The organism is Flammeovirgaceae bacterium SG7u.111, from assembly GCA_034044135.1.
Taxonomy (GTDB): domain Bacteria; phylum Bacteroidota; class Bacteroidia; order Cytophagales; family Flammeovirgaceae.
In genome coordinates, this window is sequence record CP139021.1 from 1,189,902 (window position 1) to 1,305,244 (window position 115,343).

A 115,343-nucleotide genomic window follows, 5' to 3' on the forward strand; every position below is an offset into this window, starting at 1 on the left:
AATGTACTTCCTGAGGACGTATCCGACCCTACCCCAGTGGTGTAAGAATAGGTTTTGACAATATTATTATCGGTATTTACCCCGTCACCGATGGTCAATTTTTTTATCCTCAACCCTCCTCCATAACGGGTAGTGGCACTGCTCTCCTTAAGTTTTTCCCATGTAATACCTACAAAAAAATCATAAAAATCATTATTGTCGATACCAAATTCCGCTACTAAAGTATATTCGCCGTTTTCAAGTAAGATCGAGGAGGTTGCACTATTAATGTAGGTATATTCATAATCTTGCCCCGCCCCAGGCTCCAGCTGCCTTCTGATGTAGACCGTGGCACACTCCTGTTGTTCGTTCACCAAGGGGCAACCATCGCCAAAATTTGCCAAAGTGAAAGAGGCATACCCCCCCCGTTCGGGTTATTTGCATTCAAATATGGGTCAGAGGGGTTGTTAATTGTAAATGAGGTTTCGTAAACTCTGGGATAAGGACCGTTCTCTTCCTCGTCCCACATCGATGGAGGGATTTCGTTTGCCAAATAAACAGATTCATTGTCATATGCTAAAAAAGTATTTTCGTCATTTGTCCTATGGTTTTCATATTCGAATTCCGTAAATCCACCAGTAGGGTAATTAATCTTTTTCAAAATGGCAAATTGGGACTTTGAAGGATCCACGTTTCTGTTTGCCCCATTAGCGGCACGAAAAGGTTTTCCATCAATAATAAAAGTTAAGTTAGGTATCGATTTTTGGTTGTAGTCTTTCCCGTTATAATATCCCCAGTAATCCTCTGCAAAACTTAGCCTACAAGGGATGGGTATGGTCTCATTATATTCAAATGAATGGGTGACCCACTGGGATATTGACTCACCATCATGTATCTTTTCCAATAGCATTCGCTTTGTTTCCGCAGGAAAAGCCGTGGTAGGACATGATGAAGATGTTACATATTTTTTTTCGAATGAAATCTTTTTTATTACCTCCCCGTCATTGTCCAATACCTCTATGCTTTCTAAGGCATATCCCCCGATCAAATCTTCCCGCTGTGTATCGTCGTCGACATTAAACTTGACCTTTCCGTTTGAAAAAATAATTTCTTCCAACCTGAGCGCTTGCTTTGTTGCTATAGGCCATAAAGGATTTGATAGACCTCTAAGTTCATCGATTTCGCTTGGCTTTACTCCATCACAATTAGAATGTATAAGATGATAGACTTCGTTAAACACCCCTTTGTCCCTGTTGGTTTGGTTTTCGGAGGCGTATGTGAACTCTATTTGGTCGGTCTTACTTGCGTTGACAATTTTGCTTGCATACCAAGTCGTGGCTATTCCGGAACCAGTCCAAGAACTACTTTCTACTTGATCAAAAATGTATGTCGTCCCATCGTCTGAAACGATCTTAAATTTCCCTTGGTTGGTATCGTCAAAGGTTATGATAATATTTTCATGAGGGTTAGTGTAAAACTCCTCTTCCGTTTGGTCGTAGAAAAATTCCCCACTTTTCCCATCTGGCAGCGAATACATAAAAATATCGGGATCACCGTCGGCCTGTCCCTCATACACTTTTTTCTGAAAATCAAGAAGATCGGTTTCATCTGGGTCTTCTAAAAGTGCCTCTAAACCTGGATCATTAAAATATCCATACCCACCTTCATCGGGGAGTCCTCTCATCACCCTTGTAATAGAAGGTTGTGGACTTAAAGACCATCCCAAACCAACCCATGAAGCAATATCGCCCACTTTATTTCCACCCGCATGGTAGCTCAGACTGATAGGCAGGGTGAGGGTTTTCGATTGTACCGTATAAATTGGTATTTGGATATTGGGTACTCCAGTGAAATGACCGACAGGGGTTTCGATGTATCTTAGAATACTTGCGGCATTGGGTGTTGGGGGAACCACATCTTGTAGCTCACCTTGTCCACGAACATCAAATAAAAGTGTAAGCAATAGGTAAAATAGAATTGGTAACCTTCTCATGTTTATTATTGATTTTGTAAGTCTATATATTTTAAATTTCCGACCTAAGAAGCTACCGCATTCACCTTGGTCTTCTTGGTATGGTAGCCCGACGGGATTGATATTTCTATATCCCCTCTCTAAAGGTTGTAAGGCAGGATATTGCGAATGTCTTACAGACACCGCCTCTGGCGATGTGTAGCTGCGCTTTTTTGCTTATATCGTTTTCCGTATCATATCTCAAAAGGTGGTTGTTTCGTTATCGCTTTGAATGTTCTTGTATGTTTTTCTAAATCTTAAGTCCCATTTTTATGTCCCATTTTTTCCTATGGAGGGGTGTTGGACCATCCCATCCTAGGTTCCTCAGGGCGGTGATCACGATGGCCGCCTTGTCGCCGATGGGGAAGTTGAGCCCGCCGCCGAGCAGTAACGCCATGTGCCATTGCCTGTCCACGGGTTTTCCGTTTGCGTCCAGCCCCGAATTGAGCGCCTCCCCCTCGAGGTGGAGGTGGGGCAGCGCGTACTTGGGCAATACCCTCGTGAATGCCCTTGCCCCGTATATGGCCTCGTCCCTTCCCGAGCTGTTGTCCTTGGCATAGCGGAAGACCGGACCTGTCGCCGCGTTCCACCATTTTTTTATGTTGTAAGAGAAGGCCGGTGAGAGGTCAACTTGCATAAGTTCCCCGAGAGAGAGTCCGAGGTTTCCCTCCAGATCGTATAGGTCGAACCCATCTTTGACCGGTATTGGAGCTCTCGTCCCCGGTATCGGTTTGTCCTCGAAGGGCAGTTTTTTGCCCAGCCCCATCCGGAATACCCAAGGGTTTCCATGTGTCTTTGTCGGCCCGCTGTAGGTCAAGTCCCTGAGCACCGTCAGGCTGATGTTCCCCACAAGGGGCAGCTTGGCGGAATATCCCGCACCGAACAAAACAGATGAGAGGAGCTTCCTTTTTTCGAGGGAGTCGAGCGCCCCGATGCCCTCGTATTCCAATTGTACATAAGGTGCTTTTTTCTTGGGCTGGAAGCGTGCGTATACCCTGCCTCCGTAGTCCAGTTTAGAGAAGTCCCACTCTTTTTCGAACATATCTTGGCTCATTTGTACGCTTGGCCCTATGCCCAAGGTGAACATACTGTCAAGCTTGATATTGAAGATCGGGGAGATATCTACCCTTGCCGGGTCGCCGGGGATAATGCTGAAATTTCCCTCCAGCCCCAGTTTTTTGAGGATCGGGGCGACCATCATCATCCCCGGGGTGAAAGGCTTTTCCTTCATCCCATCGATCCAGCCCTCTTGTCCTCCCGGGTTTCCAAGACTTGCTTCGATGCCCATCCTAAATACCCATGGGCTTTCGCCTGGTGCCGTACCCATATCCCTGAGGACGGAGGCGTTTAGCGAGGTGAGTTCCCCGATAGAGAATTTATACCCCCCGCCCAGCAGCCAAGTATGGCCAAAGCTCCTGCTTCCGAGGCTGTCGGTGCTTGACATGCCTTCCAGTTCTATTTGGCCATAGGGCAGCCAGCTTATTGGCGATAGCCTGCCGAATATCCTGTATCCGTAGTTTATTTCCTCTTTTTCTTTTTGTGGTTCACCAACTTTTCCTTTGGTGGCCAGGTAAGAAAAGTTTGCCCCGATCCCGATGCTGGAGAACTGGTTAGGCTCGTAGGCTACCATGGGGGACAGTTTCATCGAACTGTTTTCCTTGTCCGGGCTGAGGGAAAAGTCCCCACCGAAAGAGATTCTTTCTCTAGGTGTCCTTGTGTCCTTTGCCGTGTCCATTTTCTGGAAGCTGGGCTTTAGGGAAGGCAAAAAGGAAGAGAAAGGTTTACCCCCTCCTTGTTTCCTGCCCAGCCCCCCGGCAAGGGAGATACCGAAGTTCCAGTCGCCGGAGGTTATATTGTTTGTTTCTTTATCAGAAAAGAAATCCCTCGAGAGTAATAGCCTGAACTGCTTTCCTTTTTGCATCTCCATGGAATATCCGATACCTACGGTAGCTGAATGCCCCCATTCTTTTTTGCCCAGGCTGTCGGGCTGTAGAGATGCCTTGTACCCGACTTGCAGCCATGGCAGGTTTTTGTGGAACAAGAGGTCGCCATAGAGCCTGCCGCCGATGTCCCAAGTGGAGGGTGCCTCATTGTCTCCCTGCTTGTAGCCGGCCAAGATGCCGGTGCCAAGCCTGACCGCCTTGTTTGGCGAGTATTCCAGCGATGGCGATAGGATAAGGGAGGAAGGTGTCGAGCTAGAGAACCCGAACCCGCCGTTCCAGCCCCATCTTGAGGTTAGGGTATCAGCAGGTTGTTTTTTTTCTAGCTCTGCTTGTTCGTCCTGTGCTTGTGCCAGTATAGGGCCGAGGCCGCTAAGAAATGCCAATAAGATCGAAATCAGGTATTTGTTACTTTTCGTTATCAAAGCTGGTTCTTGTGGGGCGGCTTTCCCGCTTGTTGGACCTTATTTGTTTTCTAGCTTTTCCAATCGTTGTTTGAGTGACTGGTTTTCCTTTTTGAGGGCTTCCATGTCTTTTTGTTGTTGGATTAGATAGAGCGTGAGCTCCTCCACTTTCTGCAAGAGCTTGATGTCCATCTCCCCCAAGTCCAGCCCATTATCCCGCATCTCTTTTTCGGAAGGAATCTCGGGGAGGTGCTTGTTGTTTTTCACGAACTCGGCTACTTTGTTGAGGTTAGGAAGGTCGTAGTCTTCTGCGAAGACGAAGTCGGCGCCGGCATTTATGGTTACTTTTACTTTGCGGGCATGAGCTTCGCCAGCCACAGTCAGCATGGCTTCTGGGCTTGTTGTACCTATGCCTACATTGCCATCGTTTCTTATTATCATTCGCTCAACTAGCTCGTCAGCAGGTCTATTCGGGCTTTTTAGGAATTCTCTAGTGTAGAACCTTAGGTCTCCTGCGTCTTTATTGATATTGCTAAAATTTAATGTTGCTTTTATCAATGCCATAGATTCAGCACCATTATTTGCTGCGAATCCAATTTCACCACCTGCATATGAGACATTTCCTCCATCAACTATTTGGAGTTTGTTGTTGGGGGAAGTTGTGCCTATACCTACATTTCCGCCTTTTGTGATAATAAATCTTCTTGCAATATTATAGCTATCAGAAGATAATTGTTCGTCAATAGCAAATATAGAATTTGAATTTATCACTGGGCTAAATTGGAGTTGTAATGACCCTCCGTTTGATCCGCCAGCTAATATTCTATGCCCTGTAGTTCCTGGAAAGTCAAATAATAGATCTCTATTTCCATCATGGCTAAGCTCAAAATTACCTCCTACTTTTAAGTAACTGCTTGTTTTTAGTGCTCCATAAAGTGATAGTATATTTCCCGTTGCTTTCAAGCGTACAGAATAATCGGGTGGGTTAGTTTTTGTATCATGAAAGTCGATGTATTGTCCAACCTCCATAACTCCATCTGCATCATTTACATATGGGATTAGCCCACTGCCTTTAAGCCCCCAATTCTGTTGGGCATTAACTAATGATACAGTAAAAACAAATGCCAAAATCAATAGTAATTTGATTTTCATAGTTGGATTATTTTTTGTTAAATGATTATTTTTTTTCAATAAGTTGGTTGACTAGTTTTTCCAAAGCTTCGATTTTCTCCACTTGCTTTTCTAGTTTAGAATTCTTCTGCTCAAGCCCTTCAATCTTCTTCTCCTGCTCAATAGTATAAAGCATAAGTTCTTCAATTTTTTGGAGGAGCTTTGCGTCCATCTCGCCTAAGTTGATGCCGTTTTCTTCCACTTCTTTGGCAGAGGGGATATCCTGTAGGTGGTTGTTTTCTTGGATAAAGCTTTCTACTTCGGAGAGGCTGGGGAGGGCGTAGTTTTCATCGAACACGAAGTCTGACCAGCCGCTTTTTAATGCTACCTTGACTTTTTCCGAGATGATTCCCGTTTCTACAAAAAGTTTGTAGTCGTTGTTTGATATATTGAGATTATCCTCACCTATTCGAACTTTGCCATCTCCTGCAATATGCATTCGCACTTTTGGTTCGCCACCAGAATTTGAACCTTCTGATGTCATAAACTCTAGGTAAGTATCCCAAGAACCTCCTCTGTATGATCTTATTTTGGCTTTCCCTGCGGCAAGGTATTCAAAAGAGATTTCGCGATTGATTTTTTCATTTGCATTTGGAATTGCATTTGGACCATCGATTATGAGCTTGCTATTCTTAATGCTATTATCTCTACTCCCCATTCTGAATGAACCTTCAATATCTAAAGGATGCATAGGATAATCTATTCCAATCCCAACCCTACCAGTGTTTGCATCAATGATCATGAGGTCTTTATCATGTGAAGTGCCACTGTTCTTTAATTTCTGAAACCGTATCTGATTATGGATTTCATTAAATTCAATTGCAGCTGCTTTTCCGTTTAGATCATGGAATGCAATTTGAGGCCTTGAAGATTTTAGTGTCAATAAGTGTGTAGGGTTTGCTATTCCTAAACCAGTTTGTCCATTGGGTAGCATTACAAACTGCGAACTATTAAGATTACTACCCATATTAAGCGAAAAGGCTCTGTTATTAGAAACATCTATCCCCATTGAGTACCAAGTGTTATTTGGGTCAAGAAAAGTCAACCAAGAATCGTCATTGTCTTTTTTGATCAATAAGGTTCGTCCATTTGGATTTTCTAAAATAGTTTCCCCTGTATTATGGATTGTGTTTTGACCAACTACGGCATTTGAACCCATAAAAAGTCCAATAATGAATAATAGTCTTAGCTTTTTCATTTATTGTTTATTTAGTTTTATAATCTCTTTTTCAAGCTTCTTGATCTTCTTCTCCTGCTCAATAGTATAAAGCATCAGTTCCTCTATCTTCTGGAGGAGCTTTGCGTCCATCTCCCCGAGGTCGATGCCGTTTTCTTCCACTTCCTTGGCAGAGGGGATATCTTGTAGGTGGTTGTTTGCTTGGATGTAGCTTTCCACTTCGGAGAGGGTGGGAAGAGCGTAGTCTTCTTCGAACACGAAGTCTGACCAGCCTGTAGCTTCAACTTTTACTTTTCTAGCCCCAATAGATCCTTCAACCGCTAGTTTATGCGTGCCAGTTTCTATAGTTCCGATGCCAACCTTTCCGTCTTTAAGGTTTAATAGATTTTTATTACCTGTTTCACTTTTATAAATATTGAAAGCTCCACTAAAACCATATTGCTTTATTGAAAAGCTGCCACCAATGTTTGTCACAAATCTCCATGAAGCGTCATCGTTTATTAGTCTGATTCCGCCCTTGATTTCAAGTTTATCGTATAGATTACTAGTTACACCAATACCTACTTTTCCTGATTGACTATAATGTATCAAGGGGTTATTATAATGGTCTTTTAATTCCAAGTTACCATTGTTGTCCATTTGAAATTTTAACGCCCAAGTTACATCTCCAAACTTTAATTGTGCATTTGAAGCTACAATCGAAATACCGTTACCATCCCTCACATCCAACTGTGTGCCTGGCGTACTTGTCCCAATCCCAACATTTCCAAAATATACTTGCTTAGTAGCATTGCCTTGCCAATATTGGGCACTGGCGGTAAAGCCAATAAAAAAATTAATGTAAATGTTAAAAGGAAGGTGTGTGTAATTGGTTTAGGTGTCATTTTTTTATCTTATTGTAATATAGAAATTGTATTATTTTAATATATAGTACTTGCCGTAAAGAGACTCCGCTCAGATATGGCCAAATTTGGTCGTAGACTCGTTTTGCTTGATAAGAAAAAAAATTATCCCTTGCTGTTTTTTATAGTGTTGGTATTGTAAAAATAAGCTCAAATGTTCATTATTATGACTTATGTACAATAATAAATACTGTTTGTTTGGTATTGTTAACAAATGGGTAATTGTTACTAATTAGATGTATTCCAATAATTAGTTGCATTTATCTAAGTATTTGAGATGTGCGAAAAATATCATTTTTTCCTTATTTGGTTTTTGTTATATGTTTTTATGAAAAAAATGCTGTAAAATTCTTAGATGTGATGGGTTTTTGCAATATGGATATTTTGAAGAGTTTTTATGAAACGTTTTTGTTTGGAGAAAATCTCATATGGCTTTAATCGTGCTTGACTTTGCAGGGGAGCTTATCCAATAAATGAAACTTTATGAAATTGGAGCAGTCGATAAAAAGGAAGGGTACATAAGGTTTAATCTTGGTTTATAGCTTTCTTCGCTGCTCTTTAATTGTGTTTTGAGGTCAATTATCGCATTTCTGATAGGATAGTTAAACCAAAGCCAGCTTCGTGTTGAACCATCTTTGTCAGGCCCAGATTGGATATCATTTTTTGGAAAATATAAAGTACATCCCCTAATTTCACGACTGATTTATTAACCACAAGCTTTTGGTAAGTGCCTTATGAAATTATTGGAGCAAATACAGTACGGGGAGAGTAAAATAGTGGAGCTGAAGGAAGCTTTGCCCAAAAACCCAAAAATGAAAGTATTGCCAAAACGGTTATCGCTTTTTCGGGCTAATGATTATCTTGGGCAAGTTCCCGCATTGTACGGTAAAGTGTGCAAGGTTCAAGGGGACGACCATGGATATTTTTATAGACAAGAAGGAATACGGAGGGGATATATTTTCGGTATTGGAAAACACCCAAAATTTCATACTCAACCATATCCACCTCAAGGCAGACATAAAAGGGCTGTACCGCAACGAGACCTATGAAATCCCACAAGTTTCATTGCGTGAAGCCCTTGTAAATGCAGTGGTTCACCGAGATTATGTGAACGGGGGAAGAGACATAAAAGTAGGGGTTTACGATGATATTGTAAACATAGTCTCGCCGGGAAGCCTTCCCAATAGCCTGACCATGGAAGACATTTTCAACGGGCGGAGCGAAGCCCGTAACCGTGTGGTAGCGAATGTGTTCAAGGAACTGGGTTTGGTCGAACAGTGGGGAACGGGTATAAACCGTATAATCCACGCTTGCGAGGAGTTTGGGCTGAAAACCCCTTCGATGGCCGAGAAAATGATTTTTTCGATATAGAAATATTCCGCCCGCAGCTAGAGCTACAGCAGGAGTTTAACTACAACAAAAACAGTGGGTTAGGTGAGTTGCAGCAGGAGTTACAGCAGGAGTCTATGTACTCAAAAGTCCTTCAAGTTTTGGAAAGTTCAGCGTATTCCACTCAAGAAATATCAACTGCATTTGGTCAGAAAAGTATTTCGGGGCAGCTTTATTCGGTTATAAACAAATTGAGAGAGAATGGGCTTATTGAGTGGACGATACCTAGTAAGCCAAAAAGTTCAAAGCAAAAGTACAGGGTTACCCAAAAAGGAAAGGCGTTTTACCAACTGGTGAAAGAGGGGAAATCTTGACTTGATTCATTTAGGAGACTGGGCTTTAACCTCAATGTTTCAGTAAATCCACGGTAAAGCCAACTATAAAAAATATAAACCACTGATTTGATGTGTCTTAAGCATAGTTAACGTATTTCTGGCAGGATCACGAAGTAAGTACAAAACGCTATTTAAAATCAGTTTTACTGGTTTTAAATAGCGTTTTTTTGTTTTACCCATAAGTCAGTAGGGGGGAGTCCTCAGCAGTTCGCCATCAATTGTGGTAATGGATAAGTGATTGTTTTAATATTGAAGAACTGCCCGAAGTAGGGATAGGTTACAATTGGTTTGATCAACTATTTATAAACCAATACCCAAGAGTTTTTGAATCCAGCTTCTCTGTGTTTATGCATAGTAGTTACGGCTTCATCAAAATCCTTTATTCTTCGTGTATAAATGTAGTAGAACTTCTTTTTGCTATTGTAAGCTATAGATGCATCAATGTTTTTCTTCTTGTAAATCTTAATTAAGTGGTGGGCAAACTCACTATTAGTACATGTATTTATCACGATATAATTTCCAGGCTTTATAGTTTCTCTAATCTCGTTACCCTCTGCATCAATAGAAAGAATATAAGAGTCTTTATCTCCAATTGATGCAGTATCAATATCTACTATTTCCACACCTTCTACTTCTTGCCCCAGTTGTTTTCTCAACAATGTGATTTCTTCTTCCATTTCCCTTATCTGCCCCTCCCTTTCTTTCAGCTTTTTTTCTTTCAGGGTTATTTCGTCTAACATACGCTGTTCCTGTTCTCTCTCAGCTTGTGTAAGCTCTTTTTTCTTCCTTTTTACAGGTATATTAATTGCCAACAATATTTCATGTGAGCCATTCGATATATTGGACAACTCTTGGCTTGCCATTTCATAGGCATATCCTATGTTTATAGAGTTATACTTTATACCTGCCGAAAATAAACCGCTCTTGTTTGATCTATATCCCCCTTGCAACCAAATAAGGTTTTTCCATTCCAACTTTAGATTTACATCTGCTTGGTCAGATCCATAAGGCAATGATTGATATATAACCGAAGGCATTAATTGCCAATCGCCGTTAAATTCAAATTTATAAGAAGCCATAGCGATTATATGTTCATGAAACTTTTGCCCTTCAACTAATAATTCTGGAAAAGAGACTGAAATATCAAAAGCTTCATGTTGATACCACACTCCTGTTCTAAACCTAAAAGAGGTTTCGTTAAAAAAGCCAGTTTCCAACGTTGGGTCAGAGGAGTCTACATACTGGTTTGTTGCTATACTTGATGCTCTGAGAGAATTTTTAATATATCCAGTTGAAAGCCCAAACTGCAGGATATCTCTTGACGAAATTCCAACACGGTAAGAGGCTGCTAGTTCTCCACTAGTGTAATCAAACGCTCCCCTTGAATCCGATGTAAACCCTCCTCCTAGTCCAATATTGTTTTTTATTGGTGCATGTACATTAAACATATATGTCCTTGGGGCATCACTGAGTCCCGAAAATTGACTTCTGGACTGAAGCGCTCCAAACACACCATTTTCACTTCCTGCAAAAGCTGGGTTTATACCGTATCGGTTTTGCATATACAGTGTGTTGCCAGATATATCCTGAGCAAAACTGCTAATTTGAAATAAGGTGAAGGTGGCTAGAAGCAGGGCTATTTGTTTATAAAGGCTCATATCTTAAGAAGTTAATATTCTAATTAGGTTTAATGATTGGGTTTATCTTACCAAGGTAATAGAGCCTTTAAACGCGATTCCTGTCTCATCATTTCTGAAGGAATAATAGTAAACTCCAAAAGGTAATTGTTGTCCATTATACTCACCGTTCCAATCGTTTTGGTAATTCTCAGTGTGGTAAACTACTTCACCATATTCATTAAAAATAAGTAGTTTGAAATCGCTGTATAGCTCAACATTTTGAATCTCCCAAAAATCATTTTTCCTATCTCCATTAGGAGACAAATAATTGTTCACAGGAAGTTCAGTCGCTTCTATTATGTCAATTAAGCGTATAGTGACTTTAGCGGTGTCAGCAAGGTTCGCATTATTTGCAGCACGTACTTTTATGAAAAACACATCCGTAGTTTCATAATCGAGAAGCTTAGGGTTATTTACACGAATTTCACCATTCTGCTCATCAATATAAAATGGCTCGACAAGCTCATCTTCATCGTTTTCGTAAACTATGCTATATATTAACTGAGTACTCGGGTCTTGATCTTCTGCTTCCATTATACCTACTAGGGCATCCACTGGACTTTCCTCTTCAATTCTGAAGGTGACATCACTTAAAACAGGTGGTTCTGGCTCGTTTGTTATTTCAATTATAAATGTAGCAGTGATCGTAGCTCCTTCAATATCTTTGCTTTCAATTAAAACACTATACGTCTTTTGTGACTCGTAATCAAAGATGTTGTTGCTCAGCAATTGGTTATTTTTGATGAAAAAACTGGCGTTGTCTGTGTCACCTGCCCCACCAACCAAACTATAGGTATGCGAGTCATTTTCATCTTTATCTTCAGTACTCAATAACCCTATAGACGTTCCTACTGGCTCATTTTCTTTAATTTGATTATTGTTTAAGGTAATAGATAGTGGAGCGTCATTAGCATTGGCGATGGTAATGGTAAAGCCCTTTTCAAAGGACTCTCCTCCTTTATCTATAGTTTTGATGCGGATACCATAACTCGATTGTGTTTCAAAATCAAAGGTCTCAGCAGTGATAAGCTTGTTACCAGATATATAAAAATAGTTATTCCCGCTAGCGTTGATTCCATCTACTAAACTGTAAGAAAAAGAATCGCCTCCATCACTATCCACGGTTGTCAATAAGCCTACAACCGTTCCTGAATCCAAATTTTCTTCAACTATTTGAGCAGAGAGGGTAATATCTGAAGGCATATCATTTGTATCGGTAACTACAATGACAAAGTTTCTTTGTATCTCTTCACCTTCTTTGTCCTCTGCAGCAATCTTCAGCGTGTAAACGGATTTTTTCTCATAGTCAAACTCTTCATTTGCTTTCAAAAAATCATCTTCAATATAAAAGCTAGGTGCATCGTAACCAGACAATAATGTGTATACAAAATTTTCAGTAGCATCAGGATCAGAGGTTGTCAGCTTACCTATCATAGTAGATACTGGACGCCTTTCAGCTATCTTATTGTTATCAAGTTCCAGCTCATAAGGAGGATCGTTAGCATCTTTCACCTCTAGAATAAAAGCTTTTTCCAGAGTACCGCCCTGTCTATCTACAATTGCTAAACGGATATTGTAAAATGATTTGGTTTCAAAATCAGCTTGCGTGTTAAGTAGGAGTTCATTGCCCGAAACTAAAAACTTGGCATTATCAGTATCGTTCTCACCTGATACGAGCTGATATTTTTTCGTATCCCCTTCATCAGGGTCTGTGGAGATTAGCTTGCCAATAGATGTTCCGATTGGTTCGTTTTCAAAGAACGACTTGTTGTTAACGTCAAGGCTCGTGGGTAAATCATTTCTGTCCGATATAAGTATGGTGAAATTCTTTTCTACAAACGCTCCTTTACTATCTGTACTCCGAAGCCTAATCCTGAACTCATTTTTAGATTCGAAGTCAAACATATAATCTGTCTGTAATTCATTGCCAGCTATCGTGAAGAAGGCGTTATCATCGTCATCAATTCCAGCTACCAGCGAGTAGGTAAACGTATCAGTTTGATCTTGATCAGTAGTGGAAAGCTTTCCGGCAAGAGTATTAAATGGTTTATTTTCATCTACTTTATTATTGGACAAAGTGATGTCAGTTGGCTCATCATTTCCGTCGGTTATAATAATCGCCAACTGCTCACTTATCGTTCCTCCCTCATTATCGTTTGAAGTAACATCAATGAAATAGAAAACCTTTTCCTCATAATCAAATGTAGTGTTGGTAAGCAATTCATCTCCAATTATTACAAAGCTGCTGTTATCGTTGCCCGAACCTGTTAGTGAATAAGTGAATGTACTTCCTCCATCTGGATCTACTGTACTTAATTTACCAACTACAGTATTAACTGAGCTTGTTTCCGAAACTTGATTATTGCTTAATTCAAGTAAGGTAGGTTCATCATTGCTATTGACTATAATAATATCGAATTGTGCATCAGTTGTGTCTCCATCTAAATCTTTTGCTTGCACCCTTATCGAATAAGTACTTTTAGTCTCATAGTCAAACTGCTTTAAGTTGCGCAATTCACCATTTATAATTACGAAAGATGCATTATCTGTACTTCCAACACCTGCTACTAGCGCATATTTGTGTGAATCCCCAGTATCTTGGTCACTGACTGAAAAACTACCTATTACTGTACCTACTGCCGCATCTTCAGGGATTTGATTAAAAGAAAGTTGGAGGTTTTGTGGAGTATCGTTTTCATCTGTTATAGAGATCACAAATTCCTGTTCTAAACTTTTTGCTGGCACACCATTATCGGTGGTTTTTAATCTTATGTAATACAGTTTTGTACTTTCATAATCAAAGCTTTCATTGGAAAGTAACTTATCTCCTGATATGACAAACTTACTGTTATCAGTACTTCCTTTCCCTGTTACTAGCTCATAAATATGAGAGTTAGCATCATCAGGGTCAGTTGTAAACAAAGTAGCGACTTCCGTTCCCACACCACTATTCTCAGCTATTTCTGTATCACTTAATTCAATGGCTGTGGGAGCATCGTTCGCATCAGTGATTTGCACGGTAAATAATTTGGTAAAAACACCTTGGCCAGCATCAGTTACTTTTACATTTATGTAGTACAACTGCCTCTCTTCGTAATCAAATTTGTCTAAAGTTTTGATTTCATTATTGACTACAATGAAGCGACTATTATTGTTTTGTCCATCACCAGCTGCTAATGCATAGGTGAATACATCCCCTGTGTCTTCATCAGTGGTGGTAAGTATGCCTATAGAGGTGCCTGTTTCAGAATTTTCAGCAACTACTCCAGGGCTTAGGTTCATATCGGTAGGTGCATCATTCGCATTCACAATATTGATAACAAATGTCTTTTCAAACTCGCTCCCGCCTCCATCGGTGGTTTTTATCCTAACAGAATAGCTGGACTTTGACTCGAAGTTGAAGCTCTGAGTATTCAATAATTGGCTGCCCTCTATGGAAAAATAAGCGACATCACCACTTACCAAGGTATAGGTATATGCATCTGTCGCATCTTCGTCAGTAGTACTTAAGTTACCAACCAAACTGCCTTCTCCTACATTTTCTGCAAAATCGTCATTGCTAAGGCTAATATCTGTTGGGTCATCATTTCCGTCAATCAGACTAATAGTAAATGTTTCTTCAAAGGTTCCTCCTTTACTATCTGTCGTTCTCACTCGTATGTTGTGAGCTGCTTTTACCTCAAAGTTCAAGCTTTGAGTAGTTTTAAGTGTATTGCCAGAAATACTAAAATTAGCATTATCGTCATCGCCGTCTCCGCTAACTAAACTATATGTAAAACTATCGTTATCGGCATCTGTAGAGCTTAAAACACCGACAGTAGTTCCTATACTTTGGTTTTCAAGTATCGTTATATTCGAAAGACTAATGGCAGTAGGCAGGTTATTATCTGTTATTATTTGAGGCGTATCAAATCCTCCTACTACTCCGTCAGCTACAAAAGAAATTGGCAATGTTACAGCATTAATTTCCGTGTTAGTGCTATTGTCATATAGTTTGAAAGTTATTGATCCGCTAGCTTCATTACTATAAACTATTAGTTGTGCCATATACCGGTCTTGCCCAGCAAGGTAAGTATCGGGTTGTGCTACCCCTCTCACTTCTCCATTGATAAAAGCAGCTACCATATCTCCTGTATCTCGTGATTCCACCCCATCTATCTGTAGCACTGCTGTTATAACCATGGAATTGTCATAGTTGCTTGGTGTAACACTCCATGTTGGTTGCGCCCATGCATGTTTAAAACATAAAACAGCAATTGCGCATAGTAAACTTGTTAATATACTTTTCCTAATTTTCATTTTTAAGATAATTTTCAAAAATACACCTCACAAAATTTTTTAATTAGCATGACTGAGCTAACTATTGTTATGTTGAAAGCTTGGTTTATTTGCTTTTAGCAACCTTTATTACAATGGTTGCTCCATCATCCATTATAGCACGAACTAGGTAGACCCCTTCTAAGAGCATCTTCGTATTTATTTTGTGTGTGTGCATAATACTGTTAACAGGCACAGACTCTACAAAAACAATATTACCTAAAACATCAGCTATCGAAATAGTCATGTTTTCCGTATTCAGCTGATCAAATTCTAGTAATAGCTCCTCTCCAAATGGGTTTGGATATCCAATCATCGATACTGATGCTTTTTCTAAATCGGATAGATTAGCATGGTAATCTATAGATAGGACGAATGGCTTATCGATTGTTCCTGTGATCGTCTCATTTCCATATTTTATGGATTCTTTAGCAGCGTAAATTTGTCGACTCTCCCCATCCATAAACTGGAAAGAGATATCTTCATTGCTAGTTTCTCCATTAATATTCATGAAGTATGTTAATCGTTCAGTGACAGGGTTCAGTACTGGATAAGCAATTCCTCTGCACTCTCCATCAACTATTGCAGCAATCCTACTATACTGATCTTGTACATCGGCAACTTCTATAATCGCAGACATATTTGAATTGTATTTATAAGGGTTGAGCTTCCATGGACTATCCGTGACCATTCCTCTAGCATCGACGCCACTTGGTGAATAAGTAGCTGCCACTCGCTGACCTGCTGCCACACTTACATTAGGATACTTAAATGACCCAGCATTTGCAGCTTTGAACATGTAGCCTTCACCTGGGTGTAAATGGGTTAAGCTACCAATCCAGCCGACTGTTTCATCTACATATATCGCTACTGCAAATTGGCTTTTTAATAAATCGCCACTTGTTGCATTAGTGAAGCCGCTCATTGCCTCATTTACAGCCATCGCCTTGAACCCGATATAACCTATCCAATTCCAATTTTCTAGTATATTTATACTTACCTCATCTCCTTTAAGTAACTTCCCTTTGTAGGTCAATTGGTCTTGATTGCTCAAAAACAGTTTATAACCTTGCCCATTTTTCAACCCTCCATCTTGTGTGATTTTACCAAACCAACCCATACTTGGAGCAAATTGGTCGTATTTATCAACTGACCTGATAACATCTTTATCAGCTGCATTTAGGTCCTTCAAGAGTTTATCAGTCTCTTGCATCTCAGTTGATTGTAGGTGAAACGAAACCCATTTCCACCCCTTAGGAATTTCAACAGTATGCTCAACTACATCGTTGGCGATTAACATTTCAGGAGTTGCAGGCGATCCAATGAATGCATTATTGTTGAACGTGTAATTAGGTGTCAGATCCCTATGTACTTGTCCATCACTGGCATTCCATACCCTAAACTTGATCGCCTCTCCTCCCGATCTATTACTGTACACACTGATATAAGCCTGGTAATTATCAAAAGCGGAAATATATTGTAATTGTGCCATTCCTCTACATTCTCCATTTACGAATGCGCCGATGACATCGTCAGGATCCCTCGAAACTTCCCCATTAATTTGCACTTGGGCAATGATGTTCATATTGTACTGGAAATCAGTCGGGGTTATGTTCCAATCATCTGGAAGAGGTTTATACACTTGCAAGTCAAGCAACAATATTTCCTCAAACCCAAATTCGGTAACCAATTGTAAATCTTCGCTGTATGTCCCAATATTCACATTTTCGTTTACAGTAAACGTGATTAATTGACTTGAAACAGGTGACAATACTCCACTTGAAGGTTGTGCAGATAACCATGGAGGCAGGTTTTTTAACTCGTAATTGGCAAATTTCCCTCCTGTGTTTCTTATTCTAGCCTCAAATGTAAAGCTAGTTCCCTGTGCAATTTTGAAGTGAAGGTCTTCATCATCCCAAACTACTTGATTCCTATCAATGTAAGCAGACCACGTTACTGGTGAAGCCATTACATTGGCATTCATGTCTTCTACATTTTTAACCGTGATATCTAAAATGACATTCTCTAATAAGCTATCAGGATCAGTAGTGGTTAAAATGATTTTGTCATTATTCGCAGAGTAATTGAAATTCACCTTTTGTACAGGTCTTGGAATTTTAACCGTTGGCGTGACGCTAGAATGTTGAGTGCCACCACTGATAGAAAGCGTATCGACCATGGTTGTACTTCCTAAAACTGAAGTACTAATGTATGTAGCATTCAGTTCTTGAATTCCTGCAACTTCACTGTAGCTGTTAAAAGGATGGTAGAGTAAAAGCCCGGGCTCATCACCAGAAAGCATAAAATGCATGTCTCTTTGTAGCTGATCCAGAGGTCTAGCAGATTGCCAAACCCTCACTTCATCTAAACGTCCATTGAAATACTGCTCCACATTTGTAGCTCCTGTTTGATCAACCCAGCCCCTTGCGCCAAGCCACAAAGCAGAGCCTCCGAGCCCGAAGAAATCTTTACTGCCCACTGAGTTTTGCTGAATGCCATCAACATAACAGGTCGTATTTGTTCTTCTCTTCACTATCAGGGCAAAGTGGTGCCATTTCCCGTCAAAATAATTCGTATCAGAAACCTTAAACTTTTGCCCATAATTCCAAACCTCAATTTCACCAGAGGCATTGGCATTAATCGACCATCCATTTTTATTCGCATCTAATAAGTCACCACCCACATTTCGAGTTGTATCTCCCAATCCATTTGAGAAAAGCGTTTGGTTGGTAGCTCCACTTGCATTGAACCAGAATTCAATGGTAAAATCCATATCATTGTCAATCACAGGACTTTTGCCTTTGAGGTAACCATTCACTCCATTAAATTCTACCGAATTGCCATTTGGCTCTACTTGCCATGTAGCATTCACAGTCGCGTGCCTACTTTTTACCAAATCTTCTGCAATGCTTCCATAAGCTTCTTCCATTCGCCAGTTGCCGCTTAAGCCAGACTCGTTTCCGCTCATCCTTTTGCCTGCGTAAATATTGATATCAGAGGTTCCTAAGGCTTTTTTCCAAATGCGTACTTCATGCACATTTCCATTGAAAGGCAATGTCTGTCCACCGCTAAAATGGCTTTTACCAATCGTGATTTTTCCAGTACCCAAGTAATCGGCGTTGAAACTATTATTGGTGCCACTCAAAATACCATCAATATGTATGCTTGCGGTGTTTTTGGCAATGTCATATGTAAATGCTATATGGTGCCACTTTCCATCATCTGTGATTTTGGTAGTTCCTTTTATTTTAGCATCTACTAGTTGAACTTCCAATGAATCCGTTGCATCAAAGCCTATAAAAAAGCCTTTATCCTTCTCAAACCCTTGGGAAAGTACCACTTCTTCTTGTCCATTTCTAGCCCTCTTTATGTAGAACTCAATAGTAAATGGCCTTCTAGTAAGCGTCAAGCCTTCAGGTATTTCCATATAACTATTTGCTGTGCCGTCAAAGTAGATACTTGCCGGGTGACGAATATCCGTTCCGTTCAATACACCTCGTATATCAAAATTGGCAGGTCGCAATAATCCGGCGTTGATAGGTTCATTGAATTGGATCATGATTTCGTCTCCTGCTGACAACACTCCGTCAGAAGGTTGAGGTGCACCAAATGCATGTGGCGTCTCTCTATCGATAATCCCAGAGAAAATATCGGAGTTGACTCTAGTAATATCTCCCAAAGCGCCACAAAGCGTAGTAGCACGCAAATCGTAAAGTCCGTCGGGTACAGTCCAAACATAACCACCATTCAGGGTTTTAGAACCAGCTTGTTTCCAAATATGCTTAATTGTACCGTCTCCGTCTTTATCTATAAGAGGATCAGTGATTTTCCCTCCTAGTTCTGCTCTTGCTAAAGAGTCTCTATAATATGTTGCCAATAATATCCATTCCGCGTCACTATCGCCCGAAGATTTGTATTGTAACTCCACTCCCTGGAAATTTGGATAGTTGATATTAAAACCTCCTACCTGATAAAGCACACTAGTAGTATCAGTACTATCGACCAAGCTAGTATTTACCGTCCAATTATTTTGCGGTTGGAATATAGATGGCTCTGAGCAACTTGGGAGGAAAAATGCCGAAACATAAATTTCATCCTCAATGTTAGCATCATTGTCGGTTAAATCATGCTGACATGCTGAACGAAGGATCAATTTAACACTATCATAATCAAACTCATAAGGACCTCTTTCTACCACTAGCGTTTTAGTGATTGATTGCCCTCCTGGTACAAAAAACTCTCGGTTAGCATTGATTTCTTGACCATCTACCCGCAGCACCAACCCATTTGGATTGGTAGATTCTACTACTTCCAATATGTAATACTGGCTGTCATCAGTCTCACTATCATTATTGAAGTTAAGAAAGAAACCAGCAGACTGATCAGCAGGAATATTGTAGGCTATTGAAGACTTAGAAGTGCCATTGATGGTAATTCCTGGCTTATCTCTTTGTTGAGTGCGGTTACTAACCACTTCTTTTTTATTGCCATCAATTGAGCTTTTTAGCTGGGTTAGCAAAGTGATTTTTCGATCTACCCGTTTTTTGCTCGCCTCTAGCTTTTTCTTTTGTTTTTGCAAACTAAGAATACTTCGCTGTTTAGCATCTTTTACTTCGTCCAGTATTTGACTAGCATCCGCTGGATATTGAGTTTCCCCTTTTCTCAGTGCAATTGTGGTAGTTAGATAAGTAATTGATGCGTCCAGTTGGTTGCTAAGTACTTGATTATTTAAAATCTGGGTGCCTACGTATAAAGAGGTAGTAAAACGAAGTACTATTTCATCTTCGTGAGGGCAAGATGTTTGACCCGCTAATGTTTCAAATATCGGAGTACTCCTATAAGCATCTTCTCCCAAATTTTCGGTGTCTTGGTCATTACCATAAATATTGATAGTTTGGTAGTCACCTACATCATCATCATTAATTACATAACCAACCGTAAAGTTTTGGCCATCGGTTTCTGAGGATGAAGATGTATTGGTATAAGAAAAAGCAACATTATAGTCAATAGCAATTCCACTACCCGATTCGTTTATATCTGTTTCCGTACCAATTTCACCAAAAGGTCCGATAGAAAACTCTTCAAAATTTGTATCGTCCCATTCTGCACTATACTCGTAACTATATTGACTTTGTGCGCTTATACTGATATTAGACTGTTTTGACTCGAACCCTTCTATTGCCAGCCATTTTTCCACCTCGTTTCTAGCCAAGGTATTTACCCAAGTGTCAATCTGTTGGTTGAACCATCTCACAGAATCGATCTCACCCTTTCTTGTGGGAGTAAATGTATAACTCTTCCCATCATTACTATAAGTAGAACCATCAGGGTTGGTAGGCGATAATTGATTGGGTTGTATTTCTACTCCCCAAATATTATTATCATTATTTGAACCAATTCTTTCTGCTAACCAATCTTCACTTTTTCCAGGAAAACTAGCTGCAGTTACTTTATTTACATATTTATTATTGTTTTGTAAAAGATTATCTCTCAGTGCTTTGAGGTTAGGAAGAAGGTAGTTTTCAATATGGTTTTGGTCATAAACAAACGTAGTAGCTATTCCTCCTCTACCGAAAGACAGTTCTTTAAACCTGGCTAACTTCAATGTTTTAAAATTACCATTTCCGTCAGTCGCTGTAACAGTGATATCAACAGGACACTCCACTGTAGAAAGCCCACAGTCAGCAGCATCAATAAAAGCAAGGTTTTTAATGACACCAAACAACAAATTCTTGGAAGTACCCACAAACAGATCACTAGGTGCGCCTACTAAAGATCCATCATCTCTAGTTTGGAAGGAGGTTGTTGCTTCATAGGTATAAACATTTTCTTCACCTAAACCTCCGCCGGTATTCACCCCTAATGTTCCCGATTGTGTGACCAAAGCCTTTGACTCGGTAATTACTCCGACGCCTTTTAATAACTTAGCTCCTGATTGAGCCGAAAGTGTTAAACCTAGAGATCCATCAAAGTCATGAGAAGTCTTTTCAACACTAGAAAATGAAGACCCTTTTGATAAGTAACTATAACTACCATCCATTGGAGGGTCTCTCAAGATGAAGTCTACAAACTCGGGCCCTTGAGTAACAAAGTTATTGCCAACTTGCAAACCTCCTAACACATAGGCATAAAATGGGTTAGGTTGTCCTCCAGCACCTGGAGCGGGCCATTCAATGATATTACTTCCTGCTTTAGCCTGAATAGTTATCGATTTCAAGTAACTTTTTGCCGGATTGCTCGCATCTGCCAACAAGTTAGGCTCACCTGCTTTGAAATTATATAAGGTGTCTCCATCTGTAATCTTAAACTTATCGACTCCTCCATTGGAATATGGAAAAGCCTGCTCACTATTTCCTCTAACCACAGTATAGAACCCTCTTCCCATACCATTATTCACCGATATTTCGGCATCGGTCACAGGCACTTTGTAGCCTTTTCCATCATCTACATTCGTGTAAATTTCATATAGGAAAATCCTCATTTTGTAATCTTTTCCCTGTTGAAAGACTTTGTACGAAAGCCCACTTAAATCGGCGGTAAAGGTTGTGCCGCTTTTGTCCTTAAGCTTTAGAGATGCATCGCCACCGTGTGTTTTGAAGTCTTTCCCAAATTCATCTGTAACGATAATGATGGGTTTATTTCTGAGAATGAAATCTCGTTTGAAATGATAAGTGATAGAATCAACGCTACTCAACACATCTTTGGTAGCATATTTTACAATCAAAGAATCCGTGACATTTGCGTAAACCGTATCATTTTGCTGGGTAGTTTCATTGAACTGTATTTTAGCCTCCTGCCGAATTTTTTCCAACAAGCTCAATCCAGTTACCCCACTTGTATCAATAGCAACCAACCCTTGTGCATTCACATAAACAATGGTATCTGGTTCATTCGAATATACACTGTCAACTTCATGATTGTCAAATGTAAGCGATGACATATCAAGGTTTTCCTCAGGAAGTGGAGCGCCTCCAGCATCTTGAAATACAAAACTGTTATCTTTTGTGTACTTTACGTCCTTTACCTTATATTCCTTAGGGGGAAGCTCCATTTTGAACTCACCAGTAGTATTGTTAGTAGTGATTACTTCAGATACCAATCCGCCATCATTAGCAGACTCAAGAGTGAATTTTATCTGACCTACATTATTCACACTTTTACCAAATCCCAATACTTTATCTCTTTCAACCGGTCCACCTACTGCTCTTCCTATCAACACCTTTTTGGTACTGTCCAGCATGACGATACCAGTAACCGGGGCTTGGAAATCTTTGGTAGGCTTATCAATAGGATATCGCCCAGCATTTTGTATAGTATGAGTCAGTTTCCTAAACTCCAAGTAATGATGCCCAATAGGTACTTGAATATCAAAAGCCCCATAAGGATCTGTTTCTATGAGCTTTCCATCCTTTACTGCTGCTATTTCCCCGTCTATGAAAATATTGATGCCTTTTGAACCTACTTCTTCTTCCCCATTTTTACTCAGGTGGGTAAAGTACACATTTCCAGTTACCCTAAAAGAGGATATATCTTTGAAATCCACTCCATTTTCTACACTGCTTCCTTCTCCTAAAAACACTGATCTCTGGCCTGGCTCAAAAGCATGAATCGCACCTCCCATCGTCATGGTAGGGGTAATGTTAAAATTATTGCCATTGCCTTCGTAAATAATACCTGTAATAGAGTAATTACCCGCATCATCCGTATAGCTTGCAGTTGCCAGCTGTTGACCTGTCGGTATTTCTTCACTCCAGCTAGCTCCGTTTATTTCCCCGTCTCTTCCGTGAAAGCTTCCGCCTTCTTCTGAGCCATCAAATACAAAAGGACCAATCCCTTCGTCAAAACGCCAATAACCTTGCAGCCCAGTTTCATTCGGATTTACCAACCTACCGTAATCCCTTAGCACATCTAATGAATCCAGCGTACGGTTGTAAATACGCACCTCGTCAAGATATCCATTTAAATACGCTGAGCTATTGTATCGTCTGCCCAAGAAAATATCTTTCGTTGAGTCGTTGTCTAGATTACCAGTGGTTATAACCTGTGCTTTATCTAATACACCATTCAAGTAAACCTTTAAACTGTCATCAGTGCCATGGGTTAGAGTGATACTGGTATAATTTCCTGCAACGACAGGGTTTTGCGAGGTAACACTTTTTATAGTCCCACTTTTATATACTGAAACCACTACTTCACCAGTAGTGGTTAACTTAATTTCATATTGATTTTCTCTAGATAGAATGACCTGCTCTGTGCCAATAGTATTTGGCTTTACCCATACAGAAACAGTCAATTCCTTGTTTAAATCAGGAAAATTATTTCCAGCTATCTGTACATAATCATTGGTCCCGTCAAAGCTTAATGCATTACCCGAAACACCTTCTTGTCTTTCGGCAATTACCTTTACATCAGGTACTGCAATCCCTCCTTCATAGACAATATTTCCATTTACTACACCAAAAGGAAGCCTGAAGCCAACAGTATGGGCGATCCCATTCGCTGGCAATCCTAAATTGTCGTAATCTTTTCCGTCTACACTACTTATGTCAAAGGTAATTTGCTGATCAATCCCACATTCATTTTCTCCAACAATGAAATACTCATAAATCTGGCGAGCTTCGGTAGTATTATCTGTCCAAGTTCGTACGTCCGATTGCGTGGTGATCATAAGTTGTGGAACTACGTCACTCCCAAGTTTTCTTCTGTATATTTTATATCGATTGATAAAACTGGCATTTTCTCCTGCTGTCCATTCCAATAATACCCGATCTCCAAAATATCCTTTCGACGCATTTATCCCATTTTTAGATAAAACTTTACTTACATCTACATCGGTGATATTCATTCGGTTTTCGGTAGGATCCGTAGTCAATACTGCTTTGCCACCTGAAATTTCCTTACAATTATTTACTGAAAGGATTTCGTAAGAATACGTCTGACAAGATTCGGCATCTTGGTCCAAATAGGAAGTAGTGGAAGGGTCATCTATCTCAAAAGTTTCCTCTCCTCCATTTATACCTCTACGCACAATTTTGTAGGACATCACATGGCTTCCCCCAGACCACGTGAGCTGAACACCTGGTGTACCTGTCTTAATCAACACCATTTTAAAGTTGGTTGCGGCAGTTGGATCGGCAGGGGATATCCCACTCACAAAATCAGAGACATTACCTTCTACATTACACTCGGTACTCACGGCCGACATTTTATAGTAATACGTTGAGCCCCTCGTCAAGCCAGTGTTTACATAACTTCTTTTCTCCCCTGCTATCGTAGCTATTTTTGTGTAAGTACCTCCTTCGCTCGTACTTCTGTACAACCAAAATTCTTTAGGATTGGACGCTGCCCATTCCCACGTAAGTTTTGAAGATCCATCGCATAAATCCTGAGTGGCCTCCAAACCCGCAGGAGCTCCTAAAGTAGCGATTACCTCACCTTGTACACTTCTTGAAGCACTTTCATAGGTAATTCCATTCTTTATATACCTAAGTGTAATCTTATAGAGCCTATTGGAAGCCGTGGTTCTAGTATAACTTGTCATTCCAGCAGCAAGTGTCTTGATAGCAACACCATTCTCATAAATAACATATTGATAATCCCCAGGGTAACCTTTCATATCTGTAGGTTCATCCCAGCTTAGGTCTACTTTTCCACATCCCGGTGTTGAAGAAAAGTTCTCAGGTGTAGGAAGTAAGGGAATAGTATAATCTTTTGAACTATTAGGGACTCCCATTCCATCACCAGAACCAGAAACTGAAATAGTGATGGTTTTTCCTATAAGCTTTGGCGGGAAAGCAAATCTGAACTGTGCTACATAGTCATCATCACCTTCAGCATAGCTTGAGCCATGGATGATTTTACCATCAGCCGCATTATTGTTCCTTGGGTGATAGTTATAGTCATGTGTATTATCACCACAACCATCAACGTCCCTTGCCAAATAGTTGGGATAAGAGGCAGTACGAAAGTTTGCAATTGACAAAAAGTTATATTTAGTAACCCCATTTGCCTCATAGGAATAATGTAAATAATCTATCCAATCATCTGCACCACAACCTCCATCGTCCTCATCCAAAATCATGACACGCATGTCAAACGTAAAATCAGTTTTGTTGAAATTCTGATTCCACGCAGAATGAAAATCATGGTCTCCATCAGAAGGGTTGTTTACACCTGGATAGTTTTGACCAAAAACTAGAGTGGTGGCAAGGAATGAGACAAGAAAAAAGAAAATTTTAAATAGATGTGTAGCTAGAGGAAAGTAGTATTTGCCCATTTAGAGTTATTAGTTTAATCTTGATGAAAGAGGGATGAACGCGTTTGTTATTAGATTAAACCTATGTATGTTATTTATTGGTATATTCCATCATTTTTTTAGTGAGTTGTCAATGTAATAAAAATAGAAAAACAGCTTGTACATTATATGAAAGGCACTTTTTATTAAAGCGGATCTAATGATTTGAAGATCGGACTTGAGAGGGTGTTTAGAACTATCACTTGGGGCAATGGAGATTTTTATTTGGTATATAAGATGTTTTGGGATATTTCTGGCAGGATAACGAAGTAAGTACAAAATGCTAAAATTAGTTTTATTGGGTTTAAATAGCATTTTTTATTTGAAGTGATTTAATATGCATGATTAGCTTAAATTACTTCTTTATCAGAGGTAATATGTTGAGATTATCAAACGAATTTTCATGATATGAATTAGCTTGTGATACATATCTCTCTCTGTTATTTACTTGCCTTTTTGCTCACCTGAGATAAAAACACCTGCACTACAACTGTAATATAAGACCTGATGGGTTCGATTTCTGTTCAAGATAACTATTTTCATCGCTACCCCATGGGGTTTATTTTTCTTTCGCCTCACATATCTCCAAAACTCATCTATCTGTACCTTCTGGTAACGCCCCGGGTCTGAGCCCCTGAACATGCCCTGCAGGTGATCCGCAATATCTCGGTACAGTCTCTGATGCCTTTGCTTCTACACAACCTAAAAGTGTTAGTCGTTCCGCCAGCAAAGTTTGGTTCAGATGATGAGCTGCTAATATTAAATGTTGATCCAACATCATAGTCAAGCTCAATATCTTCAGTTGTCGTCCAAATCGGGAAAAATGATTTCTTACACCCTTTTATAACTGGTTGGAAATAAGTATTTTATTGTTTTGTAAAACCAGGAATACCAGAGAATCTCACTCTTATATGTATTATATCGGGTACAAAAGAGCTCGTGGTGCTCGTGCGCTGTATAGCCTCTCGCAAACTTGTTGCTTACATCGCCGCTTAGCTCGCCCCAAGTGTTCGGCTCACGCCTTTTGCCCCAAGTATCAAAGCCCAGTTCTTCGGTCACTGCTCCGTTCTCGTCCGTAATTACCGTTGGCGAGCCTAAGTGGTCGGTGTGCCAGCAGGGCATTTCCTTCTGTAATGGTCTTTACCTTTCAACATATCCACCCTTTGTTTTATATTGTCTAAGCCGTCGTATTATGGAAATCTCAGCTGTTGAATTTTCGTGCCATTCTCTTTTTCCGTTTTGATGGAGGTTATCCGACCTTTATCAAGATGAAAGAACAATTTATATCCTTGCATCGCAGGTTTTACATCTGATCTTTTACATTTGCGTTTGTTCGTGTTGAACAAACATCTACAACCACAAATAGCCAGCAGCCGCTGATTTCTTATGGAAAAAGAAGTGCTTTTTACAAACGATGCCATCGTACTGGGCATCTTGATGACCGTTTTAGCTTTTGTCTTTATCACCTCGGGTAGCAAAAGTCCTATTTGGAAAAAGATATACACCTATTTTCCCCCAGTGCTGGCCTGTTATTTTATTCCTGCCGTGCTTAACTCGCTCAATATTATTTCGGGCGAAGACTCTCAGCTTTATTTTGTTTCTTCTAGGTATTTATTGCCAGCCTGTTTAGTGTTACTCTGCCTCAGTATCGACCTAAAAGGGATTATAAACCTAGGTTCTAAATCCATCATCATGTTTTTTGCCGCTACGGCAGGTATTATTTTCGGTGGACCTATAGCGGTGTTGCTGGTTTCTGCTTTTGCCCCTGAGCTGGTAGGAGGCTCTGGACCAGATGAAATTTGGCGGGGCTTGGCTACCATAGCGGGAAGTTGGATTGGCGGAGGTGCCAACCAAACGGCAATGAAAGAAATTTACGGTGCGAGCGATGTGCTATTTTCCCAAATGATAGTAGTCGATGTAATTGTTGCCAATATCTGGATGGGCTTTTTGCTCTACGGAGCTACCATCGCCCCCAAGGTAGACAAATGGCTAAAAGCAGATTCTTCGGCTATAGATGAATTGAAAGACAAGGTGGAAAAGTACAGTGCTTCCATAGCTAAAATCCCGACCCTAAAAGATGTGGTTACCATTCTTGCCATAGGTTTCGGTGCAACGGCCATTGCTCATTGGAGCTCGGAACATATTTCTGCATTCATGCAAAATTATAACGATACTTTGAAAGCCTACAACCTTACCTCGCTTTCATCGGGCTTCTTTTGGTTGGTAGTCATTGCCACTACCATAGGTCTGGGATTGTCATTCACTAAGTTCAAAAAACTGGAAGGGGCAGGCGCATCGAGGATCGGTAGCGTATTTATTTACGTGTTGGTAGCCAGTATCGGAATGAACATGGACATTATCAAAGTGTTGGACAACCTTGGGCTTTTTGCCATCGGAATTGTCTGGATGCTGGTACATGTAATCACACTCCTAATAGTTGCCAAACTGATAAAAGCACCATTTTTCTTTGTAGCAGTGGGAAGTCAAGCCAATGTGGGCGGAGCAGCATCTGCACCCGTAGTTGCTTCGGCATTTAGCCCTGCACTTGCCCCTGTGGGCGTGCTGATGGCGGTACTTGGCTATGCCTTGGGTACGTACGGAGCCATAATTTGTGCGGAATTGATGCAACTGGCTTCTCCTTGATTTTTGACATTTTTACTGGTGAAGAACGAAAAAAAGCGTCGAGGTTACTTTAATCGACCTCGACGCTTTTTTTATCTTGTAACCTGAAACCCTCCCTACATCTTCAATACATAATTCTCAATTAGCTCATCGGCTACTTTTTTCATGCCCGTGGTGGCATTTTCCTGCACAGGGCGGACGTGTGGTCGGTAACCAATATTTTCAGGAATGCTTGGGTCAATCACGTAAATGGGTACATTTCCCCGCACATAATCTACCAATCCGGCAGCGGGGTATACCAGCAAAGAAGTTCCTACCACAATGAGAATATCTGCTTCCATTACCACTTCTGCGGCAATATCCATCATAGGGACAGGCTCGCCAAACCACACAATATGGGGGCGGAGTTGCGAACCTTTCTCGCATTTATCGCCAATGTTCAGTTCTGAGCCTTTTATATCGTACACCAAGTTTTCATCCAGCGAACTGCGGGATTTGAAAAGCTCGCCATGCAAATGGATGACATTGGAAGAGCCAGCACGTTCGTGCAAATCATCTACATTTTGGGTGATGATGGTGAGTTCAAAATAAGATTCTAGCCTTGCAAGGGTCTTGTGGGCGCTATTAGGTTTGGCATCGAGGGCATTTTTCCTGCGCTCGTTGTAAAATTCCAGCACCAATTCCCTGTTTTTTTTCCAACCTTCGGGCGTAGCTACCTCTTCTATATTGTAGCCTGCCCACAATCCATCTGATGCCCTAAAGGTCGGTATCCCGCTTTCCGCACTGATTCCCGAGCCCGAAAGCACGACAACTTTTCTCTTGCTCATTTTCTTAAATAAATATTTTAACCACATGTTTTTCGTGCTCAGAAAATACTTCTGAACCGTTTTGGTAATAAATCAAAAAAATCGTATTTGGGTTTCACAAGCTTAGAGCATGTTTAAGTTTTATCGTTTTCGCCTGAAAACCTAAATTTTAAACAAGCTCTCAAACCGGTAAGTATTTATCCTTGACTAGTTCATAATTTTAAAAAAATAATTCATTCTTTTACAGATTATTCTGAATTAGTTTCGGTGAAGGGGCAGTAAGGCTTTTCTTAATGAGGGTTTTAGGCGTTTTTCCTTCATCTACATGAAAAGCACGAGTTAGATGATGAAGATATGGTTAGAGGCCATCAGGCTAAGAACATTGCCTTTGGCGCTTGCAAGTATAGGAATGGGGAGTTTTTTGGCAGCCGCCCAACATGGGTTCAGGTGGGAGGTGCTAGCTCTTTGCGCCCTCACTACCATCTTCTTACAAATCCTTTCCAACTTGGCAAATGACTACGGCGACTCTATCCACGGGGCGGATAGTAAAGACCGAGAAGGTCCCTCCAGGGCAGTGCAATCAGGAAAAATTTCGCCCAAAACCATGAAAACTGCGATGATTCTATTGGGAATTCTTTCCCTCGTTTCGGGCATTTCCTTGCTCTATATTTCCATCAGCCCTTTCACATGGCAGGTCTTCGCCTTCTTTTTTGTAATGGGGCTAATGGCTATAGCAGCGGCTATCACCTATACGGCAGGCAGCAAACCCTATGGTTATGCGGGCTTAGGAGATATTTCCGTGTTGATTTTTTTTGGCTGGATTGGTGTATTAGGTACTTTTTATTTGCACACAGGTTTTGCCCAATGGAAGTTGCTGCTGCCAGCGACCAGTTGCGGATTGCTCGCCACCGCAGTGCTCAATGTGAATAATATCCGCGATATCCAGTCCGACACCAAGGCGGGGAAAATGTCCATTCCCGTAAGGCTAGGTAGAGAACGGGCACGAATCTACCACTGGTCACTACTAATAGGAGGCATGGTTTGCGCTGTGATTTTTCTACTGTTCGACGGAACTGGGCCACTTGGGTTTATCTTCCTCATTACCCTGCCTTTGCTGTTCAAAAATGGTTTGGCCGTAAGCAAATTGGAAAAACCTGCTGAGCTAGATCCTTACCTCAAACAAATGGCAATGACCACGCTGCTTTTTGTGATCAGTTTTGGAATAGGCATCTTGCTTTAAAAGGCTATCTTTGCAGCAAATTTCCTCCCAGAAGTATTTGTAGGCAGGAATATTTTTTCAACCATCAATATGTTACAATGAAACATTTGCTTTGGGCAATGCTGCTCAGTTGTTCTTTTTTGGCAATGGGCCAAGACTCTACTTGGACACAATTAGAACTGGGAAATCATTTTTCCATGAACTTTCCTCAAAATCACACCCAAAACGACTCCACCGAATTTGAGTATTATCGGGCTACAATAGGCGAAAATTTACTTTTTGCTGGGGTGATTCCCCGAGATCCGTACTTCTACGGCGATGAGGAAGAATTAGCCGATGACTATCAAAAATACTTAGAGGGTGTGCTTTCCAAACTTCCCAATGCGGAAGTAAAAGATGATAAAAGCTTTGAGTTGGGAGGTTTGATAGGGAAAAATTATGTGATTCATTTCGGGGAAACTGCTCAGCGAGAGTTATACCTGGAGCAAAAAGTAGTGATCACCAATGATGCTACTTTCACTTTCCAGTTTAAATCCACTAACCCTATTTCTACAAAATCAGATTCGCTCAAAACAGCTTTTTTGAGTTCGATAGAAGCTGTTGAAGGGGTCGATTCAGAAATTCAGATTATCCCTGGAAGTGTGTGGGGCTACAATCCTTACCAAAAAGGAAGGCTGCTTTCCCGTTCCTTTCTCTATATAGTGCTGCCTGGCTTGCTCATTCTGTTTCAGTATATCAAGTGGAGAAAGGCAAAAAGGGCTGGGAAATAATTCGTTAAAACTAACGCAGTGGGCGAATAAAAAAAGAGGTGCAGTTCATGCACCTCTTTTTTTACATCTGTGTCATTTTGGAAGCAATAAAGAGTGGATCTGCTGCTTGCAAAATTTTGTTGCGAAGGCGATATGGGTAATTTGGATGTTCTTCGAGGAACTCGTTGATAATTCGGACTGCAGAGCTGCTTTGGTGACCGCTAAAAGTAGCCTTTAACCATCGCTTTGGGAAAAATATATCTCCGGTGCGCTGGATTTCTTCAAGCAATTCCAAGCTTGGTTTTATATATTTTTCGGCTGATTTGGCTCGTAAAGGATGGTTGAGGTACACCATCGACTGCAAAACCCATGGCTCGTGCTTTCGCATTTCTTCTTGTTTTAAGCTTTCGAAGAACGCATCTCGTACTTTTTGGTCAGGAGAAAGAGCTGGGAGAATAAACTCCATGTTGGCCTTTCTATCTTTATTATGAATGCGTGTTACTTGTGTTTGTAAAATACCTTGGGCTTCTGGAATATCCCTTAGTGCAAGCTCGCAGGCAATGAATGTATAATCTACCTCAGAGAAGCTTAGTCCCGGAATTTCTAACCTTTTCTGCCAGATTAGTTTTAGGTTTTCCACCGCATCTGGAGTAGTAGCGATGGAAACGTAAGTTTTAAAATAGGCAGATTTGGCACTTTGCCCAGGCGATTCGTAGCTAAGCCTCTCTAGCTGTTCTTCTAGCTTAGGGGCAAGCGCTTTTCGCTGCTGAGGAGTATAAAACTTCCAGTAAATAGTAGTGAGGTAATCGAGTATGTTTTGAGTGTTGAGAGGTTCGCTTTCCACATCCAGTGCCTTCAGGACGGTTTCCATCAGCACTTCAGGTTTTATTTCACCATGAAGCATTTCTTCGTAAAGCGATATCCACGCCACGCCCCTGGTCATCGGGTCTTTTATTTTGTAGATGTTTTCTAACAAAAAGCCCATGCTCTGTTTGTCGAGCATAAAGAAACCGTAGCCAAGCCCCGTGCCGTTTGCTAATACCAAGTCGGGCTGTCCCATTCCGGCTACATCCTCAAGCTCTGTTTCCTGTCCAGCCAAAACTACAGGCATTTTATAAGTACTATCACCCGTAACTATTACAGTTTCGAGCTTTTGTGACCAAAACTCGCCTTGTTCGGATGTTTTGTGCTGCTTGATCTTTATCGATTTTACCAAATCATCTTCTTTCACTACCGCTACGCTAATGTGGGGCATTCCCGGTTCCTTCACCCAAGTCTCGCTCCATTTCTTCAGGTCTTGCGGGGTTTTGCTGTCCAAAATAGTGATGAGGTCTTCCCAAACAGCATTGCTAAAGGCAAATGTTTTTAAGTATTCCTGTACGCCTTCCCTGAACTTATCTTCTCCCATCATTTGCTCCAGCTGTTGCATCACTACAGGTGCTTTCTGATAGATGATTCTGCCGTAGAGCGTTCCTGCATCTTTCAAGTTTTCCAGCTCTTGTTGGATGGGATGAGAGCCCAACGTCCTGTCTTCGGAATAGGCAATAGGGTGGTGAGACATCAAAAAGCGAAGGCTATGGTTGATTTCTGGGAACGTGGGGTTGGTAACTTTAGCAGCTATGAAGTTGGCAAATACCTCTTTGAGCCAAACATCGTTGAACCACTTCATAGTCACATAATTTCCAAACCACATATGCGAGGTTTCATGTGCTATTAGGTTTGCTCTACTCAGTTTTTGATTTTGGGTAGCGGTTTCTTCCAGCATCATTTGAGAAGCTCGGTACAAAATAGCGCCCGTATGTTCCATACCTCCAAATTGGAAAGAAGGTATGAGTACAAAGTCAAATTTCTGGAAAGGCATCGGGATCTTGGTGTATTCCCCCAGCCATTTGAGCGATTGGTTGTGGAGTTCAAATATTTCGTCTTGGTTGCGGGCTACTTTTGCCGAGTCCGTTTCCCGATGATACATGGTAAGTGTATTGCCTTCTACAGTCTTGGTTACCTGTTCAAATTTTCCAGCTACAAATGCAAAAAGGTATGTGCTAATGGGTTCTGTTTGAAAAAAATCGTAGGTACAAGATGTTTCTTCACAGGTTTTGTTTTGCAATGCTCCATTGCCAATTGCAGTCCAGTCCTTTGGTACATTTAGGGATAAGTCGAATTTGCCTTTGATATCGGGCTGGTCAAAGCAAGGGAAAGCTGTTGAGGCTCTGTCGGGGACAAAAAGCGTATACAAATATTCAGGATTACGGTTCAGTGCGGAGTTTCCTGCCACAAATTCAACTTCTACACTGTTTTGTCCGAAAGTTATATGTTTCTTGTTAATAATAACGTGTCCGTCTTTGTAGATATAAGGAACTGAGTTGGCGTTTGCCCATACGTTCTTTACTTGTTTTTTCGATGCATTAAAATCTAGGACAAGATGTTCTGAAGCATTGGAGAGTGTAAAGTCTATCCTTACCTTTCCTTGAACTGTGCTGGCTTCTTTTTCGGGGATTTGGAAAAAGAGTTTATAGTGAACGTTGCTAATGTTTTGTGCCCGTTGCTCGGCCAATCCCAAAGAGACTCCTTGCTCTATTATCACCGGATACGTACTTTGGGAAGCAGCATAATGTGACACGAAGAACATGAAAAAAAGAATTTTATAAAGTGTTCTCATGAAAGTAATACGATTTAGAGCATGTTTAAATTTACATAGATTTCGCCAAATTCACATCAGATCATGGCTGAATTGTAAAAAGTGGTACAAACCCTATGTCAGTATAAATGCGATTTATTACCAAATAGTTGACTGCCAACCAAAAGCAGATGTTCAAAAAATTCCCATTCTATAAACTACTCTAGAGGATTTCGCCCTTGCCTTTGTTGTATTGATCCATAAAAGAAAAGAGTCCACCCTTTACTAGAGTGTACTCTCTTTTCTTCAAAAAAGTTGATTTTTTTCCAAAAAATTACACTGGCGGTAAATCAGGTATTCTCCATGTTTTTGCTAGATGACCCCTACTATATTGCATGTATATAAACTACAACTAAAATTATTCGATAAGAATAAACTAAACTGCTCAGAAACTTCAATACAAGTTCTTTTTTCACACTCTATACTATAGAGCGATCCATTACCGAGCAGATGATAAACCTAAAATATAGTAACTCACCTTACCAAGCCACCGAAGGGGTAGTATGTAACTATTGTCCCAATGGTAAGCTAAACTACACAAATCCTTTTTTTTCGAAGCATTTTGTTACACGAAAAGAAACAGGATCAGCTCCGCATTCTATTTGGACTTATCTTCCAGATGAAGATAAGCATATTCTTGAATCTGCACATAAAAAGTTAAACCCTGAGCATCCAATTATGTCTTGTAGGTTTCGATTGAAAAAACCTATGAGTAATAGTGGGATTTGGTACAACTGGTCTGTTACAGGGGTTTTTGATGGAAGAGGAAATATTCTTTCACTTTCTGCTACAGGAAATTATTCTGAAAATTTAAATCCTAAACCTATAGGCTCAGGCGCTTCGAGCCTTGGAATAGATGTTTCAGACAATTTGCTAGCCCAGCTTTTCCATGCTCTGCCAGGTACATTTTGCTTGGTCGATTTGGGAAATGACTCGATTATCTACATGCACAACAATTTGAACAGTCACCCTGAGCTTGGGCTAGTGAAAGGTGGTTGTTTTTCTTCATTTATCCACAGTTTTATTGATCAGAAACACCAAGAATATTTTCGCCATCAGTTAAGGAAAATAGAGGTTGGAGGTGCAAGTAAAGCTGAGGCAATAGTTGCCTGCTCAGGTAGTGGATCAAAAGAAAATTGGCAAAAAATAATGATGACGCCGTTTGCCTACAAGGGGCAAGTACAACACGACCTTGTCCTATTTTTCTTTACTGATGTAACTAAAAACATGCTGCAGGCACGTTCGCTAGCAGTTGCAAACGAACGGTTCACCCTGCTGAGCAAAGCGGGGAAACAGGCTATTTGGGACTGGGAAGTAGGGAGCAATAAATTTTGGTGGAACGATGTGTTCTATCGGATGTTTGGTTTTGGACGAGATTGCCAACCTACAGTTAAAAGCCTTTTAGGGTTTATCCATCCTCATGATACTGAAAGGGTAGAAAGCAGCTTCAATAAAGCCTTGGCGGCGCGTCAGACAAGTTGGGAAATAGAATTTAGGTGTAGGATGTTTGATGGGAACTATGGACATGTGCTAAGCAGGGCAGCTATTATAATCAATGAAAACGGTGAGACGGAGAGGGTAGTCGGGGCTATTATAGATATCACCAACCAGAAGCTTGAAGAATTGGCTTTGGAAGAAAGTCAGGTTCGCTACAGCATGGCTACTAAAGCGGGGCAAACAGGGGTTTGGGAGATGAGCCTTCAAGATAATAACACCTTTGTTGATGAAAATTTGATTTCCATATTCGGCTATTCTTCAGAAGAGTTTTTCCAAAAAGTAGGCGACTGGCATGATCTTATAAAGAATGAAGATAGAAATGCTCATCAGGATGCTATTAAAGACTACTTGCAAGGAAAATCGGGGTCTTTTGAAGAAGTACACAGAAAAATAGATAAGAACGGTTCGGAGAGGTGGGTGCTTTCAAGAGGGGTGGTAATAAAGGACGAAGGGGGAATCCCGCAAAAAATAGTGGGAACCGATACGGATATAACGGCGTATAAGCTTGCAGAAGAAGCTTTGCAAGATGCCCACCAGCAATTGGAAACTGTGGTTAGGGACAAAGAGCGCCTTTTTTCCATGATAAACCATGAGATAAGAAACCCAATGAATACGGTGATTGGGATAGCTCATTTGTTGGGGGCGACAAATAAAGATGAGAATACAGCGGAACTTATCAATACGTTGAATTTTTCTGCGGAAAATCTACTCGGAGTAGTGAACGATATTTTAGATTTCTCAAAAATAAAAGCAGGAAAACTTCAAGCCGTAAATGACGTTTTTAATATATACAACCTACTTAAAAGCATAGAACAGAGCTTTGCCCCACTAGCGGCAAAAAAGAATATCTATCTGCGCCTCGAAATTTGCGAAAGCCTTCCTAAGTATGTGGTAGGCGATAAATTCAGATTGAGCCAAATACTTAATAACCTACTTTCCAACGCTATAAAATTCACCCAAGAAGGAGGTGTGGTACTTAGCGTTTGGGCATCAGGAGGCAGTTCTGCACAGCACTGCATAAAGTTTGAAGTAAGAGATACGGGAATCGGTATTTCTCCAGAAAAGCAAGAGGTGATTTTTGAACCTTTTGGACAGGCTGAGAATGAAACATCGGCGCAATATGGAGGAACAGGACTAGGGCTTGCCATAGTGAAAGAATTGCTACAGCTCATGGGAGGACATATCTTCTTGAGCAGTTACGAAAACATAGGCACTTCTTTCAAGATCGACTTGCCCTTTGAAGGACATTCGGGTGTTTACGAGGAAAAATTGCAGGAGACCATGGAAGAAATTTTTGAAGGAATAAGAATATTGTATGTGGAAGATGTGCTTCCCAATCAGGTGCTTATGAAAGGCTTTGCCAAAAAATGGAAGGCGGAGCTGGATGTTGCGTCTAATGGTTATGAGGCTATTGAGCTAGTGAAAGAAAACAGGTATGACCTGATATTGATGGATATTCAAATGCCTGGGCTTGATGGCTTCGAAACATCCAAACGGATTAGGGGCTTAGATAAAGGGTATGTGAAAGAAGTACCTATCATAGCCCTTACAGGGGAGGTGTATGAAGACATGGAATTGCCATTGAAAGAAGCAGGGATGAATGATTATTTGGGGAAACCGATTAAGCCGTCTGTTCTTGGTAAGAAAATTGCCTTTTTTCAGAATCTCGGCAATAAAGGTTTGGAGGACAAGCTGGAAAATGTGGATTTTGAAGAGACAGATAAATTATTTGCCGATAATCCAGATACTTATCAGCATTTCCTCACGTTGTCTGTAGAAGAAATAGAAGAAAGCCGAAGGGCAATAGTCCAAGCCATACGTGAATGGGATTTTGCAACTTTTCGGCATCATAGGCATAAAATGAATGGCGTGCTTGTTACCCTAAAGCTCCACACATTTGCTAAGTCTTTGGAGAAATTAAAAGGCTTGATTGAAGAAAACCAGAATGTGGTTGATAGAGAGCAGACGGCAACAGAAATTGACAAGCAATTTATGTTGGCCATTCAAGTTTTAAAAGAGAAAATTTCAATTATAAACTAAACTAAACATATTAAAAAACGCCAGAAAATTTTTCTGGCGTTTTTTGCATTTATACTTATTTGGTAGCGATTGTTTTGACAAAAAAAACAACCTTTTTTGTTTTAATTTATGAGCTTTTTGCTACTAACTTGAGGTCAAGTTCAAACTCGTCATAGATCATTTTGTCACCTAGCCCATCGAAAAAGCTTCCAGAACCATATTTTATATCGTATTTTGTTCTGTCAACTTTAATAGTGGCCGCAGCTTCAACATTTCCATTCTTTTCTTTTACAGTAGCTGGGAACGAAAGGCTATTTGTAATTCCTTTGATAGTAAGGTTACCTGTTACTTTGAACTCGTTTTTCTTTATTTTTTCCACCTTCGTTATTTTGAACGTAGATGTAGCGTTGTCAGCTACTGAAAAGAAATCAGCAGATTTCAAATGCCCGATCAATTTGCCATTAGTTTCTGCATCTTCTATATCGGTACATGTAATTGAAGTCATGTCAATAGTAAATTCTCCTCCTTTCAATTCGCCATCCGCATAGTCTAAGTTTCCTTCCGAAACGCTGACGTTACCAGTGTGCGATCCAGTAACTTTAGATGCTTTCCATGTCAGCGTGCTGCTTGCTGCATCTACTGAATATTTTACGGGTGCATTTGTAATAAATGCTGATAACATTAATACACTAAGTGCTGCAATAATTACCTTTTTCATTGTTTTTGAAATTTCAGTTGATATAAATTTGTAAATAAATATATACATTTAATGTATATACATATAAAAAGATACTTTTGTTCAGCTCCCTCTGAAGTTTTGTTGTGTTTAATTAGGTTTTTGTATGTAAGTTAATGATTTATAGTAGTTTGTATTTATTGAAAAAATAAATATAAAAAGGAGGTTTTTTAATCGCCTACGAGTTTTGATAGGTTTGAACTGTAGATAATCTGGTAGGATAACTGATTATGCTGACAATTAAACTAGGATAGGATTTATAACAATAGCATTGGATCAGGAATATGCTCTTTATGAAATTTGGAGATTCAACGAGGGTGCTTTTTTCTTCTGCTGGGCATAGGTTTTTTCAGCTTTTACTTTTTCCTTGTGCCTTACATTCTTATTTTTAGATGGAATTCCTACACTTAATTAGAAATGCACAAATGACCTCATCTATATTTCGTAAGAATCTGATGGCCCTTACGGGGCTTTTTCTCTGTTTTTTTCTAGTTATTCACCTAGTAGGAAATTTACAACTACTATTGCCCCCCGAAAAAGCTGCTGTTCAGTTTAATATTTATTCAAGGATTCTTTCTGGAAATATTCTTATAAAAGTTATTTCTTGGGTGTTGTTTGCTGCTATTATTTTGCATAGTGTTTATGCAGTTGTTCTTACTATAAAAAACAACAAAGCGAGCGGTGGGAAATATGCATACGACAAAAGAGGAGGGGCAAGTACGTGGCAGTCAAGAAATATGGGGTTGCTTGGAAGCGTGATTTTTCTATTTCTAGTAATGCACTTAAAAGATTATTGGTATTCATATTCTTTTACCCAAATACCATTGGATTCCGAAGGAAACAAAGATCTGTTCACGATTGTAGTGACTTCCTACAAAGATATCTGGTATGTAGCTTTGAATATTATTGCTTTTATAGCACTAGGCTACCACCTTATCCATGGGATTAATAGTGCTTTCAAATCTCTTGGAGCATATCCAAAGAGACTAGCTAAGTTTTTATATTTCTCTGGTATAGCTCTAGCGGTCTTACTTACAGTGGGTTTTGTTTTCATTCCTATTTTTGTTCATCTCAACTATCATCTCTAATGCCAGATATTCATACTAAGCTAGATGCAAAAATTCCTGAGGGACCACTTTCGGAAAAGTGGAGCCTTTACAAAGCAACTTGCCGGTTAGTGAGTTTCAATAACAAAAAGAAGCTTGACATTATAGTAGTGGGAACGGGTTTGGCAGGAAGTTCGGCAGCTGCATCCTTTGCGGAGGCAGGATATAACGTAAAAGCTTTTTGCTTCCAAGATTCTGCCCGTAGGGCGCATTCAGTAGCTGCCCAAGGAGGAGTGAACTCAGCAAAAAACTATCAAAATGATGGCGATAATATTTATCGTATGTTTTACGATACGCTAAAAGGCGGGGATTTTAGGGCAAGAGAAGCAAATGTATATCGCTTAGCTGAATGCTCTACTAACCTAATTGATCAAGCTGTAGCCCAAGGTGTTCCATTTGCCAGAGAATATGGAGGCTATTTATCCAATAGATCTTTTGGAGGGGTTCAAGTGAGAAGAACATTTTATGCAAGAGGGCAGACAGGTCAGCAATTGTTGTTAGGTTCCTATTCAGCACTTATGCGGCAAGTTGATTTGGGGAAAATAAAGCTTTTTACCCGTCATGAAATGTTAGAGCTAGTGATGGTGGATGGTAAAGCCAGGGGTGTTATCGTAAGAAACTTGGATACGGGGCAAATAGAGCGACATGGGGCGCATGCTGTAGTTTTGGCAACTGGTGGGTTTGGCAAAATATTTTATTTGTCGACCTTGGCAATGGGCTGCAATGGCTCGGCTATTTGGAGAGCTCATAAAAAAGGAGCTTATATGGCTTCGCCTAGTTGGACGCAGATCCACCCTACTTCTTTACCCCAGTCTGGGGAGCACCAGTCAAAGTTAACCCTTATGTCAGAGTCGCTTAGGAACGATGGAAGAATATGGGTTCCCAAGAAAAAAAGTGACGAAAGGAGACCAAACGATATTCCTGAAAGTGAACGGGATTACTATTTGGAAAGGCGATATCCGGCTTTTGGAAACCTAGCCCCCAGAGATATTTCTTCCCGAGCTGCAAAAGAGCGTATTGATGCTGGACATGGAGTAGGGGCAATGAAAAATGCGGTTTATTTGGATTTTAAGCATGCCATTGAAGAATATGGAGAAGAAACCATAAAAGCTAGGTATGGTAATCTGTTTAGGATGTATGAGAAAATTACAGGGGTTAATGCCTATAAAGAGCCAATGAAAATCAGCCCTGCTGCCCACTTTTCTATGGGCGGGCTTTGGGTCGATTATGAATTGGGTACAACAATTCCTGGGCTTTATGCCTTGGGCGAATGCAATTTTGGAGACCATGGGGCAAATAGGCTAGGTGCAAATTCCCTATTGCAAGCTTGTGTAGATGGTTATTTTATCATTCCTTACACCATTGGTAATTATTTGGCAGATGAAATTGAGGCTGGAGAAGTTAATGTAAATTCTCCTGAGTTTGAAAAGGCGGAGAAAAGGGTGGTGGATATGTTGGATAAATTGATAGCAATAAAGGGTTCAAAACCAACAGATTATTTCCATAAAAAGCTAGGGCGGATTATTTGGGATTATTGCGGGGTTACCCGTACCGAAGAGGGGCTCACAAAAGCTATCGAAATGATAAAAGAACTCAGAAAGGAATTTTGGGTCGACTTGAAAGTGTTGGGCACTGCCGGAGAGGTCAACTCTGAGTTGGAAAAGGCAGGTAGAGTGGCAGATTATTTAGAGCTTGGGGAGCTTATGTGCAAGGATGCCCTCACCAGAAATGAATCATGCGGAGCGCATTTTAGGGAAGAATTCCAAACGGAAGATGGTGAAGCACTGAGAGATGATGAGCATTATCGGTTTATTTCATGTTGGGAACACAAAGGTGAGGGAGTAGAAGCTGTTCTGCATAAAGAGGCATTGGAGTTTAAAGAGGCAAAAGTGATAGCAAGAAATTATAAAAAATAGGTTTTTCATTTTAAGCACTAGTGCTAATTTAATAAACTAACATAGGATTGATAATCAATGCTTTATTGAACAATAGGTTATACTTATTTTTGATCATACACCTAATATTAAAATAAATGAAACTCAAACTGAAAGTATGGCGGCAGCTTAATGCAGAAGCAAAAGGGCAGATAGTTGATTATGAGCTTGAGGGTGTAGAAGCTGATATGTCTTTTTTGGAAATGCTAGATTACTTGAATGAAAAGCTGATTTTAACGAATGAAATCCCTATAGAATTTGATCACGATTGTAGAGAGGGGATTTGTGGAACCTGTGGTTTGTTTATTAACGGAAGGGCGCATGGTCCTTTGGAGGGGACTACTACTTGCCAGCTGCACATGAGGAGTTTTAATGACGGTGATACTATTTTTATAGAACCCTTTAAAGGTGGAGCGTTTAATGTAACGCGCGATCTTCGAGTAGATCGATCAGCATTTGATCGAATTATTACTGCTGGCGGTTATATATCCACACCGGTAGGCGATGCACCCGAAGCCAATGCTATTCCCATTACCTACGATATGGCTGAATCCGCCTTCGACTCGGCAGCTTGTATAGGGTGTGGGGCTTGTGTAGCTACGTGTAAAAATGGTAGTGCGGCATTATTTACAGCAGCTAAAGTGGCGCATTTGGCCAAATTGCCACAAGGAAAAGTTGAAAGTAAGCAAAGGGCTGTCAAAATGGTAAGCCAAATGGATGCGGAAGACTTTGGGCATTGCACTAATACAGGAGCTTGTGAAATAGAGTGTCCCCAAGAAATTTCAATTGCAAATATTGCTCGAATGAATTGGGAGTTTAACAAGGCAAAACTGCTAGGCTGATTTTATACTTTTCTAATAGTAAACTACATATTTGGAGTTGTAAGCTAAGGAAAAAGGAAAAAATCTAAGTTGCAGTGAGGCTTTATAACAATTTAAATATTAAAAATTGGAAATATTCGTATACTCTATCAATTACAAGCATATAAAATAAAATACATTTGCAATTGATTGATTATCAAATTTTTATGTTATTAAGTATGTTTGGTCTATTGTTTTTTTTTGAAATTATGTTCAAAAAAAAACTTTTTATTAACTTTGGCATTACCAATATTAATAAAACCAATAAACATCCCACCCTTATACCATGCAAATTTCACTGATGATCTGTGAAAACATCCTTATTTCTATCGTTTTAGGACTATTTTAAGGATTTGTTACACTTATCTTGTAGAAATTATTGACTTTTTAATGATTATTCGTGATATTTACGGATATTATTACGACAATAGGTGAAAATTGTAATATTTTAAAATTTCAACATTTAATAATTCGAAAATGGCAAAAAGTAAGTTAGAGTACATCTGGTTAGATGGATACAAGCCTACACAGAGCTTGAGGTGTAAAACAAAGATCGTTTCTGATTTTGATGGTAAGTTGGAATCTTGCGACATGTGGTCTTTCGACGGAAGTTCAACTGAGCAAGCGGAAGGTGGTTCTTCTGACTGTCTTTTGAAACCTGTAGCCATTTACCCAGACCCTGCAAGAAAGAACGGATACTTGGTAATGACTGAAGTTTTGAACGCCGATGGTACTCCACATCCAACAAATGGTCGTGCTACTATTGACGATGACGATAATGATTTCTGGTTTGGGTTTGAGCAAGAGTACTTCTTGTGGGATCCATCTACCAACCTTCCTCTAGGTTTCCCTGAAGGCGGATACCCTGCTCCTCAAGGTCCTTACTACTGCTCAGTAGGTGCTAAAAATGCATACGGAAGAGAGATCATTGAAGAACACTTAGATCTTTGCCTTGAGGCTGGATTGAACGTAGAAGGTATCAATGCAGAGGTTGCTGCCGGACAGTGGGAATTCCAGTGCTTTGCAAAAGGTGCTGCTGCTGCTGGTGACGAGATCTGGGTTGCAAGGTATTTATTAGAAAGAACCGCTGAAAAGTACGGTGTTGCTATCGAATACCATCCTAAGCCTCTTGGCGATACGGACTGGAACGGTTCTGGTATGCACGCTAACTTCTCTAACGAAATATTGAGAACATGTGGTTCTAAAGAAGTGTACGAGAAAATATGTGAAGCATTCGCTCCTGTAGTAAAAGAGCACATCGACGTTTATGGTGCGCACAACGACGAGCGTTTGACTGGTAAGCACGAAACTCAATCAATCGACCAATTTAGCTTCGGTATATCTGACCGTGGTGCTTCTATCCGTATTCCTATCGCAACGGTAGAGAAAGGATGGAAAGGATGGTTAGAAGATAGAAGACCTGCTTCTAATGGAGATCCTTACAAAATTGCTGCAAGGATTATCAAAACAGTGAAGTCGGCTAAGATTTAAGGATCGACTTAACCTTATAATGTGTGGAAAGGCAGCCCAAAAGGCTGCCTTTTTTATTTGGAAAGCATCAAAGAAAGAACATTTGCAAATAGCAATACTATCAAGTGCCCAGTTCTAATCAAGAGCTGGGCACTTGTTTATTATACAAATAAGAAGCGTACTATAAATAACAGGGTAATGAAATAGACAATAGGGCTAACTTCTTTGTATTTACCTCTCACTATTTTTACAAGGCTATAAAAGATAAGCCCAGCGGCAATTCCATTGGCTATACTATAGGTAAAAGGCATAAAGGCTACGATGGAAAAGGCTGGAAGCGCTTCTTCTATGTCATCGAAGTTGACTTTTTTGAGTGACGACATCATCATTACCCCGACAATAATAAGTGCAGGTGAGGTTGCTGCGGCGGGGAAAATTCCAGCAAAAGGAGCTAATAAGATGGAAAGGAAGAATAATATGGCAACTACTACAGCAGTCAGTCCTGTTTTTCCGCCAGCTACTATTCCCGATCCACTTTCTATATAAGTAGTAACCGAAGACGTGCCTAATAAAGCGCCAAGCGTAGTGGCTACAGCATCGGCAGTCAATGCCCTGTTTATGCGAGGAAGCTTGCCTTCTTTATCAAGAAACCCTCCTCGTGCTGCAGTTCCCATCAGCGTGCCTATGGTATCAAAGAAATCGACAAGGGTGAAGGATATAACCAATACGACTAAGGTGATCAGAAGCCCAAAAAATGACTGATCATCGCTTGTGCTAGTAAATAACCCGGTAATATCCAGCTTCATAAATGTAGGCTCGATGCTGAATTCTTGTTGGAGAAGGTTTTCGGGGATGTGGGTAACGCCCATAGGAATGCCGAGTAGCATAGTGCCTACAATCCCAAAGAACAAGGCGGTCCTTATGTTGAGCACGATAAGGACGCTGGTAAACAGCAAGCCTATAACCGCCAGGAGCACTGCTGGGTCGGTCATGTTGCCCAACTGGAGTACTTGCGGAGCAGCGGAGTTGATCAAAGGGATAAGTTCGGTAGCTTCAGCTCCTGAGTTGGCAAATAAAATATCGATAATAGGTCCTTGGTTTGTTCGGACAATACCAGCATTATTGAGCCCAATAAAGGCAATGAACATGCCTATGCCCGCAGGGATCGACATCCTAATTACGGGAGGGATGGCGTCTACTATACTTTTGCGCAGCCCTGTAACGGTGAGTAGGATGAAAATAATTCCCGAGATGAAAACTGCTCCTAAAGCTTGCTGCCAAGTATAACCCATGGTCATTACCACAGAGAAGGTGAAAAAGGCATTGAGCCCCATCCCTGGAGCTTGGGCGAACGGATAGTTGGCCAGTAAACCCATAATAAGCGTGCCCACTCCTGCGGCTATGCAAGTGGCTAGCATCACGCTATTATAGTCCATTCCTGTTTTGGAAAGGATTTCGGGGTTGACGAAGATAATATAGGCCATGGTGAAGAAGGTGGTGAGCCCAGCCGTTACCTCGGTCCGTATGTTGGTTTTATTTTCTTTGAGTTTGAAAAATGAATTCATTGGGAGGGTAGTATGGTTGTGTTAATGTGATTTCTAAGACAAGTACAATTCTATCTGGACAAAGTTAAAATAATTGCCTCCGTATAGTAACTTATACTGTTCAAAAAAATCGTTGAAAACTGAAAAAGTGTGTTGCTTTGGTAGGGGAAAAGATGTTTTTCTTACTTATTCAATTGTAACCTTGCAAGTGGGGGTTTGGCGGGGCAAGGCAAAATAACCAAAGGGTTGGAAAATCCTATGAGAATTGCCTAACAAGTGTGAAGGATTGAAATTGTACTTTATAAACATTTGTGAACTAACTGCTTTAAAAACACAATCCTGTGAACAAGTGTAAATGAAGTAGTTAATAACCTTAATCGCTGTTGACTTTTATGGCTAATAAGTATTCTTTTGTTACAAGGAAAAACTTACATATGTGATAAAATCAGTTTTTACCAAAAGTTTTTATTCCTAGAATATTTCAAATAATGCAATCACAAACAAAAAATATACTATTACTATTTTGAGAGAATTATCTTTTACTAAAATTTATAGTCAGTCGTCTTGTACAAATTAACTACCACTAGTAATGTTTTAGTCCTGTTCAACTAACGTAAAAAGAAATTTTAAAATGGAATCAATCCCTTACTTCATTCAAGGTAGCATGGCTACATCAACTAAAATCAAACCAAGCAGCAGCGATAGCCCGTATCTCAATTGGTTATTTGCTATTGCGGATTTAGTGATCCTAAATCTCAGCTCTTACATCGCCTTTTACTTAATGTTTGAAGGCGAGGTGTTCAACATCGACAAACTTTTACTTTTTGTAGTTCTGTATAATGCCCTGTGGATTGGAGCCTCCGTGCTCTCAGGGTTGTATAAGATAGAGCGAGCATTAAAAGTAGATACGATGGTGTTTCGTTCCATCAAGATCATTTTGCTCCACTTTCTTATCGTAAACTTATTCGTGCAGTTCTACTACGACAATGATTTGGTGAAATACCTTATGTTGTCTTATTTCCTCATCCTGTTGGTAGTTCCTACCAGTAAAGGTGTAATGCTAAAAGCCCTGCTCTATTACCGGACAAGAGGCTTTAATGCTAAGGAAATTGTGATTTTAGGCTCAGGAGATCTTGCGAACGATTTGTATGAAAAAATAGATGGTAATCCTGCACTGGGTATGCGTTTCAAAGGCTTTTTCGATAATGGTTCCAGTCATAATAGCTCAATGCCTCTTTACAAAGGTCAGGTAGAAGAACTGAAGGATTACTGCCTTAGCAATAAAGTGGATGAAATTTTCTGTACGCTTCCAATGGCAGAAGTGGATAAGATTAATGATATTATGGATTTTGCTGATAACCATCTTATCAGGTTTAGGCTAATCCCTGAGTTTGGGGCGCTTAACAAGCGAATGGGTATCAGTTTCTATGAAAATGTGCCTGTATTGACTCCTCGCTACGAGCCTTTGGAAAATACTTGGAACAGGGTACTTAAGAGAGGTTTTGATATAGTATTCTCACTTGCGGTGATTTCTTTCATCTTCCCGTTCTTGTTGCCAGTTGTTGCGATTTTGATTAAGCTTAGTGGCAGAGGACCTGTTTTCTTCCGTCAGCTTAGGACAGGAAAGGACAATAAGAGTTTCTATTGCTACAAGTTCAGGACCATGACGGTGAACAAAGATTCTGACAAGATGCAGGCGAAAAAAGGAGATGCACGTATCACCAAGATTGGTGCTATTCTTAGGAAAACAAGTTTGGACGAATTCCCTCAGTTTTTCAACGTGTTGGAAGGTCATATGTCTATTGTAGGGCCTCGCCCACATATGTTGCTCCACACAGAAGAGTATTCTAAAATGATCAACAAGTTTATGGTGAGGCACTTGATCAAGCCAGGCATTACCGGTTGGGCACAAGTAAGCGGCTACAGAGGTAACACCGAGGAGTCTGAGATGATGGTAAAAAGAATCGAACATGACAACTGGTATGTAGAGAACTGGAGTCTGTGGTTGGATATCAAGATTATTTTCTTAACTGTCATCAATGCAGTGAAAGGCGAAGAAAATGCTTTTTAGATGATGAAACTAAGTTTGCAGGACTAGGACTAAAAAGCCAAGGCTGTTCCCCAAAGGAACAGCCTTTTTTTTTGTTAAACTATGAGTTTTCTATCATTAAAGCAGCCCTTTTTTGCATCAGATCTACTTATAAAATAATTTGCATACAAAACAGCATTTTTAAATATATGAACATTGATATTAGACTAGCTACGGAAAAAGATGTGCCCACAATTCTGAATATCATCAACCATGAAATAAAAAATACGACCGTGGTGTATGATTATAATGAGAAAAGCTTGGAGGCACAACTGGATTGGTTTCATAAAAAACAGCAAGAAGGGCTGCCTGTACTCGTTGCCGAAAGAGATGGCGATGTATTGGCATATGGCACGTACGGGGTTTTCAGGACATGGGATGCCTATAGGTTTAGTGTTGAGCATTCAATTTATGTGGACGATAAAGCGAGAGGTCTTGGCATTGGTCAGATGATGATGCAAAAGCTGATCGATTTAGCTCGTGAAAATGGCTATCACACCATGGTAGCAGGAATTGATTCTTCTAATGAAGGGAGTTTGGAGTTCCATAAAAAATTTGGGTTTGAAGAGGTGGGTAGGATAAAGGAAGTAGGCTATAAATTTGACCAATGGTTAGATCTTGTATTTATGCAGTTGCTTTTATAAATACTACATAAGCTAATGGGTTGATATCCTGATTTTTATATTTTCACGCATTGTGAACTATTTTTGCCTTTACTTTCATTAACAGTTTTTTAATGTTCATTAACACCTGATTTAAGTTTCATGTATGAATTGACGGTATCTTAGTCACAACTCATAGATTAAAACATCAACGCCAATTAGTATCTCTTTCCATTTTGGGTATCTGTCATAAGAATTAGGCAAAATTTTATCTGAACTCATTAAAATATTGTTCCATTTCAAAATCAGGGGTGTCGTGAAAAAAGCAGAGTACAAATCTAAGTTTGATAAGGCAGATTTCTTTTTCTGGCTATCACTCTTTACCGTAGGGATCATTTCCATCATCTTTTTTTCTGTGTTTTAGAGAAACATAGAACGTTTCAATTGATTTCATATCCAATCTTAATTATACCATACTTGAATCCATATTGAGCTAGCCATGCTATTTCTCTACGGTTCAAAAAACATTGACCATGTCTCCTTTTTAGTAGGCATGGTTTTTTTGCTTTTAGAGGGTTGGCACCCTTCTCTGGCTGAGGAAATAGCCTTTCTTACTTAAACCTTACCAAAGCCCAATCAATGACTTTCAAATTGTATGTATGCTTTTGGTAATTTCCAACTGATAATTATTAGGTTGTATCTTTATATTCTAAATAAAGAAGAATAGGTGCAGAAATGGCAAGAAAACTACAATTCATAGCGATACTTTTTTTCAGTTTTTGGCATGTGGAGCTATATGGGCAAGACAATGTTCTGCTTCAACGAGATGTGTTGGATCTCGAAGATATTCGAAGTATAGAAGATGTAGAAGGGCTAAAGGTTGTGTCGGGAAGTCGTTCATCAAAAGATCCGGCCGACCTGCCCTTCACTATTTATGTGATTACTCGCGAAGAAATAATTCGGAATGGATACATCACCCTCACCGATGTGATGAAAAGAGTGCCAGGGATAAAAGTTTCGCAACCTGGTGGTGCAGAGGAAGGTGAGTTATTCTTGATGAGAGGGTTTAAAGGAAATCAATATACCAAAATCTTAGTCAACGATATCCCTATTCAGCCGTCTACTACGGGGAGTTTTCCTATTGCAGCTCAGCTACCTATTAGGCAAGCGGAGAGGATTGAGGTTATATTTGGCCCAGCATCTTCTATCTACGGAGCAGATGCTACTGCGGGAGTAATAAATATTATCACTAAAGGAGCTAAAGATGGAACATTTGCCCATGCTGATGCCGAACTTGGGCAGTTTGGATACAATTACTTAAACTTTACAGTAGGTGGGAAAGTGGGGAAAAGCTCGAGTATCTTAGAGTATGCTTTTTATGGGAGCTCTTCTAGCACTTCTGATCTTAATGTGGTGTATGACGAAGACTTTTTGTATCACCCCTTAGCTGTTTTTCAATTAAGCTATCCTGATTCTACGTTCAATATTAATGGGACGAATTATCTTCCGCTAGAAATCAACGATGAGATGCTGGAAAAGGAAGGGGTGGACCCAGAAGATTTTAAAAAAGAACTTTACCAACCTTTTTATGAAGGAACAACTTCTTCTCCTGAGTTTAGTAGTATTCCGCAAAGCAGCAGGCAATTAGGGGTAGAATTAAAATATAAGGGCTGGACCTTTCGCTACAGTGATATGTACCGCAAAGTGCATTCGAGCGTAGCAATTTCAACTTATCATTATTCAAGATCATACCCGCAAGTATTTTTGGGGGAGTATATCAGGAGGGGGACTGTTAGCTATGAGAAGTCGTGGGAGAAAATATCATCCACTACAAATTTGTCTTATTTGAGCCTTAGGCAAGATAATAACTCTGCACATTCGGTAAACTACCCTAATCTTGAGAATTCTAATATAGCTTATCTATATCAAGCATCCGACGACTTATTTCTGGAGCAGTATTTTACCTACCAGCCCACAGATAAGGTGGAACTAGTAATGGGGGCAACTTATCAGTATTCGGGTAATTTGCCGAAAACCAACGAACTTGAATCTCCTTTCGATATCAAAAGCTATGCACCGTTTAGCCTTGAGCGTACTAGACCACATCCAGTATATGGTTTTTTTGGCTATAATCCCCTGAGGTTTTCTAATGCAGCGGGATATGTACAACTTTTTTATTCAGTAAAAAAACTTCGGTTTATGCTGGGCTTGCGTGGAGATAGAGATTCGAGATATGGAGCTAAAATCAATCCTCGGATAGCTTTTTTGTATGAGTTGACCCCTAATGCGAAATTGTATACATCTTATGGGACATCTTACCGCGCTCCTTCTTCTTTGTTAGCTTATAGCTCACTTGTGGTGCCTTATGACGCTACTAACATGAAGCTTAGTTATCAGATTGTACCTAATCCTGACCTCAAGGCAGAAACCTTTTCGGCTGTAGAGCTTGGGTACAGGCATAATTTAAATAAGAATTGGTCACTGAATATGTCAGGTTATTTCAATCAAATTGAAGATTTGATAGTTCCACAGGTTGTTTCTTTAGATACAGTACTTTATCCGAATGGTGCTCCTGGAGATACGAGGACTTTTCTGAATAGTAGTTCTGCCACTTCGACCCTATTTGGCTTGCAGATGACTGTAAAGGGAAAAGATATTATTCCTTCTGTAAAGCTTATGACTGACTTACACATCTCGCTTTCAGAAGGAAAAGAAATTTTGCCTGATGGAGGAACAAAAATCTCCCTTTTTCGAGAAATGCCAGGGTATATAGGTCAGTTAAATGTTTCTTTGTTTCCTACCAAAAATTTGTATTTGAACTTTACCAATACGATGACAAGCAGTTGGTTACGTTCCTTTATTCCTGATGCAGACCAAGTAAACGAGCCTCTTTATAAGATAGATGGTTATTACACCCTCGATTTCTTGGGTCGCTATTATATTAGTACTAATATTAGCAGTTATGTGCGTGTTACGAATGTATTTGATAAAAAATATGGTGGAATAGCTGCTACAGGGCTAGATGTCGATCTTATTTACAATCCACAGCCTGGGCGGAATATACAGGTAGGATTGTCATTTAACTTAGAGTAGTAAGACCCTAAAAAGTAAAAAACAAGAACTAATTTGAGTAGAAGAGATTTGATAGCGAGTTGGAAAAAAAGAGCAAAGGTATTTTATGCTTTCGTTTTCTTTTGCTGTGCTTTTTCGGGGGCTACATTGGCTCAAGAGCGCATAGAATCTTTTTCCGACATGCTTAATTATTATGACGGAGATAGCGCTGGAATAGAGGATTTGCTAGAAGAAGCCTATAGTTTTCTGGCTGTTGGGAAGACCAGTGAGGCGTTGCAAATAGCTGAAAGAAGTTGGGCATTGGCCAACCACACTGGATATTTAAGGGGCAAAGCTAAAAGTCTGATTTTGATGGGAGAAATAGATGAAGCGGAAGATCAACCTGGGGCTGCTCTTAAAAACTACATTGGGGCATTAGATATCTTTTCCCAAGCAGAAGATACGATGGGATTGGCGGAGGCGAACATGATGCTTGGTAACCTTTATGAAAGCTTGGATGCATGGGGAAGGGCTTCCGAATACTATGCAAATGCCTTCACTGCTTTCGACAACCTGAAGGAACGCCAGTGGCAAATTATGTCTTTGGAAAAAGTGGGTGAGCTCAGTAAAAAAGCAAAGCTCTATGACTATGCAACCTTACATTACGAACACTTACTAGATCTTTATTACCTAGAAGATGATCAGTACTCTGTGGCAAAAACTCTTGGAAATTTGGTGAGTGTCAATAAATTACGGGAAAGGTACCAAGTGGCTCTCAACTATAACCTAGACTTGCTAGAACAGCTAAGAAACTTGGGTGACTCGGCGGGAGTAGCGGTAGCTTACAATAATATCGGCTTTCTCAATACCAATTTAGGTGATTACCCAAATGCAGTTCTCTATTTCCAAAAAGCATTTAAGCTAGATGATGAGTTGTATAGCGATGAGTGGAAAAATGCTACTACCCTGATAAACATGGGTATTTCTTTCCAAAATATGGGAATGTACAACGATGCCATTCCTAGGTTAGAAGCAGCGCTTTTGATTTATTCCACCCTTGGAGATAAAGACAAGGCTGTGGAGGTGAAAAATATGCTAGCCAAGATATTGGTGCTAAAAGATGATATGTACGAGGCGGAAGTTTATGCTGAAGAAGCTGTGGTAGAAGCAAAGGAGGCGAAGGATAGAAAAGTACTAATGAACTCGTACCTTACCTATAGCGAAGTATTGCAAGCGAAAGGGAAATATGAAAAAGCCTTGGAAAGCTACAAAAGCTACCTCAACTTCAAAGACTCACTCACTCTTGCTGAAAAGCTAGCTCAAGATTCGAAAGATAAGACATTGCTTGCTCTTGAAAAACAGGATAGAGAGATTAAACTTCAACTTGCAGATGATGCTCGTAAAGATATGGCTATCAGGCAGTATCAATTGGAGATGGATAAGCAAATGCAGCAAGTAGAACTTATGCAATCCGAGCAGGCTATTCGTGATTATGAAATTAGGGAGGAGCAGCTGGAGAAGGATAAAAGCCTTCAGCGCTTGGCTCTGGAAAAAGAGAAATTGAATGCCCAATACCAAGCAGAAGCCATAAAAGCACTAGAAGCCGATAAGCTTCGGAAGGAGTTGGAGATAAAAGAAAGAGAAACAGCGAACCGTGCCAGGCTACAGCAGATAGAGATGTTGGAGCAAGGAAAAAAGAATGCGGAAAGGGAGCGGAACAGGGCAAGGTGGATTTTGGGGTTATTTATTGTGATTTCTGTTTTGGTTATAGTTGGGCTTATTTTTACCTTTTTTGTAAATAAAAAGCTAAAGAGACAGAAACGGGAGATTGAGAAAATAAACCAAGAAATCAGCCTCAAAAATGAGGAGGTAATGGCGCAGTCGGAAAAGCTGAAGATTGCTAATGACGAAATACAGTTAAGCCATGCAGAGCTAGAGCAAAAAACCGAAGAGGTGATTACCCAGTCGGAAAGGTTGAAGCAAGCTAACTCAGAAATAGCTCAACAAAGAGATGAAATTATTCGCTCATATGAAACCCTCGAAAATACGCATTTCCAACTAAAAACTACTCAAAGTCAGTTGGTGGACTCCGAAAAAATGGCTTCGCTCGGTCAGCTTACGGCTGGGATAGCCCATGAAATCAATAATCCTATCAATTTTGTTTCGGGCAATGTATTGCCTCTTCGCCGTGATTTAGATGATATCAAGCAATTTATTGAGAAAGCAAAGAGGCTGGATGCTTCAAATAATATTTCCGAAGAGCTAAAAGGGTTGAGAGAGTTTTCCCAAGAAATTGATTTGGAGTATGTATTGCAAGAAATTGATTCATTGGTAAATGGGATAGAAGAAGGGGCTGTTCGGACAAAGGAAATCGTGCTGGGACTCAGAAACTTCTCGAGGCTCGATGAAAACGATTTCAAAACTACGGATGTCCATATTGGGCTTGATTCTACCCTCACTTTGCTGCAAAGTAAGTTCAAAGGGAAAGTAGAAGTGCATAAAAACTATGGAGACCTACAACCAATCGAATGCTTGCCCGGTCAGCTCAACCAAGCTTTCATGAATATATTGGGTAATGCCTCCGATGCTATAGATAAGAAAGGGAAAATCTGTATCTCTACAGTGCAGCATGCGGAACGGGTAGAGATCAGTATAAAAGATAATGGCAACGGAATGCCTGAGCATGTGAGAAGGAAAATATTTGAACCATTTTTTACAACTAAAGATGTAGGCAAGGGAACAGGATTGGGCTTGTCTATCACGTATGGGATTATAGAGAGGCACAATGGAGCTGTAAAAGTAAGCTCAGAGGAAGGGAAAGGGACAGAGTTTTTGATCACGTTACCAGTTTCCCAGCCTTCTGAAGTTTCTAAGGCATAAAAAAAACGCCCTCAATTTGAGGGCGTTTTATTATATGAAGTGTGTTTGTTAGCTTAAATTTATTAAAGTCAATATATCGTTGTTAATTTTTTTGATTAGTTAATTCTTGTTTGTCGGTAGTTTAGTTTATTAAAGTACGCTTGTTTTGCGTGATACACTATAGAAACGACCTTTTCCTAAAAATTATCCTTAGTGATTCACCTTGGGGTAACATTCAAGTGTGCTTCTGTGTAATACATGTCTTCTGTTTGGTTGTTTTATGGCTTTATTAACACCGATTTGTGGACAACTAACATCATTTGCCGCAGTAGAAAATCCTAAATAGGGAAAGGTTTTGTGTCTATCAGTACTAGTCTGTGAAATCACGTTGTTATGAAATTCCTGATATGGGAATAGTGCTTAATATCAGTGTTTTATATCATATGTAAGATTTTTTATTTTTTTTACACCTTTTTGCTTTTCATATTGAGTAATAATTAGACTTTTCATTAACATATTTGATACAAATGCAGAATAATTTAGTAGTAGAAAGACTGAAGTCCCAAATAGCTTTCATAGCTGAGGTTGATCAGATCAAGCATATAGTGCGTATGAATTATCTTAGCGATGGTTCTCGAAGAGAGAATGATGCAGAGCACTCGTGGCACCTTGCCTTAATGGCTGTTTTATTAGCCGAACATGCCAATGAACCCAATCTTGATGTGGGCAAGGCAGTAAAAATGGTGTTGATACACGACGTGGTAGAAATTGATGCTGGTGACACCTACGCATACGATGCGAAAGGGATGGAAGATCAGGCAGAGCGTGAGCAAAAAGCAGCAGACAGGATTTTTGCCATCTTACCAGAAGACCAAGCCAAAGAGTTCAGGGCTATTTGGGATGAGTTTGAAGAAAGAAAAACGCCCGAGGCAAAGTACGCAGCCGCACTAGACCGCTTACATCCCATGTTGCTTAACTTTCTTAGTGGTGGCAAATCGTGGATTGACAATGGCATTACCCAAGAGATGGCGAGGAACAGGAATAAGCATGCAGCCGAAGGTTCGGAAACTCTTTGGAATTTTGCCGAACACCTCATTAAAGAATCTGGCGAGAATGGGTATTTGAAATGATTTCGGTTAATCTTCCTAAATTTGGGAGTAACACAAATCACTTTTACCCTTAATTACGAACAAAAGGAGAATGACCGAATCGCCCGAACCAATGTGGAGGCTGGCCAGCTATCTGCGGAAATATACTGGGAATCTCATTTTTGCAATTTCCTCCAGTACAAGCTACAAAGTGCTGGACATGATGCCCCCGCTCATGGTTGGTTGGCTGGTCGATACGGTGGCTGGAAGTCCACAACCTTGGTCGGTAAAATTGGCTAATTCGGATGGGATTTGGGAAAATGTACTCGTGGTCTGCCTGCTAGTAGGCATTGTTTTTTTCTTTGAAAGCCTTACCGAATGGCTTCTGAAATCAAGTTACTTGCGCTTGGCGCAAAAGGTGCAGCACGACCTTCGCTTAGATGCCTACCATCAGTTACAAAACAGAGAAATTGCCTATTTTGAGCAAAACCGTACGGGCAATCTCATGACTATGCTCAACGACGATATCAACCAGTTAGAGCGATTCCTCAACGATAGCTTCAATCAAATTATCCAGCTTGTCGTCTTATTTATTTTCGCCTTCTTTGCCCTTTTCAGTATTTCTTGGGAATTGGCACTAATTGCCTTAGCGCCCATGCCATTTATTATTTGGGGCAGTTTTCATTTCCAAAAAATCATCTCTCCTCGCTACCAAAAAGTCCGCAATGCAGTGGGCGAACTTAGCAGTAGGTTGGAAAATAATATTTCGGGAATTTTGGTGGTAAAAAGTTTTGCTGCTGAAAGTTATGAATACGAGCGGGTAAAGGAGGCTTCCGAGGCTTACCAAAAAGCTAATTTTGAAGCAATCAAATACAATGCGCTGTACATGCCCCTCATCCGGATGTTGATAGCTGCCGGAATGGTTGCAGGTTTGGTGTTAGGAGCGTACCAAGTGCTAGATGAAAACAGTGGGGTTACGGTAGGTCAGCTCACACTTTTTGCCATGTTGCTCCAACGGATTTTATGGCCTATAACGCTTCTTGGGATGATTTTCAATGAATACGAGCGTGCAAAAGCAAGTGCGAGGCGAGTGTTTGGCCTGATGGATGCACCTAATGAGGTCACTGATCCGGTCGAACCAGCTGAGCTTGGTAAAGTGAGGGGGGAAATTGCACTCGAAAACATTTCATTTTCATACAATAGCCACAGCGAGGTATTAAAAAACATTGACTTGCGCTTAGCTCCAGGCGAAACGGTAGGGATAGCTGGGACAACAGGCTCGGGCAAAACTACCTTAGTCAAACTCTTACTTCGGCTCTACGATGTTTCCCAAGGAGTCATCAAGCTTGATGGGGTTGATATCAGACAAATTAGTCTGAAAGACTTGCGCAAAAATATAGCCTTGGTAAGCCAAGATGTGTATTTGTTTCATGGTACTATCCGAGAAAATATTGCCTATGGAATGGATGGGTGTAGCAAGAAAGATATAGAACTGGCTTCCCGCAAAGCCCAACTAGATGAATTTGTGGAGTCTCTTCCTGAGGGATATGATACCATAGTGGGGGAAAGGGGAATGAAGCTTTCGGGTGGTCAACGCCAACGGATCAGCATCGCCCGGGCTATCCTCAAGAATGCCTCAATCTTAATTTTGGATGAAGCCACCAGCGCTGTTGATACTGAAACAGAACGGGCTATCCAAGAAAACCTCAACCAGCTTGCCCAAGGGCGAACCGCACTTATAATAGCACACAGGCTTTCGACCATCCGCCATGCTGATAGTATATTGGTAATAAAAGACGGTCAAGTTTCCGAACGGGGTACGCATAATGAACTCCTTTCCCACAATGGCTTGTACCATGATCTTTGGAATGTGCAAACAGGGGAGATCGAAGAGGGGTTAAAAAAGTAAACCTGAGGTATTTGAAAAAACACCTCAGGTTTATTGTTTCTTATTCGATGGTGAGAAAAGAGGGTGGGGGAGTGAAGAAGTTGGAGTCTACTTCTACAAACTGGATATTTTTAAGGGTCGCTTCTCCCAATTGTTCAGTCAGGCCTTTGTCTTCTTTCCATCCCCAAAAAGACCAAGTTTGTGCGATTGGAACACCATCGATTTCTGTATAATCGGCATACGAAATAGCGTGAGGATCGGCTTCAGCTTCTTCCTTGGTTTTACCAGCGGTAACTATGTAAGCCGCCGTTTCAAGCAAATGAGTTTCTTTATTTGAATAGAGAACATACCAATCGTCTGGAGCATCGCCTGTGCCTGGGGCAAAGGTGAGTTTGTGAGTATCAAAAGTTTCCCCGTTGAGCGTGCTATTCTCATAAGGCGAAAGCTTTGTGCCCCCATCGCTCAGTTTGTGTGGCAAAAGGAAAAAGTACGACCAAGTATAAGCATCGAACCGAACTCCCTTGGTATTGGTGATGTCGGGAGAATAATACACTTGATCTTTCACATACATGATCTTGCTGCTGTCCCCATATTCTATGAGTCCTTTGCTCGAATTGGTCAGAAGGGTAATAGTTCCATTTAGGCGTTCTTTGCCTCCAAACTTTAGGGCAAGATCAAATCTGACAGCTTCTTTGTCCAAAAAGGCTGATTTCTGATGGGCACTTTCTGTTTTTTCAACAAAGCTTTGTTCTTTTTTAGGAGCTGAGCAAGCTGCCATTGTCATAATAAGCAGAAGAACTGCATTGATATTACGTTTCATTTTTTTCTGTTTTTTGCTGGTTCAAATATGAATGAGATACTATATCGGTATCTCATTCATAACATATCAACCTTGATCTTGTTTAGCGCAAAATTGCAGAAAACATAAGAGGGGTGAATAGGATAAAGTTTCCCGATGTTGGCACTTTGTTTTTTTGAAACTTAGAAGCTGTTTTGAAATGTATTTTCAAAATTCTTATGTGCTTCTTTTGACGCATAATTTCGGCTAGTCGCCCGCGTTAAAATCTCCGCAGATAGCTCCACTATCTTTGTCTATTTTGCCTTATTCTGCATCCAAAATAAGCGATAACAATTTTTAAATATAATTCCCAAACAGCTTCTTAGAGTATGCCAAATTTTATATAAACAGAAGATTTTAAAACGATCTTTTGGAATTCGATGTCGTTATCGAGTTTATCATCAGACCGATACCTTTGAGCACTACCACTGTATTGTACAATTTGTTCTTGCAGCATCATGTTCGCTTGATAATTGATGCCCCCACTAGTTTCCCTAATTATTTGTGGCTTTCCTAGGTTTTCGCCTATGGCTTCTAGCAAATATTCAGCCTTGTTTTTTGCCGCTTTTATCGCAAGTATTTTCACTTCTTTGTTGAGGCTATCCATTTTAGAATGGTGGACTTTTGCTATATAAGCGTCTTCTATTTTGAGTTCATCCAGCTTTTCGAAAACCTTACCTACAGTAACCGCATCACCCACTTTGAGCAAGTAATTATTAGAAGCGATTACATCTTTCTTTTTCCATTTGATTTTTACAAATTCTGCATTTGCATCAGAAAGAGAAAGATCTTCCAAGGGTACATTTATTTCTCCCAAAGCCTTTTTTAAATCATTTTCCTGTTTTTCAATAGTAATTTTAACTTTCCCTTCCTCTCGTTCTTTTAAGTTGATGGAGATATAAATTTGGTCGGGAACAACCTTTTGTTCGGCAGTCCCTGTAACTTCTATGTAAGGATTTATTTTGGTATTTTCTTCTGAAATTTGCCCAAAAAGAAGGGTTGGGAGCAAGACAAGGGCTAAGGCAAAAAGTGTTTTCATGAGATCAATGTTTGGTTTGTGTTCAAAGTAGTCAATTGGATACTATTATTCAACATCTACAAAAGAAAGAGCAGTGCCCAATGCCCAATGATAGAGGAAACTGTCAAGATAAATAACTCTCCAATCTAAATTTTATCTTTGTGAGAAGTTTTAAACAAAAAAGAATTGAGAATGAACTCAAAAGACCCTTTGCACGGAGTTACACTGGAAGATATGTTAGAGTTTTTGGTAACTATGTACGGCTGGGAAGAGCTGGGCGAAATTATAAATATCAGATGCTTCAATTTTGACCCTTCTATAAAGTCTAGCCTTAAGTTTTTGAGACGTACACCTTGGGCTAGGGCAAAAGTAGAAGAGCTATACCTAGAATCTTTTAACAAATAACATATAGCTCTTTTGATGTCATCGAATCACTTTTATCCACCCTCGGCACTCAACTCCAATGGGCGAGGTGAGTACATACAAGTACGTAGATTCGGTTAGGTCTTCTCCTCCAAAGTCATTCTGATAATTGTCGCTGGCAAAGACTTGGTCGCCCCAACGGGTATATACTTGAAGCGTCCAGCCCGCCTCTTGGCTAGGGATCTCAAAAGTATCGTTCAGCCCATCTCCATTGGGTGAGAAAGCATTGGGCGGGATTACATTTTCAATTAATACCTGTTGCTGAGAAGAGTAGGCACAGCCTTCCACCTCGGCTACCAACGTGATGGTGTAAGAACCAGTGTCGGGATAGTTATAAGTGAAGAAGTCCTCTTCGTTTTCAATCACCTCTCCATTGCCCATTAGCCAAGTGTATTTAACATCGTTAAGTGTGTTATTTATTAGTTCTACTGAGGGGATTTGTGCACATTTTCCAGACCGAGAATAAGAAAAGTCTACTTCTATGGGAGGGATAACCGTTATGATCAAGCTGGTGTCGTAAAAGCAGCCTTTTTCATTGTACACCCTGAGTTGGTATTCGGTAGTGCTTGTTGGGTTGGCAATGGGGTTCGGAATAGTTTGGTTGCTTAGCCCTGCTTGTGGAGTCCAAAAATAGGCAGCTCCGCCCGAAGCGTTTAGCTCTATGTTTTCACCATCGCATAGGGTAAGATCGGGAGAAATGGTGATGTTTTTATAAAAATGAGAGGAGGGAACGTCTGCTATTTCCACTTCTACTGTATCAGCTTCATAGCAAGAAGGGTTGCTTGCTTCTAAGATGATCTGGTACGTACCGGCCTTGTCATACACGATATCTCCGGGGCCTTCTCCTTCAAATACTCGTCCATCTCCTAGTTGCCATTTCCAATCGGTGGCTCCGGTGGTCAAGTTGCTTATTCTCAACTGCTGTAAGGTATCGCAAGTTTCCATAATGTCGGCTTGAAACCGTGCCTGCACCTCAGGATAGACGGTTACTTTGATAATGCTATCAGCTACACACCCAAATTCGTTGGTGATTTTTACGGTATATTCTGTAGTTTTATTTGGAGTAACCACTGGGTTGGGGCTTGTAGGGTCAGAAATGTTTGTGAGAGGAAGCCAATCGTAACTGATGCCACCTCCTGCTGTGAGCTGGACGCTTTCTCCTTCGCAAATAACCTTATCTTCTCCAGCAGAAAAGTTCTGGGGGCTTACCACAAACACATTTGCCGAAGCATTTACTTTTATACACGTGGCAGGATCGAATACGGTAAGTGTAACCGAAAAATTTCCCGGTTCATCAAATACCCAATCAAAAGCAGTGCTTGTGTTGGAAACCACTTCACCATTTATTTCCCAAGTATATTCTTTTCCGCCCTTGCTGGTGTTGGTAAAAGTAATGATGGCATCGGTACAGATATTTGGGTCTGAAGTTTCGAATGAAGCTTCAATAACGGATAAATCAAACTTAAAAGCGGCGTTGTTGCAGCGAGTGGAAAACCCATCAGTTGAGCGGTTTTCCGTTGCATAAGCTCCCGGAGTAGTTGGATAACCGCTGTCTTGGCAAGAGCAAACCGAGTGGTAGACTATTCCCCGTTTATCGAAGCGGCAAGTTCCACCATCTACATGTTCCCCGCCTTGGTTGGGTCCGCCCAAGTACGTGCCATAAAGCAATTCGGAGGCATCTGGTGAAAGTACCATGAGGTAAAAATCTGAGCCATCTGTTGTGCTTTGGAAGGCATTTTCAGTAAGCGGCATATTGTTGGTAGTTCCACCAATATAATTGCTGTTTTGCCCATTTGGGTCATTCACTGTGCCGCCCCAGCCAGTGATGTAAATGTTGGAACATTCACTCACCATAAAAGCTGTGGGGCAAATATTGGGGCTGCCCGAGCCTGAGCCTACAACGGTAGAAAAAATGGTGCTGTCGAGAAGGGGAGTGAGTTTATGGATAAACTGACCGCTGTTGTTGTTCGAATAAACTCCGGCAGTTACCAGATAATCACCTTGGGTTTGTCCAAAAAGACTCACATTTTCCTCAGCATCCAAATCGATAAAAAATACTTGGTCATAAGATTCAGTGCCAATAAATGTAGAAGTGATGAGCGAATCTCCTTCGGGAGTTAGGATACTGACGAATCCATCAGTTCCTATGCCATTTTTATCTTTTATAAAGGCATTTTCGGTGGTAGGGAAATTACTGCTTGCCGTTCCACCGGCTACTACTACCTGTCCATTTTCTTTGAGCTTGATAGAATAAGCAGCGTCTACAAAATCTCCACCCAAAAATGTGCTCCATTCCAATTTACTTACATCCCTGTTAAGCTTCACTACTACAGCGGCTTGACTTGTAGTGTTGGTGGTTTGAAATGCCCCTTCTGTTACAGGGAAATCTTCTGACTGTGTATTACTGGCAAAGTAGATATTTCCCTGCTTATCTGTGATCACATCTCCCCTAAACTCGTCCCCATAGTTGCGGGTCAAATTGCTTCGTGAAGCATCGTTTATGCCCTCATTGCTGCTGCCCCCCACGAAAGTACTGCCAAGTAATTTACTTCCACTGGCATCCAGCACAGCAACAAATAAGTCGCTTCCAAACCTATAACTAATCCCTCCGATTATACTTGTTCTACTTGATCCCCAGTTGAACAAACTGTCAAATGCATTGTCAGTTGTGGGGAAATCTACTGAACTAGTCGAGCCTAAAATGACTAACTCGTTGAACTCGTTCACTATCAGGCTTGAAGGGATTTCGGCTTCCACTCCACCTAGATAAGTAGCATAGTTTACAAAACTTCCCGTACTGTCAAATTGCTGTATAACGACATCTATCTCTCCGTTAAAATTCACATCGTAAGCTCCGGTAGAAACAGGGAAGTCTGTCCCAAACACAATTCCCCCATTATAAAGATTGCCAGCGGTATCGAAAGTAGCGGTGTTGCCCCAGTTGTCGGAAACTGAGCCCGAAAAGGTGGAAAACATTAAAACAGGGTCTATTACCAGCTCAAAGGCAGGGTCGTAGCCATTTGGGAATTCGAATTGAACCGTAGTTCCCTCTACCACAAACCGTGATGCGACTTCAACTTTTTTACCATTTATTTCTTGGTAGCTATATGGCTTTTGCTCAATGAGTGTATTAATAGAGGTTTGGATGTACAAATGTTCGTTGAAAAGCTTGATTTGCACCACTCCGTCATATTCCATTTGGATAGTGGAAGGGTCGGTACCAGCCCCTACTATAAACTCGTATTTCAAATCCAGCTCGTTTTGGTAAAACCTTAAGTCGATGGATGGATATAATTCTTCATAGGTTACTTCGGCAAAAGAGGGCACTTCCGAAGCCCATTTCCTCTGGTCTTTTCCCAAGAAATAATTCCTTTTTATATGCTGGGCTCCGCTAGTGCTGAAGCTCGTTGTTTGGTTCGCATTTTTAAAGCGAACATGAAAAGCATGGGCTTTTATTTTGTCTTCTCTTTCCTCTATGGGAGCTGATTTGTGTGCTACAGCATGGTCATGGTCGTCGTGCCCGCCATGGTGCATGTGGTTTACCGCCTCGGCATCGTAAAAAGCATAAGATAGGGAAGCTCCGTTGAGAAAAAGGTAACCTCCGGGAATATCTGCTCGGTAATGATGTGAGTCAGCCCATTGACCTTTGTTTTCTACAAAACTATAAGGGGTTTCTTGTGCAAAAAGGCTTGAAAAAGCCAAAAGTGAAATAAGTAAGAAGTATGTTTTTTTCATCTTTCCAATTAGAAAAGTTTTGTGTTGAGCTTGAGTTAGTACTCTTGTTGTTTTAATGAAAATACGATATTTGTACAACTAGTTGTTTAATTCAACTACTGGGTAAATTGTAATTAACCAAATTGGTAGTGGTTAGGTAGGGTTTTAAAAAAATATCCTCTGTTAGGATGACCCTCTAAAGTAGAAAAAAGTTAGAAACTTTGGGCAGCTAAAAAAAAGAAAGCCCACCTATGCGGGTGAGCTTATAATTATGCACATTAATGTTTCTTAACCGACTAACTTGGCATCAAGCTCAATGGTAGCTGTACCACCTTCATAAAGCCTTGAAATGGGGCATTTTACTTTTGCCGCTTCTGCAAGTTCAGTAAATTTTTCTTGAGATAACCCTTCGCATTCTACCGTGCAGGCTAATTTGATGTTGGTAATACAAGGACCTGTGTCGTCTTTTCCCAAGGTAACGGAAGCTATGGTTTCTATGCTTTTGGGGTTCAAGCCTTCTCCGCTAATAAGCGCTGAAAGGAACATAGAATAACATCCTGATTGTGCTGCGCCAACAAGTTCTTCAGGGTTGGTTCCATCGCCTTCTTCAAAGCGGGAAACAAAGGTGAATGGTCCGCTATAATTGCTGAAAGTCATTTTTCCACTGCCCTCTTTCAAGGTGCCATTCCAAACAGATTTTGCGGTTCTGGTACTCATAATTTTAATAGTTTAGGTTTAAGGAGCTATTCAACTAGCTTCAAAGAATTGGTTTTTATAAACATACTGTTTTTACCTTTCCCTCTCAACTTTTAACTACTCTTTTCATAACTTCTTTTTGTTTTACCGGTAATAGGGTACAAGATAGAAGTGCGTAGACTATTCACAGATCTCATCTATCCATTTTTGGTCTATTTTTCCAGCTTCACCTATATGGAAAACTGCGCCTATGGTACAGCCATTTTCACTTGTCGAATCGGCTAGGTATCGGAAGTCGAAGCCCATGGAAATAGGTTCGCCTAAAATGGTTTTTACAAAAGAAGTATCCACGTCCATTTCCATCAGCTCCACCACTTGTTTCAGGCTTTGGTAATCGCCGTTTTTTTGGTAGTGCTTGCCTAGCTTTTCCAGCTCGGTTTCTGGCTTGCAGCTCAAGAAAAATAGAAGCAAAAGAAAACGTACATGTTTCATATTCTTGAATCGATTTTGAACAAAAAAACTGTTGGGAATAATTTGTGCATTCCGCTATTTTAGCTCTAAAGAGAAGTGGAAAGTTTACTTAGAGCGAACAAAGCTGATTCCTTCTCCAATCCTGAATCTAGCCAAAATACCCCAATTGCCACTAGAATAGTTCATATTGTCGGTCAGCATAAAATTGGGACGCCAGTCTACACCTACGGTTAGTGGAAAATCGAAAGAATATTCGACACCAAAATCACCAGCAACGGCAAGGTCTACTCCGTCATAAAAATAAAGTTCAGGACCTACTCCAGGATAAAACTTAAGTCCTTTTGGTCCTTTGTTTAGGATAAACATCCAGTCGAAGTATACGCCAGCAGCGATGTCATTGTCAAGATAAAGCGCTGCATGTAGCCGAGGAGCTTTGAAAGGGATGGTCATGTCAATAGAAAAATTATTACTATGATTGCCTGGTGCCCAACCACCACCTCCAAGTCTGCCACCAATTTCCCAGTTGGATTGGGCATTGGACATTCCTGCAAAAAGGCATAGAGTGATTAAGGTAAAAAAATATTTTTTCATAAGTTTTGAGAGTTTAAGTGTTGAAAAAATGCACTTAAAAGTAAAGACAAATTTACTAATTCAATTGTTTGAACTAACTTTTTGTTTTTAGGTTTTACAAGTGTTTTTTAGATCATGTTTAAAAATTTTAAATAGGCATTTTTTTGATCCTATTAAGTATTATTTGGCAGTTTTGCCATAAAACCCAAGCTTCTTGGCTTTTGGTAGTTTTTTCATAGTCTTTGGACAGCCTCCGGAAGAAATTGAACGTGCCGAATGTCCTCTCGGTGACCCATCTCCACTTGATGGGCACAAAGCCCCTGGGGGTTGGGGGACAAGAGGATATCTCGACCTCTACGCCCCTTATGTTGTCCTCTACCCATCCGGTGAACTTCTTTTTATAGGCCTGGTCTGCCAGGATCTTTTCCATCCTGTGCAGGTAGCCCAAGAGGGGCTCCACCACCCGTTGCCCTATCGTGCCGTCATGCTCGTTGGCGCCAGTGGCGACCACTCCCCATACCAGCCCGAGCGTATCGGTGATGACGTGCCTTTTTCTCCCGTTCACCTTCTTGTTGCCGTCCAGCCCCGTGTCCTGCCCGATAAAAGGCGCGCACTTTACCGACTGGCTATCAATGGAAAGCATGCTCGGGGTCGCCTTCTTGCCCTTCCTCTTGCGCTCTAGTTGGTTGAGTGCCGCGTTCAGCCGAAAAAGCGTGTTGTCCCCCTGCCACTTGCGGAAATAATAGTATACCACATTCCAAGGAGGGCGTCCCTCGCCCGAGAGGCTGCGCCACTGCTGTCCGCTGCGCATGCAGTACAAGATCGAGTCCACCACGTCCCTGAGGTCATATTTGCGTTTCCTTTCCACGGGAAGATATTCTTTTATATATTGCCATTGCCGGGAGGTCAAGCGGGTATATCCTGTTTCCATAAACTTTGTTGTTTCGTCACTACAAAGTTTTAGCCTGCCCGGCTCTTTTCAAAATTTAAACATGCTCTTAGTAGCTTATTACATAGTTTACAATAGGCTGGTTTTGATCTGATAACAATTTTGTTGCTCAGTTTACTTAATAGATAGAAGATGATTTACGTGCTTACAGGTATCACTATATTGTTTGTTGCAATAGGTTTTATTTTGACCGAAAAAAATGCAAAAAATCTCCTTTCTGGTTATAATACGATGAGCAAGGAAGAAAAGGAACAGTTCAATCTGCTCTCCTATATTTCCTTTTTCAGAAACTTCCATTACTTTTTGGGGTTTACCAATTTGTTTTTTGGCTTGTTGTGTTACTACTTAGTTGGAGAAAAGGAGACTGGAATTTTTATAGGGGTTTACCCAGTTTTAGCTTATATATACTTCATTTGGAACAGTCGAAGTTTTACGAAAAAGAAAAATCACAGCAACGTCGGTATTGTTGTGCTGGTGGCTGCACTCGTTTTTGTAATTGGAGTTTTTGCTTGGGGAATGCAGGAAAACCAAATGTTTATAGAAGAAGCTTCCATCAAAATCGAAGGGAGCTACGGGGAAAAAATAACCTCTCCACAGATAGCCGCTATTACGCTTGGGGCATCGCTTCCCGTTCTTGCCCGCAAAACGAATGGCTTTGCTTTGGGAGGGATCAAAAAAGGCTACTTCAAAACAAAAGAGGGTGAACTAGTGAAGTTAGTGGTGAATTCGGAAGAGTGTCCAACTATTTTGATTGAGACCAAAGAAGGTAAAAAGATTTATTTTTCAGATGAAAAAACCGTCATTGAGCAACTTACCAAACAGCTTCAAGAAAAATATTCAGGAGTTCTTAATTGAAATAGGGTAGGAGGGCCAGGTTAAGAATTAGGAGGTAAGACAAACCAAAACTCACTTCCCTTGCCTTCCTCGCTTTCTACCCCTATAGTGCCTCCATGGCTTTCTATAATTTGTTTGCAAAGCAACAGGCCTAAACCTGTTCCTATTTCATCTTTTGTGCCCTTGGTGCTGAGGTGTTCCGCTCCAAATAACTTTTGTAAGTTGGCATTGCTAATACCAATTCCAGAGTCTTTGATGGAAACTTTTACCCCCTCTTCGGTAGTAGAGGTAAATACATGAATATTGTCTCCTTTTTGGCAAAATTTGATGGCGTTGGAAAGAAGGTTTCTCAGCACTATTTTAAGCATTTCCTCGTCGGCGAAAACTACATCTTTTCCATCTAGTGCAGCTTTCAAGGTGATTTCCTTGGACTTAACCAAAGGGGTAACTAATTGAACTGTTGAGTTGATGGATGACTGGATATGAAATTTTTTACGTTCAAGATCGGCTTTGGTAAGTTGGTTTTTTGCCCAGTTGAGTAAGTTTTCTAAAAAATCACTGATAGTATCTACTTGCAAACTCAGCTTGGAGGTCAGTTTGATCATTTCCTCTTCCGAGAGCAATTTGTTTTTGAAAAGGCTGATCAGTCCTTTGAGAGAATTTATAGGACTTCGTACATCGTGTGAGATCACCGAAAGCAGTCTGTTTTTGAGGATGTTTAGTTTTTCAAGCTCTTCCTTTTGGGCTTTTATTTGCCTAAAAGAAGCTGACAATTTGAGCATAGATTGGATTCTGGCCAGCAGTTCGATCGATTCTATGGGTTTGCGGATATAATCTACAGCACCTGCTTGTAGGGCTTGCTTTAGGTTTTGCGGGGTAATCATTACCCCAGTGCACATGATGACGGGCGTATTTTCAGTTGCTTCGTGCTTTTTGAGTTCCTGCATGGCCTCAAGGCCGTTCATTCTAGGCATTTCCCAGTCACTTATGATCAGGTCTGGGTTTTCTTTCAGCGCCACTTCCACCATCTCTTTTCCGTCAGATGCGGTTACAAAATTGTACTCATCCTCTGCGGTGCTCAGAATATGGATTATTATGTCCCGGTTTGCCTCTTCATCGTCGGCAAGCAATATAGTTGGTGCTTTTGATGTCCCCATATCTTTGTTGCTAGTGCTGTTTATATATCAAGTTTACATAAAAGCCTCCTGAATCCTCTTATCGTTTATCGAATAAACTACTCATTTAGTCTTTTTTCACCTTTTTTTGGGATACCATTCTACCTGTTTTTTTGCATTAATTCCCGAATTTCCATGGTGTTGATGCCAGAGCTCTGTTTCAATTTAGCACATTTAGGTACTTAAACCATTCCTGATGTTATAATTAAGGAAAATAAGTAAATTAGCAAGGTGGCTGTTTGAAGACTTGTCCATTAGGTTTCAATATAGCTTTTTTAGCGAAACGGGTCAACTTTAAACATGCCCTGATATAAAACTCACAATTACTTTTAAAACCTTATCTCTATGAAGACCTTTTTTTTGCTTGGCAGCTTACTTTTTGCCTTCCACCTAGTGTTAGCACAGGACGACCCCGATCCACTCCGCTTCTCATCCGAAATAGCTGTTTTCGATTCGCTCGACGCTGCCAACATGCCACCAAAAGGTTGCGTGCTGTTCATTGGGAGTTCTTCTATAAGGATGTGGAAAAGTGCTGAAAAGACCTTTAAAAAGTATCAGGTGATAAACCGTGGATTTGGTGGCTCGCAAGCCAGTGATGCTAATTTCTTTTACGATAGACTGGTAAAAATGTACAGCCCTTCCAAAATTTTATACTACGAAGGCGATAACGACTTGGCTGTAGGAAAATCACCCGAGCGAGTGCTGAAGGACTTTAAGGTTTTTGTGGGAAAAGTAGAAAAAGACCTTCCCTCTGCCATTATTTATTTTTTATCCATCAAGCCAAGTCCTTCACGTTGGGAACTAGCTGATGCCATGCAAACCACCAACAAAATGGTAATTGACTATTGCCAAGAAAAAGAAAACCTTGAGTTTGTCGATGTCTTTGAGCCTATGCTAGGAAAAGACGGTCGCCCCATCCCTAAACTCTTCACCTCGGATAGTTTGCACATGACCCCAAAGGGGTATAAGATCTGGAAAAAAGAAGTGAAGCCTTTTTTGGAGAGCCGATAAAAACTTTCGCATAAAAAAACAGCCAAGCAGTAAAGTTGCTTGGCTGTTTGCAAAAACTGGTTAAACTTGGCTTTAATACACCAATCTGAATTCCACCCTGCGGTTTTTCCGGCGTCCCTCAACCGTGCCGTTGTCTCCCACAGGATCTTGCTCGCCCATACCAAATGTTTTGATATTTTCGGTATTTACCCCTTTTCCACCCAAGTATTCTTTCACGACTTCAGCCCTGTTCAAAGACAAAAAGGTATTCACCCTTTCCGTGCCTTGGTCGCAGGTGTAGCCCCTAAGCTCTATCTGGTAATCTTCTGTTTCTTTTTCTTTCAGTATCTTGGCTACCTTGTCTAGGAAAGCTTTTGAGTCTTGGTCAAGGTCGTAGGTATTGAACTCGAACCCGACTGGCTGCGCTATCGTCTGCTTTTCCACTTCGGTGAAAACCTCTTTAGCAGCTTCTTCGGTTTCCTCTTCCACTTCTTCTTCCTTTTGCTCTGGCGCGGCAGGTTCTTCCACGGTTTCTGCCGCATCACCGGTTTCCTCTGCTACTACCTCCTCTTCGGGCTCTACTACATTTTGCACGGTCTTGCCAACAAAAGCAGGTTTTTCCTTCTTTTGCAACCTAAAGGAAATGGCCAACTCGAACACACCCTTTTGTGCACTTCCCAACTCCGTGCCTATCGTTTTGTCATAGCTGAGCGCCAAAGTGAAACGAGGCTGTTCGTAAGCCAAAGAGAACACTCCATAGTCGTTGGTGTTGTACCAAATGCCCAGCTCTATTTTCTTGGCATTTTCCCCGCTTTGGGAAAGCTCGTAGGCAAACCTAGAGCCCACGTTCAAGAAGCTGTTCCCTGCTTGGTAAACAAGCCTGGCAGTTGGTAGCACCGAAAAACTTGCCCCCCTGTACACCCTGTACCCTGCCGTCGACTTAATAGTCATGGGCAAGTTGTCTTTCAGGTCGCCCATCAGCGAGGTATTCGGTCCGTTCACATTGAAGATGGACGCGCCGATGAACGCTTTTTCCAAGCCCAAATCGTCCTTTACCTTGTAGAACAATCCTCCGCTGATCACGGGATATCCTACCGATTGGTTCAAAACGGCATCGGTCGAAATGGCGTTCGGGTCAAAAAAACCGTTGACAAACTGTTCGTCGGTGGTAAATTCCCCTCCAGTTTTCCGTTGGAAAAATCCTGCTTGGAGTCCCATAGCCAGTTCTGAGTTTTTGGTAGTCTTTAGGCTATATGACAGCCCCAGCATCCCTCCATTCGAAGAGAGGAATTCTGAGTTTTTATCGTTTAGAAAATTGATTGCCGTCACCAACCTGTTATGCCCAATATAGATCGGGTAATAGGCAGAGACCGAAGACGATGTGATGTTCTCGTCCAAGTCCAATTGTTGGTTTCGGTAATTGAGCATCACCCTCGTATCCTCTACCGCACCGATCTCACCTGGGTTGGTGAAAAAGGGCGTGTAGTGGTACAGGCTAAAATTTGGCTCTTGCGCCTGGGCTGGGAAAGCCAAGAGCATAAGGCCTGCAAAATAGCTCGGAAGAAACCGTATTATTAATTTATTTTTCATGGTAATCGAGTTTTTTAATTGGGTGGGTGGTTATCTAGCTAAGCGGATGGTACCAGAAGTTTTTCCGTCTATGGCAAGAGGGGAGCCATCGTCAAACTGGCCCCTTATGGTCCATAGGTAGACGCCTTGTGGCTGTTTATTGCCGTTGGTGGTCCCGTCCCATCCTGTTTGGGAAAGCTCTTCCCAGCTTTCGGAACTAAAGACAAGGTTCCCCTCCCTGTCGAATATGGAGAAGCCCACGCTCGCCAGGTTTCCCCCTCCGCGCATAAGGAATAGGTCGTTGGTACCGTCGCCGTTAGGGCTGAAAAGTGTGGGAAGGAAGAGGGCGCTTTCCTGTATCTCAAAAGTTTGTGACAAATCTGGTGCAGCGGCGAATATATCATTGCCCGCTTGGCTGGCCGTTACCGTTACCGTGCCAGGTCCTTCTATAACGATGGTGCCATCTACAAGTGAGGCGACCCCCGATGAGGGCTCGGTCACGATCGAAAAGGTGACGGGCAAGCCCGATCCTCCGCCCGTCGCCTCAAGGGCAAATGGGTTTTGGCCAACGCTTTTGTCCGGCAAGATGGCAAACAGAATGGACTGTGAAACTTTTTCAAAGGCTACGGTCGCTGTAGCCGAGGCTGTGTTTCCACTATGGTCGGTTACTGTAAGTGTTACCGTGGTTGAGGGTGTTTTGGGTGTGTCAAAACTAGAAATATCAAGTGTCCGGCTTGCTATGGAGCAATTGTCGGCGCTGCCATTGTCGATATCGTCCACGGTAATGGATGCCTGTCCGTTTGTAGCCAAGGGCAAGGTGATGTCTTTTACGATGACGGTTGGTGGAAGCGTGTCCTCCACTGTAACAAAGGCATCACAAGTGGCTGTATTCCCATTTATATCGGTCACTGTGAGGGTTACCTTGTTTTTTCCAATGTTGCTGCAATCGAAAGTTGTTTTATCCAATGAAATGGACGCTATCCCATAATCGTCGGAAGACCCGTTGTCGATTTGTGACGCCTCTATAGATGCTGTCCCATTGGCATCCAATTGCACGGTGATGTTTTGGCAGATGACCTGACTGACCGTGCCGTCGTATTCAATGCTGAATTGGGTAGCTTTCGTGTTTCCGTTGGTAGCATCATCTTGTGCCACATCGGCTGCCACGTCGATGGTGACCGTCCCGTCGGTAGCCGGGGTTATCAGGGCTGTATATTCCGAAGCGCTGTTGGCGATAAAGTTGCTTGCCGTGCCGTTCCCTACCACAATATCCCCGATCCCAAAACCTGTCACGTTTTCTGAAAAGGTAAAGGTTGTGGTGAAAGTGGCGTTTGTCGGATTGGCTGTTGTGCTTGAAATTGCGACTGTCGGGCCGGTCAAGTCTGCCTCTATGCTGAACTGGGTGGCTGCGGTGTTGCCGTTTGTCGCCGCGTCTTGTGCCACATCGGCTGCCACGTCGATGGTGACCGTCCCGTCGGTAGCCGGGGTTATCAGGGCTGTATATTCCGAAGCACTGTTGGCGATAAAGTTGCTTGCCGTTCCGTTCCCTACCACAATATCCCCGATCCCAAATCCTGTCACGTTTTCTGAAAAGGTGAAGGTAGCGGTGAAAGCGGCGTTTGTCGGATTGGCTGTTGTGCTTGAAATTGCGACTGTCGGACCGGTCAGGTCTGCCTCGATGCTGAACTGGGTGGCTGCGGTGTTGCCGTTTGTGGCTGCATCTTGTGCCACGTCGGCTGCCACGTCGATGGTGACCGTCCCGTCGGTAGCCGGGGTTATCAGGGCTGTATATTCCGAAGCGCTATTGGTGGTAAAGTTGCTTGCCGTACCGTTCCCTACCACAATATCCCCGATCCCAAAACCCGTAACTGATTCTGAGAAAGTAAAAGTCGCTGTAAAAGCCCCATTGATGGGGTCAACGGCAGTGCTTGAAATTGCGATTGTCGGCTCGGTCAGATCTGCCTCGATGCTGAACTGGGTGGCTGCGGTGTTGCCGTTGGTCGCCGCGTCTTGTGCCACATCGGCTGCCACGTCGATGGTGACCGTCCCGTCGGTAGCCGGGGTTATCAGGGCTGTATATTCCGAAGCGCTGTTGGCGATAAAGTTGCTTGCCGTGCCGTTCCCTACCACAATATCCCCGATCCCAAAACCTGTCACGTTTTCTGAAAAGGTAAAAGTCGCTGTAAAAGCCCCATTGATGGGGTCAACGGCAGTGCTTGAAATTGCGATTGTCGGGCCGGTCAGGTCTGCCTCTATGCTGAACTGGGTGGCTGCGGTGTTGCCGTTGGTCGCCGCGTCTTGTGCCACATCGGCTGCCACGTCGATGGTGACCGTCCCGTCGGTAGCCGGGGTTATCAGGGCTGTATATTCCGAAGCGCTGTTGGCGATAAAGTTGCTTGCCGTGCCGTTCCCTACCACAATATCCCCGATCCCAAAACCTGTCACGTTTTCTGAAAAGGTGAAGGTAGCGGTGAAAGCGGCGTTTGTCGGATTGGCTGTTGTGCTTGAAATTGCGACTGTCGGCTCGGTCAGGTCTGCCTTGATGCTGAACTGGGTGGCTGCGGTGTTTCCGTTTGTGGCGTCATCTTGTGCCAGATCCGCTGCCACGTCGATGGTGACCGTCCCGTCGGTAGCCGGGGTTATCAGGGCTGTATATTCCGAAGCGCTGTTGGCGATAAAGTTGCTTGCCGTGCCGTTCCCTACCACAATATCGGTAATGTCAAAGCCTGTCACGTTTTCTGAAAAGGTGAAGGTAGTGGTGAAAGCGGCGTTTGTCGGATTGGCTGTTGTGCTTGAAATTGCGACTGTCGGCTCGGTCAGGTCTGCCTCTATGCTGAACTGGGTGGCTGCGCTGTTCCCGTTTGTGGCTTCATCTTGTGCCAGATCCGCTGCCACGTCGATGGTGACCGTCCCGTCGGTAGCCGGGGTTATCAGGGCTGTATATTCCGAAGCGCTGTTGGCGGTAAAGTTGCTTGCCGTGCCGTTCCCTACCACGATATCGCCAACCCCAAAACCCGTAACTGATTCTGAGAAAGTAAAAGTCGCTGTAAAAGTCCCATTGATGGGGTCAACGGCAGTGCTTGAAATTGCGATTGTCGGGCCGGTCAGGTCTGCCTCTATGCTGAACTGGGTGGCTGCGGTGTTCCCGTTTGTGGCGTCATCTTGTGCCAGGTCCGCTGCCACGTCGATGGTGACCGTCCCGTCGGTAGCCGGGGTTATCAGGGCTGTATATTCCGAAGCGCTGTTGGCGGTAAAGTTGCTTGCCGTTCCGTTCCCTACCACAATATCCCCGATCCCAAAACCTGTCACGTTTTCTGAAAAGGTGAAGGTAGCGGTGAAAGCGGCGTTTGTCGGATTGGCTGTTGTGCTTGAAATTGCGACTGTCGGGCCGGTCAGGTCTGCCTCTATGCTGAACTGGGTGGCTGCGGTGTTCCCGTTGGTCGCCGCGTCTTGTGCCACGTCCGCTGCCACGTCGATGGTGACCGTCCCGTCGGTAGCCGGGGTTATCAGGGCTGTATATTCCGAAGCACTGTTGGCGGTAAAGTTGCTTGCCGTTCCGTTCCCTACCACAATATCCCCGATCCCAAAACCCGTAACTGATTCTGAGAAAGTAAAAGTCGCTGTAAAAGCCCCATTGATGGGGTCAGCTACCAGACTTGTGATTGTTACTACTGGTGGAGTAATATCTTGCACTAAGAGGTCAAATGTGCATGAAGCATCATTCGAAGATACGTCTTCAGCCGACAGAGTAATTGTGGTTGTGCCTAGCCCAATACTACTGCCTGCTAAAGGCAATTGGGTAATAGTAGGACTTCCGTCACAATTATCGGTGGCTGTAACCAAGGATGTATAATCTGGTACTAGAGCTGAGGTAACTCCGTCAATGTTAATGGTTTGATTGCTTGGGCAGCTAATCACAGGATCGGTATTATCAGACGGAATCACTTCAAACGTACATTGCCTGATATTTCCATCCCCATCATTTGCAGTGAGTGTAATGGTTTGAGTGGCGGACAAAATAGAGCCTGGAGCGGGGGATTGGGTAATGGTAGGTGTACTACAGTTGTCATTGGCAGTAGCCAAACTCCTATAGTCAGGCAAAGTATATTGACAACTCGCATTAAAAGCTATTGCCTGATTACTCGGGCAAGTAATTGTAGGTTGATCATTTACAATTTCTACAGATTGGGTTTTGAACTGAGAACATGCTCCTCCCGTGGTGTACCTCACCATATAGGTGCCCTCATTACTAGCCGACAAATCTATTTTACCCGTAGAACTATTGATAGAAAGACCCGAAGGAGAACTGGTGAATGTACCTCCTGCATCCCCTGATATAGTAGGCGTGGGATCAGGTAGATTAGAACAATAGCTGCTGCTGCCGTAACTAAAAGAAGGATCTCTAACTATCCCCAGTTTTGCTATTATTTTCAGATCTATATCGCTACTATAAACGCTAAGTAATTTTTCATTTCCAAATTTGGTTGTTGTAATACTATTGGAGTCATCTCCATTGCCCTGTCCTTTAGCATTAGCTTGGACAACCAGTTGATCACTGGCATCCCCAGGGTGCATCACTACGCCAATATAAAATCTACTGGTAGTCGGAACTGGCAAAGAAGGCAGCTCAATCCAAAACTCTCTAAAATTATGCACCACCCCTAACGAAGTAGGTGAAAGACCTGTTACACCCCCGACCTGAGTGCCTGGTCTGCCTGACCCATTGTCATCATAAACCATCACATCAATCCTAAGATTATCATTGGCGTCCGAAAGAAACCCAAGACCTAATAAAACAGCTCCTACTGAGGTCGTGCCAGGGTTCGGGCTAGTGAATCCTTCAAAGATTGTTTTTGTGTCTGTTGGGGTTGTAGAATTCGATGGATCTGGTATACCTGTAAGCCTACCAGAAGCATAATTATAAACAGTTGTGGTTGGAGTGGGGGTTTCCCACTCATAGGATAACGTGTCACAGTCTTGAGCCTTACTTTCAGTTATTACTATTAGTGTAAGTAGTAAGAATAATATTTTCTTCATTTTATAATGCCTTTTGTTTTCTAATCTTATGACAGAGTGATTTTTTGTCTTCGTAGTCAAAGCCTTTTGATCTATCACATAATTTTTATTAGCCTCTCTCAATTTCTCATTGTGTCTATAACTATGTTGCCATCAGAACAAGCAGTATTCAATAATCCTATGGATTCTCGTCTATTTCAAAATTTTGGCATGAGTAGCTATTGGTGGAATATGTATGATAGGAGGTGTGATAGTTAGGCTGTCAGATGTAGTTGATGCATCTAAAATAGTTGCAGAAAGTGAACCGCGACTATACTCTGGGCTACCAAAAAAGGTAACAGTTAGGGCATTTACTTTAGAAAGATGAGCAAAGCAAATAAAAGCTATAAGAGTCGCTCTATAGACTATTCGTTTTATTACTCGGTATTGCTTATTTTTTTTGGTATTGCACCACAAATCTATTCTCATGTCTTGTTTTGTTCTTTAAGATTAAAGCGGATGTATATTCTTATCTTGGCATACAAGGGTTCGTGCCTTGGGCCATGAACTTTTTTGGTTTGCAAAAAAAACTTAAAAAAGAGTGTGTTTATTCGGTTTTTGGCGTAGACAGCCGAAATATGGCGCGAACAACAAAAAATTGGAGGGAGGTGGCATTATAAGAAGCTATTTTGAAGATATATTTCAAAACAGCTTCAAAATGGATACCCGTATGTGGAAAAATACAACGGTGATAAAAGTACTAATAAATAGTAGGTCAGCCCATTGATGAACCAATGCTATTGAGAAAAGTCTCTTTATAAGACCTACCAATGGGTACTGTGTAAGTACCTAGCAGTACCTCGTTTTGTTGAATGTTTATTTCTGAAATTTTGTCTTTATTTATAATAAAAGAGCGATGAATCCTTAAAAAATGGTCATTTGTAAGCTTTTCTTGCAGCTTTTGCAAGGACATCCTGATTTCAATAGTTTCCTTGGCTAGCCCAATTAGGCAGAACTTGTCTTTGGCTTCTACACAGAAGATGCCGCTTAGTTTTATTTTAATAAGCCTTCTTTTGCTTTTTATAAATAATTCCTCCTCAATAACACGGTCCTCGTTCCATCCTCTATAGTCACCTTGGGCTTGGCTGCTTTTTGTTTTGGAGAGTTTGTATACGGCGAGCTCTATGGCCGCCTGTAAGGTATCCTTATCATAAGGTTTGACGATATAGGCGTAAGGATCGGTCAATTTTGCCCTTTCAAAAGTTTCCTTGTCTCTGTAAGACGTGATGAAAATGGCTGGAATCGCTTTTTTCTTATTTAGGTGTTCCACAATCTGCACGCCATCAAAATCACCCTCCAAGTGGATATCTACTAGCAACAAATCTGGTTGTGCAGCTTCGATCATTTTTAGTGCTTGGGTTGCATTTGAGGCCATTCCCGCTAGGTAATAGCCCATCTCATCTAGGTACATCTCTAGTCGGTTGGCATGGATGAAATCGTCTTCTATGATAAATACGCTTACTTTTGACATTCTTATTACGATTTAACTTGCCTTGGCGTAGTTTGTAGGCAGTGTGATAGAAAATACGCTACCATGGTTTGGTTTACTTTTAATCTCGATAGTCCCGTGGTTCATATGCACAAAGTCATTTACCAATACAAGTCCCAGCCCGGTGCCTTTTTCGGCATTTGTTCCCGATGTGCTTTTAGCATCATTTAGGGCAAATAGTTTTTTGATCCTTTCTTCTTCTATTCCAGTTCCATTGTCTTTTACATCTATTTGTACACCTTCGTGATTACCTATGGCCAATAAACTTACAGAACCTCCATTGGGAGTGAATTTAATACTGTTATTGATCAAATTTCTAAAAATAGTGCTCAGTGTTTCTTTATCGGCATGTACATGCACCTCTTGGGGGATATCTGCTTCTATGTGAATATCTTTTGCAGCTGCCATATCTTTGAAATACTGAACACTCTCCTCTACTATAGGTTTGAGAGCCAGTCGTTGGGGTTGAAAAGGCATTGCCCCTTCTTGGCTCAATGCCCATTTCAATAAATTGTCGAGTAGTGTATTTACCTTTTGGGCAGAGTCTTCAATCTGTAAGGCTATTTTATGGAGATTTTCAATATTCCCCTTTTTAATGTTATAGTTCAATAGCCCGGAAATGCCTTGTAGTGCGGTAAGTGGACCTCGGAGGTCATGGGCAATAATACCAAAAAACCTGTTTTTGGTAGCATTGAGTTGGGTAAGTTCTTTCTTTTGTGCCGCCAACAGTTTGTTGTTCTTGTTTTTTTGTAGGTAAGCGTGATAAAGTAGACCTGCTAGTACCAGTAGTATAAGTGAGCCAACGATGAAGAATGTGACCAACTTGTTTTTTTGGGCAATAGTAGCCATTTGCTTTTCTGTTTCTAGCTTTAGCAGTGCATTTTCAGCTTCTTTTTTGGCGGTTTGGTATTTTGTTTCAATATCCGAGATAATGACTTCTTTGTTTTTATCAAACACGGAGTCTTTTAAGGACGTAAAGTCTTGATAATATAAAAGCGCTTGTTCGTATTTGCCAAAGTGTTGGTAAATGGAGGAAAGGGTTTTGTAAATATTTGCTGCCCTATTTGTATTGCCAATTTCCACCGCAATAGTCAGGCTTTTTTGGGCAAGCCTGTCCGCATTTTTAAAATCGTTTAGTTTTGTATAGACTCTTGCCATCCGCTCAGAGGTATGTGATATCCCTTGCTGGTTGTCCATTCGTTCTTTGATTTCTAACGATTTTCTAAAATAGTGCATAGCCTTTTCGAGATCTCCCTGCTCATCATATAGCTCTCCTAGATTATTATAACTGATGGCTAAGCCAAAGTCGTCTCCTGTTTCTTTATGAATAGCTATTGCCTGCATCCTATATTCCAATGCTTTTTCAAAATCGCCTTTTTGTCGATAAATGATTTCAATATTGTTTAGTACTACCGAAATGTCTGACTTATTCTGAGTTTTCCTAGCCTCTTTAAGAGCTTGAAAGTAATAATCCAAGGCTTTGTTATTGTCTTTTTTAGCACGATATACTTCCCCTATACTACTCAAGGTAATTGCTGCCTTTGCCTTCCCTAGCGAATTTTTTATTTTCAAGGCCTTGAATAAGCAATCCAATGACATGGGGTAATTTGCTTTATACAAATATACCACCCCTGTATTATGCATTGTTGAAGCTTCAGCTTCTTTATTTTTTGTTTCTACAAATATTGCTAAGGCTTTCTTATAGAAATCTAATGCGGTCTCATATCGGCCTGTACGCAGATGAATACTTCCTAAATCCTCATATGCCGAACCCAATTGATCTTTATTACCTATTTCTGTGGCATATGACACAGCCTGTTCCCCATAAGAGACGGCAGCCATAAAATTGATGGAACGGCTGTAATAACATAAATCCCTAAGTACTTTTACTCTCTTTTCCCCAGAGGTAGTTGGTAGGATGCCTTTAAGACTATCGATTTTCGCTTGGTTTTGGGCTATTCCAGCGGTGGACAAGTAAAGAATATAAAGTAGGATAAAAAAGAGGTATTTGTTCATATGTTTTTGTCTTGATAAGTATCATTGGATTTCGCTGCAAATGGCTCTTGCTTTGGTTACGAAATGGAAACCAGTCATTTTGACTCTATCTGATTGTATTTTCTATTTAGTAATCCTCACCAAAAGTATTATTAATATCAATTATATACTATGTTTTTTTGTGCGACTTTCTAGGTGTTGTACAAAAAAGGTGGCATTGACCTATGCGACCCCGTATGGGATACTGGATACTATCCTTAAAAACGGTCGGAGTAAACCGTTTTGTATACCTGTTTTGCTATCACAGTGAGCATACAGCTAGGTTTTGATGAATCGATAAAGCTATACAAGATGACCTCTGGTTTGCCTGCTCTATGGGAAATGCATCTTAAATTTTTTCATTCAAAGACTTCAAACTCTTCACCTCGGATAGTTTGCACATGACCCCAAAGGGGTATAAGATCTGGAAAGCAAGAAGTGAAGCCTTTTTTGGAGAGTCGATAAAAACTTTCGCATAAAAAAACAGCCAAGCAACTTTACTGCTTGGCTGTTTTCAAAAGTTATAAAAGAGGTTGTTTCTAGTAAACGACTTTAAACTCGACCCTACGGTTATGTTCCCTACCCTCTGGGGTGTCGTTGCCTTCTAACGGGACCTCTTCGCCCATGCCCACGGTCTTGATGCTGTTTATGTCGACCCCCTTTCCCACAAGGTAATCCTTTACGGTCTCTGCCCTGTTCAGCGAGAGGAACTTGTTCACCTTTTCCGAACCTAGGTCACAGCTATGTCCCACCAGCTCAATCTCGAATCCTTCTTTTTCCCTAAGGATATCGGCAATCCCATTCAAAAAGGCTTTGGATTCCTTATCAAGGTCATAAGTGTTTAAATCAAAGTTTACGATTTTTGCCAGGATGGCTTTTTCGGCAGGGGTGAAGGTCGTTTTGCTAACTGCGACTTCTTCGGGCACATCAGGTTTTTCCTCTGGGGCAGTTGTCTCTTCTTCCACTACCTTTTGCTCTGGTGCGGCAGGTTCTTCCACTTCTTCCATGGTTTCTGCCGCATCATCGATTTCCTCTACCGCTACTTCCTCGGGCCCAATAACCTCTTGCACCGCGGCTTCAACAAAAGTAGGTTTTTCCTTCTTCTGTAACCTAAAGGAAATGGCCAACTCGAACACACCCTTTTGTGCACTTCCCAACTCCGTGCCTATCGTTTTGTCATAGCTTAGCGCCAAAGTAAAGCTTGGTTGTTCGTAAGCCAAAGAGAATACACCATAATCATTGGTATTGTACCAAATACCCAGCTCTATTTTTTTTGCATTTTCTCCACTCTGCGATAGCTCGTAGGCAAACCTAGAGCCTACGTTCAAAAAGCTGTTCCCTGCTTGGTAAACCCACCTTGCTGTAGGCAATACGGAAAAATTGCCCCCTCTGAACACCCGATATCCTGCCGTACCTTTTATACTCATGGGCAAGTTATCTTTCTGGTCGCCCATCAGCGAAATATTCGGTCCGTTCACATTGAAGATAGATGCGCCAATGAATGCCTTTTCCAAGCCCAAATCGTCCTTTACCTTATAAAACAACCCTCCGCTGATGATAGGATATCCTACCGACTGGTTTAATACCGCATCGGTAGAAATAGCATTCGGGTCGAATACACCGTTGACAAACTGCTCGTCGGTGGTGAACCCTTCCCCTATCTTTCTTTGGAAAAACCCGGCTTGGAGACCAAAGCTCAACTCAGAGCTTTTCGTTGTTTTTAGGCTATATGACAGCCCCAGCATCCCGCCATTGGACGAGAGAAACTCAGAGTTCTTGTCGTTTAGGAAATTGATAGCCGTCACCAACCTGTTATGCCCAATATAGATCGGGTAATAGGCAGAGACCGAAGACGATGTGATGTTCTCGTCCAAGTCCAGTTGTTGGTTTCGGTAGTTGAGCATCACTCGTGTATCTTCTACCGCACCTATCTCACCCGGATTGGTGAAAAAAGGTGTGTAGTGATACAAACTGAAATTTGGCTCTTGCGCCTGAGCCGAACTGGCCAATAGCAGGCATCCTACTATTATCGGCAGCAGCCTTTTTATCGATTTCTTGTTCATTTTAATGATGTCTTTAAAATTGGATTTATTATCTAGCTAACCTAATAGTGCCTTTGGTTTTCCCACCTACGGTAATAGGTGTGCCCGTGGTAAATTCGCCTTTCAACACCCAGATGTACACACCTTGCGGTTGCTTCGTACCATTGGTAGTTCCATCCCAGCCTATTTCCGAAAGCTCATCCAAACTTTCCGACCTGTACACCTCGTTTCCATCTCTATCGAAAATACTCAGGGTGATAGTGGAGATATTTCCCCCTCCTCTCAGTACAAATTGGTCGTTTGTTAGGTCGCCGTTCGGGCTAAACAAGGTTGGCAAGAACAGCTCGCCAGAAGTCACCTCAAAAGTGTGGGTTACGTCGGCTGCAACTGTATAAAACTCGTTGCCAGCTTGGCTAGCCGTTACCGTTACTGTTCCCGTTCCTTCAATGGTCAGTTCGCTGCCATTGAGCGTGGCAACATCAGAAGAAGGGCTCGTGCTAAGCGTATAAGTTACCGGCAATCCCGAATCGCCTCCTGTTGCCTCCAATTGGATAACCTGGCCTCCGAAAGTCAGATCGGGCAAAGCAGAGAAGGTGATCGTTTGTACTATTTTTTCAACAGTCAATGTTGCTTTTAGCTCTACGCTAGCACAATTAGAGTTCGGGTCAACAGTGGCTATTACCTCATAAGTCCCCGGTGCAGTATGCCCATTGTTTTGGTACGAAACTGTCGCCCCCGAAGGCAAGCCAGAAACTGCAAGACTGTGTTCAGAACCATTGTAAGTAACCGTAGCGTCTTCAAACGTCACGTTTGCAATGGAAGAAGCTTCTACCGTGATATTTTGTGTTTGTGTAGAAGTATTCCCGCTTTCGTCTTCATAGGTCCAAGTGATGACCGTTGTGCCTGCCGTGGTGATGGGGAAAGTAACATCGTTGGTTACCGTTACCTTTCCACTGCTATTATCCGTAGCAGTAGGGGTGGGAACATCCGCAGTCGTTACTTCACAATTCATCGTAATAGCCGATAGGCTTGCCACATCAGGTGTAGGAGCAATTTTATCTTGAATGGTCACATCTACTTCCCCACTAACATTGGTTCCATCGCTTACTGTCAACGATAAGGTATATACCGATGCTGTTGCAAAATCTAAGGCTGAGACATCTTGAATGGTTACCTCACCAGTTGTAGGGTTGATGGCAAATACATTTCCTCTATTGCCGCTTATGATTGTCCAGTTGGAGAAGGTGGTTCCTGCATCTATATCTGTTGCTGCCACCGTTCCTACCGAAGTTCCGTTGCTTATAGAAGTTGGCAGATCGAAGTTTTGGCTAGCCGTGATTGCTGGGATATCATTTACCGGGTCCACCGTCACGATCATGTCCACGGAAGCGGTCGTCTCCGTGCCGTCTGTCACCTTGACGGGGACGGTCAGCGTGCCGTGGAAGTTGGCTGCCGGCGTGATCGTAGAATCCGAGACCGTATAGTTTGCACCCGATTCTACTATCAAATAGAGGTTGTCGCCGTCAACATCATCAGCATCGGTCATTGCCATACCTAGTTGCAAGCTGTTGTCCTCGTCGAGGCTCTGTGCGCTTGCCGAAGCCAAGGTCGGAGCGTCGTTCACCGGGTTCACCGCCACTGTCATGTCCACGGAAGCGGTCGTCTCCGTGCCGTCTGTCACCTTGACGGGGACGGTCAGCGTGCCGTGGAAGTTGGCTGCCGGCGTGATCGTAGAATCCGAGACCGTATAGTTTGCACCCGATTCTACTATCAAATAGAGGTTGTCGCCGTCAACATCATCAGCATCGGTCATTGCCATACCTAGTTGCAAGCTGTTGTCCTCGTCGAGGCTCTGTGCGCTTGCCGAAGCCAAGGTCGGAGCGTCGTTCACCGGGTTCACCGCCACTGTCATGTCCACGGAAGCGGTCGTCTCCGTGCCGTCTGTCACCTTGACGGGGACGGTCAGCGTGCCGTGGAAGTTGGCTGCCGGCGTGATCGTAGAATCCGAGACCGTATAGTTTGCACCCGATTCTACTATCAAATAAAGTGCATCGTCTTCTATGTCTGCAGCGTTCGTCATCGCAACACCTAGTTGAAGACTGTTGTCCTCGTCCACGCTTTGTGCTGTTGCAGAAGTGAGGCTCGGTACATCATTCACCGAATTCACCGTCACGATCATGTCCACCGAAGAGGTCGTATCCGTGCCGTCCGTGACCTTCACGGGTACGGTCAGCGTGCCGTTGAAATTAACCGTTGGCGTAATAGAAGAATCTGAGACCGTATAGTTTGCACCCGATTCTACTATCAAATAGAGGTTGTCACCATCGACATCAGAAGCATCCGTCATCGCAACACCAAACTGGAGGCTGTTGTCCTCGTCTACGCTTTGGGCGGTTGCGGTAGAAAGTGTTGGCGCATCATTTTCATTGGTTACTGTGATTACTATTGGAATGATTACATCGCCTCCAAACACCTCATCGGTAAGGGTATCATTAAGGTTTAATATGTTTGAACCTCCATTATTAGCGATGATATCTTCAAAATCTACATCCGCTCTAGTGGTAACCTCTAAAGTAACTGGATTAATTACAAAATGGTCCCCAATATTTGGGTTAGCCGAGATAAAAATCCCTGATCCATTATCCACAGAAATCGTACCTACACTAGTTCCTATAGCTACATTTTCAGCTACTGTAAGACTTGCTGTGACTGCTGGGGCAGTTGCTGGAATTACTTTACCTAAAAATACATTGTCGATACTAATTCCATCGGTATTTACTGGGAAATTATCGTTTTGTGAAAACCTAAGTTGACAAGTACTTGTAAAATTTAATGCGTTATCTCTTAAAATCTGATCTATATCAATACCTTGAACATCGGTCCAACTTCCGTTATTGCTATTTGTAGCAAAATCATAAATTTCAATAAAAGGATCACTTTCATTGGTTCTAAACTCAACGACATCTCTAACATCTCCTTCGTCCCCATGATCATACCAAGAAAAGTATAACCGAATATCATCTGCAGGATTGTTTATATCAAAACTGCTTAAATCTAAGTTTACTGTAACTTCATTAAAACTGTTACCTCCTGGATTATCCAATGTTACCATTTGTCTACTATTTCTAGTATAATCATTACGGACAGAAAATCTGCCACCAGAAGTGACTTGATCATATTCCCAACCTATTAAACCGTCAAAATAGAATCGATCTTCCTGAACAGTTAATAAAACAGATCCTGTACCTGTAGTAACAATACTTTCAAAATCTTCACTTAGAGGTGCTGTAACTCTAGACCTATTACCAATTATGAAAACAATTGAGTCGTTAGAAGCATCTGCATCGCTAGTTACCTTGCTAGTAACTGTAAGTTTATAATTTCCATCCTTAGAAAAATCAAAATTATCTGGGAAGGTAAAATTAGTACTTGTTCCTGGCAGTACGTTTGCCAGTACGGTGCCTGAAGAAGTACCTAATAGTGTTCCATTGAAAGTTACCGATAAAGTCAACGGTATATTAGTTAACGGAACAGTTCCCATATTGCTTACTTCTACTTCTACAATAGTAGTTGTAATGTCAAATTGAGTAACTGGAGAAATAACTTGTGATATACTGGCATCTATCTCATCATACTGAATACTAAATTGAAGTGCCGTGTCATTATTATTACCCGCTAAATCTTGGGAAACCCCTGAAGCTATATCTACCGTTACATTACTTCCTGTAGGGTTAATATCAGCTGTAAAAACTATATTATCTGTAGTATTAAAATTGGTAGCTGTCCCATTACCCACCGTAATATCACCTACTACAAAACCAGAAACTTCCTCGCTGAACGTAATTGTTACTGGGATAGGATTGTCGCTTGTTGGGTTGCTGGAGGTTGTAGATAAGGATACCGTTGGGGCTACAGTCTCCTTTGTCTCGGTATCTGTTGTTGCACTGCCCGTGTTCCCGTTTACATCTGTCAGGGTCACGCTCAGGGAGATCGTGCCATCAGCTAGGCCAGTTAGGTCTAAGCCCGTGATCTGGTCGGTAGCTGTCGCTATCGTCCCGCTGCCCGTGACCGAGCCTGCGCCGCCACTACTTGTAAAAGTATAGTTGTAGGTAGCCCCAATCTCTGCTCCTGCAAAGGTGAAACTCATTACATCATCATTGTTGGCATTAATAACCGATTGATCAATAGTTACTAAATAGCCGGAAGGAGCCGTATTATCTACTACAAAAGTATTGTTGTTCGTTCCTGTCGGGGTCAAGTTAACCAGTGCATTGCCAGATGCATCTGCAATGTCTTGTCCTCCGGCAAAGCCTAAGGTCACTGTTGCAGTCAAACCTGCCAGGTCTCCGCCCGAAGCCGTCACACGATAAACATTCCCGCTTGGGTTTGTGACCGATGCAATCGTCCCTGTCGTTCCTGTCACAGTGAAATCTGTTGCGTCCACATTGGCTACCGCTCCATCAAAAGTCACGTCCCAAACCAAAGCATCTGAATTCGTTGGGCTTGTAGTTGGGCTTTGACGTGCAATACTGCTAATTAAAGGAGCAACATTATCAACAACAGTAATTGAAAAAACTTCTGCAAAATCATCAGTTCCATCATTGGTGTTGATTCTTACACTGTATGAACCTGCCGTAAGTGCCGATGATGTTCTTATGGTATTACCACTAATATTAAAACTTCCATTATTAGTATCACCTGTTCCACTTACTAAGGAGTATGTATGCGAATCCCCTGCATCGGCATCAGTAGTAGTTAATGTTCCAACTGTCACGTTAACTCCTGTAGCGGTCTGGTTAATAGAGTTATTGGATAATGAGATGTCTGTGGGAACTGCGTTGGAAGCTCCAACTATATCGATTTCGAAAAGCAAGTCAAGTGTACTCTGAGCACCCCCTGCAAAATATAATATTCCGCCAGTATAACTTGGCGAATTGGACTGGTCATAATGTAACTCTGCCGTTGAGAGATCAAATGTGTAGGTCTGTCCGGATGTCAGCGTAATACCTTCTCCAGAGAAATCAAATTCTGAATAGTCAGTGTATAATGCTGGAATTACTCCTGTTGCCTGGGTTATGCTTTGGCTAGTTAAGGATCCTAAGACGGAGCCTGCAAACCCATCCCCTTCATAAATAGTCACGGTAATACCTGAGACATTGTTTGAAGCAACTACCCTGAGTGCATCCAGTGTCCCGGTGCAGGTAGCCTGAAAACTTTGACTCCATCGGGACGAACCACCAGCTTGAGGAAGGCTTATATCAGTATTGGCAGGAGTACATTGGGAAAACCCTTCGTTGACTAGTATAAATGATGAAATTATCCAGAAGGAAACTAATCCATAAAATTGCTTTTTCATTTTTTTTATCGTTATCATTTATATAATAATCTTAGATTTCTTAATTGATGGATTTTGATTTTGTAATCCAAACTTTTCATCCTGACGAATCCCCAAAGCAGCAAGTTTATTACCTGATAATATTGCTTCCTGACTTCTAATAATATTTATTTTTAAAAACTTATAATCACTGCATAACACAAACAACCCCTCTATCTGACTCGCATGTACAATGCTTCCCGGCCTCAGTATTGTAGCATCAGCCATGGTGGCAGGACTTACTTCTAAAACTCGTACGATTGCATTTCTAAAATAGGTAATCGCTCCTCCATATACTGGGTTTGATGCATTTACCAATGCCTCAATCTGATCCGCTGTTTGGTTTTGCCAGTCAATTGTCAACTCTTCCTGTGTAGGTCTTTTTTTAAGGATTACATTATGTACTGTGGTAGGTCTTTCGTTCCTCTTTCGTTCCTCTTTAATTTCTCCAATAGAGGCCCCCTCATGTTGGCAGACAATTGGCTGAGTCTACTACCTAGCAGTCCATAATTTTCTCCTGGATAAATCGCAGATTGTTCTCTGTGAATCACTGGTCCAGAATCCATCGTCTCAATCATCTGTTGCACAGTGATCGTTGCTGTTCTTTCTTCATTTTTAATCATCCAAAACAAAGGGTCTGATCCTCCATAAGTTGGTATTGGACCGAAATGGATGTTTAAAGGTCCTTTTTTAGGTGTACATATAACGTTCTCTGGGATTTTAAATGGAAAAGTAAGACATATCGCCAAATCAGGATTTAGTTCCTGCAACCATGGAATAAGGTCTGCTGAGAGGTTTTCTTTGGAGACTTGAAAAATTGGTATGTTATTGTTGCCATATGATCCTCGTCTCGATCTGTAGTAGGAGGGAGAACCTATAGCTGATAGAGAACTGACTGAAAGTGTCAGTTGGAAGCATGCGGTACCAATAGATTTTAGGAAATTATTCTTCATATTTTTAATATTAGGATCGATCCTAATTTGTTTAAAGCGGTTAGTTGGTTTTGTTTTGGTGCTATGACACTAGCAGCTGTGTCAGCGGTGTCAGACCAAAAGACCATTTCGCTATATTTCTGAAATAAATCGGGGGGCAATATGCTTCTCCTCGACCTGAACTCTACTTTCTTCTTTACGGCATGGAGTCCTTTCACCCCGATGTTCTCGTCAAACTCGTCGTGGGTAAACTCTACATTGTTGAAATCATGGTCAAACTAAGCTTCCCCAATGAACTGGTACATAAGCTTCATGGTCTTTTCGGGATGCGAGGCTAGCAAGTCATAATCTATCAAAAGGAGCTTGTCTGAATATTCGCCATAGTAGGCCTCTTTGAGGGCGGTCCAAGCTGCCCCTACAATCCCCCCGTTCACCATACTCTCGCACCATGAATAAACCGTGTGCCGGTTTCCCGGGCTGAACATCTTGCTGTAGTTAAAGGGGTTTTTCCTATACACTTTCTCAAAGCTGTCCATTACCCAAGCAGGGTTTCGTACACAGCAGATCACCTTGAAGTCGCCGAACAACTCTACCAACTGGTGTAGCTTAGAAGTCCACATTCGGTTGGTATCGAAGATAATATCATGCTGAAGTTTATCTTCGTAATACGCATTGAATACGGCATTGCACATGTTTTTGCGTTTCTGGTCATCAAAGAAACTATAAAACTCACTTCCTGCGCCTATTTGCTCTAGCACACCATTTATAAGAGAGCCTGCCGGACTGCTCATACTCGCATGAAAGCGTGGGTTTTGGCATAGGATACTTGATAATAAGGTGGAGCCCGAACGTGGCATTCCTGAAATAAAATGGACTTTCTGCATGATATTGAATTTCAAAAAGTGTTAGATGATTCAAGTAGTTGGTGTATCGTTATTGATGAAAATCTAGCGCTTTTGTGAAAAAAAAACACAATGTTGAAATAGGTTTAAAGGAGCTAAACCGCATGTAAATAGTTAGTGGAAATCTTCAGTAAAGGGGCGGGTTATCTGCTTGAAAAAAGCTGTTGGGGAAGGGTTTTCTGTTGATTCAATTGCCTGGTTCATGTGCAGTAGTAATTTTTATCAATAGTTTTTTTCTTGTGAGCAAAACGATATTTTTCAGTTTTATTGAGAAAAGATTGTATTATCTTATCAAATAATTATAAAAACAATTTTATTAAAGTTTTTTTCTTTGTTAAAAGAATTTTGTTTCAAAACTTATTTCCTGTTCAAGCCTGTTTGCTTTTGCCGTTAACCTGCATATCTTCTTAGTAGAAAAAATATTTCTCCCAATAGCTTGCACATGAAGGCAAAAGGTTATAAGATTTGGAAAAAAAGAAGTAGAACCTTTTTCTAAAATAACACATGGAAATAGTAGGACTGATTCCGGCGGGAGGGCAAGCTAGGCGTTTGCAACCACTGCCTTGTAGCAAAGAGCTGATGCCCATAGGCTTTCGCCAAATGCCCGATGGCAGCAAAAAGCCGAAGGTGGTGGCTCAAGTACTGCTAGATAAATATGCCGCAGCGGGTGCTAGCAAGGTGTTTTTTGTGCTGAGAGATGGTAAATGGGATATTCCCCAGTACTTTGGGAATGGAAAAAACTACAGAATGGATTTTGCCTATCTCCTCATGGACGAACCCCATGGTGTGCCTTACACCATTGACCAAGCTTATTCTTTTATCAATAGAAGAAAAGTTTTGCTCGGCTTTCCCGACATCCTTTTTGAGCCTAAAGATGCTTATTCTAGGCTAGACAGCGTGCAGTTTGGAACTGGTGCAGACCTTGTAGTTGGTGGCTTTGAGTTAAGCAGCAAAGAGCAAGCAGCCAAATGTGACATGATTGACTTTGATAACGATGGAAATTTGACCGATATAGTCATCAAGCCAAAGAGCACCAACCTAACGTATAGTTGGATCATTGCCCTTTGGACGCCAGTTTTTACCGAATTTATGCACGGTTTTCTGAAAAAGGAGTTAGAAGATAGAGAAGAAGGTTCGAAAGAGATTTATTTGGGGGAAGTATTCAAAGAGGCGATAAAAGCGGGGCTAACCATCAAAACCTGTTTGTTCCCCAACGAAACCTTTAAAGATATAGGGACTTCCAACGAACTTTCGGAAGCATGGAAAGGACATGACTATTAAGCGTAAGCGAATAAAATGGCACTTGTAACCCTTACCTCAGACTTTGGCTTGAAGGATTATTATGCAGCAGCGTTAAAAGCTGCCCTGCTCTCCTCGTGTCCATTGCAAAATATGGTTGATATCAGCCATGAGGTCAGTAGTTGCAACATTGCCGAAGCGGCTTTCACCCTCCGTTCTGTTTATCAAGACTTTCCCCTTGGCACTATTCACCTTGTAGCCGTTGGCTCGGCTATGACCCAGCAACATGTGTTGGCTTTTCACAAAGGGCATTTTTTCATTGGGCCCGACAACGGGATTTTAAGCTTGGTTTTCAATGGCCAACAACCAGAAATGCTACTGAGTTTGAATACTGCCGATATGCCAGGGCAAACTTTTCCTGCCAAACACATCTATGCTCCCATAGTTTGCTTACTGCTCGACGATGAGGCGCCCGAAAGTTTGGGAAGCCCCCTTGATCAGCTTCAGCAACGTATAGAATTGACCCCTAGGCTTGAGGCAGACAGAATAAAAGGACACGTAATTCATGTGGACCATTATGGCAACCTTATTTCCAACATCAGCCGAGAAGATTTTGAAAAAGTGCATGCCAACCGCAAGTATCGGATTACGTTTGAATACGAGCGGCACACACGCGTAGACGAAAACTACCATAGTCGAGATTTTGGAGACTGTGTGGCATTTTTCAATAGCAACAATCTCCTAGAAATTGCCATTAACCAAGGCAATGCTTCCGAACTGCTGGGTATGAAGCGGGAAAGCCCTGTTACCATCGAGTTCAAGAACTAGTTTTTCTAAGAAGAATTAAAATACTTTTCTCAAAAAAAAATCAATTTCTTGTCATATTTTCCCAAGGCTTGTCACTAACCATAATAGAGACCCGAAAATCTATTATTGAAAGCAAAACCAGAAAAATGGACAAGTCACCAGAAATGAATAGAATTCTGACACGGATTCAGATCATAAGCAGCATCGTTTGGGCTGCTTTACTCCTAGTTTGCTCCCAAGTACTGCGAGAGTCATTTAAAGAAACCAGCTTAATACTCACTTGTGGATTCTTTATTGAGTTTTTACTTATAAGTTCGTCTAAAAACCTTGTAAAAATCTCACCCACAAAGAAGTATAATTAGCATATGGAAGAAAGCTTTGAGAAAGTGCTTGACGACAACAAGCTCAAGATTTACCGAATGTGCAGAATATACGCAGCTATCCCACTCGAACCTCAAGACCTTTTTCAAGAAGTTGTATTTCAGCTTTGGAAATCCTTTTCAAGTTTCAAAGGGAATTCATCTATCGATACGTGGGTGTATAAGGTTGCCCTGAATGTTTGCCTGCGCTCCAAGGTGAAAATGGATAAAAGCAATAATAAAACCGAGCGGTTTGAGTCGATCAACTTTATACCAGTAGAAAACGATAATAACGCCTCCGAAGATGAGAAATTTTCAACTTTTGAAGGAGTGCATTACTACATTAAATGAAAGCGATGCCTCCATTATCACACTCTATCTGGAAGACTTGCCCTACAAAAAAATTGCACTGATCACGGGGCTTTCCGAAAATCATATTGCTGTAAAAATGAAGAGAATAAGGCAAAAACTCTTCGCTTGTATCACTCCAAAAATCAATTAATATGCAAGAACAAGATTTGAGAAGCATCTGGAACAGTTCTTCTTCAAGTGTGCAAATTTCAATTGAACACGCTCAATTAGCGGAAGAATTGAATGGAAAACTGAGCAGTATCCATAATAAGATTCAAAAAAGAGACCTTTGGGAGATATTGGCATCTGTTCTTGGAATACTTATTTATAGCTGCTTTTTATATTTCTTTTCTCCTCCCTTACAAAAAATTGCTTGTGCCCTTACAATCGTTTGGTTTGTTTTTATCATTTATAGGTTCTACAAATCAAAAAAACAAGCAGTAAAACCTAACTTTACAATGCCACTTACCGAGCAACTAATGCAACAAAAAACTATACTGATCTCTCAGATGAAACTGTTGGGAACAGTAGCCTATTGGTATGTCTTACCTCCATTGCTTTTTAATACATTATTCATTTTTGGTTCAGACGATTTTTCAGAGTACAACTGGGGAAATGGTATGGCCGACAAGGTATTCATATTAGTATTAATAGGAATTAAAATAATGATTTTGGCTATAATCAGCGCTTTTTGCATCTATATTGTTCGTATGAACAAAAGAGCTGCAAACGATTTACAGCCTTTCGTAGATAATATTGAAAGGCTTCAAGAGCAATTGGAAATGGATAAATAAGTTTATTGGACTCTTTTTTACTAAAAAATTCCTATCAGAGACCCCTGCCAAATCCTTGTAGATTATCCCTATATTTGCCCGCCCAATGCCTATTTGCCGCCTGTAAGGTTTTGTGTGCAAAACACATCTTTTTGGAAGGGTGGTGTTCAAAATGGGAAAAATCGAATAGATGATTCCCGAAACTTAAACCGTAACACTTGGTTGAGGGGATAAAGAGTTTAATTAAATCTAAGAATAGAATGGCCGTATTACCATACAAAGGAGAAGATGCTGGGAAAAAGCAGCAAGTAGCAAAAATGTTTAACAGCATCGCTGGCAAATATGATTTTCTAAATCACTTCCTTAGCCTAGGGATTGATATACGCTGGCGCAAAAAAGCCATAGGATATTTGAAGGAACAGCAACCTGAGTCTATCTTGGATGTAGCAACTGGAACTGGCGACTTGGCAATTGAGGCACTATCTTTGAAGCCTAAGAAGATAGTTGGGGTGGATATCTCCGAAGGGATGCTCGAAGTGGGCAAAAAGAAAATTGCCAAAATGGGGGTCGATAATGTGATCGAACTCCACGTAGGCGACTCAGAAAACCTTCAATTTCCCGACAAAACTTTTGATGCAGTGATGGTCGCTTTCGGTGTAAGAAATTTCGAAAATCTGGAAAAAGGCCTTGCCGATATCAAAAGAGTATTAAAAGACGACGGCACTTTGGTGGTGCTCGAATTTTCTAAACCTCAAAAATTTCCATTTAAGCAGATATACAACTTTTACTTCAAATTCATCTTACCGGTTATTGGAAAAGTAGTCTCAAAAGACAATGCGGCATATACTTATTTGCCGGAGTCTGTGTCTGAGTTTCCATATGGTAAATCGTTTTTGGGTATTTTAAATAAGTTGGGCTATAAATCGACGCAATGCAAAGAATTAACTTTTGGAATAAGCTCTATTTACATTGGCAAAAAATAGCTGTTTTTGCCCTATTGGCAACACTTAGCACAGGTGCTTTTGCCCAAGAAGCAACAAATATCAGGCTTCTTGATTTTGACAAGAAAAAAATCCACTATGGCTTTCAGCTAGGACTTTTTACCACAAACCTTAATGTCAAACACTCACAGCACTTTGTTGATGGGCTAGACAGCACAGTGGCAGTTATCCCAAATAGAACGTACAGTTTCTCACTGGGCTTTGTAGTCAACTTTGCCCTCCAAGATGAGCTGTGGGACTTGAGGCTGCTGCCTAATGTTTCTTTCTACAACCATTCGGTTACGTTCGATTATCCCGAATCGAGCAAAACAGAGTTGATAGAAAAGCCAACTACTTTCTTGGAACTGCCCGTATTGTTAAAATACACCTCTATCAGAAGGAAAAACCACCGTTTTTACCTACTAGGTGGGTTTACAGGAGGCATAGGTGTTGGAGGAAAAAAAGGTGCTGAAGGAACAGAAAGCCTTTCCTTAAATAACATGTTACTTGATGTGACCTATGGTGTTGGGCTTAGTGGGTACATGCAGTTATTTCACTTTGCTCCCGAAATTCGGTTTTCACATGGGCTAATAAATATGCACTCTCCTCAGGATAATATTTTTTCAAATAATATTGATAGAATAACAACTCACAAAGTGTCTTTTATTCTCAATTTTGAAGGGTAGAAAAGAATAACTTTTATTAGAAGAAATTAAGCCCATGACCTAGATTTGCCATGGGCTTTTTTATGACCTTCTTCTTCTAATAGGACCAGTCCTTTTTCCAAGTATCTATTATATCGAAAGATACCTTAAACCCGGTATTTGCCCCAGCTTTGCTAGATTCAGACAGTACGCCATATACGCCAAGCCTCAGCCTTCTTCTTGCTCCGAGTTTGAAAACCCGTTCTACACCTGCAAAAATTTCTTCGTGCCTAAAATTACTTTGCTGTACCCACAAAGCTCCTGCTCCTGCTACAGCCCTCAATTGCAGTTTTTTTACAAGTGGAATATTATTGACCAGCGCTCCATTAAAATGGTGAATATGATGGGCTTCTAAAAATAAGCCATTTGCTACCATTGAGGTGTCCAATAATTGAAAAGAATGCAGCGGATTTGAGTAAAGAATAGGATCTGATTGCCTAAACCGTTTGAGATCGATATACTCTAACCCTTTGGTGTTTAAAAATTTCCCAGCTTGTAGGGTGTAGTTCGAATTTCCCAACATGCCGAAAATGATATTTTGTGAGATGCCAGCTTCTACATAATCGAAATCAATATCACTACCTGCTATTCCATTCCACCCTTTTCTGTACAGCATACTAAAAGTGGGAAATTTGCTGCCCAATACTACTTTCTGATGAGGCTCTGTAGTATATCTTTGAAAGGGGGTGTATGAAAATTTAAGGTCAGTGATAAGTGCTTGATAACCCTCAAACTTGATAGGTTCTTCTTCTTCAATTACCTCATTGATAATCGATGTTACATCATATCCGTCTAGTGATTGCCTGTTATTAAATATACCACTTGTATGAAGGTAAAATCCGTTAAATAATTCGAAGTTATGTCCAACCCGGAAATTGTCATTTAGGTAGTACGTCGAAGTACTGAGTAAATTGAGGTACGCATCATAAGGGTTTACAGAGAAAAAAGACCTGCCTCCAGAAAAATAGAAATCTGCCAGTTTGTGGGGGTTGTACCTCATCCAAAACCTTGAATTGCCTTGTAAATCGACATTTCTCAGACCAAAGTTGGCACTTCCACTCACGCTCATCATTTTGCCATTTTTCCACCGCTTAAAAAGCGAAGCATATGGACCCAGGCGAAGACCTCCAATTACTTCAAAATTGATCAGGCTAGTTAAAGAAGTAATGTAGATATCGGTTTTCTTTTCCATATTCCTGAAACCTATGCCATGGAGCAGCACTTCACCCAAAGTGATTTTATTATAAGCTGCTTGCACAGAGTCTTTGTATTCTTTGCTATTGATCACCGCTTCTATGCTGTCTCTGTACAGTACCGTTTTTTTCTGCTGCAGAGTGAGTGCTTCTGGGCGAGACTTGTTCCAATAGGTGGAGTCTTTTTCGTAGGCTTCTTTGGTGGTTAAACTGACCTCATTCCCAAAAAACTTAGGGGGGAAATCAAAGTCCTTTTCATATTCTTTTTGGTGAATAATGGTATTTCCCCTAAAAGTTTTGTTTCTGTTTTGCCTGCTTTCGTAGATAAATTCTTGCCGGTAAGGCACCCAAACGCTATCCCCAATGGATTTGTAATCTTGTTTCAGCTCAAAGGCATCGTATATTTTCAGCCCGCCCTTATTCAGTTCAAGATGCAACCTGTTGATGTTCCACAAGCCATCGTTGATGTACAAATAGCCTTTACAGGTAGAGTTACCCGATTTTCGGGGGATTACCTCTATTTTATAAACCACTTGCCCATTTTCACTCAGAATATCTTCGAGTTTGTATTTATAAGAAAGGATAGAAGTTCGGCTTATGGGGGAAATTACAGGAGCTTCCGCAATTCCTTTTAAGGCTATCAAGTTTTGGTAAAAGTTAAAATCAGTCTCGCTAAAGCGGGGAATAAATAGCCCAGAAGTATTTCCATATGCCTTGTACCCATTCCTGATTTCCTTGTATTTATTTGGATATTGGTAATTCAGCTCAACCTCGATTTCAAGCATATTCAGCTGCTTAGTCGCCAATTGTTTTTGCCTTTCCGCCTCAAAAGGATCTTCGGGTATGCCTGCTACCTCTATGCTTACTTCTTCTTTGTCATTTTTCTTTTTCACCTCCACCGTTTCTGTAGCCTTCACATACAATTGGCTCTTGAAACTTTGGACACTTGTGAGGTTATTCTTTTTATTGTCGATCACAAACTGGATGATTTCATACGCTGGATCTTTTCTTTTAGACCGAATGATGATTTCGTCTAGCTCAGTACTGGATGTTTGCAGCCATACATTTTCTTCAATTATGTCATCTCCTATAGTGACTTGTATAGTTTGGGTTTCGAAACCTACTGCCGAAAAAACTACATCGTAAATACCGGGATTCGAAGTGAAGAAATACTCTCCGTTAAAGTTGGTAGTTGTTCCGGTCTGTAATTGCTTGAAAAAGATGTTGACAAAAGGAATAGGCTCTTGTTTTTCGTTCCTTACCGTGCCTTTTATGCCCTGTGCATGGGTACTGTTGCATAAAATAATAAGCAAGAGCAAGCCGGTAATCACTGGTTCTGAACCCTTGAGTCGGAGGTAGATTTGTGCCAATAGTGATAATTAATTAGTGGATAGTTGAAAATTAGTACAAATGTTTTACGTGTATTTTCCCGGTTGGAAATAATACACAAATAGTAGACGCCAAGAAACAGTATTCCGGAAGTGTACTGATGGCATCAAGGAGGTTTCTGCAGTTACCCGATTTTTCCTATACAATGTGTTGTAGGCTTAAGAGGTTGCTTGCGTGTGAACCTGTTTTTCCAAGGTAGCTGGTTTCATTAGCTATAAATCTCCGATCTGCCATGAAGTACTACACCTGAGAAATGGCTCGGTTCGCTGGGTTTTGTCTTCTATGTAAAAAATTTTTGAAATAAGTTCAAATACACAAAATCTAGTGAGGCTCAAAAAAAAATGGGAGGTTGCGCTGCATTTGCAGCTTTTTTTTTAAACTTCGTCTGTTCAACAAATTCTAGCTAAAACGGATTTGTTTCATAAATTCCCTAACCTTAATTACAGTTTAAAAATGAAAAGACTTTTTTTAATCACAATTACCCTCATCACCTTTGCTTCATTGAGCCAAGCACAAGACGACAAAGAGTTGTTGCCTCCAGAAGCTACAGAATTTTACACACCCACAATAAGAAAAATTGACCCGGGAAATGCAACTACAGCCCCTTCCGATGCCATCGTGTTGTTCAACGGCAACGACCTTTCAGCTTGGGAAGGCCAAAAAGGCAGCAGGCCAAAATGGAAAGTAGAAGGCGATCATTTTACCGTTGAGCCAAAAACGGGTGGAATTACTACCAAGCAAAGCTTTGGCGATATGCAGTTGCACATAGAATGGAGATCACCCCAAGAAGTAAAAGGCGAAGGCCAAGGCAGGGGAAACAGTGGTGTTTTCCTAATGGGGAGGTACGAAGTACAAGTGTTGGATTCGTATGAGAGCAAGACCTATGTAAACGGGCAAGCTGGTAGTATTTATAAGCAATCGCCCCCGCTAGTAAATGCGATGAAACCTGTCGATCAATGGGAAGTCTATGATATCATTTGGAAAGCTCCAAGGTTCAATAAAGACGGCGCTTTGGTAAGCCCCGCTTACGTAACCGTTCTTCATAATGGGATAGTGGTGCAAAACCATTTCCAGCTTATGGGACCAACGGAATACAGAGGAATTCCTTATTACAAAGCACATGAGGATAAATTACCAATTTCCCTGCAAGATCATGGAAATCCTGTGAGCTACAGAAATATCTGGGTAAGAGAACTGTAGAAACTGCTTTTTGGATAAACGGGCTGCTTTCACCATGAAAGCAGCCCGTTTTTTTAGATTTCTGTAAGGGGAAAATGGCGTGTACAACCAATACTCAAAAAAATGCCTTAATTTCCCGTCTGAATTAAGGTTTTATGCATCAATCACAACCATATGAAAACTATACTAATAGCCTTTACAGTATTTTTGCGCAAAGCCACCAAGAAGAAATCCTCGAATTTCAGGAGCATTTGAACCACGAGTTCAAAGACCCAAAAGAATCTCCTTTGACCGAAGAAGATATAAAGACTTTTGAGCACTTGGACTTTTTCCCCATCAACAAGAAATACAAGGTAACCGCTAAGTTCCAAAGAACTAGGAATTCCATTCCCTTTAAAATGAAAACTACCACGGACAGAACGCCCACCTACGAAGTATATGGAATAGCTACATTTGAGTTTGAGGGAAAAGAATACAAACTGAACATCTACCAAAGCCACGATTTGAGGCTGATGCCACAATATGCAAAGCATTTATTCCTTCCTTTCACCGACCTTACCAACGGCAAAGAATTTTACGGAGGAGGCAGGTTTATGGACTTAGAAATTCCTGAGGGTGACAGCATCGTTATCGATTTCAACAAGGCTTATAACCCTTACTGTGCTTACAATGGAAAGTATTCTTGCCCCATTCCCCCCAAAGAAAACGACCTTTCCATTGAGGTAAAAGCGGGAGTGAAAAAATATGGGAAACATTAAGAAGCTGATGAATAGATATGTGAAAAAGTAGTTCCCATGCTTAAACCTTTCTCATAAAAGTGATAGAGAGATCGCTAGAAGCATAATTTTACAGAAAAATTTGCAAAGCAATTCGGTTTAGGTATAAATTAGGGAATACTAGCCTAATACATTTTCCCAACCAAAAACTTTTTCAATAAAACCAATCAGAAAAATGAACCAAGAAAGCCGTTGGTACGAAAACAAAATATTACTCCTTTTCTCGCTTCTTTTTATGTACCCCGTTGGGTTGATTTTTTTGTGGATTAGGAAGACGAGTACAGTTAAAAAAGTGTTTTTCACTGCGGTAGGAGGATTTGCCGCGCTATTTACCACCACCTTTACTTTCGGGATACTTTTTGCTATTTTCCACACCACAGATTATTATGCCAACGGTATGAGGGACTATGAAAATAAAGCCTATGCCCAGGCGGTGCATTCCTTTAACCAAGTTCCCGAAGACGATGAAATGTATGCAGAGGCACAAAAAAAGCTGACCGAAGCCCAAGAGCAAATAAAGTTGGAAGAAGCCCGCAAGGAAAGTATCCGTAATACGGCTTACAATGATCTGTCGGCGAATGTGGAACCTCTTATAAGTGGTCAACAAAATTATTCTGTGCTGCTGTACGATATGGAAAGCCCGAGCTCAGGAAGTGAAGATGTGTATCAACAAAAGTACAAGGTTGTATTGGAAAATGCCGAGGGAATTCCTTATGATACTATCACCGATTGGATGACGGTAAGCGATACTGCTTTTGATTATTTCATAGAAGACCAGGGCATGGAGCTTATGGGTGTTTCTGATCAACAAGTGAGTAGGCACAGCAGCCCTCCTGGTTATAATCGCTACGTGGGCAACACGCAATATGGTACATGGCACACCGATAGCAGTGGTGATAGTTTTTGGGAGTTTTATGGTAAGTATACCATGCTCCGAAGTATTTTTGGCTATTCCAGACCTATTTACCAATATTCTTACCACGATTACAACGATTATTACAGAGGGAGGACTTCGTATTATGGACCACCTTCCACCACGGGGAAAGGCTATGCCTACGGGACTGGAAGTGCAAATGCATCCAAGCAAAACCCGAGAGGTCTTTCGGCAAAAGTACAGAGTAGGGTAACCCGAAGTGGAAGTAGTGGGTACACGGCTAAAAGCTCTTTCAAGTCGAACGTGAATAATTCCATAACCAGAAGTAGCAGCCGAATAAGCAGATCGAATTCCCGAACTTCTTCTATGCGAACTAGCTCTTCTTCGAGCCGAGGTGGAAAGTAAGTTTTTTTGGGATGCCTATTTATTCAACCAACGGGGATTTACTCCGTTGGTTTTTTTATGCCTTTTTCTTATTTACTTTTCTAAACACAAAAAAGCTCCACCATAATGGTGGAGCTCCTGTCTAATTTATATAACCTAATCTTATTTATTTCTTAATAAACCTCTTAGAAGAAGAATAATTTCCGAGTTCTACTTTTAATAAATACAAACCTTGAGGCAGTTGGTCTATCGGCATATTTACCTCGAAACTGTAGCCTGTTTTTTTAGTATTAAGCTCCAACAACTGTTTGCCTAACAGGTTGAATACTCCAATTTTCATCTCTCCTTTTTGTTCGTTGTCCAGGGCTAAGAATACCTCTTGGCTAGCAGGATTCGGATAAAGTTGCAATCCGTTTAGCTCAGCAAAATCTCCTAATCCATTGATGATAGTAGGCTCAGAGATGAAGCGGCACTGATCGTTAAATACTTCCACTTGGTAGCCTCCTGGGTCGGAAGCGGTAATGCTTCTGTTGGTTGCCCCTGCAATGGCTACACCGTCTTTGTACCACTGATAATTAGATGAAACCAAGGAGCTTTCAAGGGTTTCGCCATCAATAAGAATGATAGGAACTGCCAAGCCAGAGTTGTTTTCATTTACTTCTACATTTCTCACAAGCGTTCTGGTAAGCGTTCCGTCAGACACTTTTAACGTGACCGTATAAGTACCGGGGAAGCTATAAATATGGTTTGGATGCTGTTCTGTCGATGTATTCCTTTCAGGGAATTGCTTGTCTCCAAAATCCCATTCCCAGCTAGTTGGGCTACCTGTACTTTTGTCTTCAAACTGGGCTTTTCCAAGCTCGCAGAGCAAATCAGCTTCAAAAGCACCGAACAGTGCATCGGAGCAATCGCCTATGAGCCAGCCGATGCTTTCCACCGAAATAGTACTGTTGTTTCCCGATACATAATCTGTTCTTCCCTCAATGGCTACATTGGTTACGTTGATGTAATCGAAGCAGAAACGGAGCGTAGGATCGTCTGTTTCAAGCGTGGCAAGTCCACCTTCTCCTTGTATCACAATTGGGTTTGCGGCAGTTCCCATCACACTAAAATCTTCGTTGATGAAGTGGGAAACGCCTCCTTGGAAGCTGATACTTGAACCAGCCGTAGCCGTAAGCGAATCTATCACCGAAGCTCCTGTAAGTTGGATGCTGCCGTCCACCGTTAATTTATTGAACGAATTGTTGTTACCTTCTATGGTCAGGTCTACGCCTTCGGCAATGATGTTATGGAATTGCTTTCCACCGCCGTCGAATGTAAAGCTGCTAGCACCATCTGCATTAGAAAAGCGAATGGTAGAGTTTTCAAAGTCGGCTAAAAGAGTAGAGCTTAGGCTAAATTGCTCAGTAATAAGTAATTCGCTATTGGTAATGTTCAATTCTTGCCCTGCCCCAAAAGTGACATCAAAAGAAGGGGAGGTTATTTTTTTATCAACAGCGCTCAAGCTGCCACTTTCTATGGTAATACTTTTTGTGGTAAGATCTGAAAGCATGTTCCAAGAAGCACTGTTGGCTTTGATAATTATATCCGATTCAGCCAAAGTCATTGCCGGTGCTTTTATCGAGTTCTTTTTGGTGATGGGTCCGCTCAGTTCTACAGCTCCGTTGGTGAATTTTACCAGTTCCGAATCTATAGTGAAGTTCCCGTTTACCGAAAGGGTATTTGTACCAAGATCAAACGTAGCATTGTTGGCATTTTCTTTCCAAGTAATATTGAAACATGCAGCATCGTCATTGAACGTGATACTAGCATTGTCGGTCGTAATGGAGTTAGCATCGAATACCACAGGATTTGTAATGCTCGGGACACCAACGCCTGCCGCTCCATTGCTAGAAAGCGACCAGTTGAGAGGGTCATTCCATTCACCGCCAGCTTTACCCACCCAGTAATACGTGGTAAAGTCGAGATCCAAGCTACTAGTTGAAACAATGAGGGAAAAGTTTTGAGGCTCTTCCAAAGTGTTTTTGTGTGTGATTTGGATAGTATATGTTCCTGGTACAGGATCAAGTATTTCTATTTTTTCAACATTATCTCTAAAGTTATCACCTGTGGTAGCGGCTTGATCTACCCGAGAAGGATCGAGGATCCAAGGGGAAAAAGTATTTCCCAACGGATCGGTGATTCTCATGTCAAGGTCGTTTACTAGCATGAGGTCGGCAGGGTCGAGTTGTGGTGCTACTGGTGAGCCAGGCTGGTCTGTCCAGCAAATAGTGGCAACTACAGGCTGAACTCCATTCGATTGTACAGAAATAAATTGCGTTTGCTGATCGCGAATAGTCAGTTCTCTTATCAGGTTGTTCGAATTGTCTTCTTGCTGGATAAGCGCAGCTGCTTTATCGGTGCTGAGTAAGCCCCAGCCGTGTTGGTAATCTGGTCCTAGTTCAGGTCCAGCCTCGTTAGCCGTATGGATAACCAAGCCTTTGAGCGTAGCCGAAAGCATGTACTCACTAGCATGGGTTTCTGAATAAAGCTGTTGCAAAAGAGTGAGCGAGCCTGTGGTGGTAGGGGTGGCCATAGATGTACCAGAAAGTGTATCATATGCTGAGGGAGAGCTAGCCAAGGAAGAATAAACTGCCACACCATCGGCAACTATATCTGGTTTTATACGGCCATCATCCGCAGGTCCCCAGCTACTGAACTTGCTCATTATGATGTCTTCGGGTTTTGAGTACCCATTCTCAATGGCTTCCACTGCACCTACTGTCAATACGTTTTTGGCAATTCCTTGTGGACCTATACAATCGTAAGGACCATCTGGTGGGCGAGAGCCATCCCCAACATCTGTTCGGTCGTTACCGGCAGCTTGTACCATGAGGTAATAAGGCGCATTGGTGGTAAATTCATCCCAAAGGCGGCTTTTTTCATTGTAAAAACCAAACAAGTAATCTTCTGAACTCGAGATGCTAGGTTCTCCGAGCCAAGTCCAGCCTGTACCTGCTGAATTCACTGTCCAGCCCAGTACCCTTCCATAGGAATGGTTTGAAAGCAGCAGCAGGCCTTGCGAAAGTTCGTTGGAGATTTCAGCGTCGTCGTTAGCAAAATCATACACAAACGCATTTGCTTCATAGGCCATCCCTCTAGCTTGAGGGTCAACACCTCCTGCTATAATAGTTCCTGTTACATGGGTGGAATGATCTGAGCTTAGGCCTAAAGGATCATCAGTGATTGAGCCTCTGGTTTCCGCTCTTCCTTGGAATTCTTGGTGGGTTTCGAGGAAATTGCCTCCGTCCCAAACGCCTACCAACATTCCTTTTCCAGTGATATCTAAGCCTAAGCCTTCTCCCAAGCTCAATCTTTGAGAGCCTGAAGTGATGGCTGCTTTTTCATTGAAAAGAGTATAGTAAATAGGCTGTCCAAATTGGGTGATGCCTACAATTTCGAAAACTTCCCCACTGGCTGTGGCACCTCTAATGGGAAGGTTTTTCTCCAAGGCTAGCTTCTCGGCTTCTGCTTTTCTTTTCCAAAAGGTCTCGGAAAGTTCGGCAGACCTCGTTTTGAGGTACTGCGTATTGGTCACGTCTTGCCAAGCTTGCGCCGAAACTTGGAAGCTGCTTAAAATGACCATTGCTGTTATAATTATTGCTATTCTCATAGACTAAAATCGTTGATAATGTATAGTTTAAGCTGGGACGAAGCTTGTTGTTTTATAAGGATAAATGCTATTCAACTTTTACTTTGTAGGTGTACCTGGCAAAGCCGCTTTGGTCTTGGTCGATACCAATATTGGTACTAAGGCTAAGGTTGGTCTTAAAACCAAATACTAAAGTAGTAGGGGTAAGTTCAACTAGATCATAAGGGTCTAACCCTCCAAGTGACAAGGTTGAGTTTGCTACATTGATACCCCAGTCAATACTTATCGGTTCAGGTTCTGCCGTAGGATCGCAGTTGTCTAAAATCTCTAATATTTTACCTTTTCGGTAAAAGGTGAACTTACCAGAAAATACACAGCCAGGGTCGAAAGTTTCCGTTCTAATAGACTCGTCATCGAATATGAATTCAAACTTTTCAAACCTCCAAGATTTTTGAGTCTCTCCAGTGAGCATCTTCGAGTAAGTGGAAGGAATGGGGTCAAGGTCTTCGCTACAGCCTGCTAGGCTCAAGAGAGCTAATCCTAGCCCTAAGGTCTTCATTTTTCCTATAAGGGATTTCTTTGTAAAAAAACGTTTCATATCTATTGCAACATTTTGTGTCGGTATCGTTTATATTTTCCGTTCGGCGTTTCTTAAGTTTTTAAGCTTAGCCTTTCTATTAATTCTTTTTTGAAGCGGTGAAGTTCCTTGTTACGTTACCTCGTACATCCATGGTATAGGTAAATACGATGCGGCCGCCTTCTTCGTCGAACGAGCCTGAAGCTTCTGTTCTTGTGCTTGTATTAAGGGACAACCCTTGCACGATTTGTTCGGGAAGGCTGAACCCTCTTTGGCAAAGGTCGAGATTGGCAAAAACTTCTGCATCGGCAACTCCACCCAAGCCTTTGATGATCAATTGGTTGTTTGAGTCAAAGTTTGGGGCAATGGTGATATCATACTCTTCTTCGAAAGCACCCTCCTCTACACCAATGGTTTCGGTTACTGCCCAAGTTCCCTCCAACAAGCGAAGATCTACCAAGCAGTCGTCATCGGAAATGGTGTAGCTGGTTGATCTTCCAATTATTCCGCCGCCACTTCTGCCTATTTCCAAGCCATTGTTTACCCCGTTTATGGTAAAAACAATCTCTCTATCTCCATCAGTTTTGCGGTTGTTGATAGGGACAAATTGGATGATTGCTTCACTTTCTCCAGCTGGGATTACTATTTTTTTGTCAGTAGCATTCAGCAACCTATAATCTACATTTTCCACAGCATCGCCAAAGAGGTCAAAGGAAACTTCTGTATCGGCATTGAGCAGTGGGCTGGCGATATGCACCTTTACTTCTATACTTTCATTGCGGTTGAGGGTAGTAGGGTAGTTGTTGTTTTCAACTACTGCTCCGCTCAGCTCGGTAAACCTCACATGGTAAGGACCTTCGAACAAAATCCTCTCAGAATCTTCGCAACCACTTGCCAAGGCTAGGAAGAATAGAATAAGGCCAAGTTTTAATACTGATGTAGCTCTATTGTTCATATAAATAATGCTCTCTATATTTTATAATTTTCTGAAAGTCAGTTTTTGTAGATTTAGTACCCAGGGTTTTGAGAACCAGCTAAGCCAGGGTTGTTTTGGATTTCCCTGAGTGGCACTGGCCACAGCAAGTTTTTATCCGACCAGTTTGGGGTAAAAGCTCTCATTACTTCGTTTACCCTTCCCGTTCTTTTAAGATCGTACCAGCGATGACCTTCAAAGCCCAATTCTACTTGTCTTTCCCTTTCAATTTCCAGTAACAAAAGATTTTTGGTATTGGTGTCTGTTGGGTCTACACCGCTCCTTTGCCTAATGATATTTAGGTCGGACCTGGCTGAGTTCAAGTTATTCTTCTGTGCACGGGCTTCAGCTCTTATTAGGTACATTTCTGCAAGGCGGAACACAGGTACATTGTCGAAAGGTCCGTAGCGGGAAACAGTCCAGCCATTATCGCTGCCTTTAATAAGGTTGGGGTCGAAGGTGAGAACAGCTTCTCTGTCGCCTCCGCTCGACTGGAAAGTTGTCACAATATCGTTGGTCGGGATAATTTCCCTACGAGTAGAAAACAAGTTGTTCAACCCGTAATTGGTAGAAGTACCCGGGTTGTCGTTCGCCGAATAGACAATTTCTAAAATAGACTCGCGACTAAAATCGGTAAGCACATCGCCAAAGTTTGCTTCTAACTCATAGTCTGTTGTTCCCACGCCATCTATAACATCCGTGGCAAATTCGTCTGCCTTGTCCCAGTTTTCTTGGTAGAGATAGAACCTTGCCAAAGCTGCTTTTACCGCACCGTTGGTAAGGTCGCCGCTGTTGAACGATTCTTCGGGAACTTTGTCGAGGGCAAAAAGTAAATCTGCTTCTATTTGTGCAATTACCTCCGCTTTAGGTGAGCGGGGAATATCTCTGTTTGCAGTGATGTCTGTAGAAAGTACCAAAGGCATGTCTCCAAAGGTGTTTACCCCTACAAAATATCCGTACCCTCTGAAAAAGCGTGCATAAGCCAAGAACAATTCTTTTTGAGAATCCACCAAGTTATCCATCTCGGGAACACCTTCTAACAAAAAGTTGACGGTGTAGAGCATGGAATAAATTGTTCCCCACATCGCATTGGCCGAGCCATTGGATGCGGACATATCTTTGGTGCCAACCTCGATGTATTGGGTGAATGTGCCGTTGTGGGTAAGATGGTCGGCCGTCATGTCAGCAGCTATAATCTGAACTGCTTGCAAATTTGCCAAGCCCCTGTAAAGAGAAGTAATAACCGTGCGGACAGACCCTGCATCCGTCAAAACCAAATCGTTGGTGATTCGGTCGTTGGGCTGAGGTTCTAGTACTTCTTGGCAAGAAGCGATAAGCAAAACGCCGGCAAAAAATAAGTTGATAGAAAGTTTCTTCATCTATATGTAGTATTGAATATCCTTAGAAAAATTCATTCTTAAAATCCAATGTTTAAGCCAACTAACATCGTTCGTACTTGTGGGAATGTGTAAAAGTCCATTCCTTGGGAAACGGTAGAACCATCATTGGTATTTACTTCGGGGTCGGCCCCGCTATAGTTGGTAAGTGTGTAGAGGTTCGTGCCTGAAACATAGATCCTCGCACTCGATAATTTGATCTTGTTGAGCATTACATCTGGGATATTATAGCCCAATGAAACGTTTTTGAGCCTCAAGTAGGAGCCATCTTCTACAAACCTGCTACTAAAGCGGTTATTGAAGGTATTGCCCAATTCGTACCTTGGCACATCGGTGATGTCACCTGGTTTTCTCCATCGTTGCAGCGCTTTGGTTATTTGATTCTCGTCTACATTTTCCCCAGAGTTGAGCAAGCCGGTATTGGCAAAGTTGATCATCTCGTTTCCGTAAGAAAACTGGAAGAAAATAGCGAGGTCAAAGTTTTTGTAATACATATTGGAAGTAAATCCACCTGTTAGGTCGGGCTGTGCGTTACCAATTATCACTCCATCGTCGGCGGTGAGCTGCCCATCATTGTTTATGTCATCGTAAATAGCATCGCCCGTTCCAGGATCGACCCCTAAGAACCTGAGTCCCCAAAATGTACCAAGTGGCGAGCCTGGGGTGATGATGTGGGTGCTATTGGTAAAGGTTTGATAGCCTGCATACTGAGGTTCATCGGTTGCTAGTTCTACCACCTCGTTTCTGTTGCCAGAAAGGTTCATGCCAGCATTCCATTTGAAGTTTTTGTCTATAATTACTCCGTTCAGGTTGAGTTCTAAGCCTTTGTTTACAATCTCTCCAAGGTTACCCTGTACCGAGCCAAATCCTGTGGTGAATGGCAAGGTTTCGGAAAGAAGGAGGTCGCCGGTTACGTTGTAGTAAGCATCTAAGTTGATTTCTAATCGATTGTCAAAAAAGCCAAGATCCAAACCTACGTTTCCTTCCAATGTCTGTTCCCATTGCAAAAGTGGGTTGGCCAAGTTAACAGGAGCAATGGCCGGAACGCCGTTGTAAGCAGTACCTGCCGCCCAAGATTCTAAGAACAAGAAATTGCCGATGCTTTGGTTACCCGTTACTCCCGCACTTGCTCTTAGCTTCAGTTCACTTATTTTTTCAATATTTTCCATGAAGCTTTCTTGGGCTATTCTCCATCCGAGCGAGGCGGCTGGGAAAAACCCGAAGCGCTTGTCTTCACCAAAACGAGAAGATCCATCGTACCGGGCATTCAGTTTTACTAAATATTTTTCTTCGTAGTCGTAATTAACTTCTGCAAAGGCTGAGAGCAAACCGCTTTCTACTAAGTAAGAGGAGCCATCGAAAACTAAACCTGCAGACTGGAGGTAGGTAAACTGATCATTGGGAAATAAAATACCAGAAGCGCTTCCGCCCCTGCTAGTTGATTTTAACACCTCGCCGCCAAGCAATATGCCTATTCGGTGTTTATCGCTTATCTGCTTGTTGTAAGTGAGCAAAGTGGTATTAAGTAAAGTTGCGCCTTCAAAAGTAGAATAGATTCCGTAGCCTTGCCCTTGTGTAAAATCTAATGTACCACCAATAGCTGTAGTAGAAGGTTCAAACTGGTCTTCTGCCGACCCGTTGTAATCAATACTGAATTTTGTTTTGAATACAAGGTCGGAAGTTAGGTCATATTCAGCATAAAGCCCACCTGTGAGTTTGTTGGCATGGGTATCGAACCGTGGTTCTGTTGCTTGTGCTAAAGGGTTGAAGTTGGGGAAATCTGCATAGCCAACATCGCCAGGAGCATTTAATCGACCTTCTTCATTGTAAGGTTCGTACCAAGGCAGGCTTCGGATAGCACCCGAATATACTCCATCCAAAAAGTTATCACCTTTCACCCTTTTATTGAGAGTGCGGGCCATGGTCATGTTTATTCCAAACCTGAATTTATCAGTTGCATTATGGTCAATATTAAAAGTACCTGACCACCTTTCAAACTTGTTGTTTTGGATAACCCCTTCCTCGTCCCTATACGCCGCACTGATGTAAAACTTCGTTTTGTTGCTCCCTCCTTGTGCCGAAAGTTGGTATGACTGAACAATGGCTTGTCGTGTCACTACATCAATCCAATCTGTGTCCACTCCATCGGTTATCCCAGGAATTCCTGCTTTGTCAGGATCGTCGCCTGCATTTGCATACGTTTCACGTTGGAGTTCGAGTAACTCTTCGGAATTAAGAAGGTCTATCCTGCCCACGGGGTCTATCACGCCTCTTTGGGTTTCAAAATTGATCTTAGTTTTTTGGCGGGTCTTTCCTTTTTTGGTGGTGATAAGTACCACTCCATTCGAAGCCCTAGAGCCGTAGATGGCTTTTGCCGAGGCATCTTTTAGTATTTGGATAGACTCGATATCGTTGGGGTTGATGGTGGAAAGGGCATTGTCACCCTGCCCGCCAAAGCTTCTTCCGGTTAGGTTGCCTTGTGCAACAGGAATACCGTCTACTATAAACAAAGGGCTATTTGAACCAGAAATAGACGAGTTTCCTCGTACCCGTATCATCATGCCGCCTCCGGGAGTGCCTGAAGATTGGGTGACCATCACCCCGGCAGCTCTTCCTTGTAATGCTTGGTCCATACCGACCACGGGCATTTCCTTGAAATCTTCTGCCGAAATTGAGCTGATTGAGCCTGAAATGGTTTTCTTTTCTTGTTGGGAATAGCCCGTCACCACTACTTCGTTTAGCTCCTGCACATCGGGCGACATGGTCACATTTATACTGCGTTGCTTCTTCACCGCAATCTCTACATTTTGGTAACCTATGTAGGAAAATACCAAAATAGAATCGGAAGGGGAGAGGTTGATGCGGTATTTGCCATCTATGTCGGTGATGGCACCATTTACGGTGTTTTTGACCAAAACGGTTACCCCAATGAGCGTAGCGCCATCTTCCTTAGATGTAACTGTGCCAGTGACAACCCTGTCTTGTGAAAACCCTTGCAGGGCAATGGCTGAAAATGTTAGAAATAGTAGTAGTCTCTTCATTAAATCAATGATTGTTGAGCTTCTTCAATAATTGCTGTCCCTGTAACTCCTACAGCAAGCCAGCTTTGAAAATTGGCAAATTTTATACTTTAATCAAAAGCTTTAAAGGTATTCTTTTTCACCTATGGGTTTTGAATAGCATGTATATGCCATAGGCAAGAACCCTGAGTAGAGGGACAGTTACCCCGCTAGCTTGATAGGTAGAAATAGATAATTTCCAAAGCTGAAAATTACAGATAAGGTCTTTAGTGTAGTGTGGTTATTTGTTGAATAGTAGTTTGTTAGTACTAATGCTGAAGTGGGAATTTGTTCAGTTGGTTGTGTTGAGCAAGTTAAGGCTTGTAGTATTTTCCTGAGAAAATATAATTTTAGTAAATCTATGAAGAATGATGCTTTATTTTATATTTGCAAGGAACGCTTATATAAAAAGTTTACCATCCTTATTCTATAGAATAATTAATAAACAGAAATTTAGCGGTTCGGTTTCAAAATTCATGATTTAGTCTTAAAAAATATTTTTGAGACCAACCAAATGCCGAATTCCAGCATCTGTCTTTTATAGCTATCTTCAGCTGAAGATAGCATCGACTTAACCTCTCTATTCTGACACATCCATCTTTTATAAGGTTGAAAAGCCTTAAAAGAAAATCACTCATTTTGGGGGATGTTTCCTTTGTGCTCTGGGCACAAAATCAGCTTTGCTCAAATTTATTTGGGTGGAAATGCAAAAATCACCGGGATTTTGAAACTAAAACTTATAAATAAAATTATATTTAGTTAGTGGTTGGGAAATAACTGCGGCAGTTTGGGGACTAATAAGTTGCGATTTGCCAAAGGATTTTGCTCCATTTTGAAGAAAGAAACTATACAATTTTTAGGCAAATCATTAATTAATAAATCAAGTGCTATGAGAAAATTAAAACTACTAGTTCTAGCCTTATCGTTCATTGCGATGGGAATAATATCAAGCTGTAGCGAAGAAGACCTAGGTCCCGCTCCTGTTACGGAGTTTGCGGCAAATGCCAAAGTCGCTGAAGTAGGAGAGTCAATTAAATTCACCAATAGTAGTAGCCTTACTTCAGGTGAAAGTCTTACTTATTCTTGGGATTTTGGCGATGGCTCTACTTCTACTGATGCAAACCCTACTAAAAGGTATCAATCAACTGGTACGTATCCAGTGATGCTTACTGCAACATCAGCGTCAGGTGCTTCTGCGGTTATGTCGGATACTATAAGAATAGGTGAAAGGTATCTGTCTTCATTATCTATTGCTGCTGTAGAGCTTGATGTATATACGGTCGTAAGTGAAGGTGACACGCTTTTTGGGTGGGATGAAGATGGTTCGGGTCCAGATATATTGTGGCAATTAGTTAATGTAAATGCTACATCACAAGAAGAGCAGGTAGTTGGGATAGAGACACCAATCGAAAATTTTGATAATACGCAAGTCATAACCTTTACAGTTAGCTCGAATTTCATTTTAAAAAACTCAAACTATTATATAGAATTTGTTGATAGTGATGATGGCACTACTGCAGAAGCTATAATTGCAGGTTATTTTAATCCTTCGGATTTAGATGTATATAACCCAAATACTTTTGATTTTAATAATTTTTCGGGAGAGTTGGGTAAGGATCCTGAAACAGGAGAAGGAATGCTCATAATAGCAAGCAATCTTATGATATCATATCTTATCTTTGAAATTCGATAATCTTTTGTTGTGTTCAAAGCAAAAAGCCACTGTTCTTTCAAGAGCAGTGGCTTTTTGCATGTACTGGAAATAGTGTTACATCACCAATTTGTAGGCAACTACCCTGTCATCGCCAAAGGTGGGAACTAGTAAAATATTTTCCTCTTGTATAAACTCATGGTCTGCAGCATTTATGCTTTCTCCAGAGGTGTCTAGCAATAAAATAGGTTCTTCCCCAGGCTTTACTAGGTGCACATGCCCTACCCAGTCCGAAACAATGAAAGTTCCATTTTGCGTAGGCTTTAATCCATCTACTCCGGAGGGTGCAACGCAATATTTATTTACTTGCCCTTCCTTATTTATTTTAGAAACTGCTTGGCTGCTGCCCACGTAAAGGTGTTGGCCATCGTGGTACAAACCATTGGGGCTCTTTAGGTCTAGTGTTATCCACTCTTCAAAAGTACCATTGGCAAGAGTATACACTTTCCCTGCATTCATATCGGTAACATATATTATTCCATCGTTTCCTACAGCTACATCGTTTAAAAACTCAGCTCCCTCGCCCTTGTACCTGTTTTTTACCTCTCCCGTTGCTAAGCTTACCTCCACTAGTTCGTCAATATCCGATACATAGAGAAAGTCTTCTTTAATAGCCATTCCTTTGGGCGCATTTAAGCCAGTGGTCCATTCCAATGTCTCTATTACCCCATCTTTTGTGAGTTTGCTAATGAAGCCATTCCCATCTTTCTCGGTAGGGGCTCCGTTGATGTTGGTCACATAGAGGATGTCTGAAGCAGGATCGTAAAGGACAGATTCAGGGGTTTTTAAGCCTTCTGGTGTTGACCATATTTCAGTGAGGATGTACTCTTGCACATCAGGTAATATTTCAGTTTCTTCTTGTACCTCGTTTTTTTTAGGCGAGCAGGAAGGTAGTGTAAGCATAAGTATTACGAACCAACATGCAGTTTGTTTTAATTGTTTTTCCATAGGAATTAGGAGGTTTTATTGTTGAAAAAATGATACTTCTTTTGAAGGTTAAATAGATAAGTTAATTTAGAACTGTCTTGTTGTTGGTAAGTTTGGTTGGGAGATAAAAAACTTCGTGTTTTCGGTTCTTTATCTTGTTTTTTGGTGAAATCGATATGTGATAATAGGCAGGTTGAAAAGAGTAATTTCAATTTAGGTATTAAAACCCAAGCATTCTATAATTTGGATGAAAAAATATAAAGAAGAAATCATTAAAGTCCCGAGGTTCAGTGAGGAGAATGGGTTTTATACAACGAAAGCCCGCTCCAAGCTAATGGGGAAAATAAAAGGTAAAGAAACTAAGCCTGAGCAAAAGCTGCGCAAGGCACTCTGGAGCTTGGGAGTTCGCTACCGAAAAAATGTGAAAAAACTGCCCGGTTCACCAGATGTGGTCATTTCTAGGTACAAATTGATCGTATTTGTAGATGGAGAATTTTGGCATGGGCACAACTGGTCGGTCAGGAGGGGAAAGCTAAAATCTAACCGGGATTTTTGGATACCCAAAATAGAACGTAACATGCAGCGAGATAGGCAAAACAATGAGCAACTTCGTTACCGAGGCTGGGCTGTTATGCGATTTTGGGAATATGAAATTAAGAAAGAATTTGGGTCTGTGCTACACAAAATTTGCCAGTACATCGATGAATACGAGAAGTATCACCTATAGTCAACTTGCGGTTAGGCAGGTTTTAAGGCACTGGACAACGTTGTGTCAATTTCTTGGATGTTAAAAGGCTTACTAAAATACTTTAAGATCAATCCCGAGTCTAGGGCTTGTTGTATGTCAGAACTGATTTCGAACCCTGTTAAAATACAGAATTTTTTATCCTGATAAATTGCTTTTGCCTTTCTGATAAAGTTCAACCCATCCATTTTAGGCATTTTCATGTCGCTTATCACCACCATGATGTTGGGATTGCTTTTCAGGGTATCAAGTCCATCGTAACCATTTTCTGCAGTAAGGATATCGAATTTCCCCAAGAAATTGATTTCAAAAAGCTGCAAGTTTATAGGCTCATCATCTACGTAGAGTATTTGTGCGCTGCTGCTCATGTTTTGGATATTTTATAGTTGCTATGAATGTTAATACCATAAATGAAAACACCTGTTTTGAATTTATGCTAAGAGTAAGTAACTGTGTGGTTGTCATGCTGAGCAAAGTGGAGCTGGTAGTTAAGGTAGCTCTTTTTGCTGGTAGAGTATTAGGGATGTTATAAGATTGTAAGTAAAATAGGAGGGAATTAGTTCATATTGAAACATAAAAAGTCTTAAAAATGATAGCTTGTTTTTCTCCTAATTGTAGGAGTGTGTGCAAGTGTGATTGAAAAGGAATATAAAAAAGAAAAGCTGCAAAGCCACTATTGGACATTGCAGCTTAGTTTGGAATGCCTAGCCTAGGAACTTATCTTGGAAATTCGTTTATCCTCTCAAAAGTAAGTTTGAGATCCATGTTGCTGTCGGAAATTCCTGTCATGATGAGTTGGGTGTCTTCTACTTCAACTCTCCAGGTTTTAGGAGCTTTGCGTTCTTGGTGGCTAAGAAAAGTGACTTCAGGTTTGTGACCATTTATATGCCAATAACCGGTTGCTCGTTCCCCTTCGGGAGTTCTTTCTCTGTACAACCTATCCCATCGGATAAAAAGGTAACATTTATCATTTGCATCATATTCACTGGTAATGTTTTCCCCGCCTTTGGCAGCGCTGGTCAAATCCCATAAACCATGGATTTTATCGGCAGTAGACATGGGCTTTTTCTCAATGGGAATGAGGCTCACGACTACTTTCATCCCTTCTTCTTCTCTTTCCCACTTCATCTTTTTCCCATCTAAACTCACCGTGAATGCTCCAAACCCTTCTTTAATCCCATTTTTTTCTTCTGGGGAAAAAAGGTTGTTGTTTTTGTCAAATGTCCAAGTGCCTGTGGAGTTTTGGAGCCAGCCGTTTCCTGACTGGTACGTGCCATCAGCATTGATTTTTGTCCATTTGGCTACGGGTGTCATCACTTCCTCTCCCACCATCACTTTTTCAATTTCCCAAAATCCCACAACATTTGATTGTTGGGAATAAGCACAAGAGATTAAAAAATAAAAAACAAGAAGGGTCAATAGGCTATTTTTCATACGTTGGTTCGGTTATAATTTTTAAAATAGTACTTGATAATTTCAATTCATTGGTGCGGTCGCCCACATTGGAAAGGTGGGTGACTATCCACTCGCCATCGTTTACCACGGTAAGCATGGCTCTGTACCCTTCCAGTGCTCCGCCATGGAGGAAATATGCGGACCTGATACCTAGGTTTCCCATAGGTTGCTCGCTGTTTTCTGGGTGAATAGCTAAGCCGTATCCATAGTTCATCCCTATTTCGGTAAGGTGGTTGGTTTTCATCAGTGCCAGTGATTTTTCCGAAAGGAGGGTCGGTTTTGTTAAAGCTTCGCCCCATTTGTGTAAATCCCCAACCGTGCTGTAAATAGTGATTCCGAGAGAAATATCGATGAATTGATTGCGCTCATAAGCAAAAGTAGAGTCTGGCTGTTGCAACCAATTATACGCTTCGGCAAACTTTTCAACTACCTGTTCATTACTGTTGGGAGAAAGTGTGTTTTCCATTCCCAATGGCGTAGTAATCCGTTCTTTCAGCACTTGGGCAAAGGGTTTTATCTCTGTTTTTTCTACAATATCCATCAAAATATAATAGGCGAAGCTGCTGTAATTAAACTTCTCCCCAGGAGCGGAAAGCAAAGGATACTGTACTAATCGGTCGATGTATTCTTCGCGGGGCAAATTCCAGCGTTTGAAGTTGCGGTAGTTTTGTTGGTGTAGGCTGTCGGGAATCACTTCGTAATGCCCCATACCCGAAGTATGTGTGAGCAGATGATGAAGGGTTATTTTACTTGCCAAATCATCCTTAAAATTGGGTACAAACTTCATTACAGGATCATCGAGCCGAAGCTTTCCTTCATCTACCAATTGTAGCACCAAACAAGCGATCATAGACTTGCTGATGGAAGCTATGTGGTATTTTGTATCTATTGCGGCTGGCTCTTTCCATACCCTATTTGCTAAGCCAGTAGCTTTTGTATAAATGATGTTTCCACGATGGGAAATTAGCACAGTTCCATCAAATTGGTTTTGATCGTGCCATTCTTCTATAAGTGAATCTAATGAAGTTTGAAACTGAATCTCGGAAGACTGCTTTTTTGCACTACAAGCAGTTAGGAAAAATAAGAGTAAAATGATTGTTCTTGTCATATGCGTTTTTGTCCAAAGGAAAGAGGGATATGGGGCTGATACTAGTGTTTGGTGTGTAATGTGGCGAAAAACTCCAATTTGTGGTGAATTGGAAAACCTCCAAAGGAAACATTAATGGCTAGAGCAAAAACTGTGGATGGGCTTATTCTTGTCAAAAGGAAAGGGCGTTTCTGCTACGACAGAATTTAGTGTTTTTTTGTTTAGAAAGTTATGTTAAACAGGTAAATTCATCCAATGGTTTTATCATTAAAATAAGTCACAAATACTAAAATATATGAAAATGGAAAAACTGAAACTTTGGTCTGTAGAATCATCAAATAGAAGAGAGTTTGTAAAAAAACTTGGTGTGGGAGTAGGGGCTTTGGCTCTAGCCAGTCCGCTTACTTCTTGGGGAATAGTAGGCAGTGCAAAGCCTAAAAAGCTTGGGATTGCCTTGGTAGGCTTAGGCTATTATAGTACTTCTGTACTTGCGCCAGCATTTCAGGAAACAGAACATTGCTATTTGGCAGGAATAGTCACCGGTACACCTCAAAAAGAGAAAAAGTGGCAAAAGGAGTATGGGATAAAAAAGGAAAATACGTATAACTACAAGACTTTTGAGCGAATAGCAGACAATAAGGAAATAGATATCATCTATATCGTTTTGCCGAACTCGATGCATAAAGAATATGTGATAAGGGCGGCGAAAACGGGTAAGCATATAATTTGTGAAAAGCCGATGGCGCTGAGTGCAGACGAGTGTAAAGAAATGATTGAAGCGTGTAAAAATGCAGGAGTGACACTTTCAATTGGCTATAGAATGCAACATGAAGCAAATACGCAGGAAGTGATGAGGATGGGGCAGGAGGAAGTATTTGGTCCTGTGAGATTTGTAACTACAGGAGCCGGCTTTTATAATAGAAGCACCGATCATTGGAAACTACAAAAGGCAATGGGAGGAGGAGCCATGATGGATATGGGTGTCTACTCGCTCCAAGGGGCAAGGTATGTGACTGGAGAGGAGCCTATTTCTGTTACCGCCCAGCATTTTGTGCAACGTCATGATATTTATACCGAAGTAGATGAGACTACTACTTTTCAATTAGAATTTCCCAGCGGGGCAATGGCAAATTGCCATACGAGTTTTGCTGTTTCTATGAATTACCTCGATGCAAGAGCGACAAACGGCTGGTTCAAATTAGACCCGTTCTCGTCTTACTCGGGCATAAAAGGGGAAAGCAAAAATGGTCCAATAGCATTTCCTAATCGAAACCAACAAGCTAAG

73 protein-coding genes (2 of these 73 cut by a window edge) are annotated in these 115,343 nt (G+C 41.4%); 31 read left to right on the plus strand and 42 right to left on the minus strand.

Annotation, left to right across the window (positions count from 1 at the left end; all coding sequences use genetic code 11):
• The 6 genes from R9C00_04725 to R9C00_04750 form a co-directional block, all read right to left on the minus strand.
• On the minus strand, positions 1 to 383 hold the 5' end (the start) of the coding sequence (locus tag R9C00_04725) for a hypothetical protein (GenBank protein WPO36747.1). 1,291 nt of this gene lie to the left of the window's left edge; the window shows 383 of its 1,674 coding nt (coding positions 1–383); the start codon lies at positions 381 to 383; its stop codon lies beyond the left edge, outside the window.
• The gene (locus R9C00_04730; protein WPO36748.1) at positions 350 to 1,972 is read right to left on the minus strand and encodes a hypothetical protein; all 1,623 of its coding nucleotides are present in this window, start codon (positions 1,970 to 1,972) and stop codon (positions 350 to 352) included. The genes R9C00_04725 and R9C00_04730 overlap by 34 nt, the downstream gene beginning before the upstream one ends.
• 268 nt (positions 1,973 to 2,240) lie before the next feature.
• Positions 2,241 to 4,355, minus strand: coding sequence for a hypothetical protein (locus tag R9C00_04735; GenBank protein WPO36749.1), 2,115 nt, complete (start codon positions 4,353 to 4,355; stop codon positions 2,241 to 2,243).
• Positions 4,356 to 4,394: 39 nt separating this feature from the next.
• Positions 4,395 to 5,486 (minus strand): hypothetical protein, encoded by a 1,092-nt coding sequence (locus R9C00_04740; protein ID WPO36750.1) that lies wholly within the window; start codon positions 5,484 to 5,486, stop codon positions 4,395 to 4,397.
• A gap of 25 nt (positions 5,487 to 5,511) precedes the next feature.
• The gene (locus R9C00_04745; protein WPO36751.1) at positions 5,512 to 6,702 is read right to left on the minus strand and encodes a hypothetical protein; all 1,191 of its coding nucleotides are present in this window, start codon (positions 6,700 to 6,702) and stop codon (positions 5,512 to 5,514) included.
• Entirely contained in the window at positions 6,703 to 7,410 is a 708-nt protein-coding gene (locus R9C00_04750) for a hypothetical protein (protein WPO36752.1), read from the minus strand. It abuts the gene before it with no gap.
• Positions 7,411 to 8,498: 1,088 nt separating this feature from the next.
• On the opposite strand from R9C00_04750, the gene R9C00_04755 reads away from it, so the two are divergent.
• Entirely contained in the window at positions 8,499 to 8,954 is a 456-nt protein-coding gene (locus tag R9C00_04755) for an ATP-binding protein (GenBank protein WPO36753.1), read from the plus strand.
• A 95-nt stretch (positions 8,955 to 9,049) separates the two neighbouring features.
• A complete protein-coding gene (locus tag R9C00_04760) occupies positions 9,050 to 9,286 on the plus strand; it encodes a hypothetical protein (GenBank protein ID WPO36754.1) in 237 nt (78 codons plus the stop codon).
• Positions 9,287 to 9,603: 317 nt separating this feature from the next.
• On the opposite strand, the gene R9C00_04765 is transcribed toward R9C00_04760, so the two are convergent.
• The 4 genes from R9C00_04765 to R9C00_04780 form a co-directional block, all read right to left on the minus strand.
• Positions 9,604 to 10,965 carry a PorP/SprF family type IX secretion system membrane protein gene (locus R9C00_04765; protein WPO36755.1) on the minus strand — a complete coding sequence of 454 codons (1,362 nt, stop codon included), beginning with the start codon at positions 10,963 to 10,965 and terminating at the stop codon, positions 9,604 to 9,606.
• A 42-nt stretch (positions 10,966 to 11,007) separates the two neighbouring features.
• The gene (locus tag R9C00_04770; protein WPO36756.1) at positions 11,008 to 15,168 is read right to left on the minus strand and encodes a cadherin domain-containing protein; all 4,161 of its coding nucleotides are present in this window, start codon (positions 15,166 to 15,168) and stop codon (positions 11,008 to 11,010) included.
• A 202-nt stretch (positions 15,169 to 15,370) separates the two neighbouring features.
• Complete coding sequence (locus tag R9C00_04775; GenBank protein ID WPO36757.1) at positions 15,371 to 25,579, minus strand: LamG-like jellyroll fold domain-containing protein; 10,209 nt, start codon at positions 25,577 to 25,579, stop codon at positions 15,371 to 15,373.
• 849 nt (positions 25,580 to 26,428) lie between these two features.
• The gene (locus tag R9C00_04780) at positions 26,429 to 26,719 is read right to left on the minus strand and encodes a hypothetical protein (protein WPO36758.1); all 291 of its coding nucleotides are present in this window, start codon (positions 26,717 to 26,719) and stop codon (positions 26,429 to 26,431) included.
• Between the two features lie 264 nt (positions 26,720 to 26,983).
• On the opposite strand from R9C00_04780, the gene R9C00_04785 reads away from it, so the two are divergent.
• The gene (locus tag R9C00_04785) at positions 26,984 to 28,240 is read left to right on the plus strand and encodes a DUF819 family protein (GenBank protein WPO36759.1); all 1,257 of its coding nucleotides are present in this window, start codon (positions 26,984 to 26,986) and stop codon (positions 28,238 to 28,240) included.
• Between the two features lie 95 nt (positions 28,241 to 28,335).
• Here the strand turns inward: R9C00_04785 and R9C00_04790 are convergent, their stop codons facing one another.
• A complete protein-coding gene (locus R9C00_04790) occupies positions 28,336 to 29,046 on the minus strand; it encodes an NAD-dependent deacylase (protein WPO36760.1) in 711 nt (236 codons plus the stop codon).
• Between the two features lie 322 nt (positions 29,047 to 29,368).
• Here R9C00_04790 and R9C00_04795 point away from each other — a divergent pair, with 322 nt between their 5' ends.
• The gene (locus R9C00_04795) at positions 29,369 to 30,265 is read left to right on the plus strand and encodes a 1,4-dihydroxy-2-naphthoate polyprenyltransferase (protein ID WPO36761.1); all 897 of its coding nucleotides are present in this window, start codon (positions 29,369 to 29,371) and stop codon (positions 30,263 to 30,265) included.
• A gap of 77 nt (positions 30,266 to 30,342) precedes the next feature.
• Positions 30,343 to 31,014, plus strand: a complete 672-nt coding sequence (locus tag R9C00_04800; protein ID WPO36762.1) for a hypothetical protein — start codon at positions 30,343 to 30,345, stop codon at positions 31,012 to 31,014.
• Positions 31,015 to 31,075: 61 nt separating this feature from the next.
• On the opposite strand, the gene R9C00_04805 is transcribed toward R9C00_04800, so the two are convergent.
• On the minus strand, positions 31,076 to 33,652 hold the full coding sequence (locus tag R9C00_04805; protein ID WPO36763.1) for a M1 family aminopeptidase: 2,577 nt from the start codon (positions 33,650 to 33,652) through the stop codon (positions 31,076 to 31,078).
• A 468-nt stretch (positions 33,653 to 34,120) separates the two neighbouring features.
• Here R9C00_04805 and R9C00_04810 point away from each other — a divergent pair, with 468 nt between their 5' ends.
• Positions 34,121 to 37,207 (plus strand): PAS domain-containing protein, encoded by a 3,087-nt coding sequence (locus tag R9C00_04810; protein ID WPO36764.1) that lies wholly within the window; start codon positions 34,121 to 34,123, stop codon positions 37,205 to 37,207.
• A 106-nt stretch (positions 37,208 to 37,313) separates the two neighbouring features.
• Here R9C00_04810 and R9C00_04815 read toward each other — a convergent pair whose 3' ends face one another.
• Positions 37,314 to 37,904: a YceI family protein gene (locus R9C00_04815; GenBank protein ID WPO36765.1), complete on the minus strand. Its 591-nt coding sequence runs from the start codon at positions 37,902 to 37,904 to the stop codon at positions 37,314 to 37,316.
• Between the two features lie 443 nt (positions 37,905 to 38,347).
• On the opposite strand from R9C00_04815, the gene R9C00_04820 reads away from it, so the two are divergent.
• The 4 genes from R9C00_04820 to R9C00_04835 all read left to right on the plus strand — a co-directional run bounded on the left by R9C00_04820 (position 38,348) and on the right by R9C00_04835 (position 43,313).
• Positions 38,348 to 39,010 carry a succinate dehydrogenase cytochrome b subunit gene (locus tag R9C00_04820; GenBank protein ID WPO36766.1) on the plus strand — a complete coding sequence of 221 codons (663 nt, stop codon included), beginning with the start codon at positions 38,348 to 38,350 and terminating at the stop codon, positions 39,008 to 39,010.
• Positions 39,010 to 40,944 (plus strand): fumarate reductase/succinate dehydrogenase flavoprotein subunit, encoded by a 1,935-nt coding sequence (locus R9C00_04825; GenBank protein ID WPO36767.1) that lies wholly within the window; start codon positions 39,010 to 39,012, stop codon positions 40,942 to 40,944. The genes R9C00_04820 and R9C00_04825 overlap by 1 nt, the downstream gene beginning before the upstream one ends.
• Before the next feature lie 116 nt (positions 40,945 to 41,060).
• Entirely contained in the window at positions 41,061 to 41,804 is a 744-nt protein-coding gene (locus R9C00_04830; GenBank protein WPO36768.1) for a succinate dehydrogenase/fumarate reductase iron-sulfur subunit, read from the plus strand.
• A gap of 495 nt (positions 41,805 to 42,299) precedes the next feature.
• The gene (locus tag R9C00_04835) at positions 42,300 to 43,313 is read left to right on the plus strand and encodes a glutamine synthetase beta-grasp domain-containing protein (GenBank protein ID WPO36769.1); all 1,014 of its coding nucleotides are present in this window, start codon (positions 42,300 to 42,302) and stop codon (positions 43,311 to 43,313) included.
• A 140-nt stretch (positions 43,314 to 43,453) separates the two neighbouring features.
• Here R9C00_04835 and R9C00_04840 read toward each other — a convergent pair whose 3' ends face one another.
• Positions 43,454 to 44,857 carry an NCS2 family permease gene (locus tag R9C00_04840; GenBank protein ID WPO36770.1) on the minus strand — a complete coding sequence of 468 codons (1,404 nt, stop codon included), beginning with the start codon at positions 44,855 to 44,857 and terminating at the stop codon, positions 43,454 to 43,456.
• 610 nt (positions 44,858 to 45,467) lie between these two features.
• On the opposite strand from R9C00_04840, the gene R9C00_04845 reads away from it, so the two are divergent.
• The 6 genes from R9C00_04845 to R9C00_04870 all read left to right on the plus strand — a co-directional run bounded on the left by R9C00_04845 (position 45,468) and on the right by R9C00_04870 (position 56,434).
• Positions 45,468 to 46,907, plus strand: coding sequence for an undecaprenyl-phosphate glucose phosphotransferase (locus R9C00_04845; protein ID WPO36771.1), 1,440 nt, complete (start codon positions 45,468 to 45,470; stop codon positions 46,905 to 46,907).
• Positions 46,908 to 47,074: 167 nt separating this feature from the next.
• Entirely contained in the window at positions 47,075 to 47,569 is a 495-nt protein-coding gene (locus tag R9C00_04850; GenBank protein WPO36772.1) for a GNAT family N-acetyltransferase, read from the plus strand.
• A gap of 693 nt (positions 47,570 to 48,262) precedes the next feature.
• Positions 48,263 to 50,620 carry a TonB-dependent receptor gene (locus R9C00_04855; protein WPO36773.1) on the plus strand — a complete coding sequence of 786 codons (2,358 nt, stop codon included), beginning with the start codon at positions 48,263 to 48,265 and terminating at the stop codon, positions 50,618 to 50,620.
• Positions 50,621 to 50,653: 33 nt separating this feature from the next.
• Positions 50,654 to 53,458, plus strand: a complete 2,805-nt coding sequence (locus tag R9C00_04860; protein ID WPO36774.1) for a tetratricopeptide repeat protein — start codon at positions 50,654 to 50,656, stop codon at positions 53,456 to 53,458.
• 506 nt (positions 53,459 to 53,964) lie between these two features.
• Entirely contained in the window at positions 53,965 to 54,567 is a 603-nt protein-coding gene (locus tag R9C00_04865) for an HD domain-containing protein (GenBank protein WPO36775.1), read from the plus strand.
• Between the two features lie 70 nt (positions 54,568 to 54,637).
• Entirely contained in the window at positions 54,638 to 56,434 is a 1,797-nt protein-coding gene (locus R9C00_04870; GenBank protein ID WPO36776.1) for an ABC transporter ATP-binding protein, read from the plus strand.
• Between the two features lie 40 nt (positions 56,435 to 56,474).
• Here the strand turns inward: R9C00_04870 and R9C00_04875 are convergent, their stop codons facing one another.
• Together R9C00_04875 and R9C00_04880 are read right to left on the minus strand one after the other, a co-directional pair.
• Positions 56,475 to 57,233, minus strand: a complete 759-nt coding sequence (locus R9C00_04875; GenBank protein WPO36777.1) for a DUF6503 family protein — start codon at positions 57,231 to 57,233, stop codon at positions 56,475 to 56,477.
• Positions 57,234 to 57,573: 340 nt separating this feature from the next.
• Entirely contained in the window at positions 57,574 to 58,290 is a 717-nt protein-coding gene (locus R9C00_04880; GenBank protein WPO36778.1) for an SIMPL domain-containing protein, read from the minus strand.
• Between the two features lie 171 nt (positions 58,291 to 58,461).
• On the opposite strand from R9C00_04880, the gene R9C00_04885 reads away from it, so the two are divergent.
• Complete coding sequence (locus R9C00_04885) at positions 58,462 to 58,674, plus strand: VF530 family protein (GenBank protein ID WPO36779.1); 213 nt, start codon at positions 58,462 to 58,464, stop codon at positions 58,672 to 58,674.
• Positions 58,675 to 58,692: 18 nt separating this feature from the next.
• On the opposite strand, the gene R9C00_04890 is transcribed toward R9C00_04885, so the two are convergent.
• The 5 genes from R9C00_04890 to R9C00_04910 all read right to left on the minus strand — a co-directional run bounded on the left by R9C00_04890 (position 58,693) and on the right by R9C00_04910 (position 65,074).
• The gene (locus R9C00_04890) at positions 58,693 to 62,427 is read right to left on the minus strand and encodes a gliding motility-associated C-terminal domain-containing protein (protein WPO36780.1); all 3,735 of its coding nucleotides are present in this window, start codon (positions 62,425 to 62,427) and stop codon (positions 58,693 to 58,695) included.
• Positions 62,428 to 62,694: 267 nt separating this feature from the next.
• Positions 62,695 to 63,123, minus strand: a complete 429-nt coding sequence (locus tag R9C00_04895) for an OsmC family peroxiredoxin (protein ID WPO36781.1) — start codon at positions 63,121 to 63,123, stop codon at positions 62,695 to 62,697.
• A gap of 159 nt (positions 63,124 to 63,282) precedes the next feature.
• Positions 63,283 to 63,594 (minus strand): hypothetical protein, encoded by a 312-nt coding sequence (locus tag R9C00_04900; GenBank protein ID WPO36782.1) that lies wholly within the window; start codon positions 63,592 to 63,594, stop codon positions 63,283 to 63,285.
• 84 nt (positions 63,595 to 63,678) lie between these two features.
• On the minus strand, positions 63,679 to 64,164 hold the full coding sequence (locus tag R9C00_04905) for a hypothetical protein (GenBank protein ID WPO36783.1): 486 nt from the start codon (positions 64,162 to 64,164) through the stop codon (positions 63,679 to 63,681).
• 127 nt (positions 64,165 to 64,291) lie between these two features.
• A complete protein-coding gene (locus R9C00_04910) occupies positions 64,292 to 65,074 on the minus strand; it encodes an IS5 family transposase (protein ID WPO36784.1) in 783 nt (260 codons plus the stop codon).
• Between the two features lie 150 nt (positions 65,075 to 65,224).
• Between R9C00_04910 and R9C00_04915 the strand changes: the two genes are divergently transcribed.
• Positions 65,225 to 65,947, plus strand: coding sequence for a DUF3784 domain-containing protein (locus tag R9C00_04915; GenBank protein WPO36785.1), 723 nt, complete (start codon positions 65,225 to 65,227; stop codon positions 65,945 to 65,947).
• Positions 65,948 to 65,967: 20 nt separating this feature from the next.
• Here the strand turns inward: R9C00_04915 and R9C00_04920 are convergent, their stop codons facing one another.
• A complete protein-coding gene (locus tag R9C00_04920) occupies positions 65,968 to 67,083 on the minus strand; it encodes a hybrid sensor histidine kinase/response regulator (protein WPO36786.1) in 1,116 nt (371 codons plus the stop codon).
• 363 nt (positions 67,084 to 67,446) lie between these two features.
• On the opposite strand from R9C00_04920, the gene R9C00_04925 reads away from it, so the two are divergent.
• Positions 67,447 to 68,112 (plus strand): GDSL-type esterase/lipase family protein, encoded by a 666-nt coding sequence (locus R9C00_04925; GenBank protein ID WPO36787.1) that lies wholly within the window; start codon positions 67,447 to 67,449, stop codon positions 68,110 to 68,112.
• A 72-nt stretch (positions 68,113 to 68,184) separates the two neighbouring features.
• Here R9C00_04925 and R9C00_04930 read toward each other — a convergent pair whose 3' ends face one another.
• From R9C00_04930 to R9C00_04975, 10 genes are all read right to left on the minus strand, one after another.
• Positions 68,185 to 69,681: a PorP/SprF family type IX secretion system membrane protein gene (locus R9C00_04930; protein ID WPO36788.1), complete on the minus strand. Its 1,497-nt coding sequence runs from the start codon at positions 69,679 to 69,681 to the stop codon at positions 68,185 to 68,187.
• A gap of 30 nt (positions 69,682 to 69,711) precedes the next feature.
• Entirely contained in the window at positions 69,712 to 74,697 is a 4,986-nt protein-coding gene (locus R9C00_04935) for an Ig-like domain-containing protein (protein WPO36789.1), read from the minus strand.
• Between the two features lie 171 nt (positions 74,698 to 74,868).
• Positions 74,869 to 75,144 carry a hypothetical protein gene (locus tag R9C00_04940; protein ID WPO36790.1) on the minus strand — a complete coding sequence of 92 codons (276 nt, stop codon included), beginning with the start codon at positions 75,142 to 75,144 and terminating at the stop codon, positions 74,869 to 74,871.
• Between the two features lie 286 nt (positions 75,145 to 75,430).
• Positions 75,431 to 76,186: a LytTR family transcriptional regulator DNA-binding domain-containing protein gene (locus R9C00_04945; protein ID WPO36791.1), complete on the minus strand. Its 756-nt coding sequence runs from the start codon at positions 76,184 to 76,186 to the stop codon at positions 75,431 to 75,433.
• Between the two features lie 12 nt (positions 76,187 to 76,198).
• Positions 76,199 to 78,220: a tetratricopeptide repeat protein gene (locus R9C00_04950; GenBank protein WPO36792.1), complete on the minus strand. Its 2,022-nt coding sequence runs from the start codon at positions 78,218 to 78,220 to the stop codon at positions 76,199 to 76,201.
• Between the two features lie 557 nt (positions 78,221 to 78,777).
• Positions 78,778 to 80,301 carry a PorP/SprF family type IX secretion system membrane protein gene (locus R9C00_04955; protein WPO36793.1) on the minus strand — a complete coding sequence of 508 codons (1,524 nt, stop codon included), beginning with the start codon at positions 80,299 to 80,301 and terminating at the stop codon, positions 78,778 to 78,780.
• 28 nt (positions 80,302 to 80,329) lie between these two features.
• On the minus strand, positions 80,330 to 85,636 hold the full coding sequence (locus R9C00_04960; protein WPO36794.1) for a tandem-95 repeat protein: 5,307 nt from the start codon (positions 85,634 to 85,636) through the stop codon (positions 80,330 to 80,332).
• An 18-nt stretch (positions 85,637 to 85,654) separates the two neighbouring features.
• Positions 85,655 to 86,017, minus strand: coding sequence for a hypothetical protein (locus R9C00_04965; protein WPO36795.1), 363 nt, complete (start codon positions 86,015 to 86,017; stop codon positions 85,655 to 85,657).
• A gap of 29 nt (positions 86,018 to 86,046) precedes the next feature.
• Positions 86,047 to 86,607 (minus strand): formyltransferase family protein, encoded by a 561-nt coding sequence (locus R9C00_04970; GenBank protein ID WPO36796.1) that lies wholly within the window; start codon positions 86,605 to 86,607, stop codon positions 86,047 to 86,049.
• 257 nt (positions 86,608 to 86,864) lie between these two features.
• Positions 86,865 to 87,470 carry a sulfotransferase gene (locus tag R9C00_04975; GenBank protein WPO36797.1) on the minus strand — a complete coding sequence of 202 codons (606 nt, stop codon included), beginning with the start codon at positions 87,468 to 87,470 and terminating at the stop codon, positions 86,865 to 86,867.
• 522 nt (positions 87,471 to 87,992) lie between these two features.
• On the opposite strand from R9C00_04975, the gene R9C00_04980 reads away from it, so the two are divergent.
• The 6 genes from R9C00_04980 to R9C00_05005 all read left to right on the plus strand — a co-directional run bounded on the left by R9C00_04980 (position 87,993) and on the right by R9C00_05005 (position 92,683).
• Positions 87,993 to 88,769, plus strand: coding sequence for a sugar phosphate nucleotidyltransferase (locus R9C00_04980; GenBank protein WPO36798.1), 777 nt, complete (start codon positions 87,993 to 87,995; stop codon positions 88,767 to 88,769).
• Between the two features lie 15 nt (positions 88,770 to 88,784).
• Positions 88,785 to 89,555, plus strand: a complete 771-nt coding sequence (locus tag R9C00_04985; protein WPO36799.1) for an SAM-dependent chlorinase/fluorinase — start codon at positions 88,785 to 88,787, stop codon at positions 89,553 to 89,555.
• Between the two features lie 344 nt (positions 89,556 to 89,899).
• The gene (locus R9C00_04990) at positions 89,900 to 90,244 is read left to right on the plus strand and encodes a sigma-70 family RNA polymerase sigma factor (protein ID WPO36800.1); all 345 of its coding nucleotides are present in this window, start codon (positions 89,900 to 89,902) and stop codon (positions 90,242 to 90,244) included.
• 152 nt (positions 90,245 to 90,396) lie between these two features.
• Positions 90,397 to 91,038, plus strand: a complete 642-nt coding sequence (locus R9C00_04995) for a hypothetical protein (GenBank protein WPO36801.1) — start codon at positions 90,397 to 90,399, stop codon at positions 91,036 to 91,038.
• 239 nt (positions 91,039 to 91,277) lie between these two features.
• Entirely contained in the window at positions 91,278 to 92,000 is a 723-nt protein-coding gene (gene ubiE, locus R9C00_05000; protein ID WPO36802.1) for a bifunctional demethylmenaquinone methyltransferase/2-methoxy-6-polyprenyl-1,4-benzoquinol methylase UbiE, read from the plus strand.
• The gene (locus tag R9C00_05005) at positions 91,949 to 92,683 is read left to right on the plus strand and encodes an outer membrane beta-barrel protein (protein WPO36803.1); all 735 of its coding nucleotides are present in this window, start codon (positions 91,949 to 91,951) and stop codon (positions 92,681 to 92,683) included. The genes ubiE and R9C00_05005 overlap by 52 nt, the downstream gene beginning before the upstream one ends.
• A gap of 76 nt (positions 92,684 to 92,759) precedes the next feature.
• Here R9C00_05005 and R9C00_05010 read toward each other — a convergent pair whose 3' ends face one another.
• Positions 92,760 to 95,264: a DUF5686 and carboxypeptidase regulatory-like domain-containing protein gene (locus R9C00_05010; GenBank protein ID WPO36804.1), complete on the minus strand. Its 2,505-nt coding sequence runs from the start codon at positions 95,262 to 95,264 to the stop codon at positions 92,760 to 92,762.
• 472 nt (positions 95,265 to 95,736) lie between these two features.
• On the opposite strand from R9C00_05010, the gene R9C00_05015 reads away from it, so the two are divergent.
• The 3 genes from R9C00_05015 (at position 95,737) to R9C00_05025 (ending at position 98,517) form a co-directional block, all read left to right on the plus strand.
• Positions 95,737 to 96,483, plus strand: a complete 747-nt coding sequence (locus R9C00_05015; protein WPO36805.1) for a DUF1080 domain-containing protein — start codon at positions 95,737 to 95,739, stop codon at positions 96,481 to 96,483.
• A gap of 134 nt (positions 96,484 to 96,617) precedes the next feature.
• Complete coding sequence (locus tag R9C00_05020; protein WPO36806.1) at positions 96,618 to 97,220, plus strand: DUF1684 domain-containing protein; 603 nt, start codon at positions 96,618 to 96,620, stop codon at positions 97,218 to 97,220.
• Positions 97,221 to 97,413: 193 nt separating this feature from the next.
• Complete coding sequence (locus tag R9C00_05025; protein ID WPO36807.1) at positions 97,414 to 98,517, plus strand: hypothetical protein; 1,104 nt, start codon at positions 97,414 to 97,416, stop codon at positions 98,515 to 98,517.
• A 145-nt stretch (positions 98,518 to 98,662) separates the two neighbouring features.
• On the opposite strand, the gene R9C00_05030 is transcribed toward R9C00_05025, so the two are convergent.
• From R9C00_05030 to R9C00_05050, 5 genes are all read right to left on the minus strand, one after another.
• Positions 98,663 to 102,148: a S8 family serine peptidase gene (locus tag R9C00_05030; protein ID WPO36808.1), complete on the minus strand. Its 3,486-nt coding sequence runs from the start codon at positions 102,146 to 102,148 to the stop codon at positions 98,663 to 98,665.
• Positions 102,149 to 102,215: 67 nt separating this feature from the next.
• Positions 102,216 to 102,725 carry a hypothetical protein gene (locus tag R9C00_05035; GenBank protein ID WPO36809.1) on the minus strand — a complete coding sequence of 170 codons (510 nt, stop codon included), beginning with the start codon at positions 102,723 to 102,725 and terminating at the stop codon, positions 102,216 to 102,218.
• 79 nt (positions 102,726 to 102,804) lie between these two features.
• Entirely contained in the window at positions 102,805 to 103,659 is an 855-nt protein-coding gene (locus R9C00_05040) for a hypothetical protein (GenBank protein WPO36810.1), read from the minus strand.
• A gap of 53 nt (positions 103,660 to 103,712) precedes the next feature.
• A complete protein-coding gene (locus tag R9C00_05045) occupies positions 103,713 to 105,056 on the minus strand; it encodes a RagB/SusD family nutrient uptake outer membrane protein (GenBank protein ID WPO36811.1) in 1,344 nt (447 codons plus the stop codon).
• Between the two features lie 38 nt (positions 105,057 to 105,094).
• Entirely contained in the window at positions 105,095 to 108,115 is a 3,021-nt protein-coding gene (locus tag R9C00_05050) for a TonB-dependent receptor (protein ID WPO36812.1), read from the minus strand.
• Between the two features lie 952 nt (positions 108,116 to 109,067).
• Here R9C00_05050 and R9C00_05055 point away from each other — a divergent pair.
• Positions 109,068 to 109,826, plus strand: a complete 759-nt coding sequence (locus R9C00_05055) for a PKD domain-containing protein (GenBank protein WPO36813.1) — start codon at positions 109,068 to 109,070, stop codon at positions 109,824 to 109,826.
• Positions 109,827 to 109,901: 75 nt separating this feature from the next.
• Here R9C00_05055 and R9C00_05060 read toward each other — a convergent pair whose 3' ends face one another.
• Positions 109,902 to 110,792, minus strand: coding sequence for a hypothetical protein (locus R9C00_05060; GenBank protein ID WPO36814.1), 891 nt, complete (start codon positions 110,790 to 110,792; stop codon positions 109,902 to 109,904).
• Between the two features lie 226 nt (positions 110,793 to 111,018).
• On the opposite strand from R9C00_05060, the gene R9C00_05065 reads away from it, so the two are divergent.
• The gene (locus R9C00_05065) at positions 111,019 to 111,498 is read left to right on the plus strand and encodes a very short patch repair endonuclease (GenBank protein ID WPO36815.1); all 480 of its coding nucleotides are present in this window, start codon (positions 111,019 to 111,021) and stop codon (positions 111,496 to 111,498) included.
• Between the two features lie 11 nt (positions 111,499 to 111,509).
• On the opposite strand, the gene R9C00_05070 is transcribed toward R9C00_05065, so the two are convergent.
• From R9C00_05070 to R9C00_05080, 3 genes are all read right to left on the minus strand, one after another.
• A complete protein-coding gene (locus R9C00_05070) occupies positions 111,510 to 111,884 on the minus strand; it encodes a response regulator (protein ID WPO36816.1) in 375 nt (124 codons plus the stop codon).
• 349 nt (positions 111,885 to 112,233) lie between these two features.
• Positions 112,234 to 112,950, minus strand: coding sequence for a hypothetical protein (locus tag R9C00_05075; protein ID WPO36817.1), 717 nt, complete (start codon positions 112,948 to 112,950; stop codon positions 112,234 to 112,236).
• The gene (locus R9C00_05080; protein WPO36818.1) at positions 112,940 to 114,079 is read right to left on the minus strand and encodes a serine hydrolase domain-containing protein; all 1,140 of its coding nucleotides are present in this window, start codon (positions 114,077 to 114,079) and stop codon (positions 112,940 to 112,942) included. Before R9C00_05080 ends, R9C00_05075 begins: the two co-directional genes overlap by 11 nt.
• A 280-nt stretch (positions 114,080 to 114,359) precedes the next feature.
• On the opposite strand from R9C00_05080, the gene R9C00_05085 reads away from it, so the two are divergent.
• Positions 114,360 to 115,343: the 5' portion of a Gfo/Idh/MocA family oxidoreductase gene (locus R9C00_05085; GenBank protein ID WPO36819.1), read on the plus strand. 138 nt of this gene lie beyond the right edge of the window; only the first 984 of its 1,122 coding nucleotides appear in the window; it begins with the start codon at positions 114,360 to 114,362; its stop codon lies off the right edge, out of view.

Coding starts and splice junctions, on each gene's coding strand:
- R9C00_04730 (WPO36748.1), bottom strand. CDS start 1,972: ATGAGAAGGTTACCAATTCTATTTTACCTATTGCTTACACTTTTATTT.
- R9C00_04740 (WPO36750.1), bottom strand. CDS start 5,486: ATGAAAATCAAATTACTATTGATTTTGGCATTTGTTTTTACTGTATCA.
- R9C00_04745 (WPO36751.1), bottom strand. CDS start 6,702: ATGAAAAAGCTAAGACTATTATTCATTATTGGACTTTTTATGGGTTCA.
- R9C00_04755 (WPO36753.1), top strand. CDS start 8,499: ATGGATATTTTTATAGACAAGAAGGAATACGGAGGGGATATATTTTCG.
- R9C00_04760 (WPO36754.1), top strand. CDS start 9,050: ATGTACTCAAAAGTCCTTCAAGTTTTGGAAAGTTCAGCGTATTCCACT.
- R9C00_04765 (WPO36755.1), bottom strand. CDS start 10,965: ATGAGCCTTTATAAACAAATAGCCCTGCTTCTAGCCACCTTCACCTTA.
- R9C00_04770 (WPO36756.1), bottom strand. CDS start 15,168: ATGGTTATAACAGCAGTGCTACAGATAGATGGGGTGGAATCACGAGAT.
- R9C00_04775 (WPO36757.1), bottom strand. CDS start 25,579: ATGGGCAAATACTACTTTCCTCTAGCTACACATCTATTTAAAATTTTC.
- R9C00_04780 (WPO36758.1), bottom strand. CDS start 26,719: ATGCCCTGCTGGCACACCGACCACTTAGGCTCGCCAACGGTAATTACG.
- R9C00_04785 (WPO36759.1), top strand. CDS start 26,984: ATGGAAAAAGAAGTGCTTTTTACAAACGATGCCATCGTACTGGGCATC.
- R9C00_04790 (WPO36760.1), bottom strand. CDS start 29,046: ATGAGCAAGAGAAAAGTTGTCGTGCTTTCGGGCTCGGGAATCAGTGCG.
- R9C00_04795 (WPO36761.1), top strand. CDS start 29,369: ATGATGAAGATATGGTTAGAGGCCATCAGGCTAAGAACATTGCCTTTG.
- R9C00_04800 (WPO36762.1), top strand. CDS start 30,343: ATGAAACATTTGCTTTGGGCAATGCTGCTCAGTTGTTCTTTTTTGGCA.
- R9C00_04805 (WPO36763.1), bottom strand. CDS start 33,652: ATGAGAACACTTTATAAAATTCTTTTTTTCATGTTCTTCGTGTCACAT.
- R9C00_04810 (WPO36764.1), top strand. CDS start 34,121: ATGATAAACCTAAAATATAGTAACTCACCTTACCAAGCCACCGAAGGG.
- R9C00_04815 (WPO36765.1), bottom strand. CDS start 37,904: ATGAAAAAGGTAATTATTGCAGCACTTAGTGTATTAATGTTATCAGCA.
- R9C00_04820 (WPO36766.1), top strand. CDS start 38,348: ATGACCTCATCTATATTTCGTAAGAATCTGATGGCCCTTACGGGGCTT.
- R9C00_04825 (WPO36767.1), top strand. CDS start 39,010: ATGCCAGATATTCATACTAAGCTAGATGCAAAAATTCCTGAGGGACCA.
- R9C00_04830 (WPO36768.1), top strand. CDS start 41,061: ATGAAACTCAAACTGAAAGTATGGCGGCAGCTTAATGCAGAAGCAAAA.
- R9C00_04835 (WPO36769.1), top strand. CDS start 42,300: ATGGCAAAAAGTAAGTTAGAGTACATCTGGTTAGATGGATACAAGCCT.
- R9C00_04840 (WPO36770.1), bottom strand. CDS start 44,857: ATGAATTCATTTTTCAAACTCAAAGAAAATAAAACCAACATACGGACC.
- R9C00_04845 (WPO36771.1), top strand. CDS start 45,468: ATGGAATCAATCCCTTACTTCATTCAAGGTAGCATGGCTACATCAACT.
- R9C00_04850 (WPO36772.1), top strand. CDS start 47,075: ATGAACATTGATATTAGACTAGCTACGGAAAAAGATGTGCCCACAATT.
- R9C00_04855 (WPO36773.1), top strand. CDS start 48,263: ATGGCAAGAAAACTACAATTCATAGCGATACTTTTTTTCAGTTTTTGG.
- R9C00_04865 (WPO36775.1), top strand. CDS start 53,965: ATGCAGAATAATTTAGTAGTAGAAAGACTGAAGTCCCAAATAGCTTTC.
- R9C00_04870 (WPO36776.1), top strand. CDS start 54,638: ATGACCGAATCGCCCGAACCAATGTGGAGGCTGGCCAGCTATCTGCGG.
- R9C00_04875 (WPO36777.1), bottom strand. CDS start 57,233: ATGAAACGTAATATCAATGCAGTTCTTCTGCTTATTATGACAATGGCA.
- R9C00_04880 (WPO36778.1), bottom strand. CDS start 58,290: ATGAAAACACTTTTTGCCTTAGCCCTTGTCTTGCTCCCAACCCTTCTT.
- R9C00_04885 (WPO36779.1), top strand. CDS start 58,462: ATGAACTCAAAAGACCCTTTGCACGGAGTTACACTGGAAGATATGTTA.
- R9C00_04890 (WPO36780.1), bottom strand. CDS start 62,427: ATGAAAAAAACATACTTCTTACTTATTTCACTTTTGGCTTTTTCAAGC.
- R9C00_04895 (WPO36781.1), bottom strand. CDS start 63,123: ATGAGTACCAGAACCGCAAAATCTGTTTGGAATGGCACCTTGAAAGAG.
- R9C00_04900 (WPO36782.1), bottom strand. CDS start 63,594: ATGAAACATGTACGTTTTCTTTTGCTTCTATTTTTCTTGAGCTGCAAG.
- R9C00_04905 (WPO36783.1), bottom strand. CDS start 64,164: ATGAAAAAATATTTTTTTACCTTAATCACTCTATGCCTTTTTGCAGGA.
- R9C00_04910 (WPO36784.1), bottom strand. CDS start 65,074: ATGGAAACAGGATATACCCGCTTGACCTCCCGGCAATGGCAATATATA.
- R9C00_04915 (WPO36785.1), top strand. CDS start 65,225: ATGATTTACGTGCTTACAGGTATCACTATATTGTTTGTTGCAATAGGT.
- R9C00_04920 (WPO36786.1), bottom strand. CDS start 67,083: ATGGGGACATCAAAAGCACCAACTATATTGCTTGCCGACGATGAAGAG.
- R9C00_04925 (WPO36787.1), top strand. CDS start 67,447: ATGAAGACCTTTTTTTTGCTTGGCAGCTTACTTTTTGCCTTCCACCTA.
- R9C00_04930 (WPO36788.1), bottom strand. CDS start 69,681: ATGAAAAATAAATTAATAATACGGTTTCTTCCGAGCTATTTTGCAGGC.
- R9C00_04935 (WPO36789.1), bottom strand. CDS start 74,697: ATGAAGAAAATATTATTCTTACTACTTACACTAATAGTAATAACTGAA.
- R9C00_04940 (WPO36790.1), bottom strand. CDS start 75,144: ATGAGAATAGATTTGTGGTGCAATACCAAAAAAAATAAGCAATACCGA.
- R9C00_04945 (WPO36791.1), bottom strand. CDS start 76,186: ATGTCAAAAGTAAGCGTATTTATCATAGAAGACGATTTCATCCATGCC.
- R9C00_04950 (WPO36792.1), bottom strand. CDS start 78,220: ATGAACAAATACCTCTTTTTTATCCTACTTTATATTCTTTACTTGTCC.
- R9C00_04955 (WPO36793.1), bottom strand. CDS start 80,301: ATGAACAAGAAATCGATAAAAAGGCTGCTGCCGATAATAGTAGGATGC.
- R9C00_04960 (WPO36794.1), bottom strand. CDS start 85,636: ATGAAAAAGCAATTTTATGGATTAGTTTCCTTCTGGATAATTTCATCA.
- R9C00_04970 (WPO36796.1), bottom strand. CDS start 86,607: ATGAAGAATAATTTCCTAAAATCTATTGGTACCGCATGCTTCCAACTG.
- R9C00_04975 (WPO36797.1), bottom strand. CDS start 87,470: ATGCAGAAAGTCCATTTTATTTCAGGAATGCCACGTTCGGGCTCCACC.
- R9C00_04980 (WPO36798.1), top strand. CDS start 87,993: ATGGAAATAGTAGGACTGATTCCGGCGGGAGGGCAAGCTAGGCGTTTG.
- R9C00_04985 (WPO36799.1), top strand. CDS start 88,785: ATGGCACTTGTAACCCTTACCTCAGACTTTGGCTTGAAGGATTATTAT.
- R9C00_04990 (WPO36800.1), top strand. CDS start 89,900: ATGGAAGAAAGCTTTGAGAAAGTGCTTGACGACAACAAGCTCAAGATT.
- R9C00_04995 (WPO36801.1), top strand. CDS start 90,397: ATGCAAGAACAAGATTTGAGAAGCATCTGGAACAGTTCTTCTTCAAGT.
- ubiE (WPO36802.1), top strand. CDS start 91,278: ATGGCCGTATTACCATACAAAGGAGAAGATGCTGGGAAAAAGCAGCAA.
- R9C00_05005 (WPO36803.1), top strand. CDS start 91,949: ATGCAAAGAATTAACTTTTGGAATAAGCTCTATTTACATTGGCAAAAA.
- R9C00_05015 (WPO36805.1), top strand. CDS start 95,737: ATGAAAAGACTTTTTTTAATCACAATTACCCTCATCACCTTTGCTTCA.
- R9C00_05020 (WPO36806.1), top strand. CDS start 96,618: ATGCATCAATCACAACCATATGAAAACTATACTAATAGCCTTTACAGT.
- R9C00_05025 (WPO36807.1), top strand. CDS start 97,414: ATGAACCAAGAAAGCCGTTGGTACGAAAACAAAATATTACTCCTTTTC.
- R9C00_05030 (WPO36808.1), bottom strand. CDS start 102,148: ATGAGAATAGCAATAATTATAACAGCAATGGTCATTTTAAGCAGCTTC.
- R9C00_05035 (WPO36809.1), bottom strand. CDS start 102,725: ATGAAACGTTTTTTTACAAAGAAATCCCTTATAGGAAAAATGAAGACC.
- R9C00_05040 (WPO36810.1), bottom strand. CDS start 103,659: ATGAACAATAGAGCTACATCAGTATTAAAACTTGGCCTTATTCTATTC.
- R9C00_05045 (WPO36811.1), bottom strand. CDS start 105,056: ATGAAGAAACTTTCTATCAACTTATTTTTTGCCGGCGTTTTGCTTATC.
- R9C00_05050 (WPO36812.1), bottom strand. CDS start 108,115: ATGAAGAGACTACTACTATTTCTAACATTTTCAGCCATTGCCCTGCAA.
- R9C00_05055 (WPO36813.1), top strand. CDS start 109,068: ATGGGAATAATATCAAGCTGTAGCGAAGAAGACCTAGGTCCCGCTCCT.
- R9C00_05060 (WPO36814.1), bottom strand. CDS start 110,792: ATGGAAAAACAATTAAAACAAACTGCATGTTGGTTCGTAATACTTATG.
- R9C00_05065 (WPO36815.1), top strand. CDS start 111,019: ATGAAAAAATATAAAGAAGAAATCATTAAAGTCCCGAGGTTCAGTGAG.
- R9C00_05070 (WPO36816.1), bottom strand. CDS start 111,884: ATGAGCAGCAGCGCACAAATACTCTACGTAGATGATGAGCCTATAAAC.
- R9C00_05075 (WPO36817.1), bottom strand. CDS start 112,950: ATGAAAAATAGCCTATTGACCCTTCTTGTTTTTTATTTTTTAATCTCT.
- R9C00_05080 (WPO36818.1), bottom strand. CDS start 114,079: ATGACAAGAACAATCATTTTACTCTTATTTTTCCTAACTGCTTGTAGT.